Genomic DNA, 111,214 nt, shown 5'->3' with positions numbered 1-111,214 from the left:
AACGGGTTCAGTTGACCGGTACTAATAGGCCGAGGACTTGACTTACAAAGCTGCTACGCGTCCACTGTGCAACTCAGAACAAACAAACAACCCCAAGTAAGGGTTGGTTGACATGTTCATAGAGTTACGGCGGTCATGGCGGAGGGGAAACGCCCGGTCACATTCCGAACCCGGAAGCTAAGCCCTCCAGCGCCGATGGTACTGCACTCGGGAGGGTGTGGGAGAGTAGGACACCGCCGGACAACCATTCCAGTAGGCCCACCCCGCAAGGGGTGGGCCTACTGCGCATTCCGGCCCCGAGAGTTCACCCGGGGCGTTCGCCGATTCTCGCCGGCGCCGGCCACCGCGGTCGGTACCGTCGGTGCGGGACCGCCGCTTCGTGGCGTGTCTCCCGGCGGCCCGGTGAGAACGCGACGTGGCGTACGCCTCGTCCGCAATGGGGGCGGGCCGCTCGGGGTACCTGCTGACCGTACGACCGGAACTGACCGTCGGGACCGGCGGAGGCTGGAGTGGTCATGAAGATCGGAATCATCGGCTCGGGACACATCGGCGGTACCCTCACCCGCCGGCTGAGCACCCTCGGCCATGACGTGACAGTCACTAACTCGCGGGGCCCGCAGAGCCTCACCGACCTGGCCCAGGAGACCGGCGCGACCGCCGGCACGCTGGAGCAGGCCGTCCAGGACGCCGAGCTGGTGGTGGTGGCGATCCCGCTGCTGGCCGTCCCGGCGCTGCCTGTGCAGCTGTTCGACGGCAAGGTCGTCGTCGACGCCAACAACTACTACCCCCAGCGCGACGGCGACATCGCCGAGCTGCTGGACCGCAGCCTGAGCTCCAGCCGCTGGACGGCCGACCACCTCAAGGGCGCCCGGGTGGTGAAGGCCTTCAACAACATCCAGGCCGCCCACCTGCTGGACAATGGCAAGCCGTCGGGTGAGGCGGGCCGGATCGCGCTGCCGGTGGCCGGCGACGACGCCGAGGCCAAGCAGCTCGTGATGCAGCTGGTCGACGCCCTGGGCTTCGACCCGGTCGACGCCGGCACCCTGGACGAGAGCTGGCGGCAGCAGCCGGACACCCCGGTCTACGGCACCGATCGCGACGCGGACGGCGTACGGCAGGGGCTGGCCGAGGCGCGGCCCTGACGTACCCAGCGAGGAGCCCCGCCGGTGACCAGCCGGCGGGGCTCCTCGCTGCTCAGGGGTTGGTGGGCGGCCCGCAGACGAAGTTGGGCTCCGGGTCGTACGTCCAGCTGAACTTCTCCCGCTTGACCACCTTGCCGTCCTTGGTGATCACCCGGAAGGCGTCCTGGGCGAACCCCTCGCCGCCCGCGGCCTCGATGCAGGACGGACCCGGTTCGAGGTGGACGGTCTTCGGCTGGGTGACGTTGCGGCGGGGGCCGTACTCGGTCTTCACGCTGTCGTAGATCTTGGTGCTCCAGACCGACACGGTGATCGTGTTCGAGGTCCACGAAGTGTCCAGGAGCACCCCGTACGGCGTGTTGTTCTTGAACTTGAAGTCCAGCTGCGGCCAGTAGATGGTCGACTCGATCACCGCCGGGTACCGGCTGAAGTAGAACGAGTGCGGCTTGTGCTCGACGTCCTGCATCCCGGCGTAGTAGGTGGCGTTGAACAGCGTCGTGGTGAACTGCGAGACGCCACCACCGACCCCCGGCACCAGCTTGCCGCCGACGATCGTCGGGGCGTCCTGGTAGCCCTGGCCGTAGCCGCGCTCGCCGGTGTGCTCGTTCAGCGAGAAGGTTTCCCCCGGCCGGACGATCGTGCCGTCCACGTCCTTGGCCGCCTGGACGATGTTCTGGCTGCGGGGCGATGAGAGGCCGCCGGTGAACTTGGTGCTGAAGGTGGAGACGCGTTCCTTGATCCCCAGCTCGGCGAGCTTGGCCTCGGTCAGCTCCGGCTGCGCGGTGGTGAGCGCGGCGGTGACCGTCCGGCCGTCGGCCTTCGGTAGCACGGCGAGCAGGTCGCGGCCGAGCACCGCCGCGTCGAGCTGTCGTCCGGCGCGCCCGGGCACCACCGTCGGCTTGCCCCCGGCGATGGTCAGGCCGGCGTCCTTCGGCGGCGTCTCGATCGCGGCCAGCTGGTCGCCGAGCGCGGCGCGCAGCCGCTTAACGTCGACCCGCGGCGTCAGCTTGCCGGCCTGGTCGGCGGCGAAGCGCAGCGCGCGGGCGATCGCCGCGGGCGGGACGGTGACCCGGCCCTTGTCGGTGACGAGGGTGACCGGCTTGGCCACCGCCGGCCTGGCCAGCTCGGCCACCAGCCGGTCGACCTCCTCCCGCGTGGTGGCCGGGCTCTTCTCGGTCAGCGGCACGGTCACCGGCCGCCCGGCCAGCCAGCCGCGGCGGACCGCCTCGGCCGAGGCGGCCGGGTCCAGCGCGAGGCTCGGCTTCGGGTACACCGGCCGGGGGCTGGTGCCGGTGTAGATGATCGCCGGCATGGTCATCTCGCGGCCCTGCCTGCCGAGGACCCGGCGCAGCGCCGCGTCGAGCTTCGCGGCGTCCACGGTCACCACCGGCTGGACGGCGCGGGAGCCGAGCAGTCGGTCCGCCGCGTCCGCCTCGGCCGCCGCAGCCGCGTCGACGGTCGCGTCGACGTCGACCGCCAGGCCCACCTCGGCCGGCTTGATCTCGCCCTTGAGCTGCCCGACCTGCACCGCCAGTGGGGCGCCGAGGGTGCCGGCCCGGCGCTCCAGCTCGGCCCGCAGCGCCGCGGCGGCCGCCGACCGGCTCCGGCCGCCGAGCTCCGCGCCGAGCACCGTGGTGCCGCGCGGGATGTCCCCGGCGTACGCGTAGGCGCCGGCGCCGGCCACGCCGGCCAGCACCGCGGCGGTCAGCCCACCGGCGAGCAGCAGTCGGGTGCGCCGGGACCACGAGCGGGGGCCGGTCTTCCCGGGCGACGCCTGCGGGGCGTCGTCGTCGCCCGGCCAGCTCACCGCGGTGACCTGCACCGTGGGCCGTTCGTCGGAGACTTGTTTGTCGCCGTACAGGGTCACAGCCACCTCTATCGGGACGTACCACATGGGGGGTTGCGGGCCCCCAGAGAGAAACCTACGGTAGCCAACCCGCAGGCCGGATGACACCGTGTGGGCGGTCATCCTCGCCACCGCGTGTCGCGGGCGTCCGCCCCGGTCACCCGCCGTGAGCCCGTTCGTGGCACGGTGTCCGGATGGACGCGCGGACGATGGCGTACGGGGGCGGGTGGCTGGACCGGGCGGCGGCGCTGCGGGCCGACCCGGAGTGGGTCTCGGCGCGCCGGGCCGAGCCGACGAGCAGGGTCCTGCCGCTGTGGCGGGACCGCTGCCTGGTGGACGGCGACCGGTCACCGGTCCGGCTGGCCGGGCCCGACGCCGCGCACCTGCTGACCGTGGCCGACCAGGAGGTGTTCCTCGGCCTGGACGGGAACGACGCGGTCTTCGCGGCCGACCTGTCGGGGCGTACCGAGGCGGAGGCGGTGCGGCTGGCCGGGGCCGTGGCGGCGGAGGACGTCCGCCGCCTGGTCGGTCGGCTCGGCCCGGGCGAGGCGGCGGTGCAGGGGTACGCCCGGGGCATGCTGCACTGGCATCGGCAGCAGCGGTTCTGCGGGGGCTGCGGGGCGACCACCGTGGCCCGCGACGGCGGGCACGTACGGGCCTGTTCCGGGCCGGCCTGCGGGCGGCTGCTCTTTCCCCGCATCGAGCCGGCGATCATCGTGCTGGTGGAGGCGCCCGGCCCGCCGGACCGCTGTCTGCTGGCCCGGCACGCCAATGCGGCGGAGGACTCCTGGTCGCTGCTGGCCGGCTTCGTGGATGTGGGCGAGAGCCTGGAGGACGCCGTCCGGCGGGAGATGGCCGAGGAGGCGGGGGTGACCGTCGAGGCGCTGTCCTACCAGGGGTCGCAGGCCTGGCCGTTCCCGGCCGGCCTGATGGTCGGGTTCCGGGCCCGGGCCGTCGGCGAGGAGCTCAGGGTGGACGGGGCCGAGCTGCTCGACGCGCGCTGGTTCACCCGGGACGAGGTGCGCGCGCGGGCGGCCGCGGGGCACCCGGCGGGGCGGGTCGACTCGATCGACAACCATCTGCTGGGCGGGTGGCTGGCCCAGCGGTGAGCGCCGGTGATCCGTCCGTCCAGCCTTCTCCGCCGTACGGGTGACGCCGGGGTCACCCTCAGCGGCTTGCCAGCTGACCGTTATCGAAATGTGATGCATAGCCGCTGCGGCTACCTTTCGTGAAACCTGTGCGCCCTCCTGTCGTAATCCAGCCGATTTGCCCCCGGGACGACCCGCGCGCTCCGTTAACGGAAGGTAACACCAGGCGATCTTGATAACACGGTCGTGTTACTGGCTAGTAGTAAGGGGCTTGTGAGCTAGGTCGCTTCGGTGGAGCATCCAATCCGCACACTGCGCGAACCGCCGGCACAGCGGTATGGCAGTGGCCGCAGACGCTTCCCCCGTCCCGCGTCGCGCCCCGCGACGCGGAGATGCCACCCCCCTTTGAGGAGGACCCCCGTGAAGGTTTCGGACGACCGCCAGGTGCGTGGCGGTACCCGCTGGCGCCGGTTCGCCGCCATGATGCTGCCCGCCACCGCCGTCGCGGGCGGCATCCTCTTCGGGATGGCCAACGGCGCCATCGCCGCCAACATCACCGTCTCCGGCACCACCTTCAAGGTCGGCGCCACCAAGCTGGTCGGCGACGGCTTCGAGCAGTACGGCGGCGTGGTCTACGAGAAGAACGGCACCCCGCACCCGGTCGCCCTCTCCGAGATCACCGACGCCAAGCTCTACGACCTCTGCCAGTCGGTCAACGCCAGCGTCCCGGGCCTGCCGGTGGTGCTCACCATCAAGGCCGGCGGCAACAACGACCCGGCCACCGCGCACAACATGCTGATCGCGATGGACCACCTCGGCGGCGACGCGGTCTTCGAGAACATCAACATCGGCCGGGACGCGACCGACCTGAACCCGTCGGCGCAGGCCGGCTCGTTCGGCCAGAACGCCACCAAGGTCACCATCACCGACCTCCAGCAGGTGGCGCGCTACACCACCGCGGGCACCTTCAACCTCAAGGGCCTGGCGCTCGACGTGAACGTCGGGTCGAAGGCGGCCGGCAAGGAATGCTTCCAGTGATCTGATCGTGAGGTCCGCGGAGCAGACGTCCTCCGCGGACCTCACGTCTGTCCGACCCCGATCCGGACCGGTAACCCCCGCAGCAGACGCACCGCCAGTAGTAGGAGGAGCACGTGACCGCAGACGCCCAGCACGCACGGCCGGGAGGAGCGACCCGGGCCTGGCGTGGCTTCCAGCAGTGGCGGCGCAACCGACCCTTCTGGGGCGGCCTGTTCACCGTGCTGGCCGGGGTGGAGATCTTCGCGTCCACCCAGGCGTCGATCGCCGGCCTCACCCTCAAGATGGGTCCCACCGGCTTCCTGGCCTGGCTCATCCCGACCATCCTGGTCGTCTGCGGGCTGCTGATGTGGTTCAGCCCGGCACAGCGGGCCTTCTACTCGATCATCGCCGGGGTCACCGCGCTCTACTCGCTGATCGGGGTCAACCTCGGCGGGTTCTTCCTCGGCATGCTGCTCGGCATCGTCGGCGCGGCGCTCGGCTTCGCCTGGGTGCCCGGCCGGTCGGCCGCCGCCGACGTCCCACCGCCGGACGTACCCGACGACGAGCCTCCGGCCGACGACCTGGACGACGACGAGTCGCCGCTGGTCGACGAGCTGATGCCGCCCCGGCAGGGGGAGAGCTGGGACGACCGGCGCACCGGCGTGCTCACCGACACCCTGCCCCAGCCCCGCAACCCGCTGCGGGAGCCGGCGCCCGCGCAGGGGCGACCCGTCGACGACCACTCGCCCGACCGCGACGGCTTGGACAGCACCCAGGTGATCCCCGCCGTCGACAGGGAGACCCGACCCGACGGGGGTTCGGGCCGGGACCCGAAGCTGTTCGCCATCACCCTGGTGCTGCTGAGCGTGTCGGCGGTCGGCCTGCTCGCCGTGCGGGACCAGACCCCGAGCCAGGCCGCCCCGGCCACCCCCGCGGCGCCGGCCGCCTGCCCCACCCGGGGCGCCGTCGCCCCGGCCACGCCCACCCCGTCGGCCGCGAAGCCGTCCGCGTCGGCCGCGAAGCCCTCCGCCTCGGGCAGCCCGAGCGCCACGGCGTCGCCGTCGGCCACCGAGGGCAACCTGCTCACCGACCTGGTCCACGGGATCGGCGACCTGCTCACCGGTGGCACCGACGACAACCCGCCGCCGGTGGAGCCGGGCACCGACATCGGCGGATCCGCCACCACCGAGCCCACCGCGACACCCGTGCCGTCGACGGCTCCGACCGCCGGGAGCGTCGCCGCCCCGACCCAGGCCCGCCGCGCCGCCGCGCCGACCGACAGCCCGGCGGCGACCGGCGGTGCGTCGGCCTCGACCCGGGGCCCGGCCGCCACGGCCGCGGCACCGAAGGCGCGGCCCCGGCCGGAGGGCCCGCGCTGCGTCATCCGGAAGCCGACCGGGCCGGCGAAGGTGCAGCCCGGCAAGGTGCTGCCCCGCCTCGCTGCGGACCCGGCCCTGCCCAGGGTGGCGTCGCAGCCGTCCAAGCTCACCGGCTCCCGGGTCAAGATGAGCGATCTGCGGTTCGAGGGCATCGCCGAGCTGGACACCGCCGGCGGAGGCAAGCTGCGGGCCTTGAAGTTCAGCATGTCCAAGGCGGTCACCGACGACTTCAAGCTGGTCGCCGACGGCCCCTCCGGGCGCCACCAGCAGTACGTCACCGACCAGCTGACCGTCAAGCGCAACCCTGGCCTGCCCGGCGGCGGGACGAACGTCGCCTTCTACGCCACCCGGTTCGTCGGCTGGCTCGGCCCGCTCAAGATCACGCTCACCCCGGACCTGCCGTTCCCGGACGGCATCCCGATCACCTCGCCGATCCCGATCACCTTCGGCAAGCCGGTGATCGACCTGGCGTTCGTCCGGTCCGACACGCTCACCGCGACCCCCTCGCTGCAGCTCAGCCTGGCCTGACCCGGGAGCGGCCCGCGCCGCCCCCGGATCGGCGTGCCGGTCAGAGCCGGGCCAGCGCCGCGCGCAGCGGGTCCAGCCCCAGCGCGCCGAGATCGAGCGCCTGCCGGTGGAACTCCCGCAGGTCGAAGTCGGCGCCCTTGCGGGCCTTGGCCTCCTCCCGAGCCTGCAACCAGATTCGCTCGCCCACCTTGTACGACGGGGCCTGCCCCGGCCAGCCGAGGTAGCGGTTCAGCTCGAAGCGCAGGTTCTCGTCCGGCACCCGGCAGTGCGCGCGCATGAACTCCCAGCCCAGCTCGGGTGTCCACCGCTCGCCGGGGTGGAAGCCGAACGGGTTGTCGCGCGGGATCTCCAGCTCCAGGTGCATGCCGATGTCGACGATCACCCGGGCCGCGCGCATCGCCTGACCGTCCAGCATGCCGAGCCGGTCGCCCGGGTCCTCGAGGTAGCCCAGCTCGTCCATCAGCCGCTCGGCGTAGAGCGCCCAGCCCTCGCCGTGCCCGGACACCCAGCACAGCAGCCGCTGCCAGCGGTTGAGCAGCTCGGCCCGGACGGCCGTCTGCGCGACCTGGAGGTGGTGCCCCGGAACGCCCTCGTGGTAGACGGTGGTGACCTCGCGCCAGGTGGAGAAGTCGGTCACCCCCTGCGGCACGGCCCACCACATCCGCCCCGGGCGGGAGAAGTCCTCGCTCGGGCCGGTGTAGTAGATGGCGCCGTCGCTGGTCGGCGCCAGGCGGCACTCGATCCGCCGGACCTGCTCGGGAATGTCGAAGTGCGTCCCGTGCAGCTCGCCGATCGCCTTGTCGGCCAGCGCCTGCATCCAGTCCCGGAACGCCTCCTTGCCCTGGATCGTGCGGGCCGGGTCGGCGTCCAGCGCGGCGACCGCCTCGTCGACGGTCGCGCCGGGCCGGACGATCCGCCCGGCCTCCGTCCGCATGTCGGCCTCCAGCCGGGCCAGCTCCGCGAAACCCCAGGCGTACGTCTCGTCGAGGTCCACCTTGGCGCCGAGGAAGTACTGCGAGGCCAGCTCGTACCGCTCCCGGCCGGCGGCCTGCTTGTCCCGGCCGTGCGGGGCCAGCTCGGTGCGCAGGAACTGGCCGAACGCCGCGGTGGCCGCGGTGGCCGCCGCCGCGCCCCGGCGCAGCTCGGCGTCGAGCGCGCCGTCGGCGCCCAGCCGCTCGACCAGCCCGTGGAAGAAATTGTCGCCGTCCGGGTCGGTCCAGACGTCGCACTGCTTGGCCACCTCTACCAGCTGCACCTTGGAGCTGATGTGCCCGGCGGCGGCCGCCTCGCGCAGGGTGGCCCGGTAGCCGTCGAGCGCGCCGGCGAAGCCGTTGAGCCGGGCGGCGACGTCCGCCTGCGCCTGCTCGCCCTCGGTGGGCATCAGGTCGAAGACCATCCGCAGCTGGTGCAGCCCGCTCTCGATCACGTTGACCTCACTGGTCACCTCGCCCGCGTCGTACCGGGCGAGTTCCAGGCCGAGGCGCTCCTGCATGGCCTCCTTCGCGGTGCGTTCCGCGACGGACTCGGGCTCGGTGCCGTCCAGGTCGGCCAGCGCGCGGCGGGTGAGGTCGGCCCGGGCCGCGTACCCGTCGGGCGACAGGTCGTCGAGCTGGTCGTCGTAGCCGGCGATGCCGACGTAGGTGGCGCCGGTCGGGCTCAACGGCGCCCACTCGGTCACGTAACGGTTCGCGAGGTCATCGATTCGTCCCACGCTGTGACACTACGGGACCACCCGGCCTGGTTGTCGACCGCGTTTGCCGTGTTCAGTCGCCGGTTTCCCGGCCGCTGCGGCGCCGGACACGACGTCCGAATCTCGCGCGACTTCGTCGTACCGCTACGGCAGAGTGCAAGGGGTGAGACCGGATTCCACTCCTGACAAGGCGGCGGTGCGCAGCTGGCTGCCGGGCTTCCTCGCGCTCGCCGCCATCTGGGGATCGAGCTTCCTGTTCATCAAGGTCGGCGTCGGCGAGCTGCACCCGCTGCACCTGACCCTCTACCGGGTGGCCACCGGCGCGCTCACCCTGCTGGTGGTGCTCGCCCTGCTGCGCGACCGGCTGCCCCGCGAGCCGCGGGTCTGGGCCCACCTGGTGGTGGTCGCCGCGTTCGGGGTGGCGATCCCGTTCACCCTGTTCGGCTTCGGTGAGCAGCGGGTCGAGTCGATGCTCGCCGGCATCTGGAACGCCACCACCCCGCTGATCGTGCTGCCGCTGGCGGTGCTGGTCTTCCGCACCGAGCGGTTGACCGCGCGGCGGGCGGTCGGTCTGCTGCTGGGCTTCGTCGGGGTGCTGGTGGTGCTCGGCGTCTGGGAGGGCGTCGGCGGCGCCCACTTCACCGGCCAGCTGATGTGCTTCGGGGCGGCGGCCTGCTACGGCGTGGCGATTCCGTACCAGAAGCGGTTCATCGCCGGCAGCGCCTACTCCGGGCTGTCGCTCTCGGCGGCCCAGCTGCTGGTGGCCACGGCGCAGCTCGCGGTGGTCGCGCCGCTGGTGGCCGGGGCGCCCCCGGTGCCGACCGGGCTGTCCGCGCCGGTGGTGGGCAGCGTGCTGGCGCTCGGCGCGCTCGGCACCGGCCTGGCCTTCGTGATCAACCTGCGCAACATCCGGGTGGCCGGGGCGAGCACGGCGTCCACCGTGACGTACCTGATCCCGGTCTTCGCGGTGCTGATCGGTGCGGTCGTGCTGGGTGAGCGGCTGAACTGGCACCAGCCGGTGGGTGCGCTGGTCGTGCTGCTCGGCGTGGCCGTGGCGCAGGGCCTGCTGGGCCCGCGCCGCACCGCACCGGCCGCCGCCGGCCCGCCCGCCGTTCCGGCCGCCGAGCCCGCCGCCCGCTGAGCCGGCCGGCCCCGCCGGGGAGTCGCGACGGGCCGGCCCGCCGGTTGATCAGCCGCAGCGTGCGGGCCCGTCAGTAGATCGGGCCGCGGCCTGCGGCCCGGCGGCGGATCAGCCCCGGTCGCGGGCCCAGCCGACCAGCCGGTCGGCGGGCCAGGTGTTGACCACCCGGTCGGCCGGGACGCCGCAGAGCGCGGCCCGCTCGCAGCCGAACCGCTGCCAGTCGAGCTGGCCGGGGGCGTGCGCGTCGGTGTCGATGGCGAACCGGCAGCCGGCCTCCAGGGCCCGGCGGATCAGTCGCTTCGGCGGGTCCTGCCGCTCCGGCCGGGAGTTGATCTCGACGGCCACGTCGTGCTCCGCGCAGGCGGCGAAGACCGCGTCCGGGTCGAAGTCGCTCTCCGCCCGGGTCCGCGCCCGGTGCCCCCGGTCGCCGGGGCCGGTCACCCCCGCCGGCCGGGACGACACCATCCGGCCGGTGCAGTGGCCGAGGATGTCCAGATGCGGGTTGGCGATCGCGGCCAGCATCCGCCGGGTCATCTTCGCCCGCTCGTCGTTCAGGCCGCTGTGCACCGAGCCGACCACCACGTCCAGCCGGGCCAGCAGCTCGTCGTCCTGGTCCAGTGAGCCGTCGGCGAGGATGTCCACCTCGATGCCGGTGAGGATGCGGAAGCCCTCGGGTAGCGCCGCGTTGACTGCGGCCACGTGGTCGAGCTGCTTGCGCAGCCGGTCGGCGGTCAGGCCCCGGGCCACCTTCAGCCGGGGCGAGTGGTCGGTGAGGACCACGTACTCGTGCCCCAGCTCGACCGCGGCGAGCGCCATCTCCTCGATCGGCGACCCGCCGTCGGACCAGTCGGAGTGGGTGTGGCAGTCGCCGCGCAGCGCCGCGCGTAGCGCCGTCGCCTCGGCGTCCAGGTCGGTGCCCTCGGTGGCGACCAGCCGGCGCAGGTAGACCGGCTCCTCGCCGGCCAGCGACTCGGCCACGCAGCGGGCCGTCACGTCGCCCACCCCGGACAGCTCGGTCAGCGTGCCGGCCCGGGCCCGCTCGGCGACCTCCTTCGCCGGCAGCGCGGCCAGCGCCCTGGCGGCCGAGCGGAAGGCCCGTACCCGGTAGGTGGCCTCGTTGGCCCGTTCCAGCAGGAACGCGATCCGGCGCAGGTCGGCGACGGGATCCCGGGCATCGCTCATGCGTTGCAACCTACGCGCCCGCGCCGCCGGTCGGGGGACGACCGGCGGCGCGGGCTGGTGGTGGGAACGCCGGATCAGGAGTACGGCAGCTTCACCACCGACTGGTCGCCGATGCCGAGGGTGGTCGGGTTGACGCCGATCGCCGACCAGACCTCCACCTTCACCGTGCCGCCGGACAGGTTGCCCAGCGTGCCCGTGGCCGAGAGCAGGCCGGCGTTCTGCGTGTAGTGCTCATACCCGGGCACCGGATCGGTGGGGAAGTAGCGGTACGTCTCCACCCGGTCGAAGGTGCCGTCACCGGTCAGGTCGTAGGAGACCCGGGCCTGCACCCCGTTGCCGACCGACTGGCCGGCGTCGAGGAACAGGTCGAACCCGGTCTGGCCACCCGCGTAGGCGAGGTTCAGGCCGGTCGCGGTGAAGACCACCGGGTTGTGCGGGGTGCCGTCCCAGTTGGCCCCGCCAGCGTTGGAGACCGGGGTGCTGCCGGTGGCGCCGGCCGCCGCGAGGCCGCCGCCGGGAAGCAGGAACCGGGTCGGCCCGCCGCTCGGTGGCGTGGTCGGCGTGGGGCTCGGGCTGGTCGGCGTCGGCGACGGGCTGCTCGGGGTCGGGGACGGGCTGGTGGTCGGGGTGGGCGTGGGGCTGGTGGTGGTCGGCGTCGGGCTCGGGGTGCCCGTCGGGCCCGGGTCGACGCCGCCGGTCGCGGTGCCGCCGCTCCAGGTGTTCGCCCCGGAGGTGGCGGTCTTTCCGGGGGCGACCGCGAGGCGGGTGCCGTCGGAGAAGGTGACCGTCAGCGGTACGGCGCTGATGTTGCTGGCCACGTAGGTGCGGGCGCCGTTACGGCTGAAGACCGCGGCGAGCGGGTGGTTGGCGGTGACCGAGGTGTCGACCTGGCCGAGGGCGGCGAGGTTACGGATCCAGTGGAAGGTGTGCGGCCGGCTCTCGCCCTCCTCCGGGGTGTACCCGGGGTTGGCGCGCAGCTTCGCCAGCGCCGCGTCCGGGTCGCCGAGGGCCAGGAACTGCCACAGGATGTCCTGCCAGACCGTGGGCTCCCCGCCGTTGTTGCGGACCAGCTCGGCGTAGTTGGCCCGGTTGTACGCCGGGTGGTAGCCCAGGTAGAGGTGACCGCCGGTGACCGGCAGCATGTTGATGCCCTGGATCATCTCCGGGTCGGCGCTGAACCAGGTGGCGTACGCCCCGCCGTCGCCCCAGACCATGCCGACCGTGGAGTGCCCGAAGCTCTCCGGGAAGTTCTGGTCGTCGACGTCGAACCAGTACTCCTGGATCGCCGCCGCCTGGGTGGTGTAGATGAAGATGCCGGCGTCCCGGACGGCGGTGTTGCCGGTCGCCTGCCCCCACTGGATGAGGGCGTCGGCGAAGTTCATCCCCTCGGACGACGACTCCTGGTTGTTGCCGGCGTTGAACGACCCGTGCCCGGAGGCCCAGTCGTGCCCGGCGTAGATGTCGAAGTCCCGCAGGTACGGGAAGCGGTTGTCGGTGCGGCTGTAGTTGTTGGCGTCCCGGATGAGCAGGTCGACCATGCCGCCGTACTGGGCGTTGGAGGCCCACGTCCGGTCGAACTTGGCCAGCGTGGCAGCGGCGGCGACGAAGTAGCCGTAGTGGAAGTGGTGGTCGTTGAGCTCCTGGTCCGACCCGTACGACGCCGGGTAGCCGATCAGCGAGCCCCAGTTGCGGTCGTAGTAGAAGACCCGGGCGGTCTTGCCCGGGGCGGCGGTGAACCAGTCGGTCAGCGTGCTCCGGATGGCGTTCAGCGCCGCGTCCCGGGTGGCGGCGTCGCCGACCTGGTCGGCGATCTCGGCGATCCGGGCGGCCCGGCCGAGGCCCTTGCCGGTCCAGTAGGTGTCGCCGCCGCGCTGGTCCATCGGGTTGCCCCGCACCGCGGCCAGCTGGTCCTTCAGCTGGGCGAGGTCCGCACCGGCGCCGTCGGCGACGGCCGGCAGCTCGGGCAGCACCCCGTGGTACTTCATGCTGGTGCGGAACTCGTTCACCCCGGTGAGCACCTTCATCCGGCCCCGGGCGGACGGATAGCCCTGCGGGATCGGGGTGGACCCGGCCAGCGCCTTCCACTGGTGTGGGTAGAGGCTCACCACGGTCTGGGTGGCGGTGCCCTCCCGGGCGGTGGTGGTGAAGGCGTACGTGGTGTTCACCGTGCTGGTCGCCGGGTCGTACGCGTACGACACCCGGGTGCCGGTGACGTGGGCGTGGGCGTACCGGCCGTAGCTGGCGGCGAGGTCGGCCCGGGCGGTGGCGTCGGCGGTGGCCGGCAGCAGGGCCACCGAGAAGTAGCCCTTGCCGGCCAGGCTGGAGGTGATCCGGCCGCCGCTGACCGTCCAGCTCGCGCCGGTCGGGGCGTACGCCACGTAGTCGTGGCCGCGGATGGTGAAGCCGATGGTGGCGCCGCTGTTCGACCAGACCGTCGGGCTGCCGCCGGTCGGGTTGATGTTCGCGTCGCCGCCGGTGGTCTGGAAGTACGCGAACGGCAGCCCGTGGCCGATGGTGGCCCGCATGCTGCGGACGCCGTCGCTCCAGTACGGGCTGACCGTCCAGTCGGTCCAGTCGTCCACCTTGACGACCGGGACGCCGAGCGCGGTCACGCCGACCCGGAAGTCCTCGGAGTAGGCGTACTTGTACTCGCCGACGCCGGTGGCGGTGCCGCTGATGGTCGCGCTCGACGGGGCCGAGAAGCCGAGGCCGTCACTGAACGCCTGGTAGGAGACGGGGTGGGCGTGCAGCGGCTCGCTGTACGAGCAGTTGGTCTTCTTCCACAGCAGCGACGACCACCAGTCGTTGGTGGGGATCGGGCCGGCGGGCGCGTTGGCGGTGGCGTACTGCCGGGGGTTGGTGGACATCTCGCCGCAGCCGGCGGGGAGTGGGCCCACCGGGTCGGTGGTGTAGCTGCCGGCGCCGACGGGGGCGGCCTCGGCGGGGGAGGTGGCGGTGGTGAGGGTCAGGCCGCCGACGAAGACGGCCAGGGCGGTGGTGGTGGCGAGCACCCAGGGGGCGCGGCGGCGTGGGACGGGAGGTGTCATCTTTCCTCCAGCGCTACGGTTCGGGGCCGAGCGCGATTCGTCGGAATTAGGGAGGTCAGCTACCTGAGAGAGCGCTCTCTCACGCGGACGTTAACCGACCAGCAAGACTTGCGTCAATGTGTCGGTCGGATGACGCACCCGGTGCCCGGCGCCGGTGGCCGGGCGGTCAGCCCGCCCCGGAGGTGGTCCGCGGGGCCTTCGGGCAGCCGTGATCCCGCTCCCACGCGATCACCTCGGCGGCCGGCGAACGGTCGCCCCCGGACCGCCAGGAGTTCAGGTACCGCGCCGGCCAGACCACGCCCCGCCGGATCCACCAGTCGTCCCGCCCGGTGCACTTCGGGGAGAGCCCGAAGTGGACGTGACACACGTTGTTCGCGTTGCCCGTACGCCCCACCCGGCCGAGTTGCCGGCCGGCCCGCACCCGCACCCCCGGGTCGATGCCGGCGGCGATGGCGCTCAGGTGCGAGCCGTAGTAGCGCACCCCGTCGTCGCCGAGCAGCGACACCGACAGGCCGCCGTTGTTCGGGCCCAACGGCCCGCGCTTGTCGAACCGGTCCACCCGGCTCACCTCAAGGATCGTCCCGTCGGTCACCGCCAGGAGCGGCTCGCCGCAGTCGGCGAAGATGTCCGTCCCCGGGTAGCCCGAGTGCGTCGGGTGGTAGTCGACGTTGTCGGACCGTACCGGGAAGACCCGCCGCAGGTCGGTGCGGATCGGCGCCGGCGACGGCCGGGCCGGGGTGGGTGCGGCGGTGGTCGGCTGGTCCGCGGTGGCCGGCTGGTCCGCGGTGGCCACCGCGCTCGGTCCGCCCCCGTCCGGCGCCGCCGACGGCGGCACCCCGCCCGGGCCGCACCCGGCCAGCAGCGCCGCCGCGAGCAACGGCAGGACCGGGTACGCCGCCCGGCGGCGGATCGATCGCGAGGACATCCGGACATCCTGGCAGACGGATACGGTGGGGTGGTCCACCGGCAGCCCGCACCCCGGAACGGAGCAGCGACGGCGATGAACCCCCAGCCCGTCCCGCCGGCCTCGCCCGCCCCGCCCGCGCGCCCGCTGTCGCCCACGACCGGCCCGGCGCAACCGGTGCGCGTCCCGTCCGGCCTCTTCCCGTCCGGCCCACCGCGGCGGCCGACCTGGCGCGAGCCGTACCCGATCGGTGGTGGCTCGGTGGCCGCCGGGGCGGCGGTCGCCGCGGTCTGGCTGGTGCTGTTCGGCCTGCTCGGCCGGGACGTCGCGGGCTACGCCTGGTGGACCGTGGTCGCCGTCGGGTTGGCCTGGGCGGGCGCCCTGGCGCTGGTGCGGTGGGGCGACCGGGGGGTCGCCACCGGCGTGGCCATCGTCACCGCGGGTGGTGGCAGCATCGCCTTCGCGGTGGTCGTGCTGCGCTGGGCGACCAGCAACGACTGGCCGATGTGGTGACCGTCGGTCATCGCCCTGCTGCGCAACGAACCCTCTCTTGACGTACTCGCTGTGACTGGGCACGCTTCGCGGTATGGCCTGGACCACCCCGCGGCTCGATCCCGAACGCAGCCGTCGTCGCCTGCAGATCCTCGCCGAGTTGGCCGGGTCCCGAGCGGTACGGCAGCGGGACAAGCCGCGGCGCGAACAGACCGAGCGCCTCCGCCAACTGATCGCCACCCGTCGTCGCCTCGCGGGCTGAACCGACTTTCTCCGCGATTGGCCCGCCACTCGGGGCGTTGACCGGTCGCCTGCCGACCCGACCGGATAACGTGCACGCGTAACGAGTCGGCGTGCCGTGCCGAGGCCATTGGGGGGACCGTGTCGTACTTCGCTGCCGCCGTGGTGCGGGCCGAGGACAGCTGGAACGCCGCCGAGGTGAACCTGCGCGGCGCCACCGATCTCGACGACGTCGCCGAGCGGCTGCGCGACGTCGAGCCGGACGCCGGCCTGTCCCTGCTCTTCGTCGAGGCCGACGACGCGTACCTGGTCGTCCTGCGCCTCGACGACGGGGAGGACCTGCGGGTCTTCGGCTCCGACTCGGCGTACGCCGAGGAGTCCCGGTTGGGCGCGCTGCTGGTCGGTGACCTGAAGACCTCGGTCACCGACGTGGACGACGTCGACGAGCCGCAACCGGCGGCCGGCGGCGACGAGGAGGGCGACCAGCCCGCGGTCGACCCGGAGGCCGACCCGGTCGGGGACGCCGACATCCTCGCCGACCTGGGCATCCCCGCCCAGCGACTGCTGCGGCTGTGCACCCGCGAGGGCATGATGCCGGCCGACGTCACCGCCGAGGTCTGCCAGGTGCTCGGCTGCGCCGACGAGGTCGAGGAGCTGCGTGAGGTCTGACCCGACCCCGGGGGCGGCCGAGCCGGCCGACGCGACCGATCCGGCGCTGGAGACGGTACAGCCCGGCCAGCCCACCCCCGGCCGGTCCGGTCGGGTCGGGCCGGGCGCGCACGAGGGCCTGGCCGACCCGGGCGCCGTCGGGCGCCGGCAGCGGCACGAGCTGTGGATGCGCCGGGCCCTGGAGATCGCCGTCACCGGCCCCGACGCGCCCGCCGTGTCGCCCGGCGCCTCGGCGGAGTCGTCGCCGGTGGACGACGTGCCGGTGGGCGCGGTGGTCTACGGGCCGCACGGCGCCGAGCTGGCCACCGGACGCAACGAGCGCGAGCTGACCGGCGACCCGACCGCGCACGCCGAGGTGCTCGCGCTGCGCCGGGCCGCCGCGCGGCTGGGCCGCTGGCGGCTGGACGGCTGCACCCTGGTGGTCACCCTGGAGCCCTGCACGATGTGCGCCGGCGCGCTGGTGCTGGCCCGGGTCTCGACCGTGGTCTTCGGCGCCTGGGAACCCAAGACCGGCGCGGCCGGCTCGCTCTGGGACGTGCTGCGCGACCGCCGCCTCAACCACCGCCCCGAGGTGTACGCCGGCGTCCTGGAGCGGGAGAACGCCGCCCTCCTGCGCGCCTTCTTCCGCTGACGCCGGCTGCTCAGCCCCGCGCTCCGCCGCACCTGCCGCTCGGATCGCTCGCCGGGCGGGGCGGCCGGCGGAGACGAATCCGCGAGGAGCGGTATGACGCTGCGTCATGAATATGACCCAGAGTCATACCGCTCGCGACCCGAGGCGTCAGGCGGTGGCGGTGTCCAGGGCGATCTCGACCATCTGGCCGAAGGTCTGCTCACGCTCCTGGGAGGTGGTCTTCTCGCCGGTCTTGATGTGGTCGCTGACCGTCAGGATGGTCAGCGCACGGGCCTTGAACCGGGCGGCGATCGTGTAGAGCGCCGCGGACTCCATCTCGACGGCCAGCACGCCGTAGTCGGCGAGGGCGTCGTACAGGTCCGGCCGGTCGGTGTAGAAGGCGTCCGCGGCCAGGATCGGGCCGACGTGCATGGCGATGCCGCGCCGCTCGGCCACCTCGACCGAGGTGCGCAGCAGCCCGAAGTCGGCGACCGGGGCGTAGTCGATCAGCCCGTCGAAGCGCATCCGGTTCATGTTCGAGTCGGTCGACGACCCGATCGCGGCGACCACGTCGCGCAGCTGCAGCTCCTCGGAGAGGGCACCGCAGGAGCCGACCCGGATCAGCGTCTTCACGCCGTACTCGTTGATCAGCTCGTGGGCGTAGATCGAGGCGGACGGCATGCCCATGCCGGAGCCCTGGACGGACACCTCGACGCCGTTCCAGCGGCCGGTGAAGCCCAGCATGCCCCGGACCGTCGAGTAGCAGGTGGCGCCCTCGAGGTAGGTCTCCGCGATCCACTTCGCCCGCAGCGGGTCGCCCGGCATCAGGACCCGTTCGGCGATCTCTCCCGGCTTCGCGCCGATGTGCGTACTCATGGCAAAGATCCTGCCAGGTCGGGGTGGGCCATACCGGTTCGGCATCGGGACCGGGGGTCCTGTACCCTCGTCGGCGGTGGCGTGTCCGAGTGGCCTAAGGAGCACGCCTCGAAAGCGTGTGAGGGTTTACGCCCTCCGCGGGTTCAAATCCCGCCGCCACCGCCAACCGAAGCGCCCGGGACTCCCCGGGCGCTTCGTCGTTTCCGAGGCCGAGCCCGTCAGAAGGTCTGACCGAACAGCGCTCCCGCCGGGTCGGCGTCGGTGAGGCGCAGCACGATCCGGTTGTCGAGGTCGATGCCGAGGGCGGTCAGCTCCTCCTCCGGCAGCACGTCCGAGTTGATCGTGGCGATGTATTGGAAGCCGGCGGCGGCGCTCTGCGTGGCGGCCACCGCGAGCGCCCGGGCGATCTGCCGGTCGTCCGCCCGCTCGAAGACCGCGCTGTCGTGGACCAGCACCCCGGGCCCGTGCGGCCGCCCGGCCCAGACGGTGGCGAGCGTCAGGTCGTACCCGAAGACGTGCAGCCGGTCGCCGTCGTCCTGGCGGGTCTTGGTGCGGAACGCGTACCCGGAGTCGGTCACGTCGATGACCAGGTCGCCGGGGCGACCGAAGAGCGCCTGGGTGATCCGGGCGAAGGTGGCCACCGCGCCCGTCCAGTGCTCCCGGCGTTCGTAGTGGTCGACGAAGGTCTGCTGCCGCAGGATCTGCCGCTGGGTGCGCAGCTTCTCCAGGTCGGTACGCAGCCGGCGGACGTCCTCCGCACGCCGGTCCAGCGTCTCCAGCCGGCTGCTCAGCCGGCCGTACCGGGCCTGCAGCTCGGCCAGGTCGTCCAGCGCCCCGCCGGAGCTGAGCAGCCGCAGGGCCTGCCGCTGCTCCTCCTCCAGCCCGCGCAGCTGGGTCTGCGCCGACGCGGTGGCCGTCCGCAGCCGGGTCATCTCCATCTGCAGGTAGTCGCGCCGGTTGCGGGTGATCGCGCGGTGGAACTCCAGCACCTCGTCCAGCGAACGACGGGTCAGCTCGGGCAGTGCCACGCCCACCTCGTCGTAGAGGGCGGCGACGGTGGCGGTGACCACCTCCGGTTCGGCGCTGACCCGCTCGGCGTACAGGTCGAGCAGGTTCTCCTGCAGGGTGATCTCGGAGATCAGCTCCTTGATCCGGGCGGTGGTGTCGTCGAGTCGGGTCCGGGCCTCCCGGTACTGCGGCAGCACCCGGAACTCAGCGATCGCCTGCCGCAGCTCGGCCTGGTCGGCGGCCACCCGGATCCGCTCCGACTCCAGCTCCCCGAGGCCGCCCTCCATCCGCTCGATCGACTCCTCGTTCCGGTCGGCCAGCGTCCGCAGCGCCGCCTCGTCCTGCTTGAGCTGCTGCCAGCTGGCCACCGTGCGCCAGTTCAGGCCGAGCAGGTACGCCGTGTTGAGCTGCACCTGCCAGGCCTTCTGCTCACCGGAGACGCGGAACGGGTCGACGAACGCGCCGGGGCCGGTCCGGGCGCAGTACGCGAACAGCGAGCGGAAGCTCGGCACGTACTTGTGCGGCTGGTCGGCGCCCAGACCGAAGCAGCGTTCCCCGAGGTGGGCCCGCCACTCGCTGAGCCGCAGCAGCCGGGAGCCGTCCGGCTCGACGACGCCGTGGTCGTCGCGTACCTCGCCGCGGACCCGGATCTCGTTCGGCCGGCGCAGCCCCCGGGTCACCTGCATCGGCTGCCCGTCCAGCTCCAGGTCGAGGGTGAACGCCCAGCCGTCGTCGATCGCCTTGACGTGCACCAGGTTCTGGCCGACGCCGAGCCCGGCGCCGAGGCAGTAGTCGATGATCTCGATGAGGCTGGTTTTGCCCAGGCCGCGCCGGGGGGTGGCCGGCCCGCGGTCCACCACCCGGTCGGCGACCACGAGATTGAAGCCGGGATTGAGGCGTACCTCCCGGAAGCCGGGCTGGTTGGCGGAGACCCGGCGGATCCTCACCGGGACCACCGCAGCACGCCACCGCCGCCGTCCACCACGCCGAGGATGAACAGCAGGTCCAGCGCGAGCACGAAGCGCTCGTACGACATCTGCGGCTGGACCGCCGCCCACAGGTCGGAGACGGTGGTGGTGCCCCGGCGCGCCGCGATCAGGGCGGCGGCCTGGCCGAGCAGGCTGTGCGGCAGGTCGACGTATTTATCCGGCAGGATCACCGCGCCTCCTCGAACACGTCGCAGACGCTGAACAGGTGGCTGAGAACGGCGAGCCCGGCCGCCTGCCGCGGCAGGTCGCCGGCGGTCGTGCCCTCCCCGCCCGCGAATTCACTGAGCGCGACAAATAGGCTATCACCGCGTAGCCCCTCGGCCCAGAGTCGCTCGTATTCGCGGACGAACGCGTGGCGCAGATTTCCCGGAAAGCGGGGATCGACGGCGGCCGCCATGTTCTGCAGGTACTCCGCGACCAGCGGGCTCTGCGCCAGGCCGAGGGTCAGCCGCAGGCGGGACGGCTCGCCGAGGCCGTTGTGCCGCAGTTTCTCCTCGGTCGGCACCGCGCGCAGCGGGGTCGACGGCAACGGGCCGCCGGCCACCAGGTGCTTGCAGACCACGTCCAGCTCGGCCGACGTGACGGTCACCATCGCCGCGGTGAGCCGGGCTCGGACCCACTCCTCCAGCTGCGCCTTGTAGGCCAGCAGCACCGCGACGGGGTAGCGGTCCGGGTGGTCGTCGACCAGCTTGTGGTGGGTGGGGCAGAGCAACATCAGATTCGGGTACGCGTCGCGCTCGGCGTGGCTGAGCGCCGGGTCGGCCCGCGGCCCGTCGTCGGCCGCGCCGCGAATGTGCGCGATGTTGGTCAGGTTGGCGGGGTTCGACACGTCGTGCCGCCGGTCGACCAGGAGCAGCCGGCAGCCGGGAAAGGCGCAGCAGCCACCGGAGAGCGCGAAGAGTATCTTCAGGGTCCGGGTGGAATAGCTGCGCCGGCTGCTGATCGTCCGGCCGCTTCCCATGGGTCAAAAGTAGCGACTCTATTACCCATCGTGTCGACCCGATGATCGAATCACGTCGAATTCGCAAATTGTTCGCCGGTCGCCCGCCGGGAAGTCGGCGAGCATTTCCGGGGAGCCGGTTGAGCGCGTGGCGCGCGGGCGGTGGGCCGGCCGCGAGGACCGGCCCACCGCGCGCTCAGGCGGCCGGCGCGGTCGCGGGCCGGTGGGTGAGCTGGTACGTGGCGTCCACCCCGTCCGCCTCCAGGAGCACGGTCACCGGGCCGGCCGGGAGGGTGCAGGTGACCGTCCGCTGCACTGCGTACGCGGTCGGCCCGCAGTACCGGTTGCCCTCGGCGTCGAACACCGACAGCCGGGCGTCGCCGATGCCCGACGTCCGCTGCCAGGTGATCGACTCCTGGGCGGCCCGCTGGTCGGCCGGGATGGAGAAGCAGACGGCGAAACGGTCCGCGCCGGTGGTCGCCGTCGCCCCGGTGTCGCCGGCCGGCAGCACCGGGCAGGCCGGCGGCCCGTCGACGCGGGCGAAGGCCAGCGAGTACGCCCCGACGGGCGAGCCGCCGGCCGCGTCCAGCACCGCGAAGAACGGCGCCTGCCCGGTCAGCTCGCACCGGTACTCCCGCAGTGACCAGGACGAGTCGCAGACCTGCGTGCCGCTCGCGTCGACCACCGACACCCGCGGCGCGGCGGCGCCGACCGCCTCCCCGGGCAGCAGCTCCACGATCCGGGCACCGGCCGGGCTGGCCAACTTCAGGCAGTTGAACTGGCCGGCGGCGGTGAACCGGCCACGGTGCGGCGGGTCCTGCAGGCCACTGTCGGAGACCGTCGGGCAGTCCTTCGGCACCAGCGGCAGCAGGGCCACCGTGTAGGTGACGTCCAGGTCGATGACCGTACTGGCCGTGCCGCCGTCGAGCACCAGCGGGTAGCGACCGGCGGCCGGGAACCGGCAGACCTCGTCGGTGCAGAGCCGGTGGCCGGTGCTGTCGTAGACGGTGGCGTACCGCCGGTCGTTCTCCGCGCCGGCGGCCCGGACCCGGTAGGTGCCGGCGGTCCCGATGTCGAGGCTGCGGCAGCGGATGCCGCCGAGCGCCCCCGCGGGCGGGGCGTCGTAGGCGCCGGGCGCGACGGTGGGGCAGCCGACCGGCTGGGAGAGCCGCCGGACCTGCATCCGGTACGTCAGGTCGACGTCGTCTGCGTTCCAGAAGGCCAGGTACGAGACGACCCGGAACGTCCCGGTGGACGGCAGCACGCAGCCGTCCTCCTCCGACGGCTCCGTGCACACCTCGTTGCCGCCCTCGTCGACGATCCAGGCGTACGGGGAGTTGTAGGCGGTCGGGGCGTGGTAGGCCTGCACCCGGTCGCCGCCCTCGCCGCGGAACGGCTGGCAGTTCGTCTGCACCGCCGAGGTCTGGTGCACCAGCAGGGCCGGCTGGTCCCAGTTGGTGCCGGTGGCCGCGGCGCAGCCAGCGGTGCCGAGCGAGACCACCGCCACCTGGTAGGGCAGCGGCTCCCAACGATCGCTGCGCGCCAGCAGGGTGTACGACCCGGCGGCCGGCAGCGTGCAGGAGTGGGCGTGGGACCACTCCTCGCAGATCAGGGCGCCGGCGGCGTCGTAGACGGCCCAGGAGAGGAACTGGTCGGCGAACGCGTCGACCCGCACCACGACCGGGCCGGCCGCGGCGGCGGTCAGCGCGTGACACGCCACCGCCGTGTCGGTCGGCAGCGAGCCGGCGGCGACCGCCGGCCCCGGGTCGCCGAAGCGGGCCAGCGGCAGCGCGGGACACCCGACCTGGTGGGACAGCCGGGGCATCTTCAGCGTGTACGCGGACTCGGCACCGTACATCTCGCCGAGGAAGAGCCGGTACGGCCCGGGGCCGTTCAGCTCGCAGCGCTCGACGTAGTCGACGGTGCAGAGCGGCTGGTTCGTCGCGTCGCGGATGACCCCGCGTACCTCGCCCCGGCCGCCCGGTTCGCTCACCTGGAGCACCTCACCGGGGGCCTGAGTGAACGTGAAACAGCGGGAGGCGAGCCCGGCGGGGAGCGTGCCGGCGCGGCCGGGCGAGGCGAACGAGAAGAACTCGGCCGGCAGGGTCTCGCACGTCGACGGGGTGCGCGTGGACTCGGCGGAGAGGGTGTAGGCGGCCTCGCCGGTGGAGTAGGTCAGCGAGACGGTGACCCGGTAGCTGCCGGCGGCGCCGAGCCGGCACTCGTCGAGGTACGGGCCGAGGATGCAGACCGACTCACCGGTCGGGCCGGTGACCCGGCCGCTGACCGGGTCTCCGGAGACTTCCCGCAGCCGGACGAGGAGGATGTCCTGCGCGACCTGCGAGGTGACCGTGAAGGCGTGCTGCCGCGCCCCGCTGATCGAGGCGCAGCTCGCGACCGTCCCCAACGCCAGCTTGCCGCCGCACCCCGGCGCGGCGGGTCGGGGGCGGGCGGTGGCCACCGCGGTGGCGGTGCGGCGGGTGGGCGCCGGCGCGGTCGACACGACGGTGCCGCGCGACGGTGCCGCCTGCGTCGCGGACGAGGAGACGCTGGGTGCCGGGCGTGGGGCGGCCGTGGCAGTGGTGGATCGGGACGCCGCCGACGGGGCGGCCGGGGCCGGGGCGGCCGTCGCGATGGAGGGTCCGATCAGGACGCTCGACACCGCGACGGTGACGGTGACGGCCATCGCCAGCCGGGACAGCCTCCGGCGCGAGCCGTTCCGGGCGGTGGACAGGGTGGTGCTCACATCAACTCCCCCGTGATGATCCGCGCGACGCGCGCGGGAGAGCAGATGGTTCCACGGCGCTCGATCCACGGCAATCAGCTGTTGGGGCAGGTTCAGCAGGGGTCGTAGCCCTCGGCGAAGAGGCGGCGGGCCCAGTCGGCGTACCCGGTGACGATCTTCTGGACGGTGACCCCGTCGTGCAGGAAGAGGTACGCGCGGTCGCCGCTGCGCGCCAGCAGCCCGTCGAACCGGTACGTCCCGTGTGGAGCGACCAGTCGGGTCGCCGACGGGTACCGGTCCCACACCTCGCTGACCGGGGTGCCGACGGTGATCCCACCGGGCGTGCTCATCGGGTCGTCGAGCCAGAGCAGCACCAACCGGTCGTCGACGAAGATCGGGCCGACGTCCTCGTGCCCGGTCAGGATCGGGCCGCAGCCGTCCGGGTCGGTACGCAGCGCGCCGCGCCGGCTCAGCTCCCGCTCGCTGTCGCCGAACTCGATGCCGCGCAGCCCGTCCAGGCCGACCACCTCGGCGTCGCCGACCGGCCGGGCGGGCACCATCGGCCCGCGTGGAGCGACGCCGCTGCCGGCCACCGAGGCGGCGGTCATCAGCGCGGCGAGAAAGGCAAATTGTCGCAATTTCATGGAATCCCCCAGTCCCCAACGGGACCGGGGCGCTGAGGTTGCTGGTCGGTGCCGGATTGCCGGTGTTCCCACTCCTCGGCCAGCTCGTCCCAGTAGTCGGCGGACAGTCCACGCCGCCCGTGGGCCAACCAGCCGTCGGTGTGCCGCTCCAGGTGCAGGCCCAGCTCGGCGAAGAGATCCAACCAGCGACCCGGCTCCGCGCCGAGCCGGGCGAGCGCCGCGTTGATCGGCCACTCGCTCCGCGGTCCGTCCAGGGCTTCGTCGACTCGCGGGCCCCAGCTCACCGTGCCGCCCAACCACACCACCGCGGCCTGGTGCCCCAGCCCGCCGAAGAACTCCGCCTCCAGGTACGCCACCGGACCCTCCCGCGACCAGGCCGCCAGCACCCCGGCCAGCGCGGGGGACAGGACGAGGTGGAACGGCTGCTCCGGCCCGGGCGCCGAAGCGGCGAAGTCCGGCAGGGCGCCGGTCAACTCTTCGACCAGTTGCGGGGTCACCGGCAGCAGCGCGAAGTCCTGCCGTAGCGCGGCGAGGACGGCGCGGTCCAGCTCGGCGGTGTGCTCCCGCAGCAGCTCGACGTCCGCGACCACCGCGCTGAGCTGGTAACTCATCCCGTCCCCCCGCCGTCCACAGCCTGTGGATGGAACATGTGTACGACCGATGGTGCCGTCACGGCGCGCCGTTGGTCAGGTATCTCGGGCACCCGTCCCGAGCGGCGTCGGCCGCGTGCCGCAGCCGCTCCCAGACGTACGGGCGGAGCATGGTCCGTGCCTGCTCCAGCGAGGCGAACCGGCACCCGCGCAGCTCGTCGTCCGTCGGGCGCAGCTCCTGCGGGGCAGGTACCACCCCGCCGTCGAAGACGAACATCAGGCTGTCGTCCCAGGGCCCGTGCGGCGCCACCCAGTCCACCACCAGCAGCGGCCCGACGCGCAGCCGCAGCCCCAACTCCTCGCGGAGTTCGCGTTCCGCCGTGAGCCGGGGAGACTCGTTCGCCTCGGCCATGCCGCCAGGCAGATCCCAGTCCGGCTTGTAGCGCGGGTCCACCAGCAGGATGTCACCCCGCTCATCGCGCAGCAGCACGTCCACCCCGACCCGCTTGCGGGGTTGGCGCGCGTTGCCCTCGGCGAGGTGCGCCCGCCAGGCTGCTGGATCCCGCTCGTACAGCGGGCGCTCGTCGGCCATGACGGCCATTGTCGGCCGAACTCACCCCGTCGGCATCGGCAGCGTCACCCACGCCCGTTCCCGAACGGTGTCACGTAGGCGCTCGAGGAGCGGCGGCACCTCGGGACAGCGCTCCACGTGTGAGCGGAGCAGCAGCGCGAGCTGTCGGAGTTGACCGAGGACGACGGCCGACCCCAGGGCGTGGGTCCGGTCGATGGCCTGGTGGGCGACGACGCATGCCTCCTCGATCCGGGCCTGTCCGACGAGGGCGGTGATCAACAGCAGCGGGCGAGCGCCTGACTGCGTACCCGGGTCGTCACCCGGCCGACCGGAACGTCGTCGAGCACGCGCAGCACAGCGGTCAGATCATTCAGGCGCAGCAGGCAGCGGGCCGCTTCGATGCTGAAGGAGGTGCGGTCGAACGGGCTGAGCCACTCCGAGGAGGTGGGACCGTCCTCCGACAGCGCGGCCTCGGCGGCGGCCAACGCGATGTGGCATTCCTGGCCGCGTCCCGCCACGGCGAAGCCGTGCGCCTGCAAGGCGAGCAGGCGGGCGCGAATCAGCGCGTCAGCGTTGTCACCGGCAACGACGCTCAACCCGGCCGAGGCATGTGCGATGGCGGTTTCCGCGTCGCCCTCATGACAGGCGAGGTGGCTCAGGCTGCCGCGGATCTGGCCGATCAACCGCTGATCTCCGCCCTCGGCGGCCAACCCGAGAGCGTTGTGCAGGTGTATGCGGGCTGTCGTCGGCGCACCGGAGTCATGTGCCATCCAGCCGGCCATCTCGTGCAGCGAGACCACGGCCGCCAGCAAGGAGCGAGGGGCGGACGGCGACCGATGCGCGGTGACGGAGAACCCGGCGAGGTGCGCCAGCACCGCCCCATAGAGGTTCCTGCCTCCGATCTGCCGGTCGGCGGACCGCAGTGCGCGAACGAGGTGAAGTCCGGCTTCTCCGGCATCCGCGGGCAGGGTCTCCGAGGGGCTCCTCGGCTGGGCCGGAAGCTGGAACCACAGCTCGTGAGCCGGGATGCGCAACACGCGAGCGGCATGGATGAGGCGGTCGAGGTGCACCACGGGCGATCCGTTCTCCATGCGGCTGAGCTGCGCCTGCGTCACGCCCAGCCAACCGGCCACCGTCCTCTGGGGCAGCGGCTGCGTCCCGTGGTAGGGGTGGTGGCGATAGGCGCGGACGACCCGACCCAGGTGCCGTTCCGCCAGCGCCTGTCGCAACGGCTCGTGAGCCCAGAACGTCAGCGGCGGCTCGGGCGGGGTGACCAACCGGTCCCGCTCCGTTCGCCGGCACGCCGCGCATCGTCCCGAATCATTGTCACTCGCCAGGTGCCCGCCGCATCGGGCGCATGTGCCGATCCTCAATGAGCCGGTCATGCGAAGCGGCTCCCCTCCGTATCGGGCCGGTCCGGCTCATTCAACCCGTTCGGTGAGTATTCGCTATACGTATCGTGCATGAGGCGGCCGGGCTGGCCGCGTACGCACGGAAAGGGCCGGGCCCGTGCGGGCCCGGCCCCCTTTTGCCGCGGTCGATTACCAGGCGGACATGTCCGGAAGCTGGTCGATCGAGATGGTCTTCGGGTTGGCCATCGCGGTCTTCCACAGACCGGCCACGTCCTTGCCGCTGCCGTTCCAGTCCCGGGACGCCCAGACCACGTAGTACGGCCAGGCCGGGTCGGACGACGGGTTGAGCGGGCTGAACGTCTCCGCCACACCGGTGGTCTTGCTGCCGCTGACCGCCTTGGTGATGTCGAAGTCGCTCCAGCTCTGGAAGTAGTCCGAGGTGACCAGGTCGACGTAGGCGTCACCCGGGTACCAGGATGCGAGCGAGGTGCCCTGGTTGCTGGCCATGCCGTTGAAGACCCAGACGATGTTGTGCGCCCCGGCGAGCTGCGCCCGCTGGTAGATCAGCCGCCAGAGCTGCTGGTACGCGCCCTGGCCCTTCTTGGCCCACCACATGTAGTTGTTGTTGGCCTCGTGCAGCGGGCGGAACAGCACCGGCACCCCGGCGTCGCCCATCTTCTTCAGCTCGGCCACCACCAGGTCGATGTCCTTGTACAGCTGGGACGACGGGTTGTTCAGGTCCTGCTGGAAGTCGCAGGGCGCGGAGTAGTTGCCGCCGCGCGGGCAGTACCAGTGCCACTGGAAGGCGACGATGCCCTTCTTCGACTTCGCCCAGTCGATGACCTGCTGGGTCTGGATGCTGCCCTTGGTGTACTCCATGAAGTCGAACGCGACGATCGCCGGGTAGCGGCCGGTCAGCTGCTGCACCTTGTCCGCGTCCGGCAGGTCGGTCTGGCCGCTGACGAACTGGTGCGTCTTGAGGTAGCAGAGCAGGTTGCGGACCTTGGAGTTCGCCTGCGGGTCGGCGGGATCCTGCCCGCAGTTGGGGCCCGGCGGGGTGGGCGGCTTCACCGCGTACACCTCGAACTCGTAGAGCGAGTAGCCCCAGGCGCTGCCGCGCGCCGTGCCGGACATCCGGACGTACCGGCCGTTGCCGGTGACCGTGAGGGCGTCGAGCCCGCCGTCACCGGTGGTGGTGCTGTAGATCGAGGTCCAGGTGGTGCCGTCGGTCGAGGTCTGGATCTGGTACGCCTTGCCGTACGCCGCCTCCCAGCGCAGGTTCACCTGTGCGATCGGGTACGTGGCGCCCAGGTCGACCTGGATCCACTGCGGATCGGTGTAGAGGCTGGACCAGCGGGTCCCGCCGTTGCCGTCGACGGCCAGCCCGGAGGCGAGCGCGGTGCTCTCGTTCGACGATGCGGTGGTCGGTCGGTTCAGCGCCAGGTTGCCGGCCGGCGCGGTGCCGGTCGGGCTGGGCGTCGGGCTCGGGCTGTCGCTCGGCGTCGGCGTCGGGGTCGGCGTGCCGGTCGGGGACGGCGCGGTGTCGCCGCAGGCCACCCCGTTGAGGGTGAACGCGGTGGGTGCCGGGTTCGACCCGCTGTAGGTGACGTTGAAGCCGAAGCTGACCGTGCCGCCGTTGGCCGGGATGCCGGCGCTGTAGCTGACGTTGGTGGCGGTCACGTTGGCGCCGGACTGGGTCTTGGTGGCGTTCCAGATGTCGCCGACGACCTGGTTGCCGGGGAACGCCCAACCCAGCGTCCAGCCGTTGACGGCGCTGCCGCTGGTGTTGGTGATGACGACGTTGGTGGTGGCGCCGTTGCCCCAGTCGTTGGTGACCTGGTACTGCACCTGGCAGGTGCCGGCTGCCGCCTGGGCACTGGGCATGGCGACGAACGCGGCCGACAGCAGGCTCAGCCCTGCCGCGCCGGCCAGATACGCTCTGGCGCCTCGTACGCGATGGGTCATGGTGATGATCTCCCTGGGCGGGTGGAGGTGTGGTCGTACGCGGGACGCGGTCGTCCCGTCACCAGCGCTGCCCGGACGGGTCGGTCGGCCGGTTGCCCCCGGTCGCCGCCCCAGCGAAGACATAGATGATAGTTATGGTGAACCGGTTAACTTGTCAACACCCCCGACATCTTCCGTTGCCCGTTGGTTCCACTTTCGAGGCGAATTATCGGTGGCCGGAGAGCCTGAACCGGTCAAGTCTGTTCGCCTGCCAGGGCGTTATCCGGTTGTCGAGGTGGAGCGGGATGCCTACGGTGCGGTGATGCTGCCGCGACTGCTGACGGTGACCTTCGACGCGTACGACCCGGGCGGCCTGGCGCGGTTCTGGGGCGACCTGCTGGGTCGGGACGTCCGGACGGACGGCGACGCGGCGCTGCTGCCGGGCGGCCCGACCCAGGTCGGCCTGCGGTTCGCCCCGAGCCCCGGCGGCGCGCATCCGAGCCCCGCGGAGCGGGTGCGGCACCGCCACATCCACCTGCACCTGACCAGCGACAGCCCGGACGGCCAGCAGCAGGCAGTGGCGACCGCCCGCCAGCTCGGCGCCACCCCGCTCGACGTCGGGCAGCGCCCCGAGGAGGGCCACGTCGTGCTGGCCGACCCGGAGGGCAACGCGTTCTGTGTGATCGAGCCGGGCAACTCGTTCCTCGCCGGCTGCGGCCCGCTCGGCGAGCTGGCCTGCGACGGCACCCGGGCGGTCGGCGTCTTCTGGAGCGCGGCGCTCGGCTGGCCGCTGGTCTGGGACCAGGACGGGGAGACCGCGATCCAGTCCCCGGCCGGCGGCACCAAGGTCGCCTGGGGTGGCCCGCCGTTGAACCCGAAGGCGGGGCGGAACCGGCAGCGCTTCGACCTGGCCCCGGCCGACGGCGACCAGCGGGCGGAGGTCGAGCGGTTGATCGGTCTGGGCGCGACCCGGGTCGAGGTGGCCCCGGACGGTGCGGTCGTGCTGGCCGACCCCGACGGCAACGAGTTCCGGGTGCCAAGCGCCTGACGACGCAGGGGCGCCGGTGGTCGTACGGAGGCGGAACGCACCGCGCCCCGGTCCGCGGGACGGACCGGGGCGCGCACGACCAGGCGGGATCAGCCGACGAGATACGCGCCGAAGTTGCCGCCCGTCGGGCCGCCGAGGTCACCGAGCTGGAAGCTGGTGGCGCCGGTGCCCGTCACGCCGGTGGCGCCGGTCTGGAGCTTCCAGATCCGACCCCGGTAACCGTCCTCGCCGTTGCCGCCGACATACACCTCGGCGGTGCCGTTCCGGTCGCTGTCGATGATCTCGACCGCGGCGCCGAAGTGGTCCTCCCTCTCGGAGGTGCTGGGGATGCCGCTGCTGTTCTGGGTGAGCACCTTCGCCCCGGTGGTGGTCAGCCCGCCGGCGCTGCCGCGCAGCACGGTGACCGCCCCGGACCGCCAGGTGGTGGCCGGGTCCGAACCGGTCTCGTAGGAGGTCCCGACGACCAGGTCCGGGTAGCCGTCCCGGTCGGTGTCCCCGATGGCCACCGCCGAGCCGAACTTGTCGTCCTTCTCGTCGACGCCCGGCACTCCGGGGCTGGCCTGGGTGTACAGGCGCGGCGGCAAGGTGGCGCTGATGCCGGCCGGCCCGCCGTAGATGACGTAGAAGCGGCTGGTGAACGGGTAGCCCTCCACCACGTCGGCGTAGCCGTCCCGGTTGATGTCACCCACTGCCGTGGGGTGCGGCCAGTCCGTCCCGTAGGGGCCGTTCCACGCGCTGCCCTTGACCGGGCCGGAGGGAGAACCCTTCAACACCATCCACGCCATGGTGGACGCCCCCACGACTCCGCCGGCGACCGCGATGTCGGCGATGCCGTCCCCGGTCAGGTCGCCGACGTTGACGCCGTACGTCTGGAGGTTGTCCAGCTTCTCGGTGTTCCGCCACCAGCGACCGGCCGGCTGACCCGTGGTGTGGTTGAGCGGGCCCAGCAGGACGGCGACCCCGTCGACCAGGCCGCTCGACGCGCCAGTGTCCCAGCCCCGGCTGACCAGGTCGTCGATGCCGTCACCGTTGACGTCGCCCACCGCGAGGCGGCCGAGCAGTTGCGGCACGCCGTCCGTGATGGTGCCGGACGCCACCGGAACACCGGCGCCGGTGATGCCCGCCGCGCTGCCCCAGAGCACGGTGCCCGCGTCGCCCCACCGGATGACCAGGTCGTCGTAACCGTCGTGGTCGAGGTCGCCGAAGTCGGTCACCGCACGCCACTGGCCGTTGTCGACCGGGTCTCCCGGCACGCCGGGAGTGCCCTGGTTCACGATCGAGGCGTTGTCGTACCGCAGGCCGCTCGGTGACCCGTAGGCGACCGCCACCGCACCGGCCCGGCTGACGGTGCCGGCGGGCGCGGTCGCCGCGCTGACCGCAAGGTCGGGGTAGCCGTCGTTGTTGAAGTCGGCGAACCGGGCGGGTGCGGGTGCGGGTGCGGCGGTTGCCGCCCCCGGCGCCACCGCGGTCGCACCGAGCATCGCGGCGGCACCGACGGCCGTCGCGAGAATCGCCCTTCGAGACAAGATGATCACCCTGCCATTCGGTAACCGAAGTTGCCGCCGGCGGTAGGGCCGCCGAGCGAGCCGAGGTGGAAGCTGGTCGAACCCGTCCCGGTGACCCCGGTGGCGCCGGTCGGCAGCCGCCAGACCCGGCCCTTGAAGCCGTCCTCGCCGTTGCCGCCCACGTAGACCTCCGGACTGCCGTCGCGGTCGGTGTCGACGACCGTCACGGCGTTGCCGAGGTAATCGGTGCGCTCCGAGGTGCTCGGGACCCCGCTGGAGTTCTGGGTGAGCACCTTCGCGCCGGTGGTGGTCAGCCCGGTGGCGCTGCCGCGCAGCACGGTGATCGCCCCGGAGCGGTAGCTGGCCACCGGGTCGGCCCCGGTCTCGTACTTCGCGCCGATGACCAGATCCGGGTAGCCGTCCCGGTCGGTGTCGCCCACCGCCAGCGCCGAGCCGAAGTAGTCGTACTCCTCGTCGACGCCGGGTACGCCCGGGGTGTCCTGGGTGTAGAGGCGGCGGGTGGCGCCGAACCCGTTCGGCCCGCCCTGGACCACGTAGACCTGGTTGCGGTCGGCGATCCCGGTGACCAGGTCGCCGTAGCCGTCCCGGTCGAGGTCGCCGACCACGGCGCGGTTGGTCTCGGAGGCGTACGGACCGACGAACGAACTGCCCTTGACCAGCCCGGCGGCAGAGCCCTTGAGCAGCACCCAGTTGGCCGACGTGCCGGTCGACGAGCCGCCACTGAGCGCCACGTCGGCGATTCCGTCCCCGGTCATGTCGTCGACGTGCAGGGTGGTGAGGGCGTTCTCGTTCGACCGGCTGTCGCGGAACCACCGGCCGGCCGGCTGACCGGTGGCCCGGTTCAGCGGGCCGAGCAGCACCGCGACGCCGTCGTACTGGACGGGGTCGACGGGTGAGCCGACGACGCCCTTGCTGACGTAGTCGTCGATGCCGTCACCGTTGACGTCACCCACGCCGGAACCCCCGAGCAGGCGGGGGGCCGCGGCGGTGCCCGCACTGGGCAGCAACGTGCCGGCGCCGGTGATGCCGGTCGGGCCGCCCCAGAGCACCGTGTTGTGGTTGTTCCAGGAGACGACCAGATCGTCGTACCCGTCGTGGTCCAGGTCACCGAAGCCGCTGACCTCCCGCCACCTGCCGTCGGTCACCGCGTCGCCCGGGACGCCGGGGGTGGCCTGGCTGACGATGGAAGCGGTGTCGAACCGAAGCCCGGTGGGGGAGCCGTAGGCGATGGAGACCAGACCGGCCCGCGCGATGTCGCCCACCGGGGCGGTGTGCGCGCCGATGGCCAGATCCGGGTAGCCGTCGTTGTTGAAGTCCGCGGTACGCCCGACCGGTGCTGCCGTACCGGCGGGGGCGGCGGTGGCCGTGCCGGCGGCGGCGGGCAGGGCGGTCAGGGCGAGGACGGTGGCCGCGCAGGCGGCCGTGGTGCGCGTGCGACTGCGCATGAATCTCCCCGTGCGAGAGGCGGCGCGAGGGGCCGCCCGAAGATCGAATGTGCGTCGGATCGTACCGGCGGGGCGGCCTCCGTACGGTCCCCTGATCCGGCACGAAAGCGGCATCGGGGCGGAGAAATCGGGGACACGTGAAGGGCCGGCCCCGTGGGACCGGCCCTTCATCGCGCTCGAATGAGCGGAGGATACGAGATTCGAACTCGTGAGGGTGTTAACCCAACACGCTTTCCAAGCGTGCGCCCTAGGCCTCTAGGCGAATCCTCCGCGAGCCAGGATACAGGTCCGCCGACGGCCGGACACCCCACCACCCCCTGAAGATCCACGACGGGTCGGGTAGGGTTGGCGTCACCTCCCGTGCGGCGGTATCTCGTGAACCTCCCCAGGGCCGGAAGGCAGCAAGGATAAGCGAGCTCTGCCGGGTGCACGGGAGGCCTTTCTGTCTCCGGGCCCGGGTAGCGTAGCCGCGGGTCGGGTCCCGGGGTGGTGGGTGGTCACCCGCGCCCGACCGGCGCAGAATGGCTCGGTCGAGAGGAGGCGGGACGAGTGACGCTGGCGCTCTACCGCAAGTACCGGCCGCGCACCTTCGCCGAGATGATCGGCCAGGAGCAGGTCACCGAGCCGCTGTCCCAGGCGTTGCGCACCGGCCGGCTCAACCACGCCTACCTCTTCTCCGGCCCGCGGGGCTGCGGCAAGACCTCCAGCGCCCGGATCCTGGCCCGCTCGCTCAACTGTGAGCAGGGCCCCACCCCCGAGCCGTGCGGGCAGTGCGAGTCCTGCCGCGGGCTGGCCCCCGACGGCGGCGGGTCGATCGACGTCATCGAGATCGACGCGGCCAGTCACGGTGGCGTCGACGACGCCCGCGACCTGCGCGAGAAGGCGTTCTTCGCGCCGGCCCGCAGCCGCTTCAAGATCTACATCATCGACGAGGCGCACATGGTCTCGTCGGCCGGCTTCAACGCCCTGCTCAAGCTGGTCGAGGAGCCGCCGGAATACGTCAAGTTCATCTTCGCCACCACCGAGCCGGAGAAGGTCCTCGGCACGATCAAGTCGCGGACCCACCACTACCCGTTCCGGCTGTTCCCGCCGAAGGTGGTCCGGCCGTACCTTGAGCAGCTCTGCGAGGCGGAGGGGGTCACCGTCGAGCCGGCGGTCTTCCCGCTGGTGGTCCGCGCCGGCGCGGGCAGCATGCGGGACAGTCTCTCCGTGCTCGACCAGCTCATCGCGGGCGCCGGCCCGGAGGGGGTCGGCTACGCCCGGGCCGCCGCGCTGCTCGGCGTCACCGACGCGGCGCTGATCGACGAGATGTGCGACGCGTTGGCCGCCGGGGACGGCGCAGCCGCGTACGCCACGATCGACCGGGTCGCCGAGGCCGGGCACGACTCCCGCCGCTTCGCCTCCGACCTGCTGGAACGGCTGCGTGACCTGATCGTCCTGCAACAGGTGCCGGACGCCGCCGCCAAGGGCCTGATCGACGGCCCGGCCGACCAGATCGAGCGGATGGCCGCCCAGGCCCAGCGCCTCGGCCCGGCCACCCTGTCGCGCTGCGCCGACATCGTGCACAACGGCCTGGTCGAGATGCGCGGCACCACCGCCCCCCGGCTGCTGCTGGAGCTGGTCTGCGCCCGGATGCTGCTGCCCGGCGCGGACGACTCCACCGGCGGCCTGCTCCAGCGCCTGGAGCGGATGGAACGCCGGCTCACCCTGGGCGGCGCCGACCTGCCGCCGGCCGCCGCCGGCTCCGCGCCGGTCACCCCGCCTCCACCGGTACGCCCCGAGCCTCCCGCCCCGCCCGCGGCTGCCGCCGCGCCCGACCCGTCGACCGCCGGCACGCCGGCGGCTGCCGCCACCCCCGACGGGGTGACCGCCGCCCGCGCGGCCGCCGCCGGTGCGGGGCGGCCGTCCCCGACCCCACCGAGCGCGGGCGCCTCCGGTTCCGGGTCACCCAACCCCGGCGTCCCGGTGCCCGGTTCCGGGGCCGCCGGCACGCCAGGTGAACCGGATTCCGCCGCCCGCGCCCGCCGTCCGGTGTCGCCGGCCGCGGTGATGCCCGACCCCGCCACCCCTCCGCCGCCCCGACCGGGCTCCGCCGCGCCCGGGGCGCTGGACGCCGTCGCGGTACGCCGGGTCTGGCCCGAGGTGGTCGGCAAGGTCAACCGGACCAACAAGCGGATCGCCGCGCTGATGCGCGACGCCGTGGTCCGCGACCTGGACGGCGACACGCTGGTGCTGACCGTCAAGTCGACGGTGCTGGCCAAGATGATGGCCGACCACGCCGCGGTGCTCACCGACGCGCTCTACGAGGAGCTGGGCGGGCGCTGGCAGATCCGCTGCGAGGTCGCCGGTGAACGGGGCGGCGCGGCGCTGTCCGGGCCGCCGCGCTCCCAACCGGCCGCGGCCCGCCCCGCCGCCCCGCCGTCGGACGCCCGCCCCGCCGCGTCGGCTCCGGCGGAGGCCACGGACGCCTTCTCCGCCGCGCCGAGCGCTTCGGCGGGTGCGCGGACCAGCACGTCGGACTCATCCCCGCACGCTCCGGCGGAGACCCGATCGGCTCGGGTGGCCCCGGCGCCCGCCCCGGGCAGCGCGGCGGCCACTGCGGCCGGCCCGACGAACGCGTCGGCTACCCAGCCGACCCGGGACCGGGCCGGGTCGGTGCCGCCCGCGCCCGACGGTCCCGCGACGGATGACGAGGACGACTGGCCGGAGGCGGCCCGCCCCGGTGGTAGTGCCGCCGCCGCGGAGCCGTCCGACGACGAGGACTGGCCGGAGGCCGCCCGCCCCGGCGGCACCGCGCACGCCGACACCGCCGGCTCCACGTCGGCGTCACCCGGCACGAACGGCTCCGGCCACGGCGGCACTGCGAACGCCCCCGGCCACGGCGGTGCCGCGGCGAACGGCGGCGGGCCGGGCGGCGCCGGAGGCGTCTCGGGGGCGAACGGCGCCAGGGCCGGTGGCTCGGCAGGGAGCGACGGCGCCGGCTCGGCGGGCCACGGTCAGCCGGGCGCGCGTACCGCCAACCCGGCGCCGGCGGCCCGGCAGCCGGCCGGTGGCGCCCCGGTGAGCAGCGCCATCGCCGCGGCCCGTGCGGCGGCGGCGGGGCGCGGTGGGCGTACCGGAGCGGCGGCCCGGCCGGTCGCGGACGCCGAATGGGCCGGCGAGCCGCCCTACGACCCGGACTTCGACGGCCCGGTGCGTGCCGGCGCGGCGGCCACCCCGGCGTACGAGGGGTTCGACCCGGGTGACGAGCCGTTGGACGAGGTCATCGACGAGAAGACCGCCCGGGAGTCCAGCGAGGAGCAGGCGGTACGACTGCTGAGGGACGCGTTCGGCGCCGAGAAGATCGACGAGGTCGACGCCCGCTAGCCGGGCCCGCCCTCGGCGATGCCGCTGCGGCCGCCGCCCTACCGCCAGGTGGCGGTGTCCGGGTCGATGCCGTGCGTACGTGCGCTGGCGTCGACGCTCTGCCGGAACCAGGTGGCCAGGCCGGGTCGGATCCCGTCGTAGTGGGCGGCGAACCCGGGATCGGTCTCGAACCGGCGGCCCAGGCAGACCTGCATCTGCCGGCTGAGCGGGAAGTACGACGCGAACACCTCGCGGTGCCGCTCGACGAGTCGGTTCGCCTCCAGGCTGCCGGGGGCGACACCGGCGTCCAGCGCCTCGCCGAGCGTACGTTCCAGGTCGGCGACGGCGCCGGCGACGGCCTGCCACTCGTCCGGGCCGCGGGCGGCCGAGCGTTCGGCGTACTGCCGCCACTGGGTGGTGTCCCCGTAGCGCCGGCGGGCCTCGGCGGTCCGGTCCGGGTCCCAGTCGGGGCCGAAGATCGCGGCCTGCTGCTCGACGGTCAGCGACGGGCCGCGCTCGTGGGCCTCGATCATCCGATCCAGCCCGGTGGCCAGCTGCTGGAGCCGCTCGATCCGGCGGCTGAGCTGGCCGCGCTGCGCCCGCAGCGCGGCGGGCACGTCCGCGGCCGGGTCGTCCAGGATGGCCCTGATCCCGTCCAGCCCGACGCCGCTCTCCCGGTAGGCCACGATGCGGTGCAGGCGTTCCAGGTCACCGGCGGTGTAGAGCCGGTACCCGCCCGTCGTACGCAGCGACGGTCGCGCCAGGCCGATGTCGTCCCAGTGGTGCAGCGCGCGAACCGTCACGCCCAGCCGGGTCGAGACCTGGCCGACGGTCAGGCCGTCGGTGTCGGTGACATCAGGCATGCTCCGCATTCTCGCCGTGGCTGACGCCGGACGGGGCGATGCCCACGGCGGCGAGGTCCCGCGCCTCCGGACTGGCCGGGTCGAAGGGCTTGCCCGCGGTGAAGACGATCCGGGCGTTCTCCGGGGTGACCACCTCCACGTCCCGGGTGTTCCAGGGCGTGTCGCGTGGGCCGTCGACCGAGTCCGGACGCAGCGCGCGGCACGCCTCGGCGATGGGTTCGACCTGGTGGAGCACGCAGGCGAAGCTGATGCTGATCGCCGGCGGTCGCGCCGGAACGCTCGGCGCCGCGACGAGCAGTACGTCCTGGAACGCCCATCGACGCAGGTGCACCAGCCTGCCGGGGATGCCGAACAGCTCGAAGAACCCGAGCCCGCGCACCCAGAAGTCCACCGACCCCGCCAGGTCGGCGGTGGGGATCGTCGCGAACGCGGGCATTCCGTAGATGCCGCGGAACGGCTCCGGCGCGACGGCGTCCGGGCCGGGCACGGGCACCGGGCTGAACTCGAAGGCGTCGTAGTGGTCAGTCATGCCCGCCACTGTCCGGCCTCCCGCCGCGTGAGGGTCAAGCCGAGCCCGCCGGCCCACGCCGCTGCGCCCCGGCGTGGGCGGACGCACCGGGCGGGGGTCGGTCGGTCCCAGCGGATAGGGTTGGCGCGGCCGAGCAGACGAGTGCGAGAAGGAGCCCTCCGTGCGCCCAGGTGGACAGCCGAACATGCAGCAGATGCTGAAGCAGGCGCAGAAGATGCAGCAGCAGATCGCCCAGGCCCAGGCCGAGCTGGCCGAGGCCGAGCTGACCGGCACGGCCGGGGGCGGCCTGGTCACCGCGACCGTCAACGGCTCCGGTGAGGTGAAGAGCATCAAGATCGACGCCAAGGCGGTCGACCCGGAGGACGTGGAGACGCTGGAGGATCTGGTCGTCGCGGCCCTGCACAACGCCGCGGAGTCGGCCCGCGAGCTGACCGAGCGCAAGATGGGCCCGGTGGCCGGCGGCATGGGCGGCCTCGGCCTGCCCGGGTTCTGATCCGCAGATGTACGAGGGTGCCATCCAGGACCTGATCGATGAGCTGGGGCGGCTGCCGGGCGTCGGCCCGAAGAGCGCCCAGCGGATCGCGTTCCACGTCCTGTCGGCGGATCCGGCCGACGTCAACCGGCTTGCCGGCGCGCTGCGCAAGGTCAAGGACCTGGTCCGCTTCTGCACCACCTGCTTCAACGTGGCCGAGTCCGACCAGTGCCGGTTCTGCCGCGACCCGCGCCGCACCGACGAGGTGCTCTGCGTGGTGGAGGAGCCCAAGGACGTGGTGGCGATCGAGCGGACCGGTGAGTTCCGCGGCCGCTACCACGTGCTCGGTGGGGCGATCAACCCGCTGGAGGGGATCGGTCCGGACAATCTGCGCATCCGCGAGCTGATGACCCGGCTCAGCACCGGCACCGTCCGCGAGCTGATCCTCGCCACCGATCCCAACACCGAGGGTGAGGCCACGGCGACGTACCTGGCGCTGATGGTCAAGCCGATGGGGATCTCGGTGACCCGGCTGGCCAGCGGCCTGCCGGTGGGCGGCGACCTGGAGTACGCCGACGAGATCACCCTCGGCCGCGCCTTCGAGGGCCGCCGCGCGATCTGAAGCGCGGTGCCGACGACCCCGCGCACACGGAAACGGCCGGCACCCCGATCGGAGTGCCGGCCGTTTCGCGACGGTCAGCTGTTCCAGTACTGGGCGACGAGGTCGGCGGCCTGCTGCTCCCACTGGGCGTAGGCGTCCGGGTACGCCGACACCTGCACCGTCTGCGCGGCCTCGGTCAGCGGCATGTCCTGCCACCCGTCGACCTGCTTCAGGCCCTTCTGGAAGGCCATCGTGGAGTAGATCGGGTCGGTGATCTGCTCCGGGGTGCCCCAACCGCTCGACGGGCGCTGCTGGAACAGGCCCAGCGAGTCGTGGTCGTTGCGGTCACCCAGGTGGCCCAGGTTCTCCAGCTTCGACTCCTGCAGGCTGGTGGCGATCGAAATGACCGCGGCCCGCTCGTCGAGGCCGGACTTCTTGGTGGCGGCGATGATCGACTTCACGTTGCCGATCTGCTCGTCGTTCAGGTCGATCCGGGACTGCTCACCCTGCACACCGTGCGGGATCAGCTTGGCCTTGTCCACGCCGGGCTTGTCGGCCTGCACGGTCACCGCGACCGGCTTGGCGTCCACCACGCCGGTGCTCGGCGCACCGTGGTTCAGCGGACCGGCGGCGAGGCCACCGGCGAAGGCCAGACCGGCGATACCCAGAACGCTCTTACGCAGCATGGTGTTCATGGCGATCTCCTTCGGGGGTTGGCGTCCGCGCTCGGTGGGGGCCGGGCACGGCGCAAGCACCACGACGGGGCGCTCGTCATGCGGAGGAAAGTCCTGCCGGCTGAGCCTCGCGAGCCTGGGGGCTTCGCGGCGCCGGACCATGTGTAACGACCGTCGGCCCGCCGTCATTCCCGGGGGCCTCGGCACCCCACCGGCCTGGCCGGGTGGGCGCTGCTGCGGTCGTACGGAGGGTGTAACGAACCCGGGCCGCCGGCCATTCCACCACCCGGGTGCCGCCGGTCACGGGACGGCGCGGACATCAGGGTCGGAGCTTCGGTCCGGGTGGTCGGCAAACCGGACATCCGACCTGAAATTCGCAGACGGCATGACGGGTGAATCGTTCGCGTCATCAGCTCCAAAGGTGGCTGTCACCCCGGCGGGGTCGGCCGCCCGCCCGGCGACGGGCGGGGAGGCTGCCCGCGTACCGGATGGGATCTTTCGGGGGTGGTCGGCGGGTGCTGCGGGGGCGCGCGGGCCCTGCCCGGCGCGGACCCGGGGGTGTGACAGTCCTGTTTGTCGGAAGATCGTGCGCTGTCAGACCCCGGCCTTGGTGTCGGCTTGATAGCGATTGCCTAACGGGCGTTCCGCTTCTGTGTGTCCTGTCATAGCCTCCCGCTCACGGACCGAGCCACGGACTCGGCGTGGTCACGCGGATGACAGAGGTGAGAGATGCAGGTGAGAAGGCTTAGGACGGTCGTGAGTCTCGCGGCCGTCGCAGCCCTGGCGGTCGGCGCGGCCGGCTGTGCGGAGAGCGACCGCGGCGATGACAGTGGCGAGGCCAAGGCGGGTGGCACCTTCATCTTCGCGGGCGCCGGCGACCCGAAGAACTTCGACCCGATCTTCAACGACGACGGTGAGTCGTTCCGGCCCATCCGCCAGATGTACGACACCCTCGTCCAGCACAAGCCGGGCACGGCGGAGCTGACCGGTGGCCTGGCCGAGAGCTGGGAGCACGACCCGGACGGCAAGGTGTGGACCTTCAAGCTGCGCCAGGGCGTGAAGTTCCACGACGGCACCCCCTTCAACGCCGCGGCGGTCTGCTTCAACTTCGACCGCTGGTACAACATGAAGGGCGTCGCCGCCCAGTCGCAGATGGTCTACTACCAGGACGTCTTCGGCGGCTTCGCCAAGAACGAGGCCGAGGGCGCCGGCAAGTCGGTCTACACCAAGTGCGAGGCCAAGGACGACAACACCGCCGTCCTCACCCTCAACCAGTACAAGGGCGCGTTCCCGGGCGCCTTCGCGCTGACCGCCCTGTCGATCGCCAGCCCGGAGGCGCTGAAGAAGGGCGACGCCGACACGGTCAAGCAGAACGGCGACTCGTTCGAGTACAGCTCGTTCGCCACCAGCGGCCCGGTCGGCACCGGCCCGTTCACCTTCGGCGGCTGGGACAAGGCCAAGAACGAGATCACCTTGAACCGCAACCCCGACTACTGGGGCGAGAAGGCCAAGGTCGACAAGGTCATCATCAAGGTGATCAAGGACGAGAACACCCGGAAGCAGGAGCTGCGCGCGGGCACCGTCCAGGGCTTCGACTTCCCGGCGCCGGCGGACCGCAAGGCGCTGTCCGGTGAGGGCTTCCAGGTCCTCGACCGCCCGGCGTTCAACATCCTCTACCTGGGCATCAACCAGAAGAACAACCCGAAGCTGAAGGACCTGAAGGTGCGCCAGGCGATCGCCTACGCCCTCAACCGTCAGCAGCTGGTGCAGACCAAGGGCCCGGGCGGCACCAAGGTCGCCGACGAGTTCATGCCGGACACCGTGCTCGGCTACGCCCCGGACGTGCAGAAGTACGAGTACAACCCGGAGAAGGCCAAGCAGCTGCTCGCCGAGGCGGGCGCGACCGGTCTGAACCTCAAGTTCTACTACCCGCCGGACGTCTCCCGGCCGTACCTGCCGAACCCGCAGGAGATCTTCACCATCTTCGCCAACGACCTGAAGGCCGTCGGCATCAACGTGACCGGCGTGCCGCGTCCGTGGAACGGTGGCTACAAGGACGACGTGCAGCAGTTCGGCAAGCAGGACCTGCACATCCTCGGCTGGACCGGCGACTACAACGACCCGGGCAACTTCGTCGGCACCTTCTTCGGCCGCGCCAAGGTCGAGTTCGGTGACCAGTCGATGACCGACATGTTCGACGCCATCGCCAAGGCCGACGGCACCGTCGACGAGGCCGGCAAGAAGGCCGCCTGGGAGCAGGTCAACCGGGACATCGCCAGCAAGTGGCTGCCGGCCGTGCCGATCTGGCACGCCCCGCCGGCCATCGTGGTCAGCAAGGACGTCAAGGGTCTGGTCGCCAGCCCGCTGACCGACGAGCGGTTCAACACGGTCAGCGTCAGCAAGTGACGTCGATCGGCTGAAGCCGTAGGCGTGGATCGGCCCGGGTCGGGGCGCAAGCCCGGCCCGGGCCTTTCCCGCGAACAACGAGAGTCTGGTGCGTGAGAGATGTTGCGAGTGATAGTCCGCCGGCTGCTGCAGCTGGTGGTGACGCTGATAGCCCTGTCGGCGTTGATCTTCATCTGGCTGCGGAACCTGCCCGGCGGCCCGGTCGAGGCGCTGCTGGGCGAGCGGGCCACCCCGGAACGCCGCGCCCTGCTGATCAAGGCGCTCGGCTACGACCAGCCGATCCTGGTGCAGTACGGCAAGTTCATGTCCCGGGTCCTCTCCGGAGACTTCGGCAACTCGATCCGCACCGGTGACCCGGTCACCGAGGTGATCGGCCGTGCCTTCCCGGCCACCATCGAGCTGGCCGTGGCCGCGCTGGTCATCGCGGTCGGCCTGGGCATCCCGCTGGGCTACCTGGCCGCCCGCTGGCGTGGCCGCGCGCTGGACCACCTGACGGTCGCCGGCACGCTGCTCGGCATCTCGATCCCGATCTTCTTCCTGGGCTACCTGCTCAAGGACGTGTTCACCCAGAACATCCACTGGTTCCCGCCGTCCGGGCGGGTCACCACCGGGCTGGACAACACCAACGTCACCGGCTTCTTCGTCCTCGACGGCCTGCTCACCCGGGAGTTCGACGCCACCGCCGACGCGCTGTGGCACCTGATCCTGCCGGCCGTCACGCTCGCCACCATCCCGCTCGCGGTGATCGTCCGGATCACCCGGGCCAGCGTGCTCGACGTGCTCAACGAGGACTACGTACGCACCGCCGAGGCCAAGGGCCTGCGGCACCGGACGATCCGCGGCCGGCACATCCTGCGCAACGCCCTGCTGCCGGTGGTCACCACGATCGGCCTGCAGACCGGCGCGCTGCTGTCCGGCGCGGTGCTCACCGAGAAGGTCTACAACTGGGGCGGGATCGGCACGCTGATCACCGACTCGATCACCGGCGGTCGCGACTACCCGGTGCTGCAGGCCATCATCCTGCTCGCCGCGCTGGTCTTCGTGGTGGTCAACCTGCTGGTCGACCTCTCCTACGCGTTCATCGACCCGAGGGTGCGTGTGCGATGAGTGATCCCGTCACCCGGCCCGAGGCCGCCACGCCCCGCGACGACGACAACGTCCCCGCGCCGCGCCACGGCGACGACGCGACCACGCCGGTCCACGGCGACGAGAGCGCGGCCACGTCGCGTACCGGGATGAGCGCGCGCGGCGCCGGCCTGCTCGGCGAGCGGAAGAAGGCCCGGCTCGACGAGCTGGCCCGCTCCAGCGCCAGCCAGGGCGGGGTCAGCCTCGTCCGGGACGCCGTCCGCCGGATGCGGCGCAACCCGGCCGCCATCATCGGCGCCGGCATCGTCGCGCTGTTCCTGCTGATCGCGATCTTCGCGCCGCTGATCGCCCCGCACGACCCGATGCAGCGGTTCGACGAGCTGAACAAGCTGATCACCGCCGACACCATCCCCGGCGCCACCGCCGGCCACCCGTTCGGGTCCGACCCGCTGGGCCGGGACTTCCTGTCCCGACTGATCTACGGCAGCCGGCAGACCCTCTTCGTCGGCGTGCTGGCCACCCTGATCGGGCTCGCCCTCGGGGTGCTGATCGGCGCGGTCTCCGGCGCGTTCGGCGGCTGGGTCGACAACGCGCTGATGCGGCTCACCGACGTGATGCTGGCCCTGCCGGCCCTGCTGCTGGCGATCACCCTGGTCGCGCTGGCCAGCCAGTCCAGCCAGTGGACGGTGATCATGGCGGTGGCCGTGGTCAACGTGCCGATCTTCGCCCGGCTGCTGCGCGGCTCGATGCTCGCCCAGCGGGAGAGCGACCACGTGCTGGCGGCCCGCGCGCTCGGCGTCAAGGAGCGCAACATCGTGCTGCGGCACATGCTGCCCAACGCGATGACCGCGGTGATCGTGCAGGCCACGCTGACCCTCTCCACGGCGATCATCGAGGCCGCGTCGCTGTCCTTCCTCGGCCTCGGCGACCCCGACCAGGATCGCGCCGAGTGGGGCCTGATGCTCGGCGTGGACGGCCAGCGCTACTTCGAGGTCCGCCCCGAGCTGGCGTACTACCCGGCGGCCGCGATCATCGTCGTCGCGCTCGGCTTCACCCTGCTCGGTGAGGCCATGCGCGAGGCGATCGACCCGAAGAACCGGCGGTGACGGCGGTGCGAGCGACCAGCACGGCCGGCGTGGACCGCCGGCGAGCGCGAGGAGTGACCCGATGAGCCTGCTCGACGTACGCGACCTGAGCGTGGTGTTCCAGCGCCGGGGTGAGCGGCCGTTCACCGCGGTCGACAAGGTCAGCTTCACCGTGGAGCCCGGCCAGACCGTCGGCCTGGTCGGCGAGTCCGGCTGCGGCAAGAGCGTGACCAGCCTGGCGATCATGGGTCTGCTGCCCAAGCGCGGCAACCGGGTCACCGGCGAGGTGTTCTTCGACGGGGCCGACCTGCTGAAGCTGCGGGCGGACGACATGCGGGACCGGCGCGGCCGGGACATCGGCATGATCTTCCAGGACCCGCTCTCCTCGCTGAACCCGGTCATCCCGATCGGCGTCCAGGTCGCCGAGGTGCTGGAGCGGCACCAGGGGATGGACCGCAAGAAGGCGCTGCGGGAGGCCCGGGGGCTGCTCGACGCGGTCGGCATCCCGGACCCGGACCGCCGGCTGGCGGAGTACCCGCACCAGATCTCCGGCGGCATGCGGCAGCGCGCCCTGATCGCCATCGCGCTGGCCTGCAAGCCCCGGCTGCTGATCGCCGACGAGCCGACCACCGCGCTGGACGTGACCATCCAGGCGCAGATCCTCACCCTGCTCAAGCAGCTGGTCGACGAGACCGGCACCGCGCTCATCATGATCACCCACGATCTGGGCGTGGTCGCCGGGCTCTGCGACACGGTGAACGTGCTCTACGGCGGCAAGGTGGTGGAGCGGGCCGCCCGGCACGAGCTGTTCGCCCGGCCCCGGCACCCGTACACGCACGGGCTGCTCAACTCGGTGCCCCGGCTGGACTCGGTGCGCGGCGAGCGGCTGCACACCATCCGCGGCTCGGTGGCGGACAACATCCCGTGGACCGAGGGGTGCGCGTTCGCGCCCCGCTGCGACTACGTGGTGGACGCGTGCCTGGAGGGCGCTCCGCCGCTCGAGCCCACCGCCACCGGCGGCGACCTGCGCTGCAACAACCCCGTTTCCGAGGAGGTGGCGGTGCCGTGACCGAGCGGACCGGACCACTGGTCGAACTGCGTGACCTCAAGGTCCACTTCCCGATCAAGAGCGGTCTGCTCGTCGACCGCACCGTCGGTCACGTCTACGCGGTCGACGGGGTCTCCCTGTCGATCAACGCGGGTGAGACGTACGGGCTGGTGGGCGAGTCGGGGTGCGGCAAGTCCACGCTCGGGCGCGGCCTGCTGCGGCTGGTCGAGCCGACCGATGGCGAGATCGTCTTCGACGGCACCGACGTGCGCGCGCTCAAGGGCGAGAAGATGCGGCTGGCCCGGCGCCGGATGCAGATGATCTTCCAGGACCCGCTGTCCAGCCTGGACCCCCGTCAGTCGGTGGAGTCGCTGCTGGTCGAGGGCCTGAAGGCGCACGGGCTGGCCGGCGACAAGGCGGCCACCCACAAGCGGCTCCTGGACACCCTCGACGCGGTCGGCCTGCCGCCCTCGGCGCTCGGCAAGTACCCGCACGAGTTCTCCGGCGGCCAGCGCCAGCGGATCGGCATCGCCCGGGCCCTGGTGCTCGAGCCGGAGCTGATCGTCGCCGACGAGCCGGTCTCCGCGCTGGACGTGTCGATCCAGGCGCAGGTGCTCAACCTGCTGGAGGACCTGCAGCGCGAGCGCGGCCTGACGTACCTGATCATCGCGCACGACCTGGCGGTGGTCCGGCACATCGCCGACACGGTCGGGGTGATGTACCTCGGCGGGCTGGTGGAGGAGGCGTCCAGCGACGACCTCTACCGGGAGCCGATGCACCCGTACACCCGGGCGCTGATGTCGGCGGTGCCGGTGCCGGACCCGACGGTGGAGGACCGGCGGGAGCGGATCCTGCTCGCCGGCGACCTGCCCTCACCGGTCAACCCGCCGCCCGGCTGCCGCTTCCACACCCGGTGCCCGTGGGCGCAGCCGACCCGCTGCGCCGACGAGCGGCCGGCGCTGCGCGAGGTGGTCGGCGGGCACAAGGTGGCCTGCCACTTCGCCGAGGACATCGACGCCGGGCGGATCCGCCCGCACCAGGTCGAGGCCGAGCTGGTCCGGCCGGACGACGGGGCGTCGCCCGGCGACCCGGGTGAGCTGATCCCCACCCCGTGAGGACGTGCCGAGGCCCCCTCCCCGCGTGGCGAGGGGGCCTCGGCGTCCGCTCAGCCCTGCGGCCGGTGCAGCAGCGCGACCGTGATCGCGTGCACCGCGTCCAGGTCGGCCGGGTCGGTCAGCTTCGCCGTCGCGCCGGTCACCGCGTACCACTCCGCGGCGTCCTTGTACTGCACCCCGACGGTGACCTGACCGTCGGCGTACCGGGTCCGGATCGTCAGGTCGCCGGTGACCACCCCGGCCTCGTCGGTCATCACCCCGCCCGGCCCGGCGGTGACGTCCGCGGTCAGCTCGCGGGGCGCGGCGGTGCCGCCGGCGTCCGCGGTCATCCCCGCGCCCGGCACCCGCGCCGGCTCGGCCGGCCGTCCGTCCGCGGTCATTCCGGCGGCCCCGGGGCCGGCTTGTTCGGTCATGAGCAACCCTTCAACATGTCGCCGAGGGCGGCCTTCTCGGCGCTGGTGACCGTCAGCCGCCAGTAGTGCTTGACCGTCACCCAGTGCTCGGCGTACGTGCACCAGTAGCCCCGGTTCGGCGGCTTCCACTGGGACGGGTCCTGGTCACCCTTTGCCCGGTTGGAGGTGAGGGAAACCGCGATGAGCTGCGGTCGGGTCAGGTCGTTGGCGAAGTTGCCACGCTTGGCGTCGTCCCAGTCGTCGGCGCCGGAGCGCCACGCGTTGGCCAGCGGCACCACGTGGTCGATGTCCACGTCGGATGGGTCGGTGAAGGTCTTGCCGTCGTAGACGCTCGACCAGCGGCCGGCCACCACGTTGCAGCCGGAGAGCCGGATGTCCTTCCCGTCGCGCTGGAGGACGCTGTCCCGCACGTCGCAGTTCTTGCCGGTGTCCCGCCAGTGCGGGAAGCGGTCCCGGCTGTATCCCTTCATCGAGCGGGCGGATGCCACGGTCAGCTCCGCGAGCTGCTCACCGACGTTCCCGCTGACGCTCGGCGACGTCTCCGGCTCCTCGACGGGGACGTCGCAACCGCCGAGGGCGAGCGCCGCGGCCAGCGCGGCCGCCACCGCCACACGGGCTCTTGATCTGGTACGCACAGACGACACCTCTCCAGCTTGCGGGCTCCGGGCGATCCCGCACAGTACCCAAGCGCGGTGTGGCGCGTTTCGTGGCGTGTCCACGGTGGGCAGGGCACATTGGTACCCATGACGTCACCCGCCCACGCGCTCCGGTTCGGCTCCGCCGCCGGCCGCGGCACCCTGCTCGCGGCGATCCTCGCCTCCGGCATGGTCTTCCTCGACAGCACCGTGGTCAACGTGGCGCTGCCCCGGCTCGGCGCCGACCTCGGCGCCACCGTCGCCGGTCTGCAGTGGACCATCAACGGCTACCTGCTGATGCTGGCCGCGTTCGTGCTGCTCGGCGGATCGCTCGGGGACCGGTTCGGCCGCCGCCGGGTGCTGCTCGTCGGGGTGGTCTGGTTCGCGGCCGCGTCCGTCCTCTGCGGCCTCGCGCAGGACACCGGCCAGTTGATCGTCGCCCGCATCCTGCAGGGCGCGGGCGGGGCGCTGCTCACCCCCGGCTCGCTCTCCGTGCTGCAGGCCAGCTTCCACCCGGACGACCGGGGCAAGGCGATCGGCGCCTGGTCCGGGCTGGCCGGGGTGTCCACCGCGCTCGGGCCGCTGCTCGGCGGCTGGCTGATCGACGCGCTCTCCTGGCGGTGGATCTTCTTCATCAACCTGCCGCTGGCGGTCGGGGTGGTGCTGGCGGCGCTGCGCTGGGTGCCGGAGAGCCGGGACGAGAACGCGGCGCGTACCGGGGCGGGGCGCCGCCGGTTCGACGTCACCGGCGCGCTGCTCGGCGCGCTGGCCCTCGGTGGCGTCACCTACGCCCTGGTCGACGCCCCGGCCCGCGGCGTCGGCTCCCCGCCGGTGCTCGTGTCGGCGCTGGTCGGCGTGCTGGCCGCGGTGGCGTTCGTGCTGGTGGAGCGGCGCCGGGGGGAGACCGCGATGCTGCCCACCGGGCTGTTCAGCAGCCGGCTGTTCTCGGTGCTGAACGTCTTCACCGTGGTGGTCTACGCGGCGCTCGGCGGGTTCACCTTCTTCCTCGCCGTCTACCTGCAGAACGTGGTCGGCTGGTCGGCGCTGCGGACCGGCCTGGCGACGGTGCCGATGACCGTGCTGCTCCTGCTCGGCTCGGCCCGAGCCGGCGCGCTGTCGGCGCGGATCGGGCCGCGGCTGCCGCTGACCGTGGGCCCGGTGATCGCCGCCGGTGGCCTGCTGCTGCTGCGCCGGGTCGGTCCCGGCTCGTCGTACTGGGTGGACGTGCTGCCCGGGGTGGCGCTGTTCGGGCTGGGGCTGACCCTGGTGGTGGCCCCGCTGACCGCGTCGGTGCTGGCCGCGGTGGAGGACCGCTTCGCCGGGGTGGCCAGCGGCTTCAACAACGCCGCGTCCCGCGCCGGTGGCCTGTTCGCGGTGGCCGCCCTGCCGCTGCTGGTCGGCTTCTCCGGTGCCGGGTACGAGCAGAAGTCGGCGCTGACCAGCGCGTACCGGGGGTCGCTGCTGTGGTGCGCGGGTGGCCTGCTGGCCGGCGCCCTGATGGCCGCCCTGCTGATCCACCGCCCGCCCCGGGAGTCCCCACCCTCCCAGCCCTGCCACTCCCTACCCGCCTCCACCCCACCCGCCCCCCGCCCCCGCTGAATCGGCCCGGCCCGCTCCCCCCAACCCCTCCTCGCCGATCTAGGGATAGTTGCTGCTAGTTGATCTCCAACAACAGCGATAACCCCTAGATCGACGCAGGAAAGGGGCGGCGGGGAGGGGGAGGGGCGAGGGGGTTAGGCGCGGGCGCGGTTGACGGCGCTGGTGACGGCCTTGATCGAGGCGGTGATGATGTTGGCGTCGGTGCCGACGCCCCAGACGGTGCGGCCGTCGACGTCGCACTCCACGTAGGCGGCGGCCTGGGCGTCGCCGCCGGAGGAGAGCGCGTGCTCGTGGTAGTCGAGCACCCGTACCGCCACGCCCACCGACTGCAGCGCGTTGACGTACGCGTCGATCGGGCCGTTGCCGACCGCGGTGAGCGACCGCTGCGCGCCGGCCAGCCCGACCCGGGCCTCGATCTCGACCTTGCCCTCCGGCGTGCCGATCGTGTAGCCGGTCAGGGTCAGCGCCGGGTCGACCTGGTGGTCGAGCAGGTAGTTGCGGGCGAAGATCTGCCACATGGTGGCCGGGTCGACCTCGCCGCCGTCGTGGTCGGTGACCTGCTGGACCACGCCGGAGAACTCGATCTGCAGCCGGCGCGGCAGATCCAGTTGGTGCTCGGACTTCATGATGTACGCGACGCCGCCCTTGCCGGACTGCGAGTTGACCCGAATGACCGCCTCGTACGTGCGGCCGAGGTCCTTCGGGTCGATGGGGAGATACGGCACGGCCCAGGTCTGCTCGTCGACCGGCACCCCGGCCGCCGCCGCGTCCACCGCGAGCGCGTCGAAGCCCTTCTTGATGGCGTCCTGGTGGGAGCCGGAGAAGGCGGTGTAGACCAGGTCCCCGGCGTACGGGTGGCGTTCGTGCACCGGCAGCTGGTTGCAGTACTCGACGGCCCGCCTGACCTCGTCGATGTTGGAGAAGTCGATCATCGGGTCGATGCCCTGGGAGAAGAGGTTCAGCCCCAGCGTGACCAGGTCGACGTTGCCGGTGCGTTCGCCGTTGCCGAACAGGCAGCCCTCGATCCGGTCCGCGCCGGCCAGCAGGCCCAGCTCGGCGGCGGCCACCCCGGTGCCCCGGTCGTTGTGCGGGTGCAGGCTCAGCACCAGGCTGTCCCGGCGGGGCAGGTGGCGGTGCATCCACTCGATCGAGTCGGCGTACACGTTGGGGGTGGCCATCTCGACGGTGGCCGGCAGGTTGACGATCAGCTTGCGGTCCGGGGTGGGGTCGACCACCTCGATCACCTTGGCGCAGACCTCCAGCGCGTACTCCAGCTCGGTGCCGGTGTACGACTCGGGGGAGTACTCGTAGAAGATCTCGGTGTCCGGGGTGTGGATCTCGGCGTACTTCTGGCAGAGCCGCGCGCCCTGGGTGGCGATGTCGGTGATGCCGTCCCGGTCCAGGCCGAACACCACCCGGCGCTGCAGCGTCGAGGTCGAGTTGTAGAAGTGCACGATGGCCCGCTTCGCGCCGCGCAGCGACTCGAAGGTCCGCTCGATCAGGTGCTCCCGGCACTGGGTGAGCACCTGGACGGTGACGTCGTCGGGGATCAGGTCCTGCTCGATCAGCTGCCGGACGAAGTCGAAGTCGGTCTGGCTGGCCGACGGGAAGCCGACCTCGATCTCCTTGTAGCCCATCTGCACCAGCAGCTGGAACATCCGGCGCTTGCGCTCGGGGGACATCGGGTCGATCAGGGCCTGGTTGCCGTCGCGCAGGTCGACCGCGCACCAGCGCGGCGCCGCGTCGATGTGCCGGGTGGGCCAGGCGCGGTCCGGCAGGTCGACCCGGAACTGCTCGCGGTACGGCTGGTAGCGGCGGAACGGCATCCGGCTGGGTCGCTGCCGGGCGATCGGATCGGTCTCGGGGTCGGTGGCGGGTTGAGCCATCTCGGAGTGCTCCCTGGGAACATGTGGCGTCAGCAGATCGGAAGGTGTCGGCGCGGTGCCGGGCGGCGATGCCCGGGGGCCGATGGGAGGTTCGGATGTGCTGGACGGCGCGGTTCGACTCCGCGACGAGGTGCCGGCCGGTCAGGCCTCGTCGCGGCGACCAAGGAGAAGGTACGCCCGCCACATGACAGGGCCACTCTACGTGGTGGGACAGACGGTGGGAAGGCCGGTCCGGACTATGGGACTGGAGTCACCGCCGGCTCCGCGGGCCGGGAACCGAGCCTCGGTGTCCTCTCCGCCCAGGCCACGGTGGGCACGATCGCCAGCCCCACCAGCACGAAGATCGCTGCCGTCGGGTACCAGCCCCAGCCGCCGGTGGTCACCCCGAGCGCGGTCAGGCCCGCCGGGGCGACCAGGTACTGCACCTGCTCACCGAGCCGCAGCGCCCCCACGTACGCGCCGCGTTGGTCATCCGGTGGAAGGGTGGCGGTGAGCCCCCAGGTGCCCGCCGACTCGATCAGCTCGGCCAGGATCAGCAGCGTCGCGGCGGCCACCAGCACCACCACGGTGAGCGCCCCCCGGGTGACCCCGGAGATAGGCAGGACCAGACAGGCCAGGGCGATCAGCACGCCCCCGCGGCGGGAGGCCCGCGCCGCGCCCGCGGCGGTGTCGGCGCCTCGGCTGACGAGTACCTGGAGCAGCACGATCAGAACCGTGTTGAGCAGCACCAGGGCGGCGATCACGGTCTTCGGGGCGTCGGTGTGGGTGAGGATCCAGAGCGGCATGACCGTCAGGTAGAGCACCCCGTGCGCGGTGAGCAGCCCGGACAGCAGGGACACCGCCATGAACGGCCGGTCCCGCAGTACGGCGAGCCGACCCATCGGCTCCACCGGCCGGACCACCTGCGGCAGCCGGGGCAGTCGTCGTACGAAGAGGGCCGTCACCAGGATCACCGCCGCGATGAACCAGACCATTCCCCGGTACGCCTCGATCGTGTCCACCGCCAGCACCAGACCGCTGATCACCGCCCCCAGCCCGAAGCCGACGTTCAACGACGAGCGCTGGTAGGCCATCGCCGTGACCCGTTCGGCCGGGGCGAGCGCGTTGATCGAGTAGACCTGCCGGGCCACACCGGTCGACGCGTCCACCGCCGCCAGCGCCACCACCACGGCGAGGAAGCTCACGAAGCCGCCCACGAACGGGTACGACGCGAAGAGCGCCGCGTCCAGCACCAGCCCGACCACCCAGACCCGCTGCGGCCCGTACCGGTCGGTGAGCCCGCCCAGCGGCACGGTGCCGAGCAGCGACACCCCCGCCGCGATGGACAGGCCGAGGCCGACCTGGGCCGCGCTGAGCCCCAGCGCCCGGGTGAAGAAGACGGCGCTGCCGGCGTGGAACAGGCCGCTGCCGACGGCGTAGATCATGGCCTGCACCGCCAGCGCGCGGGTCAGCCCGGCCGGCGGTACGACGTTTCGGACGGCTGTTCCGATGGTGTCTCTGGCCCCCATGACAGGGGATTCAAGCGGGCCCCACGAGATCGGTCGAGCCTTTTAGGCTGGACCGAATCCTGCTCTGGGAGATGCTCAGGCGAGCAGCAGGTCGGCGACCGGCCGGCGGTGCCGCAGGCCGGTCTCCCGGGCGCGCAGCTCGGTCGGCAGGGCGAACGGATCCCCGAGCCGGCCGACGGCGGCGACCACCAGCGGTCGGACGCCGTCGGGCAGGTCGAGTTCGGTGGCGAGGCCGGCCTGGTCAAAGCGGGTGAGCTGGTGTACGTGCAGGCCGAGCGCGGTGGCCTGAAGTGTCAGGTGTGCCATCGCCTGGCCGAGGTCGTACGCGGCCCGCTCGGGGTCACCGCCGGTGTGCGCGCCGACGACCAGGGTCGCGGCGTGCCGGACCCAACACTGGTCGTCGTCCGGGACATTGATCAGGATTCGTTTCCAGTTGTCGTCGTCGCGGTGGCCGAGGGCGAACCGCCAGGGCTGTCCGTTGTCCGCCGACGGGGCCCACCGCGCGGCTTCCAGCAGCGAGGCCGCTTCGTCCGGGGTCAGTGCGGCGCTCGGGTCGAAGGCCCGGGGGCTCCAGCGAAAAGCGAGCAGCGGAGTCAGGTCAGCCATGTCGTAATGGTGCTTTAGGGGTGATTAATCGCCTTGAGTGGGCCTGGCGAATGTGGGCAAGAGCACCCGTAACGGGGCGAAGCTCAGGACGTTGGTGTCGGGTCGGCAGCCGGTGGCTCCGTCGACGCGACCGGGGCGGCCAGCGTGGCGGTGGCCGGGGCGGGCCCGGGCGGCCCGGTCAGCGCCAGCGTGCCGAAGGCGCCCCGCGCCCAGGTCGGTGTGCCGTCCGGGAGGAAGCAGTAGATCCCAGGGTCCAGCGGTGGGCGTACCGAGGCGGAGGTGGTCTCCACCGCGTAGCAGCTCCCGGTGGCCCCGGGCGGCGGCGCGGCAACCGACACCGACAGCGGGGCGAGCCGGTCGGTGAGCACGGTCAACCAGTCGGTGAACGGGTGCTGCACCCGGGGGTCGAGCCGCCCGGGCAGCACGGCGTCCCGGTCGCCGACCCGTACGCAGCCGGCCTGGTCGGGCACGCCGATCGGGTCCGGCGCACCGCTCGGATCGGGCGAGCCCGCGGGGTCGGGCGCGCCGGCCGGCGACGGGCCGCATCGGAAGAGGCCGTCCGTGGTGGCCGCCACCGAAGCGCCGCCCGGGACGTCCACCCGCCAGCTGCCGTCGCTCGCCCGGGTCACCACCACCTCCCCCGCCGGGCTGTCGGGCCCGGTCAGGGCGTACCGGGCGGTCAGGTGCCGGTCCCGGGCGGCCGCGGCCAGCGCGGCCAGCCCGTCCCGGGCCGCGTCCGCCGGGGCGGCGGCGCCCGGTTCCGGCGGGATGCCGCTCGGCGTCGGCCGCGCGGCCGTGCAGGCGGCGAGCAGGAGCGCCGGGGCGATCACGGCCACCGTCACGGACAGCCGGTGCGCCGGACGCGAGTGGGCATGCACCGGGACATTCTGCGCCGATCTCGCCGGATGGCCCCGCCGCTCCCGGACGGCGTGTCGGATCGGCCTGCCGGTTCCCGGTGGCGGGAGGGCGGCTGAGCTGCTGCTTCCGGCCGGCCCAAGGGCGGCTCGGACGCCGGATGGTGGGATCACCCGACCCGGCCTCGCGTACCGACCGATACCCTAAGGTCGTCTGACACGCGCCGCCGGACCTCGACGCCCGGCGGCGTCGGCACGCTCAGGGTCGTCGCTGGGAGGGAGTGCACACTCGTGGCACTCGTGGTGCAGAAGTACGGCGGGTCCTCCGTCGCCAACGCCGAGCGGATCAAGCGGGTGGCCGAGCGCATCGTCGCCGCCCGCAAGGCCGGCGACGACGTGGTGGTGGTGGTCTCCGCGATGGGCGACACCACCGACGAGCTGCTCGACCTGGCAAACCAGGTCAGCCCGCTGCCGCCGGGCCGCGAGCTGGACATGCTGCTCACCGCCGGCGAGCGGATCTCGATGGCCCTGCTGGCCATGGCCATCCACAACCTGGGGTACGAGGCCCGCTCGTTCACCGGCTCGCAGGCCGGCGTGATCACCACCTCGGTGCACGGCCGGGCGCGGATCATCGACGTCACGCCCGGCCGCCTCAAGGGCGCGCTGGACGAGGGCTCGGTGGTGATCGTCGCCGGCTTCCAGGGTGTCTCGCAGGACACCAAGGACGTCACCACCCTCGGCCGGGGCGGCTCGGACACCACCGCCGTGGCGCTCGCCGCCGCGCTGGACGCCGACGTCTGCGAGATCTACACCGACGTGGACGGCATCTTCTCCGCCGACCCGCGGATCGTGCCGAACGCCCGGCACATCAAGCACATCACCTACGAGGAGATGTTGGAGCTGGCCGCCTGCGGCGCCAAGGTGCTGCACCTGCGCAGCGTGGAGTACGCGCGGCGCGCGGGGTTGCCGATCCACGTCCGTTCGTCATACTCGACCAACACCGGCACCATGGTCACCGGATCGATGGAGGACCTTCCCGTGGAACAGGCACTGATCACCGGGGTCGCCCACGACCGCAGCGAAGCCAAGATCACGATCGTCGGGGTGCCCGACGAGCCGGGCGCGGCGGCGCGGATCTTCGACACCGTGGCCGGTGCCGAGATCAACATCGACATGATCGTGCAGAACGTCTCCACCGAGGGCACCGGCCGGACGGACATCTCGTTCACCCTGCCCAAGACCGACGGGCCGGTCGCGATGAGCGCGCTCAGCAAGATCCAGGAGACGGTCAAGTTCAAGGGCCTGCTCTACGACGACCACGTGGGCAAGGTGTCGCTGATCGGCGCCGGCATGCGCTCCCACCCGGGCGTCGCGGCCGGCTTCTTCGCCGCCCTCGGCGGGGCCGGTGTCAACATCGAGATGATCTCCACCTCGGAGATCCGGGTCTCGGTGGTCTGCCGGGACACCGACCTCGACAAGGCCGTCCGGGCCATCCACGACCAGTTCGAGCTGGGCGGCGACTCCGAGGCCGTGGTCTACGCCGGGACGGGACGGTAGCGCCCGTGCCGGCGCTGCCCACCCTGGCCGTGGTCGGGGCGACCGGTGCCGTCGGCACCGTCATGTGCCAGCTGCTCTCCTCCCGGCGCAACGTCTGGGGCGAGATCCGGCTGCTCGCCTCTGAGCGGTCGGTCGGTCGTACCGTGCGCTGCCGCGGTGAGGAGCTGACCGTCCGGGCGCTCACCCCGGAGGCGTTCGACGGCGTCGACGTGGCCATGTTCGACGTGCCGGATGACGTCTCCGCCGAGTGGGCGCCGGCCGCGGTGGCCCGCGGCGCGGTCGCGGTAGACAACTCCGGCGCCTTCCGGATGGACCGGGACGTCCCGCTGGTCGTCCCCGAGATCAACCCCGAGCAGGCACGTCACCGGCCGAAGGGGATCGTCGCCAACGCGAACTGCACCACCCTCGCGATGATCGTGGCGATCGCCCCGCTGCACCGCGAGTACGGGCTGCGCGAGCTGGTGCTCGCCTCGTACCAGGCGGCGTCCGGGGCCGGGCAGGCCGGGGTGGACGCGCTGCACCAGCAGCTCGGCAAGATCGCCGGGGACCGGGTGCTGGGCTCCCGGCCGGGCGACGTACGGCAGGCCGTCGGCGACGATCTCGGCCCGTTCCCCGCCCCGCTGGCGCTCAACGTGGTGCCCTGGGCCGGGTCCCTCGCCGACGCTGGTTGGTCGTCGGAGGAGATGAAGGTCCGCAACGAGTCCCGCAAGATCCTCGGGCTGCCCGACCTGAAGGTCTCCGCGACCTGCGTACGGGTGCCGGTGGTGACCGGCCACTCGGTGGCGGTGCACGCGGTCTTCGGCACCGAGGTGGACGCGGAGGGCGCCCGCGAGGTGCTGCGCAACGCCCCGGGCGTGATCCTGGTCGACGACCCCGCGGCCGGCGAGTTCCCCATGCCGATCGACGCGGTCGGCACCGACCCGTCCTGGGTCGGCCGGATCCGCCGCGCGCTGGACGACCCCCGCGCCCTGGACCTCTTCGTCACCGGCGACAACCTGCGCAAGGGCGCCGCCCTGAACACCGCGCAGATCGCCGAGCTGCTCGCCAAGGAGATCACCGCCCGCTGACCGGTCGGCCGGGCTGACCGCTTGTCCGGCCGCGCCGGCCGGCCGGGGTGTTCGGCCGTGCCCGCGGCCCCGGGGTGGGTCAGGGCGCGCCCGCGGCCCGGGTGGGTCAGGCCGCGGCGAGGTGGACGGCGTTGCGGCCCCGGCGTTTTACCTGGTAGAGCGCCTGGTCGGCGCGGTGCAGGGTGCGCTCGGCCGGCTCGCCGGGCAGCGGCAGCGCCACGCCCACGCTGATCGTCCGGCCCGTCCGCCGGGCGGCCGCGCTGAGCCGCTCGGCGATCCGCACCGCCTCCTCGGGGCGGCTCACCTCGATCACCGCGACGAACTCGTCGCCGCCGGTGCGGTAGAGCTCGTCGCCGTGCCGCAGCGCCCCCTCCAGCGCCCGGGCCAGGCCGACCAGCAGCCGATCGCCGGCCTGGTGGCCGTACGTATCGTTGACGGTCTTGAAGTCGTCCACGTCGATGGCGAGCAGGGCGGTACGCCCCGGCGTGGCCGCCGCGAGCCGCCGGCCGAACGGGCCGGTGTGCCGCAGCCCGGTGAGCGGGTCGGAGCTGGCCTGCTCGCGCAGCCGGGCGAGGGTGCGCAGCCGGTCCAGCGCCCCCCACGCCTGCCCGGCGAGCAGCTCGATCAGGTTGACGGTGGTCGGGTCCGGCCGCAGCAGCCGCTCGTCGGCGACCAGCAACAGCCCGCCGGAGTCGGGCGGCCCGACCGGCACCGAGACGAGGGTGCGCGCCCCGGCCCGGGCCAGCGGGCGGTACTCGTCGGTGGGCGGGTGCCCCGCCTCGCCCAGCGTGTACGCCGAGCCCTGCCGGTGCGCGCCGGCGATCATCCGCCCGAGCGGGCCGGCGCCGGCGGCGGTCAGCTCGGCCCGGATTCGGCACTCCAGCTCGCCGGGCGTGTCGGTGGGCGCACCGAGCCGCGGCCCCTGCCGGCCGGCCAGCACCAGCACGGCGGCGGAGAGGGTGGACACGTCCCGGGCCGCGCCGATCGCCGCGGTCATCAGATCCCACTCGGTGGGCGCGGAGGTCAGTGCGGTGGCGTGCCGCAGCAGCTTCTCGCTGCGGCTCTCGGCCGGCGGCCCGCCCAGCGCGGTGATCCGCGCCGCCAGCCGCTCGGCGAGGCGGTCGGCGGCGGCCCGCCAGCGGTCCAGCTCGGCCGGCTCGCTCCACTGCAGGTCGAGCACGCCGATCGATTCGCCCGTCGGGCCGCGCAGCGGTACGCAGACCTCGGCGGTCACATCGGGGCGTACCGGCAGGTAGTCGGGGTCGTCGGCGACGGCCGGCACGGTCGCGCCCACGCCGGCGGCGTGCACCCGGCCGACGATGCCGGACTTCGGCGGCACGGTGGAGAAGACCTGCCAGGCACCGGTCGCCGCGACGCAGCGCAGCCGGTCGTGCACCTGCAGCAGGACGGAGATCGTGGCGGGGGCGTACCGGGCGAGGGTGGTCACGGTCCACTGGCAGGCCTCGACGGCGGTCGACGCCATCGGCAGGCGGACCGTGACGTCCCGGACGACTCGCTCGTGATCCACGTCTTTCCTGGTGGGGGAGGCCCGGTCGAGGCCGGGGCTGCGATCAAGGGTAGCTCCGCCGCGCCGACCGCCCGGCCGTTCGTACACATGTTTCATCCACAGGCTGTGGACGGGTCTTCATGCGCACGACATGTTGGGCTGGCCCGAACGTCCGGCGCGGGTCATCCCGCGTATCCATTGATCTGGTCGACTCCACCCGTCGACCGGCGGTAGGGGGAGATGAGAGGCTGTTCCCCGACCGGAGCGGCGCCCCCGATCGCCGCACCCCGATCGACCCCTGTCTCGGCACGGATCAGGGTTTCCGGGCGAACCGTCGCCCGCGAGCGTCCCCCGCCGAACCTCACGAGGAGTTCCATGTCCGTCACCGGGATGCGCAGGGCCGCCATCGGCCTGACCGCACTCGCCACGGCCGCGCTCGGCGCGGTCGCCGTCAACCCGAGCGCGGCTGACGCCGGCCCCAAGCCGGTCGACGTCCAGCTGCTCGCCATCAACGACCTGCACGGCAACCTGGAGCCGCCGTCCGGCTCCAGCGGCACCATCGCCGGCCAGCCGGCCGGTGGCGTCGAGTACCTCGCCACCCAGCTGGCGCAGCTGCGCAAGGACGCCAAGAAGAAGAACACCATCACCGTCGCCGCCGGCGACCTGATCGGCGCCTCGCCGCTGCTGTCCGCCGCGTTCCACGACGAGCCGACCATCGAGTCGCTCAACCTGGCCGGGCTGGACTTCGCCAGCGTCGGCAACCACGAGTTCGACGAGGGCGCGGCCGAGCTGCTGCGGATCCAGAACGGTGGCTGCCACCCGGTCGACGGCTGCGCCGACGGCACCCCGTACAAGGGCGCCGACTTCCAGTACCTGTCGGCCAACGCGTTCAAGACCGCGACCGGCAAGCCGCTGCTGCCGCCGTACGCGGTGAAGAAGGTTCAGGGCGTCAAGGTCGGCTTCATCGGGATGACCCTGGAGGGCACCCCGGAGATCGTCAGCCAGCAGGGCGTCGCCGGCCTCAGCTTCGCCGACGAGGCGGACACCGCCAACAGGTACGCCCGCATCCTGCGCAAGCAGGGCGTGCAGACCATCGTCGTGCTGCTGCACGAGGGTGGCGTGCAGACCACCGGCACCGACATCAACGGCTGCGCCGGCTTCAGCGGCCCGATCGTCGACATCGTCAACCGGATGGACCCGTCCATCGACGCGGTGGTCAGCGGGCACACCCACCAGGCGTACAACTGCGAGGTCAACGGCAAGCTGGTCACCAGCGCCAGCTCCTTCGGCCGCCTGGTCACCGACATCGACCTGAAGATCGACCGGAGGAGCGGTGACGTGCTCAGCGCCACCGCGAACAACGTGGTGGTCAACCGGAACGTCGCCAAGGACCCGGCGCAGAGCGCGCTGATCGACCGGTACAAGACCGCGCTCGGCCCGGTCGCCACCAAGGTCGTCGGCCAGACCACCGCGCCGATCACCCGCGCCCAGGAGACCCTCTTCGGTACGGCGCTGGGCGAGTCCGCGCTCGGCAACGTGATCGCCGACGCGCAGCTGGCCGCCACCGACAACGAGCAGAACGCGGTCGCCGCGTTCATGAACCCCGGCGGCGTCCGGGCCGACCTCGACGCCGGCCCGGTCACCTACGAGGAGGCCTTCACCGTTCAGCCGTTCGCCAACAACCTGGTGACGCTGGACCTGACCGGCGCGCAGGTCTACTGCATGCTGGAGCAGCAGTTCGTCGCCGGCCGGACGCTCTACCCGTCCGCCACCGTCCGCTACACGGTCGACCCGAACGGCAGCACCGGCACCACCGCCGACCCGTGCGGCGGCACCCGGGTGGTCCGCGGCAGCCTGACCCTGGGCGGCACCGCGGTCACCGACGCCGGCACCTACCGGATCACGGTGAACAACTTCCTCGCCGGCGGCGGGGACGGCTTCACCGTCCTCAAGGGCGGCACCAACGCGGTCACCGGCAGCATCGACCTGGACGCGTTCGTGGCGTACCTGACCGCGAACTCGCCGGTCTCCGCCCCGGCGCTGGACCGGATCCGCACCACCGCCGAGGTCCCCGCCGCCTGACGGCAGACCCCGCGCGTCACGGGCCCCGGAGCAGCTGCTCCGGGGCCCGTCCCGTCAGACGTGGGCGGGCCGGGGCTCGGGCGCCTGCGTCGGGCGACCGTCGTGGGCGTGGGTGAGCAGTCTGCCATGCTGGGCCGGTGACCGTGACCTGGCGACACCTGCCCGCACCGGCCCGCGAGATCGCGGCGGCGGCGACCGAGGCGGTGGAGGCCGCGCGGAGCCGCGACGACGAGGCGTACGCCCCGGCGGTGGCCCGGCTCGCCACCGCCGAACGGTCCGGCCTGGTCCTCGGCGCGGTGGTACGGCTGCTGCTGGAGCAGACCCACCCCGACGGGCTGGACGGCGACGACGTCCGGCAGGTGCTGGAACGCTGCGTCCGCTCGGCCGCCGCCTGGCGGCCGGGCGTCGACCCGCACGTGGTGCTGGTGCTGCTGGCCGGTGCGCTCGGCGTCTACGACCCGGGCGACGACGACGCCCCGCCCGGGCCGGCGGCGGTCGCCGCGCACGGGCCGCTGCTCGTCGCCGACCTGCTGCCGGCGGGCGGCCGGCCGTTGGCGCCCTACCTCGATGCGGCGTTCGCCGAGATCGCACGCACCGAGCGGCAGGACTGACCGGTCACGGGCTGGCGGCGAGAAAGACGAACGCGGCGAGCAGCACCAGGTGCACCCCGCCCTGCAGCACGGTGGCCCGGCCCGGCACGACGGTGAGCACCCCGGTGACCGCGGTCAGCGCCAGCAGGCTGAGCTGGGTGCCGCCGAGGCCGAGCAGCAGCGGCCCGTCCAGCCAGATCGAGGCGATCGCGATCGCCGGGATGGTCAGGCCGATGCTGGCCATCGCGGAACCGAGGGCCAGGTTCAGGCTGATCTGCACCCGGCCGCGGCGGGCCGCCCGGGCCGCCGCCAGGGTCTCCGGTAGCAGCACCAGCAGCGCGATGACCACCCCGACGAAGGCCTGCGGCAGGCCGGCGCCGGCCACCCCCGCCTCGATCGCCGGCGACACGGTCTTGGCCAACCCCACCACCGCGACCAGCGAGACGACCAGCAACCCGAGGCTGGCCAGCGCGGTACGTGTCGACGGCGGGTCGGCGTGCCCGTCGCCGTCGGCGTCCGGCGCACCGCCGCCGTCCTCCACCGGGAGGAAGTAGTCCCGGTGTCGACCCGTCTGCACCAGCACGAACAGCCCGTACAGGGCGAGCGAGGCGACCGCCGCGAAGGCCAGCTGGTCGGGGGAGAACTCGGGGCCGGGCCGGCTGGTGGTGAACGTCGGCACCACCAGGCTCAGCGTGGCCAGGGTGGCGACCGTGGCCAGCGCACCGCCGGTGCCCTCCGGGTTGAACTCCGCCACCCCACGACGCAGCGCGCCGAGCAGCAGCGACAACCCGAGGATGCCGTTGCAGGTGATCATGACGGCGGCGAAGACGGTGTCCCGCGCCAGCGCCTGGGTCTTGTCGCCGCCGCTGATCATCAGCGTGACGATCAGCGCCACCTCGATCACGGTGACCGCGACCGCCAGCACCAGTGAGCCGTACGGCTCGCCGACCTTGTGGGCGACCACCTCGGCGTGGTGGACGGCCGCGAGCACCGCGCCGGCCAGGAACACCGCCGCCACGGCCACCACCACGCCCGGCAGGTCGCGACCCCAGGTGAGGACCAGCAGTACGACCGCGAGGACGGGTACGACGAAGGTCCAGTCGGTCAGGCGGGATCGGATCAGCGCGGTCATCTACCAATCCTGCCAGAGGATCGCCCGGACGCCTCGGATCGATCTAACGGGTGGCCGTTCGGTCACTGCCCACCGGCTGCGCCCGTGGATAGGATTCGGCGGCCTGACATTGAAGATCACGGGGGTTGTCGATGGTGGCTGGACGAACGTTCGCGCGTGTCGCGGCGGTGCCGCTGCTCGGTTTCGGGGTCCTGGTCTGTCCGACGTCGCCCGCCGGGGCGGCCGGACCCGCCGAACCGCCGGCCGCCGCGCCGGCGTCGGTGGCCGCCGCGTCCCTGCCGGAGCTGCACGTGAGCAGCGGCACCTGCACGTCGGCCGGCGACGGCAGCCCCGGCGCCCCGTTCTGCACCATCTCGGCGGCGGCCACGGTGGCGCAGCCCGGGCAGACCGTGCTGGTGCGACCCGGCAACTACCCGGAGTCGGTCCGGCTGACCCGCTCGGGCACCGCGGACGCGCCGATCACCTTCCGGGCGGTGAACGGACCGGACCTCGCCGCCATGGCGAGGGTGGGCAGGCCGCGCGGCGGCACCGGGACCGAGAACGCGTTCACCCTCACCGGCGTGCACGACGTGGTGATCGAAGGGTTCAACGTCGGGGGACAGGAGCGGGCCGAGGGCATCCTCGTCGACCGCTCGTCCCGGATCACGCTCGACTCCCTGATCGCCTTTGGGTGGGATACGACCCCGGCCGTGCGCGTCGGTGGGGGATCCGTGGACGTCACCGTGAGTCGGACCGAGTTCTTCCACCAGGGCGGACTGGTGGTCAACGGCGGCGCGACGGGAGTGGTAGTCACCGCGAACACCTTCCGGCAGAACGGGCTCTTCGTCCAGGACGGCCCGGGCACCAGAATCGTCGGCAACACCTTCCGCACCGAGTGCACCCAGGCGGTGGACATCATCGGCACCTCACCCGGGGCCGTCGTCCGCAACAACATCGTCCAGACCGCCTCCGGCCCGGAACTCGACCCGTCCGACTGCGGCGTCATCGACGACGCGACGGGCATCGCGGTGTCCGCGCAGAGCACGCCGGGAACCGTCGCCGACTACAACCTCATCGACCCGTCGAGCGGCGCGGCGCTGTACCGCTGGGCCGGGGTGGAGCACCGGGATCTCGCCGCGTTCGTCTCCGCCACCGGGCAGGGTGGCCACGACATCGCCGCCAATCCCCGACTCGTCGAGACGGTCTGGAACCCCAGCACTCGGGGCTACTACGTGCCGGACTCCGCCTCACCGGCCATCGACTCGGCCGACCCCACCGCCGTCGGCGCCTCCCGCACGGACATGCTGGGCAACCCGCACACGGACCACCCGGACGTGGCGAACTCCGGCGCCAGCTACCACGATCGCGGTGCGGTCGAGGTTCAGGGACCGGTGACGGTGAAGCAGACCCCGGCCCACCGCACGGTGGGCGGCACCTCCACCGACGTCGCGGTCGGCCTGACCGTGACCCCCCGGTGGACGACGGACGGGCCGATCGGGACGGTTGCCCGGAGGTGGAGTGACGAGTCGTACTGGCAGGTCGGTCCGCCCGGCAACGCGGAGCACCAGTTCCGGCGGGCGGGCAAGGTCTGCGAGACCCACGAGATGAGCCTGAACGGCTTCCGTCGGCCGTCCGGTATCACCCGGACCGAGACCTGCACGGTCGTCGGTGCCACCTACACCGCACTGTCACCGATGCGCGTGCTCGACACCCGGGCCGCGATCGGCGTCGGCGGCACGACGCCCGTGCCGGCGAACTCCGAGATCGTGCTGTCCCTGCCCCAGGTGGGCGGGGTGCCGGCCGCCGACATCACCGCGGTGGTGCTGAACCTCACGGTGACCGGGCCGACAACGGCCGGCTTCCTGCGGGTCTGGCCCGACGGCGCCGCGTTGCCGGACGTCTCCAACCTCAACTTCGTGGCCGGTGAGACGGTGCCCAACCTGGTCACCGTGCCGACGTCGAACGGCCGGCTGCGGATCCGCAACACCGGCGGCGGCACCGCACACGTGGTCGCCGACCTGCAAGGCTTCTACGCCACCGGCGGGTCGGGATTCCGGGCGGTGACCCCGAGCAGGGTGCTGGACACCCGCGGCGCCGGGCAGACCGCCTTCCCCGCCAACGTCTCCCGGACGCTCGACCTGACCGGCCGCGTCCCGGCGGGAACGCGAGCAGCCGTCCTCAACGTCACGGTGACCCGGCCGACGGCCAGTGGTGTGCTGAAGGTCTATCCGGCCGGCTCGGCGGTGCCGACCGCCTCCAGCCTGAACTTCGTGGCCGGCCAGACCATCCCCAACCTGGTCATCGTGCCGGTGGTGAACGGCCGGGTGGCCATCCACAACCAGAGCGCCGGCAGCACGCACCTGGTGGTCGACCTCGCCGGCTGGTTCGGCCCGGCCGCTTCGGACTCGTTCGTGCCGTACGGGCCGGAGCGGATTCAGGACACCAGGGCCGGGGGCCAGCCGATGGGCCCGTGGACCCACTACGGGCTGCTGCCCCGCTACCTCCACCTGGGCCTGTCGGCTGCGGCGAAGCCGAGCGCGGTGGTGGCGAACGTGACCGTCACCGGGCCGACCGCGGCGGGTGTGCTGAACCTCCGCCCCAACGGCGCGGACGTGCCGACCGCCTCGAACCTCAACTTCGTCGCGGGCGAGACCGCCACGAACCTGGTGATGGTAGGAGTCGGAGAGGGCGACCAGGCGGTCATCCACAACGGCAGCTCCGGCCGGACGCACGTGATCGTCGACCAGTCGGGCTATTTCATTCCGCCTGCCTCCTGACACCTCGTACGCCCGGAGCCGGCGTCTCCCGCGACCAGCGGGCGGCGCCGGCTCCGGCCGTTTTCGGTTGAGTCGGCCGACGCGGGGTACGGATTCCTCGACGATGGCAGATCCCTCCGCTCGGAGGTTCGACCGGAACGAGGAGGATTGTCGTGACCACCAAGGTCGACAAGTCGATCGAAGTTGGCGTGCCGGTGAGCACCGCCTACAACCAGTGGACGCAGTTCGAGCAGTTCCCCCAGTTCATGGGCGGTGTCGAGGAGGTGCGCCAGCTCGACGACCAGCGGCTGCACTGGGTCGCCCAGATCGCCGGGGTCAAGCGCGAGTGGGACGCCCGGGTGCTGGAGCAGGTGCCCGACCAGAAGGTGGCCTGGGCGGCCACCGAGGGCGCCACGAACGCCGGTGCGGTCTACTTCCAGCCCGTCGGCGCCGACCGCACGATGGTCCGGCTGCACCTGGAGTACGAGCCGGAGGGCCTGGTCGAGAAGGCCGGCGACAAGTTGAACATCATCGAGAAGCAGGCCGAGTCGGACCTGGATAAGTTCAAGAGCTTCATCGAGTCCCGGGGCGTCGAGAGCGGCGCCTGGCGCGGCTCCGTCGGTGCGGGGCACGGGGTCGGCACCCCGGGGGTGGAGCACGCCGCCGCCGCGACCGCCGCTGCCGCCGGGGCCAAGCACCGCTCCGGCGACGACGACCGCACCGACGGCACCACCGAGACGGAGTACGTGGTGACCGAGGTGGTCCCCGAGCCGTGTACCGAGCCGTACCCGGGCGGGTCGGTCAGCGAGCCGAACCGACCGCTCTAGACGTACCTCGTCCGCGGGCCCGGCCACCGACTCGTCGGCGGCCGGGCCCGCGTGCGTCGCCCGCCGCGGCCTTAACCGAAACCAATGGTTCTCTTAGCGACACCACTGAATGTCCCGCCGTACGGTCAGGCGGTCATATCCACTCGGGACACGGGGCCCAGGAGGACATCCAGTGGTCAAACGCACACTCGCCCGGTTCGTCGTCGCGTGCACGGGGGTGGTCGCGCTGCTCGCCACGGGGGCGACCGCCGCGCACGCCGCCGCGCCGGCCAACGACGACTTCGCCACCGCCACGGTGGTGACCAGCCTTCCCTACACCACGACCATCGACACCAGCGACGCCACCTCGGACGGGACCGACCCGACCGAATGCTTCAACAACGGCTCGGTGTGGTTCCGCTACACGCCGAGCGCCGACGCCCGGATCCGGGTCGACACCACCGCCAGTGACTACCGGGCAGTGGTGTCCGCGTGGACCGGGGAGCAGGGTGCGCTGGCTCCGGAGGGCTGCACCGACTACCGCAAGGGCGCGCTCGACCTGCGGGTCACGGCGGGTACGACATACTACCTCATGGTCGGCCTGTGCTGCGGCAACGGCGCCGACGGTGGCGGTTCGCTGAACCTCTCCGTCACTGAGGTCGTGCCGCCGGTAAACGACGCGTTCGACGACGCGTCGACCGTGGCCGCACTGCCGTACGAGAACCGGCAGGACTTCGCCGCGGCCACCGCACAGGCCGGCGAGCCGACCTCCTGCTTCGCCTCGGGGCACACCGTCTGGTACGCGTACACGCCCACCACCACCCGTACGCTGACCGCCCGCACCGCGCCGGACGGCCTGGGCGTGGCGGTGTACACCGGAACCGCGTTGGGCGGCCTGACGCAGGTCGCCTGCCGTGGGTTGTTCGGCTCCGGCCCGGTCTCCTTCGAGGCCCGGGCCGGCACCACCTACCTGTTCCAGGTCGGGTCCTACTACGACGACCCAGCCACCTTCCAGCTGGACGTGGCGCCGAATCCGGAGGTCGACTTCTTCGTCCCGTTGACCGATCCGAACACGTTCGACAGCAATCCCTTCTACCCCTCGGTAAGCGACCCGGCCGGCCTCGGGGTCACCTCCTTCGCCTGGGATTTCGGCGACGGGACGACCTCCACCGGCCAGTACCCGAACCACCGGTTCACCGCGGACGGCGACTACACCGTCAAGCTGACGGCGGGGACCCCCGACGGGCGGAGCGCGTCAGCCTCGCACACGGTCGCGGTCCGTACCCACGACGTGGCGATCGTCCGGCTGAAGGCGCCGAGCAGCGCCAAGGTCGGGCAGACGGTCAAGGTGCAGGTGGAGCTGCGGAACACCCGGTATCCGGAGGACGTCGAGGTGCAGCTCTCTCGAAGTGATCGGTTCGGCTTCACCCCGGTCGACCTGTCCCGGAAGTTGGTTCCGGTCCTGACGGGTGGCAAGACCACGGTCTTCACCTTCAACTACACCATCACCGAGGAGGACCGGGCGCTCGGCAAGGTCTCCTTCTCGGCGCGGGCGGCCCTGGTGGGGAAGCGGGACGCGCTGCCGGCGGACAACGAACTGATCTCCACCCCGGTCCGGATCAGCTGACCATCGGCCGGCGCCCCTGGATCAGCGACCCCGGGGCGCCGGCCGGGCAGCTCGGTGACAGATCGAAACGGCGAAGGCCCCTCCGTGGAGGGGCCTTCGCCGTGCTCTTACCTCTGGTCGGGGTGGCCGGATTCGAACCGACGACCTCTTCGTCCCGAACGAAGCGCGCTACCAAGCTGCGCCACACCCCGAGGCGTGCCGACAAATAGTAGCCCACCCGCCCCGAAGGTCAAACTCGGTACCCCCGAGGGTCGGGGTCAGCGGGGGATGAGGGTCAGCACGCTCGCCTCGGGTGGGCAGGCGAACCGGATCGGGGCGGTGGGGTGGGTGCCCAGGCCGGCGGAGACGTGCAGCCAGGCGTCCGACCCGCGCCAGCGGTGCAGGCCCTTCGCCATCGACCGGGGCAGCCCGCAGTTGGTCACCAGCGCCCCGTAGCCCGGCACGCAGACCTGGCCGCCGTGGGTGTGCCCGGCGAGCAGGAGGCCGAAGCCGTCCGCCGTCATCTGGTCGAGCAGGGCCGGCTCCGGCGAGTGGGTCAGCGCGATGGCCAGCTCGGCCGCGGGGGCGACCGGGCCGGCCACCGCGGCGTAGTCGTCCCGTTCGATGTGCGGGTCGTCCACGCCGACCAGCTCCACCATTCGGCCGCCCGCCTTGATCGAGGTGCGGGCGTTGTTCAGGTCTGCCCAGCCGGCCCCGGTGAAGACGTCGCGCAGCTCCTCGTACGGCAGCTCGGCGCCCTCGGTGTACTCCCGGTCGGGCAGGAAGTAGGTGAAGGGGCTCTTCCAGACCGGCCCGGTGTAGTCGTTCGAGCCGAAGACGAATGCGCCCGGGAAGTCGAGCAGCGGTTGCAGGGCCCGCAGCACGCCGGGAACGGCCGCCGGGTGGGCCATGTTGTCCCCGGTGACCACGACCAGGTCGGGATCGAGGGCGGCCAGCGAGGCCACCCACTGCTGCTTGCGGCGCTGATCCGGGGTCATGTGCAGGTCGGACAGGTGCAGCACGCGCAGCGGTTCGGTGTCGGCCGGCAGCACCGGCACGTCGTACCGGCGGAGGGTGAACATGTTGCGCTCGACGAGCGACGCGTACGCCAGCGTGGCGGCGCCCGCGGCGACGGTTCCGGCGCCGAGTCGGAATAGTGTGCGCTTTCGCATGCCGTTCAGGGTAGTTTGACCGTCCATGAGCACGCTGAAGGACCGCCTCACCGCCGACATGCGCGCCGCACTCAAGGCGCGCGACGAGCTGACCACCTCCACCCTGCGGATGGCCCTGGCCGCCGTGGGAAATGCCGAGGTGGCCGGCAAGGTCAAGCGCGAGCTCACCGACGACGAGGTGCTCGCGGTGCTGACCAAGGAGGCCAAGAAGCGACGCGAGGCCGCCACCGCCTTCGCCGACGCCGGCCGGGCCGAGCAGGCCAGCAAGGAGACCGCCGAGGGCGAGGTGCTGGAGCGATACCTGCCGAAGCAGCTCTCCGACGTCGAGCTGACCGAGCTGGTCTCGGGGGCGCTGGCCGCGGGCGGCTTCACCGGCAAGGCCCAGATGGGCCCGGCCATGAAGGCGGCCCAGGCCGCGGTGGCCGGCCGGGCCGAGGGCGGTCGGGTCGCCGCCGAGGTACGCCGGCAGCTCGGCCTCTAACCTCCTCCGGTACGAGAAACGGGCGGGCACCCCGTTGAGGGGTACCCGCCCGCTTCTGTGTACTTGGTCAGCCGCGCGGCCGGCCCGGGGGGCGTCCCGGCCCCGGCGGCGGCACGATGCCGCCGGGGGTGACGACCGGCCCGCCGGCCGGCGCAGGCGGTGCGGCGGGGCCGCTGCTGATCTCGAGGGTCACCACGCCGCCCTTGATGGTCCGGCCGTTCGGGCTGGTGCTGGCGACCGAGCCGGCGGCGCAGTCCGACGGCACCCGGTTGCCGGAGACGGCCACGTCGAAGCCGGCTCCCTTGATCTCGGCCCTGGCGGCGTCGACCGACTGGCAGCTCACGCGAGGGATGGCGCGCTGGTCACCCTCTATGATCTTGCCGTTCGGCGGGGTGAAGTCGATCCGCTCCTTGCCCTTCATGGCATCCCGCAGGGTCTCGTAGACCGCCGGGTTGATGCCGTTCTTGACGTCGTGGCCCATCTTCTGGTTGGTCTGCGGCCAGTCCGGGTCGGCCATGATGCCGGCCACCGCGTACTGCTTGGTCATCGCGACCAGCGCGGACGTCTTGTCCAGGTCGGTGGTGCCGGACTTGCCGGCCACCGGCGCGTTGACGATGCCGCGGACGTTGCGTGCGGTGGCGCCCTTGCACTGGGAGGTCTTGGACTTGTCGCCGACCGGGCAGCGGGCGGCGTCCACCGCGGCCCGGGCCACCTCGACGCCGATCCGCTGCTCGCAGCGCGGGTTTGCCACGTCGAGCTTCTTGCCCTCCGGGTCCTTGATCTCCTGGACCGGGATCGGCTCGCAGTACTTGCCGTCCGCGGCGAGGGTGGCGTACGCGTTGGCCAGCTCCAGCGGGGTGGTGGAGGAGACGCCCAGGGTGAACGCGCCCCACTGGTTGGCGCCCCTCTCCAGGTCCAGGTCGCCCTGGGCCCGGAAGGTGATGCCCAACTTCTTCGCGGCCTTCACCACGTTCTCCGCGCCGACCTGCTGCTCCAGCGGCACGAAGTAGGTGTTGACCGAGTTGCCGAACGCGGTCCACATGTTGTGCACGCCGGTCATGCTCTTCGACGCGTTCTTCGGGCAGTAGAAGTGCGTGCCCGGGCAGGCGGCCGGCGAGTTCTGCTCGACGATGTAGTTCGACTTGAAGACCTCGGGCGAGTTGATCGTGTAGCTGAGCGGGACGCCCTTCTCCAGCGCGGCCACCATGGTGAACATCTTGAACGTCGAGCCGGCTTGGTAGCCGGTGATGTCCTGACCGCCGCTGAGCAGCGGATTCACCGTATTCGGGTAGTTGGCCCGGATCTTCGCCTTGGCCTTGGTCGGGTTGCTGGAGAGCGGGTTCTGCGGCTTCTGCGGGTTGTCGATCTTGAAGTTCCGGTTGACCGCGAGCGCCCGGACCCGGCCGGTTCCCGGCTCGATCGCGGCGACCATCCGGGCCGCCTTGCTGTTCACCCCGAGGTTCCGCCGGACGGCGGCGTCGGCGCCGTTCTGGGCCTGGGCGTCGAGGCTGGTGACGATGGTGTAGCCGCCGCTCTTGAGGCGTCGTTCCCGGTCGTAGGTGGTCGAGCCGAAGGTCTCCTGGGACATCCACCAGCGGTAGAAGTAGTCGCAGAAGAACCCCCAGTTACGCTGGTTCGTCGCGACGCAGCCGTTCGGGGTGCGCTTGTCCTTGACCACCATCTTGGTGGCCTTGCCCGCGTCGGCCTGCTGCTGGGTGATCGCCCCGGTGGTGACCATGTTCTGCAGCACGTAGTTGCGCCGGTCGAACGCCAGGGTGCGGCCGCTGCGGGTGGTCGGGTCGTTCTGCGACGGCGCCTTCACCATCCCGGCCAGCAAAGCGGCCTCCTCCAGCTTCAGCTTGCTCGGCGGCTTACCGAAGTAGACCTGACTGGCGGCGAAGATGCCGTACGCCCCGTTGCCGAACGCGGCGAGGTTCAGGTAACGCTCCAGGATCTCGTCCTTGGAGAACTCCTTGTCGATCTGCAACGCGTACCGCATCTCCCGCAGCTTCCGGGCGCTGGTGTCCTCCGTCGCGGCGACCACGTCCGCCGGATGGGTCGCCGAGTACGCGATACCCAACCGCACGTACTGCATCGTCAGCGTCGACGCGCCCTGCTGACCGTTCGCCCCACCGGACTGGTTGTTCACGAACGCCCGGGCGATGCCGTTGAGGTCGACCCCGTTGTGCTTGTAGAAGTCGTGGTCCTCCGCGGCGACGATCGCCTGCCGCATCACCGGAGCGACGTCGGCGAGCTTCACGTCCCGCCGGTTCTCGTCGTACATCGTCGCCAACGGCGTCTTACCGTCCGACGCCAACAGGTAGCTGATCTGCGGCGCCCGCGCCACCGTCAGCTCCTTCGGCAGCGCACCGAACGTCTCCGCCCCGGCCTTCGCCGCCAAGCCCGACATCGCCACCGCGGGGAAGGCCGCCGCCGCGACCACCACCCCGGCCAGAAGGCCACAGATCAGCAGCGATGCGGCGTTGGTGAAGACATTGTGGTCACGTTTCCGCATCCAGGTCACCTCGACAGGGTACGCGAGTAGGGAACGAGGGGCGCTGGGGCGTTCTTTCCCCATTTCCTGCGCGCGCCGACCTCGTTGTGCTAAACGCACGACCCCCGGTGTGTGGTTGCGTGTGACCTGGCGCCGAGTCTCCTCCGATCGTGGAGGCGTCGCGGCGTTTTCACGTACCTCGGCCGGGTAAGCGGCGCGCGAACGCCCGGGAAGCCGGGACTGTCCGGAATGATGGATTTCGCCGACAACGTTGCGTAATCGTGCGACTACAGAGCATGATGGTTGCGGCGACCACGCCACACGTCGTCCGTGCCTCCTTGGGGAAGGAGCGGCCGGACGACCGGGGGGATCGACGGCCGGTCGCACGAGTCGGTAGGTACTGCAAGGGGGGACGTGTACACATGGGCATGATCACTGACTGGCCGTCGCTGGCGGCATGTCAGAACGGGGACCCGGACGCGTTGTTCGTACAGGGCGCCGAACAGAACGTGGCGAAGAGGATCTGCCGGAGTTGCCCAGTTCGGTACGAGTGCCTGGCCGACGCGCTCGACAACCGGATCGAGTTCGGGGTGTGGGGCGGCATGACCGAGCGGGAGCGGCGGGCGCTACTGCGCCGACACCCGCAGGTGACCAGCTGGCGGAAGATGTTCGAGGCCGCGATGAAGAAGAACGAGAAGGACCGGGCGGCCGGCAAGGATAAGATCCTGGTCACCGCCGCCGCCGGCTGACGCCGGTCACGGCAGGCTGATCGCCGCGCCGATCGTTCGCAGCCCGTCGACGTCGTGCACGTCGGCGGGTTGCGCCGTGACCGACGCCGCCGGCACCGCCGGGAAGGCCTCGGTGAACCGGGCGGCCACCTCCCGCTCCCGGATCGCCTGCTGGGCCAGCGCGGCGTGCGCCCGCAGCACCTCGACCGTCGCGTCGTGGCCGCCGAGCGCCGCCAGCCGCTGCGCGGCGGCGAGGCTCTCCGCCGGCGCCAGCGACTCCACCGTCGGCCGGTGCACCCGGTTGAGCACCAGGCCGGCCAGCGGCATCCGCTCCTCCCCGAGCCGCCCGGCGAAGTAGGCCGCCTCCCGGACCGCGTCCGGCTCCGGGGCCGCGACCAGCAGGAAGGCCGTCTCCTGCGCCTGCAGGATCCGGTACGTCTGCTCGGCCCGCTGCCGGAAGCCGCCGAACATCGAGTCGAGCGCGGCCACGAAGCCGGACAGGTCGGTGAGCAGCTGGGCGCCGAGCACCTTCTGCACCACCTTGGAGAACATCCCGAAGCTGGCGGTCACCAGGCTGAACATGCTCCGCCCGCCGGTCCGCGCCGGGGCCAGCAGCAGCCGCAGCATCCGCCCGTCGAGGAAGCGGGAGAGCCGGGCCGGGGCGTCCAGGAAGTCCAGCGCGGAGCGCGACGGCGGGGTGTCCACCACGATCAGGTCCCACTCGCCGCGGGCGTGCAGCTGGCCCAGCTTCTCCATCGCCATGTATTCCTGTGTGCCGGCGAAGGTGGAGCTCATCGCCTGGTAGAACGGGTTGGCGAAGATCTCCGCTGCCTTCGCCGGGTCGGTGTGCTGCAGCACCACGTCGTCGAAGGTGCGCTTCATGTCCAGCATCATGGCGTGCAGCTCGCCGCCGCTGACCTCGACGTCGATCCCCTTGACCTGGCGGGGGGTGTTGTCCAGCTCGGTCAGGCCGAGCGACTGGGCCAGCCGGCGGGCCGGGTCGATGGTGAGCACCACCGTCCGCCGGCCGTGCTGCTCGGCCGCGCGCAGGGCGAGCGCCGCCGCGGTGGTCGTCTTGCCCACCCCGCCGGCCCCGCAGCACACGACGATCCGCACGCCCGGGTCGGCGAGGATCCGGTCGACGTCCAGCCGCGGCGCCGCGTTGTCGGAAGGCACTCTTCGAGCGTATCGGGCCGGTGCGGTCCGCGCGGCGGAGCCGAGCTCAGGTGTGAGTCAATCGGCCCGGCGAAGGGTCTCGGCCAGCTGGTCCAGCCCGGCCCGGTCAACCCCGTCGGGCAGCAGCGGCAGCTCGGTCATCGGCAGGCCGAGGTCCACCAGGTCGGTGCGGAGCGAATCCTCCAGCTCCCGGCGCACCTGCTGGTCCCGCGCCTCCGCGGCCAGGCCCGCCACGGTGGCCGGGTCGGTCGGCAGCCCGGCGGCGCGCAGCCCGCCCGCCAGCTCCTCCCGGGTCAGCTCGCGCCCGGGCGGCAGCGCCGGTCGGGCCGCGTTGACGATCACCCGGCCGACCGGGAAGCCCAGCTGGGTCAGGTCGGTGATCGCGTCGACCGTCTCCTGGACCGGCATCTCCTCCAGCAGGGTCACCACGTGCACCGCGGTCATCGGGGAGCGCAGCAGCGCCGAGACCCCCTCGCTCTGGGTCTTGATCGGCCCGACCCTGGTCAGCCGGGCGGTCTCCGCGGTGACGTTGAGGAAGCGCCCGATCCGCCCGGTCGGCGGCGCGTCCAGCACCACCGCGTCGTACGCCCGGCGCTGCCCGGCGGTGCGGGTGGTGGCCTCCTTCACCTTGCCGGTGAGCAGCACGTCGCGCAGCCCCGGGGCGATGGTGGTGGCGAAGTCGATGGCGCCGACCTTGCGCAGCGCCCGGCCGGCCGCGCCCAACTTGTAGAACATGTCGAGGTACTCCAGCAGCGCCTCCTCGGCGTCCACCGCCAGGGCGCGCACCTCGCCGCCGCCGGGGGCGTCGGTGAGGTGCCGCTCCTCGTAGGGCAGCGGATCGGTGCCGAACAGCTGGGCGATGCCCTGCCGGCCCTCGACCTCGACCAGCAGGGTGCGCCGGCCGCCGTGGGCCAGCGCCAGCGCCAGCGCCGCCGCGACGGTGCTCTTGCCGGTGCCGCCCTTGCCGGTCACCACGTGCAGGCGGGACGGCCATCCGGTCCCGGCCGGATCCGTCGACCGCTCAGCTGCTCGCACCCGTCGAGCCTATCCACCCGGCGAGGTCAGGCCACCTCGCAGACCCACCAACCCGTCTTCCGTACCACGGTGAAGCGCAACGCCTGCTCGGCGACCTTCTCGTCCGCGGTGGTCACGGTGAGCTTGGTGGTGACGGTGGCCCGGTCGCCGGTCTGGTTGTCCACCTTCGGGCTGGACCAGCGGAACCGCGGGCCCGGATAGTCGGCGGAGTACCTGTTCACCTCGGCCACCTTCGCGTCCAGCTGCTGCTGGTCCCGGGCCGCCGAGCAGACCAGGGTGGCCGCCCTGCGGGCGTCCCGGTCCCGGTAGACCGCGGTGAGGAAGTTGTCCACCGCCACCGCCGGCTCCTTCGCGCCCTCGCCGCTCTCAGTGTCCCGCAGCGCGAGGAACGCGGCCGTGCCACCGCCGCCGCAGAGGAGGATGGCGGCGACCAGCACCAGCGAGGCGATCAGCAGGTTCCGGCGCCGGGGGGTGCCCGGCGCCTGGTAGGCGGGGTAGCTCGGGGGCGGGGGCGGGATGGCGCCCGGGTTCGGTGCGGACGGGGCCGGCTCCGGCCGGGAGGCCGGCGTACCCGGCGATCCGCTCGCGCCAGCGGTCGGCGGTTGGGTCATGTGGCCCCCCGGGGGATGGGGCGTCCTCGCCGCCCGTGGCGAGGACGCGGCTTCACCGCACGACGGGCGACCCGATCGCCCGTACGACGCAGAAGGGTAGCGGTCGATGGGCACCCCGTGTCCAACCGCTCACGACCTGCTGTGCCGCGCCGTCGCCTTTCGGACCAGTCATGTGTCGCATATGTGACTCGGGGTGATCGGGCGTGCGCGTCCCGTTGCCGCCCTCCGGGCACTGGTCCTACGTTCGTCCCGGTGGGAGGAGCGGGTCGGGCGGCGGGTCCGGCCCGACCGGCGGTCAGTCAGGCACGAAGCCCGGAGGCAGCGCATGCGCGACGCGGAGAACATCGTCCGAGCCCAGTTCCCGCCGGACGACCGGCGCGCCCGCTCGGGGCCGGGCCGGGGCGGCCCGCTCGGCGCCATGCCGGTGAACGAGCGGTCCTACGGCCGGTACGCCGAACCCGCCGACACCCTCCGCGCGCCCGGCCGCGGCGAGCGCGGCCGGGACGAGGAGGAGACCGGCTACGTCATCCACCTGCCGATCCGGGTGGCCGACCTGTCCTCGGCCACCGCGCTGGCCGGCACCGTGGCCACCTCGCTCGGCTTCCTGGTCGAGCTGGACGCCGGCGAGACCACCGTCTCCACCGCCGACGACCAGAACAACCGGCACCGGGTCTTCTGCGACCTGCCGCTGCCGGACCGGTCCCGCTGCCCCCAGCCGTACGACCACGAGGGGCCGTGCGGCGAGGCGCCGGCCGCCCCGGAGCAGCGTCCCGTGCCCCGGCCGTGGCCCGGACCGTAGGCTGTCCGCGACAGCAGTCCGCACGCAGGCAAGGGAGCCTTCCACCGATGCAGAAGTGGGAATACGCCACGGTCCCGCTGCTGGTCCACGCGACCAAGCAGATCCTCGACAACTGGGGTGAGGACGGCTGGGAGCTGGTGGCCGTCATCCCCGGCCCGAACCCGGACCAGCTGGTCGCCTACCTGAAGCGTCCGAAGGGCTGAAGGGCCGTGAGCGCGAGGAGTGAGCCGGGTTTGCGAGCCCCGCAGTCGCGAACGAAGAGCGGGCCCGTGAGCGCGAGGAGTGAGCCGGGTTTGCGAGCCCCGCAGTCGCGAATGAAGGTGGGCGCATGAGCAACGGACCCCACGCGAAGCTCGCCGAGCTGGGCCTCGAGCTGCCCGAGGTGGTGCCGCCGGTGGCCAGTTACGTCCCGGCCGTGCAGTCGGGCCAGCACGTCTACGTCTCCGGTCAGCTGCCGATGGCCGAGGGCAAGCTGCTGGCCACCGGCAAGGTCGGCGCCGGCGTCTCCGCCGACCAGGCCAAGGACCTCGCCGAGCGGTGCGCGCTGAACGCCCTCGCGGCGGTCGACTCGCTGGTCGGCCTGGAGAACGTCGTCAAGATCGTGAAGCTGACCGGCTTCGTGGCCAGCGCCCCCGGCTTCACCGGCCAGCCCGGCGTGATCAACGGCGCCTCCGACCTGTTCGGCGCGGTCTTCGGCGAGGCCGGCCGGCACGCCCGCTCCGCAGTCGGCGTCGCCGAGCTCCCCCTCGACGCCCCCGTCGAGGTCGAGGTCATCATCGAGGTCGCCTGACCCACACCCTCCGTCCCCGCGATCTTGCAGTTGCTGCCCGGGCGAAAGCCGCGAAGCAGCACGAATCAGGGTCGGAAAGTGCAAGATCGCGGGGGATGGCGGGCGGGGTCGTACGATCTCAGCCATGACCGGGCGTGTGACGGGGGCGGCAGGGGCACTCGTCGACGAGCTGCCCTCCTGGGTGACGCTGCTGCGTGCGCCCAATCCGGGGCCGATGACGCTGGACGGCACCAACACCTGGGTGCTGAGAGGCGCCCCGGGGGAGCCGGCCGTGGTGGTCGATCCCGGGCCGGCCGACGAGGGGCACCTGGCCCGGATCGCGGCGCACGGGCCGGTCGGGTTCGTGCTGATCACCCACGGGCACCCGGACCACACCGAGGGCGCGCCCCGGCTCAGTGAGCTGCTCGGCGGCGCGCACGTGCTCGCCGTCGACCCGGCGCACACCATCGGCGGTGAGCCGCTGACCGAGCCCGGTGAGCACCTCGGCGGCTTCGGCCTGGAGATCAGGCTGCTCGACACCCCCGGGCACACCGCCGACTCGGTCTGCTTCCTCGTCGAGCACGGCGACGAGCGGGTCGTGCTCACCGGCGACACCATCCTCGGCCGGGGGACCACCGTGGTCGCCCACCCGGACGGCCACCTCGGGGACTACCTGACCAGCCTCGAGCTGCTCGGCACGTACACCGGGATCCCGGCGCTGCCCGGGCACGGCCCGGCGCTCGCCGACTGCGGCGCCGCCGCCGAGTTCTACCTGGCCCACCGCCGTGCCCGGCTCGACCAGGTCCGGGCCGCGGTGGCCGCGGGCGCGACCACCGCGCCCGAGGTGGTCGCCCGGGTGTACGCGGACGTCGACCGGTCGCTGTGGTGGGCCGCCGAGTGGTCGGTGCGGGCCCAGCTGGAGTACCTCGGCGTCGACCCCGGGGAATCCGGCGCCGGGGGTGCGCGGTTGGAGCAGCCGTGACCTGCCCCGTGTGTGGCACCGTCGCGGTGCCCGGCGCCCGGTTCTGCCACAACTGCGGCGCCGCGCTGCCGGCCGCGGCGACCCTGCCCGCCGCCGAGCGGCGGGTGGTCACCGTGCTCTTCGGCGACCTGTCCGACTTCACCTCCTGGTCGGAGGACCTCGACCCGGAGCGGGTCGGCGCGGTCACCGACCGGGTGCTCGCCGCGCTCGCCGGCGCGGTCAAGACCTTCGGCGGGCACGTCGACAAGCTCACCGGCGACGGCATCATGGCGGTCTTCGGCGCGCCGGTCGCCCACGAGGACGACGCCGAGCGGGCCGTCCGGGCGGCGCTGTCCATGCAGCGCGCGGTCCGCCGGGTGCTGGACGACGAGCGCGGCGGCGGCGCCCCGCTCGGCCTGCGGGTCGGGCTGAACACGGGCGACGTGATCGCCGGCATCCAGGCGGCCATCGAGTACACGGTCATCGGGGACACGGTGAACACCGCCGCCCGACTCGCCGACGCCGCCGCCGTGGGTGCGGTCTACGCCGGCGCGCGCACCGCCGCGGCCACCCGGCACGTCGCCTCCTGGCGGGCGCTGCGCCCGTTACGGCTCAAGGGCAAGCGCGAGCCGGTCGAGGCGTACGAGCTGCTGGGTCTGCTGGACGCGCCGGGCACCCGATCCGGCCTCGGCGACGAGGCGCCGTTCGTCGGGCGGGAGACCGAGATCGGCCGGATCGCCGGCCGGCTCGCCGAGGTGATCGACCGGGGCGAGCCCCGGGTGCTGCTGATGACCGCCGAGGCGGGGATCGGCAAGTCCCGGTTCGCAGCCGAGGTGGAACGCCTCGCCGCCGGCTACGACGTCGGCGCCGGCCGGTACGCGGCCCACAGCGGGGCCCGGGTGCTGTCGGTCCGCTGCGCCGCGTTCGGCGAGCGTCGCCGGCTGGCCCCGCTGGCCGACCTGGTCCGGGCGGCGGTCGGCCTGCCCAACGACCCGGCCACCGCGCTCACCCGGCCGGCCGTCGAGGAACGGCTGCGCCGGCTCGGCCAGCGGCTCGGCCGGCTGCGCACCGACCCGGCGCCGATCGCCGCCGAGCAGCTGCTCGCCCTGCTGGGCTACGCCGAGCTGCCCGCGGGCGGCCCCGTCGACCAGGGCGAGTGGGGTGGCGCCCCGACCCCCGCCGACGCCGAGGCGGTGCCGAACGCGGTCGCCGGGCTGCTCAGCGCGCTCGCCGAGGAGGCGCCGCTGGTGATCGTGGTGGACGACCTGCACGACGCCACCGCTGAGACGATCAAGGCGCTCGCGCTGACCCTGAACCGGCTCGCCGGCCCGGTGCTGGTGCTGCTGCTCGGCCGGCCGGAGCTGGTGCGGACCGCCGGGGCGCTGACCCGGGTCGCGGACGCCGAGGTGCACGCGCTGCCCCCGCTGCGCGGCGCGGACGCGTCCCGGCTGCTCACCGGATACCTCAACGGCGGCCGACTGCCGCAGGCCGACGCGGACCGACTGCTCGCCACCGCCCAGGGCAACCCGTTCTACCTGGCCGAGCTGGTCACCCTGCTGCGCGAGCGCGGGGCGCTGACCGCCGGCCCGGACGGCGGCTGGCGGCTGGCGCCCGGCTCGCTGGGCAGCCGGCTGCTCTCCCGCGACCTGGCCGCCGTGCTGGCCGCCCGGATCGACGCGCTGCCGGCGGACGCCCGCTCGGTGCTGCGGGACGCCGCCGTGGTCGGCGACACCGTCCCGACCGGGGCGCTGGAGGCGCTGGGCGAGCAGCGGGCCGCCGGGGACGGCCGGCCGGCGGCGGTGGCCGCGGTGGAACGCGAACGGGCCGTCGAGGAGCTGCTGCAACGCCGGATGCTGCACCGCACCCGCACCGGGTATGCGTTCGCCACCCCGCTGATGCGCGAGGCCGCGTACGCCGGGGTCAGCAAGGCCGAGCTGGCCGAGCGGCACGCCGCGCTGACCCGGTGGGCCCAGCCGGACCCGGCGGCCGGGATCGCCGCGCCGAGCGGGTTCACCGACGCGACCCGGGACGACTTCGTCGCCGAGCACGTGGAACGCGCGGCGGCGCTGGCCGACGCGGTCAAGCTCCGGCCGGACGCGCCGGCCCGGACGGTCGCGCCGCTGGGGGTGGCCGCGCTGGGCCGGGCCGCCCGCCGGGCGTTGCAGGCCGGCGAGCCGGCGTTGGCGATCGAGTACGCCGAACGCGCCGCCGAGCTGGCCCGCGACGGGGTGCCCGCGGCCGACCGGGTGGTGCACGCCCGGGCACTGCTGCAGATCGGCCGGCCCGCCGACGCGCTCGCCTACGCCGAGAAGATCGCCGCCAACACCGGGGACGAGGCCACCCGGGTCAGCGCGCTGCTGCTCGCCGGCCAGGCCCACCAGGCGGTGGGCGACCCCGAGCGGGCGGTCTCCTCCTGGCAGGAGGCATTGCAGGTGGCCGACGCCGCCGACCTGCAGACCCTGCGCGCCTCGGCGATGCGCCGGCTCGGCATGGCCGACTTCGTCGCCGGCCGGCTCGGTCAGGCGAGCAGCCGGCTGGCCGCCGCGTACCAGGTCAGCCTGGCCGCGCAGGACCCGCGCGGGCAGGCCTGGTCGCTGCAGAACCTGGCCTGGGTGACCACCACCCGGGGCGACTTCGCCGGCACCGACGCGGTGCTCGGCCGGGCCGCCCGGCTGTTCGCCGAGCTGAAGGACCCGTACGGCCGGGCCTGGCTGCGCGGCACCACCGCGTTCGCCCGGTTGCTCGCCGGGCGGCTCGGGGAGGCCTGCCGGCTGGCGAACGTCTTCCTGCCGTTCGGCGAGCGGGTCGGCGAGTCCTGGGCGGTCGGCACGCTGCGCGCCGTCCAGGCGTTCGCCGGGGCGGAGCTGGGCGAGATCGCCGAGGCGGACCGGGAGGCGCGCCGGGCGTACCGGGACTTCGCCGAGGTCTCGGACGACTGGGGGCGCGGGTTCGCGCTGGTCGTCCGCGGGGTGGTGGCGCGCGGGCTGGGCGAGCCGGAGCACGCGGCGGACCTGCTCACCGACGCCCTCGGGTACGCCGAGCACACCTCGCACCCGCTGCTCACCGGAATGGCCGGCACGCTGCGCGGCTTCGTGTCGCTGGACATGGGCGACTGCGAGGCGGCCGAGCGGGACGCCCGCGCGGTGCTGACCGCCGTCGAGCCGCACAATCCGCAGGCGCCGGCGCAGGCCGCGCCCCGGGTGCTGCTGGCCACCGCCCGACTCGCCGCCGGCGATGCGGCCACCGCGGTCGGGCTGCTCGCCCCGGTGGCGACCACCGCGGCCAACACCCCGACGCTGCTGTTCTCCCGCCGGCAGACGATGGCCCGGTACGCCTGCGCGCTGCTCGCCCACGGCCGGCAGGAACAGGCGCTGGACTGGGCCCGCCGGGCGGTCGCCGCGCCGGCCGAGGACGTGCGCAGCCAGGTGATCGGGGCGAGCATCCTGGCCGACGTGCTGGCCGCCTGCGGGCAGCCGGCCGAGGCGCTGGCCAGCGCCGAGGAGGCGGTCCGGTTGGCGTACGCCACCGAGCAGCGCAGCGAGCGCGAGCCGGCCGACGCGCTGCGCGCCCGGCTCGCCGCCGAGGTCTGACCGCCGCTGCGCGGCCCCCTCCCGCCCCGGGTCGAGGTCTGCCGGTTTCGGGGATGTGGGTGTCGGTGCCGGCGGTTAGCGTGGCAGTCCACGCGGTCGTCGTCGACGGCCGCGCCCGTCTGCGGTGGGAGTGAAGATGAGGCTGCCCCGGTCCGGCGCCGGCTGGACGATCGCGGTCTTCGGCGTCCTGGCGCTGGTGCTGGGCGCGCTCGGGCTGATCTGGCCGGAGGCCCAGCTGCGGTTGCTCGGCTTCGAGGTGCCGGCGCGGCGGGCGGCCGGCGACTACACCGGCACCTTCCTCACCGCGTCCTCGATGGCCTCGTTCAACATGGGCGTCTACTACCTGCTGGCCGCCGCCACCGAGTGGCGGTCGTTCTACCGGTTCACGGTGGTCTTCCGGCTGGTCACCTTCACCGTCTTCACGCTGACCGTGCTGGCCGACGTGGCGCCGGCCCGGTTCCTCGGCGTCGCCGCGTGGGAGGGCCTGGGCGCGGTCGCCACCGCCGTCGCGCTGTGGTGGGACGCCCGGCGCGCCACCCCGACGCGCCCCGAGGTGACCCCGCCGATCGGGCGGCCGTCGGGGGCAACCGCGCAGGACAGCGGCCCGGTGTCGGGTGCGGAGGCCGGCCCGGCCACCGCGGGACCGGCGTCCCCCGCCGGTACGGTCCGCTGAACGCCCCGACGGGACGGGTATTTTCGAAGCCGTGACCGACACCCCGCCCGGCGCCCTCCGGCTGCCCATCGTGCCCGGTCTGACCGATCTGCAGGTGTTCGCCCGGGGTGGTTACGCGACCGTCTACCGGGCCACCCAGATCTCGGTCGGGCGCGAGGTGGCCGTCAAGGTGGAGAATCGCACGCTGGACAGCGAGCGGGACCAGGCCCGGTTCCTGCGCGAGGCCCGGGCGGCGGGAAAGATGTCGTCCCACCCGCACGTGGTGGACCTCTTCGACGTCGGCGTGACGGTCGACCAGCACCCGTATCTGATCATGGAGCTCTGCGACGGCTCGTACGCCGAGCGGATGCGCAGCTCCCCGCTGGACGCCTCCGAGGCCCGTGACCTGGGCATCAAGATCGCCGATGCGCTCGCCCACTCGCACGCGGCCGGTGTGCTGCACCGGGACGTGAAGCCGGCCAACATCCTCTACTCCCACTTCAACCCCGCCGTGCTGGCCGACTTCGGGCTGGCGGTGCTGGCCGAGGTGCGGGACGCCTCGGTCACCCTGGAGGTGCTCACCCCCGCGTACGCCCCGCCGGAGATGTTCAGCCACAGCCCGCCCTCGCCGGCCGTCGACGTCTACGCGCTCAGCGCCACCCTCTACGCGGTGCTGAGCGGGAAGCCGCCGCGCTGGCAGTCGGAGCGCAACCCTAGCCTGGTCACCGTGCTGGAGATGTTCCACCAGCCGATCCCGGGGCTGCCCGGGGTGCCGGCCGAGCTGGTCGACGTGCTGCGTGCCGGGATGGCCAACGACCCGGCCGAGCGGCCGTCCGCGATCGAGCTGCGCGACCTGCTGGTCGCCCTGCCGCTCGACCCGGCCCCGGCGCCGGTCAGCGGCGCACCGGTCTCCGGCGCCCCGGTCGGCGGGCGGGCCGGCACCGGCGGGCGGGCCACCAGCGGCGGGTCTTACCCGGTGACCGGTGGGCGCACCACGGACCACGACGACCACCCGACGATCGCGCACGACGGGCCGAGACGCCGGCGGCGCTGGCTGCTCGGCGGGGCCGGCGTGCTGGCGTTGGCCGCCTCGGCCAGTGCCGGGGCGTGGCTGGCCGGCGGCACGCCGCCGCTGGCCGCGCCGGACCCGTCGTCGTCGACCGACGGCTCGTCCTCACCGGCGGCCGGTGGTGGCCCGCTGCCAGGTTGCGCCGCGGTGGGCGCCGGAACGTCCCTGCCGATGTCCGCAAGGTGCGCGGCCGAGCTGGAGTGCTTCGGGCCGGTGCGGCTGCGGGCGGACCGCGCGGAGGCGGTCCGGGTCTCCTGCGACGGCCGGCACACCTGGGAGTCCTATCTGGAGGGCGTCCTGCCGACCCGGCTGGCCGGCGCCGGCCACGCCCAGGTCAGCGCCGACCCGGCCGTGGCCGCGGTGTGCAACACCCGGACCCTCCGGTTGACCACCGGCCTGGCGCAGCCCACCGGTTGGCACCTGGAGGTGCTGCCGCCGGTGGACGGCGATCCCGATCGGACCTACCGCTGCCTGGCCGGCCGGGGCGTGGACGCGTTGACCACGCCGACCCTCACCGCCCGCTGACCCGCCCGCGGGCGAAGGGTGCTCACCGCCCGCCGGCGTGCTTCGGCCGGCGCGGGTCGCGCTGCCGGGGAGCGACCGAGCCGGCCCGTACGGCGGCGCTGTCCAGTGCCTCCAGGGTGTCCGCGTCGACGCCGGCCGGCCCCGCCTCCGCTGGGGTGGCGCCGCGCTCGGCTCCGCCGCCACGCTGGCGCAGGGCCGTCACCGCCGTGCCGGCGACCACCGCGAGCAGGACGCCGAGCAGCGCCAACGCGACCGTCGGCAGGCCCGGCGGATGCCACACGGCGAGCAGCACGACGACCCCGGCGGCGCCGAGTGCGGCCACCGCGGCCACCGGCCCCGCGGCCGGCCCGCCGATCCGTCCCATGCCACCAGCATGGCTGACCGGCCGCCGGTGTCAACCCGCGCCTGGGGCGGCCGGCCGTCCGCGGGGCGAAAGGCGTCGATGACGAGAAGATCGTTACATCTGCCCGGTTGAAAGTCTGAAAGAAGACGTTTCGTCGGGCCCATGCCATCGGTGGTCCTCCCTACAGTGACAGAGGCCGGGTCCGCCCCGGCAACCCTGTCGTCCACCGGAAGGCGTCCACATGCCACGTACACCCCGGTCCCTCGCCGCAGCGGGTCTCGCCGGCCTCGTCCTCGCCGGCTCGGCGGTCTCCCCGGCCGCCGCCGCGCCCGTGACCACCGGTTGGGGCCGCCCGAGCACGGCGGTCCGGACCAGCCCGGCCGAGGCCCGGCGCGTCGACCGCGTCCCCACCCCGAAACTCGACTGGTACGCCTGCTACGGCTACGCCGAGTGCGCCACCACCCGCCTGCCGCTCGACTACGACCAGCCCAGGGGCGCCACCACCGAGATCGCCCTGCTCCGGGTCAAGGCCCGCGACCAGCAGCACCGGATCGGCAGCCTCTTCGTCAACCCGGGCGGCCCGGGTGGCTCCGGCACCGACATCGCGCTCGCCGCCCCCTACTTCCTCGGCGACGACATCCTCGACCGGTTCGACATCGTGGGTGTCGACCCGCGCGGCGTGGCGGCCAGTGAGAACGTCAAGTGCTTCCCCTCGGTCAAGGACCAGACCCGGGCGTACGCCGGGCTGAACGTGGCCTTCCCGTGGACGAAGAGCGAGGAGAAGGCCTACCTGGCCTCGTCGAAGGCGGTCGGGGCCGGCTGCTCCAGCACCGGCCGGCCGCTGACCGGGGCGGCCTCCACCGCCGAGGTGGCCCGCGACATGGAGGTGCTGCGCCGCGCGGTCGGCGACAGGAAGCTGACCTACGCCGGTTTCAGCTACGGCACCGCGCTCGGCCAGTACTACGCCAACATGTTCCCGGACCGGGTCCGGGCCATCGTGATCGACGGGGTGCTCAACCCGAACGCCTGGGTCGGCCAGGGCGCGGCCCGCGACCAGCTCCAGGAGACCCGACTGCGCAGCGCCGACGGGGCGTACAAGGCGCTGCACGAGATCCTGGTCCGCTGCGCCAAGGTCGGCAAGGCGACCTGCCCGCTGGCCGCCGGCGACCCGGTGGCCGCGTACGAGTCGGTGGCCAAGCGACTGCGCAAGGGCCCGCTGGTGGTCGACGACCCCGACCAGGGCAGCTTCTCCGTCAGCTACGCGGACTTCGTCGGCGCCAGCCTCAGCGCGCTCTACGACCCCGCTGGTTGGCAGACCATCGTCGGCCTGACCGAGGAGCTCCTGGCGTTGATCGATCCGGCGCCGGTCGCGCCGGCCCGGCTCGCCGCGGCCCGCAAGGCCGTCGCGGAGCGCGCCGCCAAGGCCCGCCAGCAGCGTCGGTACGACTTCCCGTACGACAACAGCCTGGAGACCTTCCTGACCGTGGACTGCACAGACGCGTACCACCCGCGCAAGCTCGCGGACCTGCCAGCGCTGACCGCCCAGGAGGACAAGCGGGCACCGTACTTCGGGCGGGCCTGGGCCTGGGGCACCGCGCCCTGCGCCCGGGACAGCTGGACGGTGCGCGACGAGGACGCCTACACCGGCCCGTTCAACCGCCGCACCGCCAACCCGGTGCTGGTGGTCGGCAACTACTGGGACCCGGCCACGAACTACCAGGGCGCGGTGAGCTCGGCGGCGCTGCTGCCGAACAGCCGGCTGCTCAGCAGCGACAGTTGGGGCCACACCGCGTACGGCACGTCGGCCTGCGTCACCGGCGCGGTCGACGCGTACCTGCTGAAGGGGAAGCTGCCCGCCAAGGGCACGGTCTGCACCGGTGACATCCAGCCCTTCGTCAAGGTGCCGGAGGAGCCGGACGCGACCGAGCGGGTGGCCGCGTCGAAGAGCGCGCTGGCCGCCGCCGGGCGGCCGGCCCGGGGCGAGCCCAAGCGGCTCCCGCCGGTCGTCGCGCCGCTGCCCGCGATGGGCTCGCTGACCGTCCGCTGACGACCCCGGGGGGTACGGCGGGCACTCGCTCGCCGTACCCCCGCGCCGACTCCCGTACGCCGAGTTCGCGCCGGGTGACGCGGAGTGCTCCCGCTCCTCGTCGATGGCCCCGCCGCTCGGCGTGCGGCTGCCGCGATGTGCCCCGCCCTGGTGGTTTTGTCCCAGCGCGGCACTCACCCGCGGTGATCAGCTGGTCGCGGCCGGATCACTGTTAAGCGGGCGGGGAAGCTCCGCTCTCGGCTTCCGGTGATTCGTGTATTCACCCGGCCCCATTTTCGGCTGATGCTGGTCGCACCACTCGTTTTCGTCGACCGGTGGTCGTCGCAGATCGAGGCGTAGTCGCCGCAATTTCCCTTAATCGTAAGGAGGAGTCGTCATGCCCAGTTCTGCTCCTGGCACGCACGCCCGAGAGCGTCCGAAGCGATGGCGGCGTTCGATGATCGCGTTCGCGCTGGCAGCTGCCGGGGTGGGCCTTCCGCTCGCCGTCTCTCCCTTCGCGCACGCCGATGACGTGGTCGTGGAGGCCGCCGAGGTCACCGTTCCGCCCGGCGGCACGAACTGCGAGGCGGCGTTCGTCGTCAAGGACTTCGGTGGCACCGCGGGCAACTTCGGCCTCATCTCCGCCGGGCACTGCGACACCCCCGGCCACGTGCTGCTCTCCTCGAACGCCGACTCGGACTTCGAAGTCGTCGCCACCGGCGTCAACAAATTCATCGAGCCCAAGCTGCCGAACGGCAGCGAGCTGTTCAGCGCCAACTTCTTCCGTGCCGGCGCCGACAACCGGGGTTCGTGGGGCAACGCGGACCGGACCGGCGCGGTCAACCCGACCTCCATCGGTACCGCCGCCCTCGGCCAGCGGGTCTGCCGGTTCGGTGGGGTCACCGGTCACACGTGTGGCACCGTGACCAGCACCAACGCCGCCCCCCGGGGCACCGGGTTCGCTCCCGACACGTTCGGCTATCTGCGCCTGGACATCCCTTGCGCCGCGGGCGACAGCGGGGCGGCGGTGCTGAACGCCGACTTCACCCAGGCCATCGGCATCGTCTCCGGACGCCGCCTGTCCGACGGGGCCTGCTTCGTGTCGCAGCTCTCCCGGGTGGTGCCCAAGGTCAGTGGCCTCGCGCTCTATCAGCCCCCCGGGCCGAACCAGAAATACCACTTCGAGTCGTTCCTCGACGGGAAGTGGTTCCGGATCGGTGTGGAGACCCCGCGGGACAGGTGTGCAGCGGTCCTCGACGCTTCGGCGAAGAACGGCATCGATTCCCGCTGCGTCCCAGCCTAACTGCCAGCCGCGTTCGGAACACCGAATGCGAAATATGTCTCCGGCGTCCGAGCCGGGGGTGGCATGTCGAGAACAGGGAGGAAAGACATGCGCGCAACTAACAAGAGGCGGCGTCTGCTGACCGCCGTGATGGCACTGGCCGTCGGGGCGAGTCTGTCCGCCGGCATCGCCCTGTCCGCGAACGCGAGTGCGGAAACCACCAGCGCGGCGGCGGGTGAGCCCGAGATCGATGCGGCGGAGACCACGAGCGTGGTGCCGGACAGCGCGAAGTCGGGTGACCTGCTGAGGGTGCGGGACACGGCGGCGGGCAAGACGAGTTTCTACAAGGTCGTGGAGACTCGCGACCTCGGCAACATCTTCACCGAAACGCTCAAGGGAGCCGCCGGCGGTGCAGCCACCGGTGGGGCGATCGTCAAACTCACCGGCGACGACGGCGGTGCCTCCCTGCTGAAGGTCTCCGCGAGCGTCGCGGGCGGCATCTTCGGCGCGATCGGCGGCCTGGCCACCGGCGGCTACGACGTCATCTTCAACCCGACCAAGGACGTGGTCCTCGTCAAGGGCGCCGACTTCGTGGACACGGCGGTGAATGCCGGAAACGTCTTCCAGCTCCAGGGTTCCTACAACCCTGGTCTCGGCATCGTCATCCCGTTCGACTCGAGCTTCCAGCCGTAGTCGGCAAGGATCCGTAGGGGATGCGGGGCTCCAGCTTCGGCGGGGCCCCGCATTCTTCTCCGCTTCTGGGCCCCTTGAAGCTCCGCTCAGAGTTCCCGCCGGGGGCGGGTCACCGCACGATGCCGGGATAGGCGAGCGGGTGGGCTTCGATGTGCGCCCAGTGCGCGGGATTCCATTCCCGCGTCTTCTCGGCGTACCGATGGCGCACCACGGCGACCACCTCCGCGGCGAGCCGCGCCACCTCGGGGTCGTGCCGCCAGGTCAGCGCGTACCGGCTGGTCGGCGCGGGTCGCACGGTTCGCCTGACGACGCCGGGATGCGGCGGCGATGACGGGGGGGACAGGTCGATGGCCCGGGTGTCGCCGATGACCGCCATGATGTCTGAGTACGCGTCGAGCTCGTGGGTGAACCGTGGGCGGAAGTCACCGAGGTCGAGGCAGATCGCGGTGGTCAGATCCTGGTCCTCGGGTGCCGGGGGAGCCACCCAGTCGCACGCCGCCAGCTCGTCGAAGGCGATCCACTCCCGGTCGGCCAGTGGATGCCGCTCGCTCAGGGACACCATGACGTCGTCCCGGGCGATGTCCACGCTCGGCAGCCCGGTCAGCTCGAACGCGGGTGCGACCTTCGGGGTGTACCACGAGCTCCACAGGTAGAACTCGAGATTCTCCCGACGGAGTTCCGCGAAGCCGGACGAGGTGATGGAGTAGTGCCGTGGCTCCCACACCCGGTCCGGGGCTATCGCCCGCAGCCGTGACCACAACGGATTGCGGTGGCCCGCGCGCAGGAAGCCGACCCGGACGAGCCGCTCACCGAGAGCGTCCTCCTCGGGGCGAACCGCGAGCTCGGCCAGGGTCGTACGCCAGGTGTCCTCGACCGTCATGGCCGCCGCCAGAATCGCGCGCCCGCTGTCGGTGAGGGTGACCCTGGTCGTGGTGCGGTCGAGCAGCTGGCTGCCGACGACCTGCTCGAGGCGCCGGACGCGTTGGGACACCGCGGAGACGGACATCCGCAACCGGTGCGCAGCCCGGGTGAAGGAGAGCTCCTCAGCGGTCACCCGGAAAACCATCAGGTCGTCCCAATTCACCCCGGACCTCCTGGCCACCGTCGAGCACGAGTGCCTCGTGACGGAATACGGCTGGCCGCCTGGAGTAGTTCACGGCGAAGCCCGACCGAGTGTGAACGGGCCATTACGTTGCAGGATCAGGCGCCTGCGCGCCCGGCTCAGTACGACTTGTCCTGACCGAGGACGTGCTGGGCGACGAAGTTGAGGATCATCTCCCGGCTGACCGGGGCGATCCGGCCGGCCCGGACGGCGCCGAGCAGGGTGGCCACCCCGTACTCGGTGGTCATGCCGGCCCCGCCGAGTGCCTGCACGGCGGTGTCCACGGCCAGCGCGGCGGCCTCGCCGGAGGCGTACTTGGCCATGTTGCCGGCTACTCCGGCCTCCAGGTCGCGGCCGGCGTCGTACAGGGTGGCCGCCTTCTGGATCATCAACCGGGCCAGCTCCACCTGGACCGCGGCGTGCGCGAGCGGATGGGCGACGCCCTGGTGCGAGCCGATCGACCGGCCACCCCAGACCTTGCGGGTGGCGGTGTACTCCGACGCGCGCTCGATGGCGTACCGGCCGGTGCCGGCGCCCATCGCGGCGACCGTGATCCGTTCCGGGTTGAGGCCGGAGAAGAGCGCCGGCAGGCCGGCGTCCAGCGACTCACCGACCAGCGCGTCGGCGGGCAGCCGGACGTCGTCCAGGTAGAGCAGGAACTGGTTCTCCGGGGAGAGGATCTCCATGTCCAGCCTGGAGCGGGTCAGCCCGGGCGCGTCGGTGGGCACGAGGAACAGCGCCGGCTTGAGCTTCTGACGAGCCGCGTCCGCTGAGCCGGCGAGGCCGTCTCCGACGGCGACGCGGGCCACCACCAGCACGTGGCCGGCCTCGTCGACGCCGGAGATGTAGCACTTGCGGCCGGACAGCAGCCAGTCGTCGCCGTCCCGGCGGGCCACCGTGCCGAGCCGGTGGAAGTTCGAGCCGGCCTCCGGCTCGGTGATCGCGAAGACGATCTTCTGGCTGCCGTCGGCGAGGCCGGGCAGGTGCCGCTTGCGCTGGTCCTCGGTGCCGTGCCTGGCGATCACGGTGGCGGCGATCGCCGGGGAGACCACCAGCAGCAGCAGCGGGCAGCCGGCCGCGGCCAGCTCCTCGCAGACGATGGCCAGCTCGGTGATGCCGCCGCCCCCGCCGCCGTACTCGGTGGGGATGTTCACTCCCAGGTAGCCGAGCCGGCCGGCCTCGCTCCACAGCTCGGTGGTGTGCCCGCCGGACTTCGCCCTCTCCACGAAGTAGGAGTGGCCGTACCGCCGGCCCAGCGCGCGGACGGCGTCGCGGAGCTGGTCCTGCTCGGGGGTGAGGTCGAAGGTCATCGGGGGTCCTCCTCGGGGTTCGCCGGCCGCGGGTCCTCGCCCGCGGGGCCGGCGGCGTCGACGACGGCCAGCACGGCGCCGGTGTCGACCTGACCGCCGGCGGGCACCGGCAGCTCGGTCACCACGCCGTCGGTCGGGGCGAGCACGGGGTGTTCGAGCTTCATCGCTTCCAGGGTCAGTAGCAGGTCACCGGCGGCGACCCGCTGGCCGACCTCGACGTGCACCCGGGTCACCGCACCGGGCAGCGGCGCGAGCAGCGACCCGGCGGCCAGCGCCGCGGTGGGCAGCGGGAACCGCGGTAGCTCGGTGAGGCTCGCCGCTCCGCCCGGGCCGTCCACGAAGACCGCCGACCCCACCCGGTGTACGCCGAACGCGCGTCGCACGCCGTCGACGTCGAGCACCACCCGGTCCGGCGCGGCCTCGACGAGCGTCACGGCCGGGGCGGCGGCGGTGTCGTCCGGGGTGACCTCCGCCCCGGCGTCCGCCGCCGCTCCGCCCGGCCCGGCAGCGGTCGCCCACTCGGCGAGCGCGCCCGTCCGGTCCAGCCGGTACCGCACCTCGATCTCGACGTTCGACCCGGCGAAGCGGGTGACCTGCGGGAACGCCGGTACGTTCCGCCAGCCCGAGGGCACACCGGGCAGCACCGGGGCGGCGGCCCGACGCGCGGCGGCGCCCGCCAGCGCGGCCGCCAGGGCGGCCAGGGGCACCTGCTCGGCCGGCAGCAGCGGGGCGAAGACCTCGTCGTGCCGCTCCAGGAAGCCGGTGTCGATCTCCACGGCGGCGAACTCCGGGCTGCGCAGCACCCGGACCAGCAGGTCGCGGTTGGTCGCCACGCCGTGCAGCTCGGCCCGGGCCAGCGCGCCGGCCAGCGCGCGGGCGGCCTCGGCCCGGGTGGGCGCCCAGGCGATCACCTTGGCCAGCATCGAGTCGTAGTGCACGCTCACCGTCGAGCCGTCCCGCACGCCGGAGTCCAGCCGCAGGCCCCTCGTCGGCGCGAACCCACCGGCCACGCCGGGCAGCGCGAAGCGGTGCAGGGTGCCGGTCGCCGGGCGGAAGCCCTGGGCCGGGTCCTCCGCGCAGAGGCGTACCTCGATGGCATGGCCGTCGACCGGCGGGGTGGCCGCCAGCGGCAGCGGCTCACCCTCGGCGGCCAGCAGTTGTAGCCGGACCAGGTCCAGCCCGGTGACCGCCTCGGTGACCGGGTGCTCCACCTGGAGGCGGGTGTTCATCTCCAGGAAGAAGAACTCCCCGTCCGGGGCGAGCAGGAACTCGACCGTGCCGGCGCCCACGTAGTCGACCGCCCGGCCGGCGGCCACCGCCGCCGCGTGCAGCCGCTCCCGCAGGCCCGGGTCGAGCACCGCCGGGGCCTCCTCGACGATCTTCTGGTGCCGGCGCTGGATCGAGCAGTCCCGCTCACCGAGAGCCAGCACCGTGCCGCGGCTGTCACCGAAGATCTGCACCTCGACGTGCCGGCCACGCTCGACGTACCGCTCGATGAAGACCGTGCCGTCGCCGAACGCGGCGGCCGCCTCGCGGCGCGCGCCGGCCACGGCCTCGGCCAGCCCGGCGGCGTCGCGGACCACCCGCATGCCCCGGCCGCCGCCACCGGCGGACGCCTTGACCAGCACCGGGTAGTCGGTGACCTGGTCGGCGTCGGTCCAGGTGGGCAGCATCGGCACGCCGGCGTCGGCCAGCAGCGCCTTGGCCGCCATCTTGTCGCCCATCGCGCCGATCGCCTTCGCGGACGGCCCCACCCAGGTCAGGCCGGCGTCGGTCACCGCCGCCGCGAACCCGGCGTTTTCGGCGAGGAAGCCGTAACCCGGGTGGACCGCGTCCGCACCGGCCCGACGGGCCGCGCCCAGGACGAGGTCGATCCGCAGGTACGTCTCGGCCGGGCTGTTCCCGGGCAGCCGGACGGCCTGGTCGGCCTCGGCGACGAAGGGCGCGTCGGCGTCCGCGTCGGAGTGCACCGCGACGGTCGACACGCCGAGCGCCCGGCAGGTGGCGAAGACCCGCCGCGCGATCTCCCCCCGGTTGGCGACCAGAAGCCTCGTGATCAACGCTGAACCTGCCTTTCGTTCGCGACTGCGGGACTCCGCTTCGCTGCGTTCCTCGCGCTCACGGGTTCCTGCCTTTCGTTCGCGACTGCGGGACTCCGCTTCGCTGCGTTCCTCGCGCTCACAGGTCACATCCGGAAGACGCCGAAGCCGTCGGCGCCCCTGACCGGTCCGTTGTGGATCGCCGACAGGCAGAGCCCGAGGACGGTACGGGTGTCCCGGGGGTCGATCACCCCGTCGTCGTAGAGGCGGCCGGAGAGGAACAGCGCCCCGGACTGCGACTCGATCTGCTGCTCGACCATCATCCGCATGGCCGCGTCGGAGTCCTCGTCGTACTCGCGGCCGTGGGCGGCGGCGGCCTGCCGGGCCACGATGGACAGCACCCCGGCGAGCTGTGCCGGCCCCATCACCGCCGACTTGGCGTTCGGCCAGGTGAACAGGAACCTCGGCTCGTACGCCCGGCCGCACATGCCGTAGTTGCCGGCGCCGTACGAGGCGCCCAGGTTCACCGTCAGGTGCGGGACGGTCGAGTTCGCCACGGCGTTGATCATGAAGGCACCGTGCTTGATGATGCCGCGCTGCTCGTACTCGGTGCCGACCATGTAGCCGGTGGTGTTCTGCAGGAAGATCAGCGGGGTGTCGGCGGCGTTGGCGAGCTGGATGAACTGGGCCGCCTTCTGCGCCTCCGCGCTGAACAGCACGCCCCGGGCGTTGGCCAGCACACCGACCGGATAGCCGTGCAGCTCGCCCCAGCCGGTGACCAACGCGGTGCCGTACGCCGGCTTGAACTCGTCGAACTCGCTGCCGTCCAGCACCCGGGCCAGCACCTCGCGCGGGTCGAACGGCACCTTGAGGTCGGCGCTGACGACGTCCAGCAGCTCGTCGGGGTCGTACTTGGGCGGTTGCGGGAAGGCGGTCCGGCGCGGCGGGCCCTGCTTGCGCCAGTTGAGCCGGCGTACGCACTGCCGGGCCAGCCGGATGCCGTCCCGCTCGTCCTCGGCGAGGAAGTCCGCCAGGCCGGACGTGCTGGCGTGCATGGCCGCGCCGCCCAGCGACTCGTCGTCGGTGACCTCGCCGGTGGCCATCTTCACCAGCGGCGGGCCGGCCAGGTACACCTGCGACCGGTCCCGGATCATGATCGTGTAGTCGGACATCCCCGGCACGTACGCGCCGCCCGCCGTGGCGTTGCCGAAGACCACGCTGACCGTGGGGATCTTCGCCGCGGAGAGCCGGGTCAGGTCGCGGAACACCCGGCCGCCCGGAATGAAGATCTCCGCCTGGCTGGGCAGGTCCGCCCCGGCCGACTCGACCAGGTTGACCATCGGCAGCCGGTTGGCCAGCGCGATCTCGCCGGCCCGCCGGGTCTTCGCCAGCGACCAGGGGTTGACCGCTCCGCCGCGTACCGTCGGGTCGTTGGCGACGACCAGGCACTCCACGCCCTCGACCACGCCGATCCCGGTGACCACCCCGGCGCCGATCGGGAAGTCGGTGCCGTAGCCGGCGGCCGAGGACAGCTCCAGGAACGGGGCGTCCCGGTCGAGCAGCAGCTCGATCCGCTCCCGAGGGAGCAGCTTGCCGCGCTTGTGGTGCCGGGTCACGTACTTCTCGCCGCCGCCCGCGCGGGCCTGGTCGAGGGCGGCCTCCAGCTCGGCGAGGCGTTCCCGCAGCGCCGCCCGGTTGGCCACCGCGGCCGGTGCGGACGGGTCGAGCGCCGTCTCCAGCGTCGTCATAAACCCATGCCCTTCGCGATGATCTCGGTCATGATCTCGGTGGTGCCGCCGCCGATGCCGAGGATCCGGGCGTCGCGGTAGTGCCGCTCGACCTCGGCGTCGCGCAGGTAGCCGAAGCCGCCGTGCAGTTGCAGCGCGGCGTCCACCACGAAGTCGCAGGCGGCCACCGCCACGTTCTTGGCCATCGCCACCTCGGTCACCACGGGCTCGCCGGCGGCCACCCGGGCGGCCACCTCGTGCACGTACGACCGGGCCGCCTCGGTGCGGGTGTGCATCTCGGCCAGCCGGTGCCGGACCAACTGCCGGGTGACCAGCGGACGGCCGAAGGTGGACCGGTCCCGGCACCAGCGGGTGGTCAGCTCCACGCAGCGCTGCGCGGTCGCGTACGCGCTGGTGGCCAGGGTGAGCCGCTCGGCCGCGAAGTGCTGCATGATCGCAAGGAAACCGGTGCCCTCCTCGCCGATCCGGTTCGCCACCGGCACCCGTACGTCGACGAAGGACAGCTCGGCGGTGTCGGAGCAGTGCCAGCCGAGCTTCTCCAGCCGGCGGTCCACCGTGACGCCGGGCGCGGTCTTGTCGATCACCAGCAGGGTCAGCTCGCCGCTGCCCGGGAAGTCGGTGCAGACCGCGGTGGTCACGAAGTCCGCCCGGACCCCGCTGGTGATGTATGACTTCATGCCGTTGACCAGGTAATGGTCGCCGTCGCGGCGGGCGGTGGTGCGGATCCCGGCCACGTCGGAGCCGCCGTCCGGTTCGGTGATCGCCAACGCGCCGATCATCGTCCCGGCCAGCGTCGGCCGGACGTACCGGTCGACCAGTTCATCGGCGGTCGGCACGGCGGCGAGCCGGCCGGAGCCACCCAGCCGGGCGCCGGCCGCGGCGACCATGTGCGGCAGCGCGATGCCGTGCGTGAACAGCGCCGCGACCAGGCCGGACGAGCCACCGGACCGGATGATCTCCTCGGTGACGATGATCGAGTCGAGCAGGTCGCCGCCGCTGCCGCCGACCGACTCGGGGAAGCCGACCCCGAGCAGCCCGATCTTCGCGGCGTCGGCGTGCAGCTCGCGGGGCACCTCGCCGGCCCGTTCCCAGTCGTCGAGGTGCGGCAGCACCTCCCTGGTGACGAACGCCCGGGTCAGCTCGCGCAGCTGCCGCCGTTCCGGCGTGTCCACGATGGTCATCCGGTCACCTCCGGCGCCGGGCCGGCGGTCAGCTCCGCCGGCAGGTCGACCAGCCGGGCGCGCAGCAGCTCGCCGAGCGCCTTCGCCTGCGGGTCGAACCGGGTGGACGCGGCCACTCCCTGACCGAGCAGCCCGTGGATCACGAAGTTCACCGCGCGCAGCCGCGGCAGCTCGTACCGCTCGACGGTCAGCGGCGCGGTCTCCGGCAGCAGCTCGGCCAGGCGCCCGACCGTGAGCCAGCCGCGCAGCCAGGCCCAGGTCGCGTCGGTGCGCGCCCACACCCCGAGGTTCGCGTCCCCGCCCTTGTCGCCGGAGCGCGCGCCGACCAGCTCACCGAGCGGCCCGCGCCGGGTCCGACCGCCGCCCTCCGCTTCGTCCGGCTCGGCGTCGCCCGCGCCGGCCGGGTCTCCGGCATGATCGGCCACGTCGGTCGCGGCTGTGGCGTCGGCGTCGGAGCTGCTCGGGGCCCTGGCATCGTCGGCCGCGCCGGTCGGGGCCGGGGCGGCGTCGGCTGCCGTCGTGCGGGGAGGCGGCGGGATCGGCACCCGCTCGCCGTCGGGCAGCACCGCGACGTGCGGCACCGCGCCCTGCGGCACCGCGTCGGCGGTGAAGACGCCGTACGGGGTGGCGTCGCCGGGCAGCGTGGTCAGCGTGCACCCCGGGTACGAGGCCAGCGCCAGCTCCACCGCGGCGGCCGAGAAGGCCCGCCCGGCCCGCGCCCGGTCGCCGTCGCGCAGGTGTACGTGCAGCAGCGCGCTCGCCGCCTCGGTGTCGGTCGCGTCGGGATGGTCGGTGCGGGCCAGCGTGAATTCCAGCCCCTCCTTCCCGACCGCCGCCTCGATCTGCCCCCGCACCAGCGCGGCCTTGGCCGGGATGTCCAACCCGCAGAGGACGAACGTCATCGCGTTGCGGAAGCCACCCAGGTTGTTGACGCCCACCTTCAGCGTGTCGGGCGGCGGGGCGCCCCGGACGCCGGAGACCCGGACCCGGTTCGGCCCGTCCTGGCGCAACTCGACGGTGTCCAGTCGGCTCGTCACGTCCGGCCCGAGGTAGGCCGGGCCGCCCACCTCGTACAGCAGCTGGGCGGTGACCGTCTCGACGGTGACCGCGCCGCCGGTGCCGGGGTGCTTGGTGATGGTCGAGGAGCCGTCCTCAAGCAGCTCGGCGATCGGGAAGCCGGGCCGGTGGCCGCCGTCGGGCAGCTCGGTGAAGAAGCTGAAGTTGCCGCCGGTGACCTGCGCGCCGCACTCGATCAGGTGCCCGGCCACGGTCGCCCCGGCCAGCGCGTCGAGGTCGTCGCGGCCCCAGCCGAAGTGGGCGATGGCCGGCCCGACCGTCAGGGAGGCGTCGGTGACCCGGCCGGTGACCACCACGTCCGCGCCGGCCTGGAGGCACCGGGCGATGCCGAACGCCCCCAGGTAGGCGTTCGCGGTCAGCGCGTCCGGTCGCTGGAGGGCGTCGCCCTCGACGTACCCGACCCGGACGGAGAGGCCGAGCCGGTCGGCGAGCGCGCGGATCGCGGCGGCCAGCCCGGCCGGGTTCAGCCCGCCGGCGTTGGTGACCAGCCGGACCCGCCGGTCCAGCGCGGTGCCCAGGGTGCCTTCGAGCTGGCGGAGGAAGGTCTTCGCGTAGCCCAGGTCGGGGTCGCGCATCCGGTCCCGGCCGAGGATCAGCATGGTCAGCTCGGCCAGGTAGTCGCCGGTGAGCACGTCCAACTCGCCACCGTCGAGCATCTCCCGCCAGGCGCTCGCCCGGTCGCCGTAGAAGCCGGACGCGTTGCCGACCCGCAGCACCCCGCTCATCCGCGTACCTCCGGCGTGCCGGGCTCGCGGTCCGGGCCGGGCGGGCCGGCGAACGCCTGGGCGACGTCCAGCCACTCGTCGGCCACCGGGCCGGTGGCGACCAGAGCGAGGTCGTCGCGATGCCGGCGCCGGGTGACCAGCAGGCAGAAGTCCAGCGCCGGCCCGGTGACCCGGTCGGTGGCCTCCGCCGGCCCGAACGTCCAGCCGGACCCGTCCTCGCCCGCGGGCGCGGTCAGCTCCAACCGCACCGGCGCCGCCGGCACCGCCCGGCCGTGGGCGGCGAAGCCGTGCCCGAGGGTACGGAAGCCGAGGTGCGCGACGTGCCGCAGCCGCTCGGTCGGGGCGCGCCGGACGCCGAGCGCGTCGGCGACGTCCTCGCCGTGCGCCCAGGTCTCCATGATCCGGGCCGTGGCCATCGAGGCGGGTGACATCCGGGTGCCGTACCAGGGCAGCTTCTCCCCGGGTGGGACGGCGGCGAGCGCGGCCGCGAGGGTCGCCCGACCGCTGCGCCAGCGGGCCAGCAGCTCGGCCGGCGGGGCGAGGAACTCCTGCGCGCCGTCGTCGGCCAGCCGGGTGGGATCCGGGGCGGCGAGGACTGAGGCGTAGAACGCGTCGGCATCGGTCGCGGCGAGTGAGGAGACGTGGTCGGTCCAGGCCAGGTGGGCGATCTGGTGGCCGACCGTCCAACCGGGGGCCGGGGTGGGTCGGGCCCAGTCCTCGGCCGGGAGCGCGGCGACGAGGGCGTCGAGCTGCTCGGACTCGGCGGTGAGGTCCGCGAGCAGGGCTGTCAGGTCGACCATGGTGCCTCCGGGCGGGTGGGCCGGTCAGGTGGCGGCGTCCGGGGCCGGGCGTGGCGGGCCCGGTTCCGGGGTGAGCAGGGTGGCCAGCTGGCGCTTCCAGGTGTGCAGCAGGGCGGCCCGGCGGGCCGAGTCGTCGCTGAGCAGGTTGGCCACGCCGAGCCCGCGGAGCAGGTCGAGGGTCGCCTGGACGGCCTCCCGGACGCCTGGCCGGCGCTCGTCCACACCGAGCAGCCCGACGGTGAGCCGGTGCATCTCCCGGCCGACCCGGGCCTCCAGCGGCACCAGGGCGTCGCGCAGCTCGGGATCGGTGCGGGCGGCCACCCAGAGCTCCAGCGCCGCGACGAAGAGCGGACCGGTGAAGGCCGCGCCGAGCAGGTCGACCACCCGGTCGAGCCGCTGCGGGCCGGCGGGCAGCGCCTCGGCCTCGGTGCGCAGCTCCTCGGCCCGCCGCTCGGCGAGGTGCGCGACGGCGGCGGTGACCAGCGCGGCCCTGGTCGGGTAGTGGTGCAGCTGGGCGCCGCGCGAGACGCCGGCCCGGGCGGCCACCACGGTCGTGGTGGTGCCGGACCAGCCGTGCTCGACCAGGCAGTCGACGGTCGCCTCCAGCAGCCGGGCTCGGGTGGCGCGGCTGCGCTCCTGCTGAGGGACGCGGGTCGATGCGATCGGCACGGGGACAGCCTGCCGCCGCCGAAACAAACAGTCAAGACTGACTTTTTCTGCGTGCTCCGAGCGCGATCCTGCGGGTCAGCGGCCGTCCCGCGGGCCGAAGGCGGTCAGCGCGTCCAGGTCGCTGTGCCGGGAGCGCAGGTACTCGTCGGCGAACTCGGCGGCGTCCGGGAAGCCCGACTCGGCGGCCACCCGCGCGCAGGCCGCGTCCACGTCGAACCCAGTGCGGCGCAGCTGCACCCCCGGCCCGAGCAGCGCCCACCACCCGCCCGCACCGCCGTACGGCATGCCGACGCTGCCCGGGTTGACCACCAGGCGGCGGTCGACCAGCCGGGTGAACGGCATGTGGGTGTGCCCGCAGACCACCGTGCCGACGGTGGCCGGCAGGCCGGCGAACACCTCCGCCCAGCGCTCGGGCCGGGAGTCCACCAGCACCACCTCCTCGTCGTCGGTGGGCGTGGCGTGGCAGAACAGGACGTCGCCGAGGCCGGCCACCGGCAGGGTGAGGGCGAGCGGCAGGGCCGCCAACCGGGCCACCTGGTCGTCGCGGAGCTGCGCTGCCGCCCAGTTCGAGACGTCGTACGACGCGGGCCGGCCGGCACGGGCTGCGACCAGCTCGCGTTCGCCGTTGCCGCCGACCCAGCGGGCGCGATCACCGAGCGCGGCGAGCCGGTCCAGCACCTCGACGGGTTGCGGGCCGTCCGCGATGTCGCCGGTGAGCACGATCAGGTCGGCGGCGGCCACGTCCGGCTCGGCCAGGACGGCCTCCAGCGCCGGCAGCACGCCGTGGATGTCGGAGAGGACGGCGACACGCTCGAACATCAGCCCACCGTGCCCCGCCGGCTGCCACCCGTCGAGAGGGTTCTGCGCCGGGCAGAAACAGCGACGGGGACCGGCCCCGGAGGGTGGTCCCCGTCGACGTGCGGCGGTGGGTCAGACCCGCGCGCGGCGGGCCAGGCGCTCCGGGTCGAGGATGATGATGCTCTTGCCGTCCAGCCGCAGCCAGCCGCGCGAGGCGAAGTCGGCGAGCGCCTTGTTGACGGTCTCCCGGGAGGCGCCGACGAGCTGGGCGATCTCCTCCTGGGTCAGGTCGTGGGTCACCCGCAGCACGCCGCCGTCGCGGGTGCCGAAGCGGCCCGCCATCTGGAGCAGGTTCTTGGCGACCCGGCCGGGCACGTCGGTGAAGATCAGGTCGGCCAGCGAGTCGTTCGTCCGGCGGAGCCTGCGGGCGAGCACCCGCAGCAGCTGCTCGGCGATCTCGGGCCGGTTGTTCAGCCAGGGCCGCAGCGCCTGCTTGCGCAGCCGTACCAGCCGGGTGTCGGTCACCGCGGTGGCGGTGGCCGTACGCGGGCCGGGGTCGAAGAGCGACAGCTCGCCGACCATGTCCGACGGGCCCATCACCGCGATCAGGTTCTGCCGGCCGTCCGCCGCGCGTCGCCCGACCTTGATCTTGCCTGACAGGAGGATGTAGAGACTGTCGCCGGGCTCGCCCTCGTTGAACACGACCTCGCCCTTGCGGACGTCGATCGTCTCCATCTCCTTGGCGAGCGCCTCGGCAGCCTCCGGGTCGACACCCTGGAAGATCCCGCTGCGGGCCAGTACCTCGTCCATCGCGCACCTCCGGTTGCGCGTCGCCGTCCCTCGGCCGGGTCCGCCGTCCGCTGATCCCTCGCGCGCCGCCAAGTCTAGGCGCACGTGAGCATGAATCAGAGGTGCACCCCGGGAAACTTGATCGTTGGGCGTAACCTTCCCGCCCTGATCAGGCGCTACGATCGCGCGCCGGCGGCCGAGTGGTCACCGGCCGTCGCCGGCGTGGGTCGTAGGGTGACCGGCGTGCTGAGCGAACCCGTGCTGACCAGCCGTGCCGAGGACGGCAGGGAGATCCCGCTGCTGGTCTGGCGGGCGGCCGTGCCGCTGCGGGCGGTCAGCTCCGCCCCGCTCGGCGGCGGGATCGGCGTCCGCCGGTGGGTGGTCAACGCGACCGTGCCGATGTCGTACCACCGGGACGACCCGGCGGCCCACCTGGCCGGGCTGGCCGACTCGCTCGGCCTGGTCGGGCCCGGCGTCGGCCTGCTCACCGGGGTGGACGTGGCCGAGGTGGTGACCCGCGCCGACACCGGTGTGCGGGTCTGGGCCACGGTCGGCCTGGGCACCCCGGTCCGCGCCGCCGAGGCCGCGCCGGCGGCACCGGCGCAGCGGGTCGGCACGATCAACATCGTGGCGTACGTCCCGGCGGCGCTCGGCGACGCGGCCCTGGTCAACGCGGTCGCCACCGCCACCGAGGCGAAGGTCCAGGCGATCGCCGACCTGGGCCTGTCGGCGACCGGTACGCCCACCGACGCGGTCACCGTGCTCTGCCCGGCGGACGGCCCCGCGGAACCGTACGGCGGGCCCCGCTCGACCTGGGGCGCCCCGCTCGCCCGCGCGGTGCACGCCGCCGTCCGGGACGGCGGGGCCGTGCCCTGCGTCCCGTGGTCGGACCGGCAACCCGGCTGAATTCCCGCCCGATCGGCCATCGTCGCATTGGTTCGGGCCCGGTAGCGTGGCGGGCGATGTACGCTCCCGGACTTCCCCGTGCCCGCCGCCGCGCCCCGCTGACCGCCGGCTTCGCCCTCGCCGTCCTGCTCGTCGCCGGCTGCTCCGCCGGCGACGATCCCGCGCCGGTCTGGCAGCCGGGTGGGGGAGGTGGCGCCACCGGCTCGCCGGTGGCCGACGCCCCGACGGGCGGGGCGAAGAGCCCGATCACCCTCTCCGCCACCGGCGACATCATCATGGGCAACGCCCCGGCCAAGCTCCCGCCGAACGACGGCGCGGGCTTCTTCGACGGGGTCTCCGACGCGCTCGCCGGCGACCTGGTGATGGGCAACCTGGAGGAGCCGATCACCGAGGACACCGGGGCCGGCAAGTGCGGGCCGGCGCCGAAGAACTGCTACCAGTTCCGGGCCCCGACCAGCTACGCCGCGCACCTCAAGGACGCCGGCTTCCAGCTGCTCAACCAGGCCAACAACCACGGCTACGACTACGGCCCCAAGGGGTACGAGAACACCCAGCGGGCACTGGAGAAGCAGGGGCTCAAGCACACCGGCGCCCCTGACCAGATCACCGTGGTCGACGTCAAGGGCGTCAAGGTGGCGGTGGCCGGTTTCTCGCCGTACCCCTGGTCCAACAGCTCGACCGACATCGAGGCGGCGAAGGCGGTCGTCGAGAAGGCCGCCACCATGGCCGACCTGGTGGTCGTCCAGGTGCACATGGGCGGCGAGGGCGCCGACAAGACCAGGGTCAGGCCGGGCACCGAGCTCTACCTCGGTGAGAACCGGGGCGACCCGGTGAAGTTCTCGCACGCCATGATCGACGCGGGCGCCGACCTGGTCGTCGGGCACGGCCCGCACGTGCTGCGCGGGATGGAGTTCTACCAGGGCCGGCTGATCGCCTACAGCCTCGGCAACTTCGCCGGCGGCGGCAGGTCGCTCACCCCGGACGGGCGGCTCGGCTGGGGCGGGGTGTTGAAGGTGTCGCTCAAGCCGGACGGCAGCTTCGCCGGCGGCTCGTTCGCCTCTACCCGGATGAGCGCGGTGGGCAAGCCCGGGATGGACTCCGCCGACCGGGCGCTCGGCCTGGTCAAGCAGCTCAGCGGGAGCGACTTCGGCGACCGCGGCGCCCGGTTCGACGGCGCCGGGAAGATCAGCGCACCCGCGGCCGGCTGAGGACGCGGGCCGCGGGCCCGGTTCGGGGTGTGGGCCGGGCGGTTGGTCGTACCGGCGACGTAGGCTTTCCGGCGTGACCATCAGCCCGCCAGCCGGCACCGAGACCGACCTCGGTCGCACCCGGCGTGCCCGGCGGATCGGCCGGGCGCTGACCGAAGCGCACCCCGACGCGCACTGTGAGCTCGACCACTCCAACGCCCTGGAGCTGGCCGTCGCCACCATCCTCTCCGCGCAGTGCACCGACAAGAAGGTCAACGAGGTCACCCCGAAGCTCTTCCCCCGCTACCCCACGGCCGCCGACTACGCCGGCGCGGACCGGGCCGAGCTGGAGGAGCTGATCCGGCCGACCGGCTTCTACCGCAACAAGACCGACTCACTGATCAAGCTGGGCCAGGCGCTGGTCGAGCGCTACGACGGCCGGGTCCCCGGCCGGCTGGCCGACCTGGTGACCCTGCCCGGGATCGGCCGCAAGACCGCCAACGTGATCCTCGGCAACGCCTTCGACGTCCCGGGGATCACCGTCGACACCCACTTCCAGCGGTTGGTGCAGCGGTGGCGGCTGACCGCCCAGACCGACCCGGTCAAGATCGAGCACGAGATCGGCGCGCTCTTCCCGAAGCGGGAGTGGACCATGCTCTCGCACCGGATCATCTTCCACGGCCGACGCGTCTGCCACGCCCGCAAACCGGCCTGCGGCGCGTGCACGCTGGCGAAGCTCTGCCCGTCGTACGGGACCGGGCCGACCGAACCGGCCGCCGCCGCCAAGCTGCTCAAGGGCCCCCGGGCGCGGGACCTGGCGGTCGCCGCCGGGGTGGACCCGGAGCTGGTGCCCCAGCAGGCCGCCGCCGCGGACGTGCCGTGAACCGGCGCCTGGCCGCCCTGCTCGTGCCGGTGCTGCTGGCCGTCGCCGGCTGCACCGCTACCCCGGAGCAGTCGTCGAGCGCGCCGGCCGCCCGGTCGCAGCGCCCGTCGCCGTTCGCCGACTGCGCGACGCTCGCCACCCCGCCCGCCGCGACCCCGTCGGCAGGTACCGCGACGTCGGGTGGGGCCGTGCCCTCGGGGGAGGCCGCGCCGTCGGCCGGTGCCGTGCCGCCAGGTGAGGCCGTCCCGGGCGCCGCTACGGCGACTGGTGCGGGGCGGGTCGATCCGGCGGTGGGCAAGCCGCTGCCCGAGCTGACGTTGTCCTGCTTCACCGGCGGGGTGCCGGTGGCGCTGCGCGACGTGCGCGGGCCAGCGGTGATCAACGTGTGGGCCTCCTGGTGCGGGCCCTGCCGCAAGGAGCTGCCCGCCTTCCAGCGGCTCAGCGCACGGACGACCGGGAAGCTGCAGGTCGTCGGGGTGAACAGCCGGGACGACCGGGAGGCCGCCCAGTCGTTCGGCGAGGACTTCGGCGTCCGCTTCCCGATGCTCGTCGACCAGGGCGCCGCCGTGCAGCGGGAGCTGCGCCGCAAGGGCTTCCCGCTCACCGTGTTCGTCGACGCTCAGGGGCAGGTCCGGCACGTGGACGACAGCGGTGCGGTGGACGACGCCCGGCTCGCCGCGCTGGTGCGTACCCACCTCGGCGTGGCGGTGCCGGCGTGAGCCCTGACGCGCCGGTCGGTGAAGGCGGTCGGCGCCCGCCGACCTGGCTGGACCCGCTGCTGGGCCGGCTCGGCACCGCCCGGGCGGAGGACTTCACCCGGCTCATCACCCCCGAGCAGGGCGGTCGGGAGAGCGCCGTGCTGGTGCTGCTCGGCGAGGAGCCCGGCGCCGGCCCGGACGTGCTGGTCCTCCAGCGGGCCGCCACCCTGCGCAACCACGCCGGCCAGCCGGCCTTCCCCGGCGGCGCGGCCGACCCGGAGGACGCCGACGCCGCCGCCACCGCCCTGCGGGAGGCGAACGAGGAGGTCGGCCTCGACCCGGCCAGCGTCACCGTCCTGGCCCAGCTGCCCAAGCTGTGGATCCCGGTCAGCGACTTCCTGGTCACCCCGGTGCTGGCCTGGTGGCACACCCCGCACCCGGTGCACCCGCGGGAGCCCGCCGAGGTCGCGCACGTCGCCCGGCTGCCGGTGGCCGAGCTGGTCGACCCGGACAACCGGATGCGGGTACGCCACCCGAGCGGCTGGATCGGCCCCGCCTTCTCCGTACGCGGCATGCTGGTCTGGGGCTTCACCGCGGGGGTGCTGGCCACCCTGCTGGAGATGGCCGGTTGGGCCCGCCCCTGGCCGCGCGGCCGGGTGGTCGAGCTGCCGCCGACCGGGGCCACCCCGGCGCCCTCGGCGGGCACCGACGAGGTCGACGAGATGGCCGGTCCGCTGACCTGACGGTCACGTTCCGCAACCGCGCGGCACCGACGGTGCGGCGTGCCCGTACCCTTGACCCGTGTCGGCCGTGGATCTCGTTCTGCTCCTGCTCATGCTCGTGTTCGCGATCAGCGGATACCGTCAGGGCTTCGTCATCGGGGCGCTGTCGTTCTCCGGGTTCTTCCTGGGTGCGCTGGTCGGCCTGCAGCTCGGCCCGCTGGTGGCCCGGCAGTTCACCGACAGCGGGACCAGGGTGCTGATCTCCCTGATCGCGGTCTTCGGTCTCGCTGTGCTCGGCCAGGCGCTGGCCGGTTGGCTCGGTTCCAACCTGCGCGCCGCGATCACCGGCACCGCCGGGCGGAAGCTCGACGACATCGGCGGCGCGTTCGTCTCGATCTTCGCGGTGATGCTGGTGGCCTGGTTGGTCGCGGTGCCGCTCGGCTCCTCGTCGCTGCCCTGGCTGGCCGCCTCGGTGAAGAACAGCGCGCTGCTGACCGTGGTCGACCGGGTGCTGCCCGACCAGGCGCAGGAGCTGTCCACCGCGCTGCGGGACACGGTGGACACCAACGGCTTCCCGGAGGTCTTCAACGGCCTGGGGCGTACCCAGGCGCGGCAGGTCTCGCCGCCCGACCCGGCGCTGGCCGGCTCGCAGGTGGTGGCGAACAGCCAGCGCGCCGTGGTCAAGGTGCTCGGATCCGCGCCGAGCTGCTCCCGGCGGATCGAGGGCTCCGGCTTCGTGTACGCGGACGACCGGGTGATGACCAACGCGCACGTGGTCGCCGGCACCCGCTCGGTCGCGGTCGAGCTGCGCGGCGAACGGTACGACGGCCAGGTAGTCGTCTACGACCCGGACCGCGACCTGGCCGTCCTCTACGTGCCGGGGCTGCCCGGCCCGTCGCTGCGGTTCGCCGCCGGGCAGGCCGCCACCGGGGCGGACGCGATCGTGCTCGGCTTCCCGCTCGACGGCCCGTACGACGCCCGCCCGGCCCGGGTGCGCGACGTCGACCGGATCACCGGCCCGGACATCTACGCCTCCAGCGACGTCACCCGGGAGATCTACACGATCCGGGCGCTGGTCCGCAGCGGGAACTCCGGCGGCCCGCTGGTTTCGTCGAACGGGCTGGTGCTCGGGGTGATCTTCGCGGCCGCCGCGGACGACCCGAACACCGGCTTCGCGGTGACCGCCGCCGAGGCGCGGCCGGTGGCGCTGGCCGGCGCGGAGCGTACCCGTGGGGTGGAGACCGGCGACTGCACCTGAGCCACCCCCGCGGCCCGGGTCAGCCGCCCGCCGGCGCCCGGGCGGCGGTCACGTCCCCACCCGACGGGGTGAGACCGGGCAGCGCGGCCTTGCCCCAGCGCAGGGTCCGGTCGAGCACCGCGCGCGCCATGATCGCCACGCAGATGCCGCCGTTCACGAACGAGGCGGCCACGTCGCTCGGGTGGTGCATGCCCCGGTACAACCGGGCCACCGCCACCCCGATCGGCACCAGCACCAGCAGCGTCCACCAGGTGGCCTTGGCCGCGGTGCTCTTCGCCCGCAGCGCCAGCAGCAGCGCGATGCCGACGTAGAGCGCCACCGACGCCGACGTGTGCCCGGACGGGAAGCTGGAGGTCGGCGGGGACACGTCCAGGTGCTCGACCGCCGGTCGCTTCCGGTCGATCGCCAGCGTGGTCAGGAAGAAGACCAGCGCCTGGGCGGTGACCGCGGCGCACAGGAACAGCGGCTCCCGCCAGCGGTGCAGCACCAGCCGCAGGACCACCGCCACCAGCGCCGTGACCGCGATGATCACCGGGGTGCTGGCCAACGTGCTGAAGACCAGCGAGACGTCGTTCCAGCCGCCGGCCCGGTCCGCCGCCAACTCCCGGTTGACGGTGTCCTCCACGGTGAACGGCCAGGCCTTGTCGAGGACCCGGGTGACGAGCACCCCGAGCAGGATCATGAAAGAGAGCAGCAGGGTCACCGGCAGCAGCACGCGCCGGGCCAGCTGAACCGCGAAGTCGGACATGGGCCGCCCATTACCCCGCGCGGCGGTGAACTACGCGTTGCCGGCCGGTGGCCGGTCGGCCAGCTCCGGCTCCACGCCCTCGACCGACGGGCGCTCGGCCGGCCGACCGTCCCGGGCCCGCCAGGTGGTGAACGCGGCGCTGGTCGCCGCCACCACCGCGGTGCCGAGCAGCCAACCGCCCACCACGTCGCTGGTCCAGTGCACGCCCAGCGCGATCCGGCTCAGCCCGGTCACCCCGGCCAGCAGCACCGCGGCCACCCAGAGCACCACCCGGGCCGCCGGACGGCCCCGGGTGAACGGCAGGAGCACCAGCAGCAGCACCCCGGCGGCCAGGGTGGCGTTGAGCGCGTGCCCGGACGGGAACGAGAAGCCGGCCGACCGGGCGACCGGGTCGAGCAGGTCCGGCCGGTTGCGGCCGACCAGCAGCTTCAGCAGCGGGCCGAGTAGCCCGCCCACCGCCATCGTGGTGACCACCCACAGCGCCACCCGGCGGGCCCGGCGAAGCCACAGCCAGATCACCACCACCAGCGTCACCCCGCGCAGCGGGTTGGGGGCGAACACGCTCGACCAGACGCTCATCAGCCGCACCCAGGCCGGGTGGTCCAGGGCGTACCCGTGCAGCGTGTCGGTCACCGCCGCGTCGAGGTCGTGCAGCGGCGGCCAGGCCCCGACCACCAGCACGGCCAGCAGCGCGAACGGCACCAGCAGCAGGAACGCGGCCACCGACGCGAGGGCGAGCCGCAGGCCGAGCGAGCGGTCCCGGTCGCGGCGGCCGGACCACCTCGACCGGTTCGTCGGGCTGGGGCTGACACGCTGACCGGGCGACCTCATGACCGGAGCACTACCCCGTCGGGGGCCGGCTCAGAACCCGCTCAGCGACCCCGCAACCGGAACCGGCGGATCGCCAGCGCCACGCCGGTGACGAGGGCCACCAGGATCGCCACGCCGGTCCACAGCCGGCGGGGCGCGGTCGCGTCCTCGCCGCCGGCCGGCTGGGCCGTCCACCGGGTGTGCTGGCGGGGGGCGGTGAACCCGAGCGGGTCCGTACCGGTGCCGCCGGCCTGCGCGTCGTCGGCGGAGCCGGGCGCCGGGCCGAACCCGACCACCCCGGGGGAGGCGTTGTCGTCCAGCGGGTTGCGGTGGATCTCCGGCACGTCGGCGGTCAACGCGGCGACCGGGTCGACCAGGCCGTACCCGAACCGGTCGTCCCGCCCGGTGGGGCCGATGTCCTTCGCGGTGGAGATCAGCCGGTTGACCACGTCACCGGCGGACAGCTGCGGGTATCGAGACCGGACCAGCGCGGCCGTCGCCGCCACCAGGGGAGACGCGAAGCTGGTGCCCTGCACACCCCAGTAGCTGTTGGGCGGCCGGGCCCCGACCAGGCCGGTCGCCGGCGCGGTCAGCACGGTGTCGTGCCCGGTGATCGAGCCGGCCCACATGTTCTCGCTGTCGCGGTCCAGCCCGGCGACCGCGATCACTCCGGGCTCGCGGGCCGGGTACCACACCCGGGGGCCGGTGGAGGTGGCCACGTTGCCGGTGCAGGCGACCACCACCACGTCCCGAGCGAACGCGTAGTCGAGGGCGGCGGCCAGCGCCGGGCTGTCGCCGCTGCCGCCGAGCGACAGGTTGATCACGCGGGCGCCGTTGTCGACCGCCCAGCGCACCCCCTTCGCCACGATCATCGCGTCGTCGTAGCGGTTCTCGTCGTCGAGCACCCGCACCGGCAGGATGCGGGCCTCCGGCGCCAGGCCCACCACGCCGCGGCTGTCGTCGCCGCGCCCGGCGATCAGGCTGGCCACCGTGGTGCCGTGGCCGACCGGATCGGGCTCGGCGGCACCGCCCGGGGACACCAGGTCGATGCCGGGCAGCACCTGGCCGGCCAGGTCCGGATGGCGGCCGTCCACGCCGGAGTCCACCACCGCGACGGTCACCCCGCGCCCGGTGGAGGTGCGCCAGGCCGTCTCGGCCCGCAGCTCGCCGAGCTGGAACTGGTCGTCCCGGACCCGGTCGGCGCGGGCCGTCCGGGCGGGCGCGAAATCCGGCTCGGCCAGCGGGCCGGCCGCGACCGTCGCGGCGTGCGGGGCGGCGGCCAGCGTGGCGGGGGCCGCGGCCGCCGGGGGCGGTGCGACGCCCACCAGGGTGACGGCGGTCGCCGCCGCGCCGAGCAGCGCGCGACCGGAGAACCGGTGGAGCGCGCTCGGGGAGCCGTGCCGAACCCTGGTCACATCCTCAGCCATTCATCACGACGGAACCATGCTGCCCGCGAGATTACCGGTTTTCCCCGCCTCGGCGCGGTGTTCGCGGCACACCGGTCACGGTGGCGGCAGATGCGCCAGCTGAACCAGCCGTACGCCCTCGCGCCGGGTGACCAGCCGACCGCGCCCCGGCGGGAGCGGACCCGGGCGCACCTGACCGACCAGCGCCCCCTCGTCCGGGCTGCCGCTCATCACCAGCCCGGGGGTGGACAGCTCGCGCAGCCGCTGCACGACCGGCTCGTACTGGGTCCGGCCGGCGCCCCCGGAACGCCGGGCCAGCACCAGGTGCAGCCCCACGTCCCGGGCCTGGGGCAGGTGCTCCTCCAGGCTCCGCAACGGGTTCGCCGGGCCGCTGGAGACCAGGTCGTAGTCGTCCACCAGCACGAACAGCTCCGGCCCGGACCACCAGGACCGCTCGCGCAGCTGGGCCGGGGTGACCTCCGGGCCGGGCGCCCGGCCCTGCATGTAGCCGGCCGCCGACTCGATCAGCTCGGTGGTGTGCGCGGCCGCGCTGCCGTACCCGATCACGTGTGGCAGGTCGGTGAGGTCCTGCAGGCTGCGCCGGTAGTCGACCAGGATCACCCGGGCCTGCTCGGGACTGAACCGGGTGACGATCGAGGTGGTCAGCGCGCGCAGGAACGAGGACTTGCCGCACTCCGCGTCGCCGAAGACCACGAAGTGCGGCTCGGTGGCGAAGTCCAGCGCTACCGGCCGCAGGTCCGCCTCGGCGATGCCGATTCCGAAGGCCAGGCCGGTCGCGGCGGAGCGGTCCAGCTCGGCGTACGGCAGCACCGGCGGGAGCAGCCGGACCGGGGGCGCCGGCCGGCCGGGCCAGGCACCGGCCACCGACTTCACCAGCTCCGCCGGGTCGGTGCCACCCAGCTGGGGCAGCGCGGTCAGGAAGTGCAGGCTCTGCGCGGTGATGCCCCGGCCGGCCCGCGCCGGCACGGTCGCCGCGGCGGTCCGCCGGACCAGCGAGTCGGACGGGTCGCCGAGGCGCAGCTCCAGCCGGGAGCCGAACAGGTCCCGGATGGCCGGGCGGAAGTCCATCCAGCGCACCGCGCTGGCCACCACGTGCACGCCGTACGACAGGCCGCGGGTGGCCAGGTCGGTGATCAGCGGTTCCAGGTCGTCGTACTCGCCGCGCAGGGTGGCCCAGCCGTCCACCACCAGGAAGACGTCCCCGAACGGGTCGACGGCGGGCTGCCCGGCGGCGGTCAGCTCCCGGCGCCGCTGCCGCCAGGCCGCCATCGACTCCACGCCCAGCTCGGCGAAGCGGCGCTCCCGCTCGGCGAGCACCGTGGCCACCTCGCCGACGGTCCGCCGCACCACGGTCGGGTCGGCCCGGCCGGCGACCCCGCCCACGTGCGGCAGGTTGCGCAGCACGGCCAGCCCGCCGCCGCCGAAGTCGAGGCAGTAGACCTGCGCCTCGGCCGGGGTGTGGGTCAGCGCCAGCGCGCAGATCAGCGTGCGCAGCGCGTGCGACTTGCCGCTCTGCGGGCCGCCCACCACGGCCACGTGACCGGCCGCCCCGTCCAGCGCCAGCCAGAGCAGGTCACGACGCTGCTCGTACGGCTTGTCCACCACGGCCACCGGCACCTGCAGGGCGCCGTGCAGCTCCGGATTGGCGACGGTGAGCCCGCGGCGCGGATCCGGGGTGGGCGGCCCGAGCAGCTCGTCCAGGGTGGGCGCCTGGTCCAGCGGGGGCAGCCACACCTGGTGCGCCGGCGGGCCCTGCCCGGCGAGCCGGGCGACCAGAACGTCGAGCAGGCTCTCCCGCTCCTCCTCGGCCACCGGCGGCGGCGCCGGGGTGGCCGGCTCGGGCACCGGCACCAGGTGGGTGGAGAAGGTGAGCAGGCGGGGCGGAGCACCCGCCCCGCCGCCGGCCGCGCCCGCCCGCCGGGGGGCCGGCCCGGAGACGTACGCGGCCTTGAACCGGACCAGCGGGTCGGTGCCGGCGCGCAGGTAACCGTGCCCGGGGGAGCGGGGCAGCTCGTGCGCGTCCGGCACGCCGAGCACCGTCCGGGACTCCAGCGCCGAGAACGTCCGCAACCCGATCCGGTACGACAGGTGGGTGTCCAGCCCGCGCAGCCGCCCCTCCTCCAGCCGCTGGCTGGCCAGCAGCAGGTGCACGCCGAGCGACCGGCCCAGCCGGCCGATCTGGACGAACAGGTCGATGAAGTCCGGCTTGGCCGACAGCAGCTCGGAGAACTCGTCGCAGACCAGCAGCAGCGACGGCAGCGGGGCGAGCGGACTGCCGGCGGCCCGGGCCCGCTCGTAGTCGCGCAGGCTGGCGAAGTTGCCGGCCCGGCGCAGCAGCTCCTGCCGGCGGATCAGCTCGCCGTTGATCGCGTCGACCATCCGGTCGACCAGCGGCAGCGCGTCGGCCAGGTTGGTGATCACCGCGGCGGTGTGCGGCAGCCGGTCGAACGAGGCGAAGGTGGCGCCGCCCTTGAAGTCGACCAGGACGAAGTTGAGCTGCTCCGAGCTGTGCGTGGCGGCCAGCCCGAGCACCAGGGTGCGCAGCAGCTCCGACTTGCCGGAGCCGGTCGCGCCGATCAGCAGGCCGTGCGGGCCCATTCCGTCCTGCGCGGACTCCTTGAGGTCCAGCTCGATGGCGCCGCCGTCCGCGCCCACCCCGATCGGCACCCGCAGCCGGTCGCGCGCCGGCCGGGGCGCCCAGCCCTGCTCGGCGGTGAACCCGTCCGGGTCGCCGATGCCGAGCAGCTCGGGCAGGCCCAGCTCGGCGCCGGGCGGGGCGTCCGGCCCGCGTACGGTGGCGGCCAGTCGCAGCGGGGCGAGCCGGCGGGCGACCGCCTCGGTGTCGGCGACGGCCAGCCGGTCGGCGGTGCCCACCTCGGCGTGCCCCTCGGCGGACCAGGAGTGCAGCCGGTCGCCGCGGATCTCCAGCAGCAGCGCGAAGCGGTCCAGCAGCCGTGGCGGCGGGGTGTCCAGGTCGATCACGGTGACCGCGTCGATGCCGCCGTCGCCGGCCAGGTCGGTCGCCCCGGTGAGGTCGCCGCCGTCGAGCAGCACCACCACGTGCGGGCCGTCGGTGGCCGGGCCGGCAGGGCTGAACCGGGAGCGGCTGGCCAGCACGTCGTCCAGCAGCCGTTCCAGCTCGACGGCGGAGCTGGTGACCAGCCGGACCGGGCCGAGCGCGTCGGTGCGGATGGGGTGGTGCGCGTGCGGCAGCCACTTGACCCACTCCCACGGCGCCCGCCGCTCCGGCCCGGCGCAGACGGCGATCAGCAGCTCGTCGGGGGCGTGGAAGACGGCGAGCTGGGTCAGCACGGCCCGGCCGAGCGCCTGGGCCGGCGCCGAGCCGGTGCCCGGCGCGCCGCCGTCCGGACCGGCCGGCACGCCCCGCACGTGCACCCGGGCGAAGCTGCGCAGCGACAGCGCCACCGGCAGGTCCGGCACCACCGAGTACGCGTCGAGGAAGCGCCGCAGTGCCCCCGCGGTCATCGGCTCCA

General features: G+C 73.2%; 92 protein-coding genes, 3 tRNA genes, 1 rRNA gene, 1 other RNA gene and 2 pseudogenes (1 of these 99 only partly in view). 49 read left to right on the top strand and 50 right to left on the bottom strand.

Going from position 1 to position 111,214, the window contains the following annotated elements:
* The first annotated feature begins 125 nt into the window (after positions 1-125).
* A 5S ribosomal RNA gene (rrf, locus tag ACFY3U_RS16330) occupies positions 126-242 on the top strand.
* Between the two features lie 273 nt (positions 243-515).
* Positions 516-1,142, top strand: a complete 627-nt coding sequence (locus ACFY3U_RS16325) for an NADPH-dependent F420 reductase (RefSeq protein ID WP_387201508.1) — start codon at positions 516-518, stop codon at positions 1,140-1,142.
* A gap of 52 nt (positions 1,143-1,194) precedes the next feature.
* Here the strand turns inward: ACFY3U_RS16325 and ACFY3U_RS16320 are convergent, their stop codons facing one another.
* Complete coding sequence (locus ACFY3U_RS16320; protein ID WP_387201505.1) at positions 1,195-3,012, bottom strand: VanW family protein; 1,818 nt, start codon at positions 3,010-3,012, stop codon at positions 1,195-1,197.
* 167 nt (positions 3,013-3,179) lie between these two features.
* Between ACFY3U_RS16320 and nudC the strand changes: the two genes are divergently transcribed.
* The 3 genes from nudC (at position 3,180) to ACFY3U_RS16305 (ending at position 6,997) form a co-directional block, all read left to right on the top strand.
* Positions 3,180-4,094 (top strand): NAD(+) diphosphatase, encoded by a 915-nt coding sequence (gene nudC, locus ACFY3U_RS16315; RefSeq protein WP_387201502.1) that lies wholly within the window; start codon positions 3,180-3,182, stop codon positions 4,092-4,094.
* Positions 4,095-4,553: 459 nt separating this feature from the next.
* Positions 4,554-5,111, top strand: a complete 558-nt coding sequence (locus ACFY3U_RS16310; protein WP_387201555.1) for a DUF6230 family protein — start codon at positions 4,554-4,556, stop codon at positions 5,109-5,111.
* A 113-nt stretch (positions 5,112-5,224) separates the two neighbouring features.
* A complete protein-coding gene (locus ACFY3U_RS16305) occupies positions 5,225-6,997 on the top strand; it encodes a DUF6114 domain-containing protein (RefSeq protein WP_387201499.1) in 1,773 nt (590 codons plus the stop codon).
* Positions 6,998-7,037: 40 nt separating this feature from the next.
* On the opposite strand, the gene ACFY3U_RS16300 is transcribed toward ACFY3U_RS16305, so the two are convergent.
* On the bottom strand, positions 7,038-8,708 hold the full coding sequence (locus tag ACFY3U_RS16300; protein WP_387201496.1) for a DUF885 domain-containing protein: 1,671 nt from the start codon (positions 8,706-8,708) through the stop codon (positions 7,038-7,040).
* Between the two features lie 142 nt (positions 8,709-8,850).
* Between ACFY3U_RS16300 and ACFY3U_RS16295 the strand changes: the two are divergent.
* Positions 8,851-10,054 (top strand): annotated as a pseudogene (locus ACFY3U_RS16295) (DMT family transporter); the annotation flags it as partial.
* On the opposite strand, the gene ACFY3U_RS16290 reads toward ACFY3U_RS16295, so the two are convergent.
* The 3 genes from ACFY3U_RS16290 to ACFY3U_RS16280 form a co-directional block, all read right to left on the bottom strand.
* Positions 9,937-11,010, bottom strand: coding sequence for a PHP domain-containing protein (locus tag ACFY3U_RS16290; RefSeq protein ID WP_387201493.1), 1,074 nt, complete (start codon positions 11,008-11,010; stop codon positions 9,937-9,939). The pseudogene ACFY3U_RS16295 and the gene ACFY3U_RS16290 sit on opposite strands and share 118 nt — an antisense overlap.
* Positions 11,011-11,084: 74 nt before the next feature.
* Complete coding sequence (locus ACFY3U_RS16285) at positions 11,085-14,057, bottom strand: glycosyl hydrolase (protein ID WP_387201490.1); 2,973 nt, start codon at positions 14,055-14,057, stop codon at positions 11,085-11,087.
* 166 nt (positions 14,058-14,223) lie between these two features.
* Positions 14,224-14,982, bottom strand: coding sequence for a M23 family metallopeptidase (locus tag ACFY3U_RS16280; RefSeq protein ID WP_387201487.1), 759 nt, complete (start codon positions 14,980-14,982; stop codon positions 14,224-14,226).
* Positions 14,983-15,057: 75 nt separating this feature from the next.
* Here ACFY3U_RS16280 and ACFY3U_RS16275 point away from each other — a divergent pair, with 75 nt between their 5' ends.
* The 4 genes from ACFY3U_RS16275 (at position 15,058) to ACFY3U_RS16260 (ending at position 16,993) form a co-directional block, all read left to right on the top strand.
* Positions 15,058-15,474 (top strand): hypothetical protein, encoded by a 417-nt coding sequence (locus tag ACFY3U_RS16275; RefSeq protein WP_387201484.1) that lies wholly within the window; start codon positions 15,058-15,060, stop codon positions 15,472-15,474.
* Positions 15,475-15,547: 73 nt separating this feature from the next.
* Positions 15,548-15,715 (top strand): hypothetical protein, encoded by a 168-nt coding sequence (locus ACFY3U_RS16270; RefSeq protein ID WP_387201481.1) that lies wholly within the window; start codon positions 15,548-15,550, stop codon positions 15,713-15,715.
* A 119-nt stretch (positions 15,716-15,834) separates the two neighbouring features.
* The gene (locus tag ACFY3U_RS16265; RefSeq protein ID WP_387201478.1) at positions 15,835-16,362 is read left to right on the top strand and encodes a tRNA adenosine deaminase-associated protein; all 528 of its coding nucleotides are present in this window, start codon (positions 15,835-15,837) and stop codon (positions 16,360-16,362) included.
* A gap of 166 nt (positions 16,363-16,528) precedes the next feature.
* Positions 16,529-16,993 carry a nucleoside deaminase gene (locus tag ACFY3U_RS16260; RefSeq protein WP_387201552.1) on the top strand — a complete coding sequence of 155 codons (465 nt, stop codon included), beginning with the start codon at positions 16,529-16,531 and terminating at the stop codon, positions 16,991-16,993.
* 147 nt (positions 16,994-17,140) lie between these two features.
* On the opposite strand, the gene deoD is transcribed toward ACFY3U_RS16260, so the two are convergent.
* Entirely contained in the window at positions 17,141-17,848 is a 708-nt protein-coding gene (gene deoD / locus ACFY3U_RS16255; protein WP_387201475.1) for a purine-nucleoside phosphorylase, read from the bottom strand.
* 75 nt (positions 17,849-17,923) lie between these two features.
* Between deoD and ACFY3U_RS16250 the strand changes: the two genes are divergently transcribed.
* A tRNA-Ser gene (locus tag ACFY3U_RS16250) sits at positions 17,924-18,013 on the top strand.
* A 53-nt stretch (positions 18,014-18,066) separates the two neighbouring features.
* On the opposite strand, the gene ACFY3U_RS16245 is transcribed toward ACFY3U_RS16250, so the two are convergent.
* From ACFY3U_RS16245 to ACFY3U_RS16230, 4 genes are all read right to left on the bottom strand, one after another.
* Complete coding sequence (locus tag ACFY3U_RS16245) at positions 18,067-19,803, bottom strand: DUF2326 domain-containing protein (RefSeq protein ID WP_387201473.1); 1,737 nt, start codon at positions 19,801-19,803, stop codon at positions 18,067-18,069.
* Positions 19,800-20,015 (bottom strand): ABC-three component system middle component 6, encoded by a 216-nt coding sequence (locus tag ACFY3U_RS16240; protein ID WP_387201471.1) that lies wholly within the window; start codon positions 20,013-20,015, stop codon positions 19,800-19,802. Before ACFY3U_RS16240 ends, ACFY3U_RS16245 begins: the two co-directional genes overlap by 4 nt.
* Complete coding sequence (locus tag ACFY3U_RS16235) at positions 20,012-20,806, bottom strand: hypothetical protein (protein WP_387201468.1); 795 nt, start codon at positions 20,804-20,806, stop codon at positions 20,012-20,014. The genes ACFY3U_RS16240 and ACFY3U_RS16235 overlap by 4 nt, the downstream gene beginning before the upstream one ends.
* A 175-nt stretch (positions 20,807-20,981) precedes the next feature.
* Positions 20,982-23,288 (bottom strand): hypothetical protein, encoded by a 2,307-nt coding sequence (locus tag ACFY3U_RS16230; protein ID WP_387201465.1) that lies wholly within the window; start codon positions 23,286-23,288, stop codon positions 20,982-20,984.
* Here ACFY3U_RS16230 and ACFY3U_RS16225 point away from each other — a divergent pair.
* Positions 23,266-23,547 (top strand): hypothetical protein, encoded by a 282-nt coding sequence (locus ACFY3U_RS16225; protein WP_387201462.1) that lies wholly within the window; start codon positions 23,266-23,268, stop codon positions 23,545-23,547. The two genes, ACFY3U_RS16230 and ACFY3U_RS16225, sit on opposite strands and share 23 nt — an antisense overlap.
* A gap of 76 nt (positions 23,548-23,623) precedes the next feature.
* Here the strand turns inward: ACFY3U_RS16225 and ACFY3U_RS16220 are convergent, their stop codons facing one another.
* From ACFY3U_RS16220 to ACFY3U_RS16210, 3 genes are read right to left on the bottom strand one after another with little or no spacing between them, the layout of a single operon-like run.
* On the bottom strand, positions 23,624-24,118 hold the full coding sequence (locus tag ACFY3U_RS16220; RefSeq protein ID WP_387201549.1) for a hypothetical protein: 495 nt from the start codon (positions 24,116-24,118) through the stop codon (positions 23,624-23,626).
* A gap of 32 nt (positions 24,119-24,150) precedes the next feature.
* On the bottom strand, positions 24,151-24,765 hold the full coding sequence (locus ACFY3U_RS16215) for a hypothetical protein (protein WP_387201459.1): 615 nt from the start codon (positions 24,763-24,765) through the stop codon (positions 24,151-24,153).
* 58 nt (positions 24,766-24,823) lie between these two features.
* Positions 24,824-25,336 carry an NUDIX domain-containing protein gene (locus ACFY3U_RS16210; RefSeq protein ID WP_387201456.1) on the bottom strand — a complete coding sequence of 171 codons (513 nt, stop codon included), beginning with the start codon at positions 25,334-25,336 and terminating at the stop codon, positions 24,824-24,826.
* A 150-nt stretch (positions 25,337-25,486) separates the two neighbouring features.
* Between ACFY3U_RS16210 and ACFY3U_RS16205 the strand changes: the two genes are divergently transcribed.
* Positions 25,487-25,615 carry a hypothetical protein gene (locus tag ACFY3U_RS16205; protein ID WP_387201453.1) on the top strand — a complete coding sequence of 43 codons (129 nt, stop codon included), beginning with the start codon at positions 25,487-25,489 and terminating at the stop codon, positions 25,613-25,615.
* Here the strand turns inward: ACFY3U_RS16205 and ACFY3U_RS16200 are convergent.
* Both ACFY3U_RS16200 and ACFY3U_RS16195 read right to left on the bottom strand, forming a co-directional pair.
* Positions 25,591-26,592, bottom strand: a complete 1,002-nt coding sequence (locus tag ACFY3U_RS16200; RefSeq protein WP_387201450.1) for a helix-turn-helix domain-containing protein — start codon at positions 26,590-26,592, stop codon at positions 25,591-25,593. The two genes, ACFY3U_RS16205 and ACFY3U_RS16200, sit on opposite strands and share 25 nt — an antisense overlap.
* A 264-nt stretch (positions 26,593-26,856) precedes the next feature.
* Positions 26,857-28,632, bottom strand: a complete 1,776-nt coding sequence (locus tag ACFY3U_RS16195) for a glycosyl hydrolase (RefSeq protein ID WP_387201447.1) — start codon at positions 28,630-28,632, stop codon at positions 26,857-26,859.
* Between the two features lie 301 nt (positions 28,633-28,933).
* On the opposite strand from ACFY3U_RS16195, the gene ACFY3U_RS16190 reads away from it, so the two are divergent.
* Entirely contained in the window at positions 28,934-29,659 is a 726-nt protein-coding gene (locus ACFY3U_RS16190; RefSeq protein ID WP_387201444.1) for a VOC family protein, read from the top strand.
* A gap of 89 nt (positions 29,660-29,748) precedes the next feature.
* Here the strand turns inward: ACFY3U_RS16190 and ACFY3U_RS16185 are convergent, their stop codons facing one another.
* The 3 genes from ACFY3U_RS16185 to ACFY3U_RS16175 all read right to left on the bottom strand — a co-directional run bounded on the left by ACFY3U_RS16185 (position 29,749) and on the right by ACFY3U_RS16175 (position 32,900).
* Positions 29,749-31,140 (bottom strand): FG-GAP-like repeat-containing protein, encoded by a 1,392-nt coding sequence (locus ACFY3U_RS16185; protein ID WP_387201442.1) that lies wholly within the window; start codon positions 31,138-31,140, stop codon positions 29,749-29,751.
* A 50-nt stretch (positions 31,141-31,190) separates the two neighbouring features.
* Entirely contained in the window at positions 31,191-32,630 is a 1,440-nt protein-coding gene (locus ACFY3U_RS16180) for an FG-GAP and VCBS repeat-containing protein (protein WP_387201439.1), read from the bottom strand.
* 185 nt (positions 32,631-32,815) lie between these two features.
* Positions 32,816-32,900 (bottom strand) — tRNA-Ser (locus ACFY3U_RS16175).
* 82 nt (positions 32,901-32,982) lie between these two features.
* On the opposite strand from ACFY3U_RS16175, the gene ffs reads away from it, so the two are divergent.
* Together ffs and ACFY3U_RS16165 are read left to right on the top strand one after the other, a co-directional pair.
* An RNA gene (gene ffs, locus ACFY3U_RS16170) (signal recognition particle sRNA small type) lies at positions 32,983-33,072 on the top strand.
* A 107-nt stretch (positions 33,073-33,179) separates the two neighbouring features.
* Positions 33,180-35,996 (top strand): DNA polymerase III subunit gamma and tau, encoded by a 2,817-nt coding sequence (locus ACFY3U_RS16165; RefSeq protein ID WP_387201436.1) that lies wholly within the window; start codon positions 33,180-33,182, stop codon positions 35,994-35,996.
* 38 nt (positions 35,997-36,034) lie between these two features.
* Here the strand turns inward: ACFY3U_RS16165 and ACFY3U_RS16160 are convergent, their stop codons facing one another.
* Both ACFY3U_RS16160 and ACFY3U_RS16155 read right to left on the bottom strand, forming a co-directional pair.
* A complete protein-coding gene (locus tag ACFY3U_RS16160; RefSeq protein ID WP_387201433.1) occupies positions 36,035-36,838 on the bottom strand; it encodes a MerR family transcriptional regulator in 804 nt (267 codons plus the stop codon).
* Positions 36,831-37,367, bottom strand: coding sequence for a VOC family protein (locus ACFY3U_RS16155; protein WP_387201430.1), 537 nt, complete (start codon positions 37,365-37,367; stop codon positions 36,831-36,833). Before ACFY3U_RS16155 ends, ACFY3U_RS16160 begins: the two co-directional genes overlap by 8 nt.
* A gap of 184 nt (positions 37,368-37,551) precedes the next feature.
* On the opposite strand from ACFY3U_RS16155, the gene ACFY3U_RS16150 reads away from it, so the two are divergent.
* Together ACFY3U_RS16150 and recR are read left to right on the top strand one after the other, a co-directional pair.
* The gene (locus ACFY3U_RS16150) at positions 37,552-37,860 is read left to right on the top strand and encodes a YbaB/EbfC family nucleoid-associated protein (RefSeq protein WP_387201546.1); all 309 of its coding nucleotides are present in this window, start codon (positions 37,552-37,554) and stop codon (positions 37,858-37,860) included.
* Positions 37,861-37,867: 7 nt separating this feature from the next.
* Positions 37,868-38,461 (top strand): recombination mediator RecR, encoded by a 594-nt coding sequence (gene recR, locus ACFY3U_RS16145; protein WP_387201428.1) that lies wholly within the window; start codon positions 37,868-37,870, stop codon positions 38,459-38,461.
* 74 nt (positions 38,462-38,535) lie between these two features.
* Here the strand turns inward: recR and ACFY3U_RS16140 are convergent, their stop codons facing one another.
* The gene (locus ACFY3U_RS16140) at positions 38,536-39,135 is read right to left on the bottom strand and encodes a hypothetical protein (RefSeq protein ID WP_387201425.1); all 600 of its coding nucleotides are present in this window, start codon (positions 39,133-39,135) and stop codon (positions 38,536-38,538) included.
* A gap of 714 nt (positions 39,136-39,849) precedes the next feature.
* On the opposite strand from ACFY3U_RS16140, the gene ACFY3U_RS16135 reads away from it, so the two are divergent.
* From ACFY3U_RS16135 to ACFY3U_RS16115, 5 genes are all read left to right on the top strand, one after another.
* Complete coding sequence (locus tag ACFY3U_RS16135) at positions 39,850-41,520, top strand: ABC transporter substrate-binding protein (RefSeq protein WP_387201422.1); 1,671 nt, start codon at positions 39,850-39,852, stop codon at positions 41,518-41,520.
* Between the two features lie 99 nt (positions 41,521-41,619).
* The gene (locus ACFY3U_RS16130; RefSeq protein ID WP_387201419.1) at positions 41,620-42,627 is read left to right on the top strand and encodes an ABC transporter permease; all 1,008 of its coding nucleotides are present in this window, start codon (positions 41,620-41,622) and stop codon (positions 42,625-42,627) included.
* A 128-nt stretch (positions 42,628-42,755) separates the two neighbouring features.
* A complete protein-coding gene (locus tag ACFY3U_RS16125) occupies positions 42,756-43,712 on the top strand; it encodes an ABC transporter permease (protein ID WP_387201543.1) in 957 nt (318 codons plus the stop codon).
* A gap of 61 nt (positions 43,713-43,773) precedes the next feature.
* Positions 43,774-44,760: an ABC transporter ATP-binding protein gene (locus tag ACFY3U_RS16120; protein WP_387201416.1), complete on the top strand. Its 987-nt coding sequence runs from the start codon at positions 43,774-43,776 to the stop codon at positions 44,758-44,760.
* On the top strand, positions 44,757-45,854 hold the full coding sequence (locus ACFY3U_RS16115; protein ID WP_387201413.1) for an ABC transporter ATP-binding protein: 1,098 nt from the start codon (positions 44,757-44,759) through the stop codon (positions 45,852-45,854). The genes ACFY3U_RS16120 and ACFY3U_RS16115 overlap by 4 nt, the downstream gene beginning before the upstream one ends.
* A gap of 50 nt (positions 45,855-45,904) precedes the next feature.
* Here ACFY3U_RS16115 and ACFY3U_RS16110 read toward each other — a convergent pair whose 3' ends face one another.
* The gene (locus ACFY3U_RS16110) at positions 45,905-46,267 is read right to left on the bottom strand and encodes a hypothetical protein (protein WP_387201410.1); all 363 of its coding nucleotides are present in this window, start codon (positions 46,265-46,267) and stop codon (positions 45,905-45,907) included.
* Entirely contained in the window at positions 46,264-46,902 is a 639-nt protein-coding gene (locus ACFY3U_RS16105) for an HNH endonuclease family protein (protein WP_387201539.1), read from the bottom strand. Before ACFY3U_RS16105 ends, ACFY3U_RS16110 begins: the two co-directional genes overlap by 4 nt.
* A 108-nt stretch (positions 46,903-47,010) precedes the next feature.
* Here ACFY3U_RS16105 and ACFY3U_RS16100 point away from each other — a divergent pair, with 108 nt between their 5' ends.
* A complete protein-coding gene (locus tag ACFY3U_RS16100; protein ID WP_387201407.1) occupies positions 47,011-48,501 on the top strand; it encodes an MFS transporter in 1,491 nt (496 codons plus the stop codon).
* Positions 48,502-48,635: 134 nt separating this feature from the next.
* Here ACFY3U_RS16100 and leuA read toward each other — a convergent pair whose 3' ends face one another.
* From leuA to ACFY3U_RS16080, 4 genes are all read right to left on the bottom strand, one after another.
* Positions 48,636-50,387 carry a 2-isopropylmalate synthase gene (leuA, locus tag ACFY3U_RS16095; protein ID WP_387201404.1) on the bottom strand — a complete coding sequence of 584 codons (1,752 nt, stop codon included), beginning with the start codon at positions 50,385-50,387 and terminating at the stop codon, positions 48,636-48,638.
* A 236-nt stretch (positions 50,388-50,623) separates the two neighbouring features.
* Complete coding sequence (locus ACFY3U_RS16090; RefSeq protein WP_387201401.1) at positions 50,624-51,895, bottom strand: MFS transporter; 1,272 nt, start codon at positions 51,893-51,895, stop codon at positions 50,624-50,626.
* Between the two features lie 75 nt (positions 51,896-51,970).
* A complete protein-coding gene (locus ACFY3U_RS16085) occupies positions 51,971-52,501 on the bottom strand; it encodes a nitroreductase family protein (RefSeq protein ID WP_387201398.1) in 531 nt (176 codons plus the stop codon).
* A gap of 83 nt (positions 52,502-52,584) precedes the next feature.
* A complete protein-coding gene (locus ACFY3U_RS16080) occupies positions 52,585-53,379 on the bottom strand; it encodes a hypothetical protein (RefSeq protein WP_387201395.1) in 795 nt (264 codons plus the stop codon).
* 267 nt (positions 53,380-53,646) lie between these two features.
* Here ACFY3U_RS16080 and ACFY3U_RS16075 point away from each other — a divergent pair, with 267 nt between their 5' ends.
* Together ACFY3U_RS16075 and ACFY3U_RS16070 are read left to right on the top strand one after the other, a co-directional pair.
* Positions 53,647-54,912, top strand: a complete 1,266-nt coding sequence (locus ACFY3U_RS16075) for an aspartate kinase (RefSeq protein WP_387201392.1) — start codon at positions 53,647-53,649, stop codon at positions 54,910-54,912.
* A 5-nt stretch (positions 54,913-54,917) separates the two neighbouring features.
* Entirely contained in the window at positions 54,918-55,979 is a 1,062-nt protein-coding gene (locus ACFY3U_RS16070) for an aspartate-semialdehyde dehydrogenase (protein WP_387201389.1), read from the top strand.
* Between the two features lie 106 nt (positions 55,980-56,085).
* Here ACFY3U_RS16070 and ACFY3U_RS16065 read toward each other — a convergent pair whose 3' ends face one another.
* Positions 56,086-57,462 (bottom strand): diguanylate cyclase, encoded by a 1,377-nt coding sequence (locus ACFY3U_RS16065; RefSeq protein WP_387201536.1) that lies wholly within the window; start codon positions 57,460-57,462, stop codon positions 56,086-56,088.
* A 399-nt stretch (positions 57,463-57,861) separates the two neighbouring features.
* Here ACFY3U_RS16065 and ACFY3U_RS16060 point away from each other — a divergent pair, with 399 nt between their 5' ends.
* Together ACFY3U_RS16060 and ACFY3U_RS16055 are read left to right on the top strand one after the other, a co-directional pair.
* On the top strand, positions 57,862-59,568 hold the full coding sequence (locus ACFY3U_RS16060; RefSeq protein WP_387201386.1) for a bifunctional metallophosphatase/5'-nucleotidase: 1,707 nt from the start codon (positions 57,862-57,864) through the stop codon (positions 59,566-59,568).
* Between the two features lie 137 nt (positions 59,569-59,705).
* Complete coding sequence (locus tag ACFY3U_RS16055) at positions 59,706-60,179, top strand: hypothetical protein (RefSeq protein ID WP_387201383.1); 474 nt, start codon at positions 59,706-59,708, stop codon at positions 60,177-60,179.
* 4 nt (positions 60,180-60,183) lie between these two features.
* Here the strand turns inward: ACFY3U_RS16055 and ACFY3U_RS16050 are convergent, their stop codons facing one another.
* Positions 60,184-61,290, bottom strand: coding sequence for a calcium:proton antiporter (locus ACFY3U_RS16050; RefSeq protein ID WP_387201380.1), 1,107 nt, complete (start codon positions 61,288-61,290; stop codon positions 60,184-60,186).
* 134 nt (positions 61,291-61,424) lie between these two features.
* Between ACFY3U_RS16050 and ACFY3U_RS16045 the strand changes: the two genes are divergently transcribed.
* From ACFY3U_RS16045 to ACFY3U_RS16035, 3 genes and pseudogenes are all read left to right on the top strand, one after another.
* The gene (locus tag ACFY3U_RS16045) at positions 61,425-64,046 is read left to right on the top strand and encodes a right-handed parallel beta-helix repeat-containing protein (protein WP_387201377.1); all 2,622 of its coding nucleotides are present in this window, start codon (positions 61,425-61,427) and stop codon (positions 64,044-64,046) included.
* Positions 64,047-64,198: 152 nt separating this feature from the next.
* Positions 64,199-64,645, top strand: a pseudogene (locus tag ACFY3U_RS16040) (SRPBCC family protein); the annotation flags it as partial.
* 379 nt (positions 64,646-65,024) lie between these two features.
* A complete protein-coding gene (locus tag ACFY3U_RS16035; RefSeq protein WP_387201374.1) occupies positions 65,025-66,458 on the top strand; it encodes a PKD domain-containing protein in 1,434 nt (477 codons plus the stop codon).
* A 114-nt stretch (positions 66,459-66,572) separates the two neighbouring features.
* Here the strand turns inward: ACFY3U_RS16035 and ACFY3U_RS16030 are convergent.
* Both ACFY3U_RS16030 and ACFY3U_RS16025 read right to left on the bottom strand, forming a co-directional pair.
* A tRNA-Pro gene (locus tag ACFY3U_RS16030) sits at positions 66,573-66,649 on the bottom strand.
* A 66-nt stretch (positions 66,650-66,715) separates the two neighbouring features.
* Complete coding sequence (locus ACFY3U_RS16025; RefSeq protein ID WP_387201371.1) at positions 66,716-67,609, bottom strand: metallophosphoesterase; 894 nt, start codon at positions 67,607-67,609, stop codon at positions 66,716-66,718.
* Positions 67,610-67,634: 25 nt separating this feature from the next.
* On the opposite strand from ACFY3U_RS16025, the gene ACFY3U_RS16020 reads away from it, so the two are divergent.
* Entirely contained in the window at positions 67,635-68,090 is a 456-nt protein-coding gene (locus tag ACFY3U_RS16020; protein WP_387201368.1) for a GatB/YqeY domain-containing protein, read from the top strand.
* A 67-nt stretch (positions 68,091-68,157) separates the two neighbouring features.
* On the opposite strand, the gene ACFY3U_RS16015 is transcribed toward ACFY3U_RS16020, so the two are convergent.
* Positions 68,158-70,614 (bottom strand): penicillin-binding protein, encoded by a 2,457-nt coding sequence (locus ACFY3U_RS16015; protein WP_387201365.1) that lies wholly within the window; start codon positions 70,612-70,614, stop codon positions 68,158-68,160.
* 392 nt (positions 70,615-71,006) lie between these two features.
* Between ACFY3U_RS16015 and ACFY3U_RS16010 the strand changes: the two genes are divergently transcribed.
* Entirely contained in the window at positions 71,007-71,333 is a 327-nt protein-coding gene (locus tag ACFY3U_RS16010) for a WhiB family transcriptional regulator (RefSeq protein WP_387201362.1), read from the top strand.
* A gap of 6 nt (positions 71,334-71,339) precedes the next feature.
* Here the strand turns inward: ACFY3U_RS16010 and ACFY3U_RS16005 are convergent, their stop codons facing one another.
* Genes ACFY3U_RS16005 through ACFY3U_RS15995 form a run of 3 tightly spaced genes read right to left on the bottom strand, consistent with a single transcriptional unit; the run spans position 71,340 to position 74,134 of the window.
* Positions 71,340-72,488: an ArsA family ATPase gene (locus ACFY3U_RS16005; RefSeq protein ID WP_387201359.1), complete on the bottom strand. Its 1,149-nt coding sequence runs from the start codon at positions 72,486-72,488 to the stop codon at positions 71,340-71,342.
* A 57-nt stretch (positions 72,489-72,545) separates the two neighbouring features.
* The gene (locus ACFY3U_RS16000; protein ID WP_387201356.1) at positions 72,546-73,523 is read right to left on the bottom strand and encodes an ArsA-related P-loop ATPase; all 978 of its coding nucleotides are present in this window, start codon (positions 73,521-73,523) and stop codon (positions 72,546-72,548) included.
* A gap of 26 nt (positions 73,524-73,549) precedes the next feature.
* Positions 73,550-74,134, bottom strand: a complete 585-nt coding sequence (locus ACFY3U_RS15995; RefSeq protein ID WP_387201353.1) for a hypothetical protein — start codon at positions 74,132-74,134, stop codon at positions 73,550-73,552.
* Between the two features lie 325 nt (positions 74,135-74,459).
* On the opposite strand from ACFY3U_RS15995, the gene ACFY3U_RS15990 reads away from it, so the two are divergent.
* The 7 genes from ACFY3U_RS15990 (at position 74,460) to ACFY3U_RS15960 (ending at position 82,499) form a co-directional block, all read left to right on the top strand.
* Complete coding sequence (locus tag ACFY3U_RS15990) at positions 74,460-74,933, top strand: hypothetical protein (RefSeq protein WP_387201350.1); 474 nt, start codon at positions 74,460-74,462, stop codon at positions 74,931-74,933.
* A 47-nt stretch (positions 74,934-74,980) separates the two neighbouring features.
* Positions 74,981-75,136 (top strand): DUF4177 domain-containing protein, encoded by a 156-nt coding sequence (locus ACFY3U_RS15985; protein ID WP_088643831.1) that lies wholly within the window; start codon positions 74,981-74,983, stop codon positions 75,134-75,136.
* 125 nt (positions 75,137-75,261) lie between these two features.
* Complete coding sequence (locus tag ACFY3U_RS15980; RefSeq protein ID WP_387201347.1) at positions 75,262-75,723, top strand: RidA family protein; 462 nt, start codon at positions 75,262-75,264, stop codon at positions 75,721-75,723.
* Positions 75,724-75,847: 124 nt separating this feature from the next.
* Positions 75,848-76,684, top strand: a complete 837-nt coding sequence (locus ACFY3U_RS15975; protein ID WP_387201344.1) for an MBL fold metallo-hydrolase — start codon at positions 75,848-75,850, stop codon at positions 76,682-76,684.
* Positions 76,681-80,253, top strand: coding sequence for an adenylate/guanylate cyclase domain-containing protein (locus ACFY3U_RS15970; protein ID WP_387201341.1), 3,573 nt, complete (start codon positions 76,681-76,683; stop codon positions 80,251-80,253). Before ACFY3U_RS15975 ends, ACFY3U_RS15970 begins: the two co-directional genes overlap by 4 nt.
* Positions 80,254-80,389: 136 nt before the next feature.
* Positions 80,390-80,926 (top strand): hypothetical protein, encoded by a 537-nt coding sequence (locus tag ACFY3U_RS15965; RefSeq protein ID WP_387201338.1) that lies wholly within the window; start codon positions 80,390-80,392, stop codon positions 80,924-80,926.
* 31 nt (positions 80,927-80,957) lie between these two features.
* On the top strand, positions 80,958-82,499 hold the full coding sequence (locus ACFY3U_RS15960; RefSeq protein ID WP_387201335.1) for a serine/threonine-protein kinase: 1,542 nt from the start codon (positions 80,958-80,960) through the stop codon (positions 82,497-82,499).
* A 22-nt stretch (positions 82,500-82,521) separates the two neighbouring features.
* On the opposite strand, the gene ACFY3U_RS15955 is transcribed toward ACFY3U_RS15960, so the two are convergent.
* Positions 82,522-82,863 (bottom strand): hypothetical protein, encoded by a 342-nt coding sequence (locus tag ACFY3U_RS15955; RefSeq protein WP_387201332.1) that lies wholly within the window; start codon positions 82,861-82,863, stop codon positions 82,522-82,524.
* Between the two features lie 220 nt (positions 82,864-83,083).
* On the opposite strand from ACFY3U_RS15955, the gene ACFY3U_RS15950 reads away from it, so the two are divergent.
* From ACFY3U_RS15950 to ACFY3U_RS15940, 3 genes are all read left to right on the top strand, one after another.
* Positions 83,084-84,889, top strand: coding sequence for an alpha/beta hydrolase (locus ACFY3U_RS15950; RefSeq protein ID WP_387201329.1), 1,806 nt, complete (start codon positions 83,084-83,086; stop codon positions 84,887-84,889).
* A 436-nt stretch (positions 84,890-85,325) separates the two neighbouring features.
* On the top strand, positions 85,326-86,171 hold the full coding sequence (locus ACFY3U_RS15945; RefSeq protein ID WP_387201326.1) for a hypothetical protein: 846 nt from the start codon (positions 85,326-85,328) through the stop codon (positions 86,169-86,171).
* An 87-nt stretch (positions 86,172-86,258) separates the two neighbouring features.
* Positions 86,259-86,843 (top strand): hypothetical protein, encoded by a 585-nt coding sequence (locus tag ACFY3U_RS15940; protein WP_387201324.1) that lies wholly within the window; start codon positions 86,259-86,261, stop codon positions 86,841-86,843.
* A 109-nt stretch (positions 86,844-86,952) separates the two neighbouring features.
* Here the strand turns inward: ACFY3U_RS15940 and ACFY3U_RS15935 are convergent, their stop codons facing one another.
* The 10 genes from ACFY3U_RS15935 to ACFY3U_RS15890 form a co-directional block, all read right to left on the bottom strand.
* The gene (locus ACFY3U_RS15935; RefSeq protein ID WP_387201321.1) at positions 86,953-87,909 is read right to left on the bottom strand and encodes a LysR family transcriptional regulator; all 957 of its coding nucleotides are present in this window, start codon (positions 87,907-87,909) and stop codon (positions 86,953-86,955) included.
* Between the two features lie 155 nt (positions 87,910-88,064).
* The gene (locus ACFY3U_RS15930; RefSeq protein ID WP_387201318.1) at positions 88,065-89,255 is read right to left on the bottom strand and encodes an acyl-CoA dehydrogenase family protein; all 1,191 of its coding nucleotides are present in this window, start codon (positions 89,253-89,255) and stop codon (positions 88,065-88,067) included.
* Positions 89,252-91,315, bottom strand: a complete 2,064-nt coding sequence (locus ACFY3U_RS15925) for a biotin carboxylase N-terminal domain-containing protein (protein ID WP_387201315.1) — start codon at positions 91,313-91,315, stop codon at positions 89,252-89,254. The genes ACFY3U_RS15930 and ACFY3U_RS15925 overlap by 4 nt, the downstream gene beginning before the upstream one ends.
* A gap of 125 nt (positions 91,316-91,440) precedes the next feature.
* A complete protein-coding gene (locus ACFY3U_RS15920; protein WP_387201312.1) occupies positions 91,441-93,042 on the bottom strand; it encodes an acyl-CoA carboxylase subunit beta in 1,602 nt (533 codons plus the stop codon).
* A complete protein-coding gene (locus ACFY3U_RS15915; protein ID WP_387201308.1) occupies positions 93,039-94,223 on the bottom strand; it encodes an acyl-CoA dehydrogenase family protein in 1,185 nt (394 codons plus the stop codon). The genes ACFY3U_RS15920 and ACFY3U_RS15915 overlap by 4 nt, the downstream gene beginning before the upstream one ends.
* On the bottom strand, positions 94,220-96,025 hold the full coding sequence (locus ACFY3U_RS15910; RefSeq protein ID WP_387201305.1) for an acyclic terpene utilization AtuA family protein: 1,806 nt from the start codon (positions 96,023-96,025) through the stop codon (positions 94,220-94,222). Before ACFY3U_RS15910 ends, ACFY3U_RS15915 begins: the two co-directional genes overlap by 4 nt.
* Positions 96,022-96,825 (bottom strand): TIGR03084 family metal-binding protein, encoded by an 804-nt coding sequence (locus tag ACFY3U_RS15905; RefSeq protein WP_387201302.1) that lies wholly within the window; start codon positions 96,823-96,825, stop codon positions 96,022-96,024. The genes ACFY3U_RS15910 and ACFY3U_RS15905 overlap by 4 nt, the downstream gene beginning before the upstream one ends.
* A 24-nt stretch (positions 96,826-96,849) precedes the next feature.
* Entirely contained in the window at positions 96,850-97,494 is a 645-nt protein-coding gene (locus ACFY3U_RS15900) for a TetR/AcrR family transcriptional regulator (RefSeq protein ID WP_387201299.1), read from the bottom strand.
* A 75-nt stretch (positions 97,495-97,569) separates the two neighbouring features.
* On the bottom strand, positions 97,570-98,313 hold the full coding sequence (locus ACFY3U_RS15895) for a metallophosphoesterase family protein (RefSeq protein ID WP_387201295.1): 744 nt from the start codon (positions 98,311-98,313) through the stop codon (positions 97,570-97,572).
* A 111-nt stretch (positions 98,314-98,424) separates the two neighbouring features.
* Positions 98,425-99,102 (bottom strand): Crp/Fnr family transcriptional regulator, encoded by a 678-nt coding sequence (locus tag ACFY3U_RS15890; RefSeq protein WP_088976469.1) that lies wholly within the window; start codon positions 99,100-99,102, stop codon positions 98,425-98,427.
* A gap of 222 nt (positions 99,103-99,324) precedes the next feature.
* Between ACFY3U_RS15890 and ACFY3U_RS15885 the strand changes: the two genes are divergently transcribed.
* The 6 genes from ACFY3U_RS15885 (at position 99,325) to ACFY3U_RS15860 (ending at position 104,735) form a co-directional block, all read left to right on the top strand.
* A complete protein-coding gene (locus ACFY3U_RS15885) occupies positions 99,325-99,987 on the top strand; it encodes an adenosylcobinamide amidohydrolase (protein ID WP_387201292.1) in 663 nt (220 codons plus the stop codon).
* Positions 99,988-100,043: 56 nt separating this feature from the next.
* Positions 100,044-101,195 (top strand): CapA family protein, encoded by a 1,152-nt coding sequence (locus ACFY3U_RS15880; protein ID WP_387201289.1) that lies wholly within the window; start codon positions 100,044-100,046, stop codon positions 101,193-101,195.
* Positions 101,196-101,268: 73 nt separating this feature from the next.
* On the top strand, positions 101,269-102,057 hold the full coding sequence (gene nth / locus ACFY3U_RS15875) for an endonuclease III (protein WP_387201286.1): 789 nt from the start codon (positions 101,269-101,271) through the stop codon (positions 102,055-102,057).
* Positions 102,054-102,776, top strand: coding sequence for a redoxin domain-containing protein (locus ACFY3U_RS15870; protein ID WP_387201283.1), 723 nt, complete (start codon positions 102,054-102,056; stop codon positions 102,774-102,776). The genes nth and ACFY3U_RS15870 overlap by 4 nt, the downstream gene beginning before the upstream one ends.
* Entirely contained in the window at positions 102,773-103,498 is a 726-nt protein-coding gene (locus tag ACFY3U_RS15865) for an NUDIX hydrolase (RefSeq protein ID WP_387201280.1), read from the top strand. The genes ACFY3U_RS15870 and ACFY3U_RS15865 overlap by 4 nt, the downstream gene beginning before the upstream one ends.
* Before the next feature lie 58 nt (positions 103,499-103,556).
* Positions 103,557-104,735 carry a MarP family serine protease gene (locus ACFY3U_RS15860; protein WP_387201277.1) on the top strand — a complete coding sequence of 393 codons (1,179 nt, stop codon included), beginning with the start codon at positions 103,557-103,559 and terminating at the stop codon, positions 104,733-104,735.
* 19 nt (positions 104,736-104,754) lie between these two features.
* Here the strand turns inward: ACFY3U_RS15860 and ACFY3U_RS15855 are convergent, their stop codons facing one another.
* The 4 genes from ACFY3U_RS15855 to eccCa form a co-directional block, all read right to left on the bottom strand.
* Positions 104,755-105,483, bottom strand: coding sequence for a phosphatase PAP2 family protein (locus ACFY3U_RS15855; RefSeq protein WP_387201274.1), 729 nt, complete (start codon positions 105,481-105,483; stop codon positions 104,755-104,757).
* A 30-nt stretch (positions 105,484-105,513) separates the two neighbouring features.
* A complete protein-coding gene (locus ACFY3U_RS15850; protein ID WP_387201271.1) occupies positions 105,514-106,314 on the bottom strand; it encodes a phosphatase PAP2 family protein in 801 nt (266 codons plus the stop codon).
* Between the two features lie 41 nt (positions 106,315-106,355).
* Complete coding sequence (mycP, locus tag ACFY3U_RS15845; RefSeq protein ID WP_387201268.1) at positions 106,356-107,720, bottom strand: type VII secretion-associated serine protease mycosin; 1,365 nt, start codon at positions 107,718-107,720, stop codon at positions 106,356-106,358.
* Between the two features lie 75 nt (positions 107,721-107,795).
* On the bottom strand, positions 107,796-111,214 hold the 3' portion of the coding sequence (gene eccCa / locus ACFY3U_RS15840; RefSeq protein WP_387201264.1) for a type VII secretion protein EccCa. The gene runs 544 nt beyond the window's last position; only the last 3,419 of its 3,963 coding nucleotides appear in the window; its start codon lies off the right edge, out of view; it ends in the stop codon at positions 107,796-107,798.

The organism is Micromonospora sp. NPDC000089 (genome assembly GCF_042899365.1).
Lineage (GTDB): Bacteria > Actinomycetota > Actinomycetes > Mycobacteriales > Micromonosporaceae > Micromonospora.
Note: the sequence above shows the minus strand (reverse complement) of the source record. Positions and strands in the feature narration are given on the sequence as shown.

What these genes read in the sequence shown, in the direction of transcription:
- ACFY3U_RS16285 (WP_387201490.1), bottom strand. Translation starts at nt 14,057, where the DNA reads ATGACACCTCCCGTCCCACGCCGCCGCGCCCCCTGGGTGCTCGCCACC.
- ACFY3U_RS15850 (WP_387201271.1), bottom strand. Translation starts at nt 106,314, where the DNA reads ATGAGGTCGCCCGGTCAGCGTGTCAGCCCCAGCCCGACGAACCGGTCG.
- ACFY3U_RS16100 (WP_387201407.1), top strand. Translation starts at nt 47,011, where the DNA reads ATGACGTCACCCGCCCACGCGCTCCGGTTCGGCTCCGCCGCCGGCCGC.
- ACFY3U_RS16215 (WP_387201459.1), bottom strand. Translation starts at nt 24,765, where the DNA reads ATGAGTTACCAGCTCAGCGCGGTGGTCGCGGACGTCGAGCTGCTGCGG.
- ACFY3U_RS16085 (WP_387201398.1), bottom strand. Translation starts at nt 52,501, where the DNA reads ATGGCTGACCTGACTCCGCTGCTCGCTTTTCGCTGGAGCCCCCGGGCC.
- ACFY3U_RS15915 (WP_387201308.1), bottom strand. Translation starts at nt 94,223, where the DNA reads ATGACCATCGTGGACACGCCGGAACGGCGGCAGCTGCGCGAGCTGACC.
- ACFY3U_RS16110 (WP_387201410.1), bottom strand. Translation starts at nt 46,267, where the DNA reads ATGACCGAACAAGCCGGCCCCGGGGCCGCCGGAATGACCGCGGACGGA.
- ACFY3U_RS15920 (WP_387201312.1), bottom strand. Translation starts at nt 93,042, where the DNA reads ATGACGACGCTGGAGACGGCGCTCGACCCGTCCGCACCGGCCGCGGTG.
- ACFY3U_RS16025 (WP_387201371.1), bottom strand. Translation starts at nt 67,609, where the DNA reads ATGCGAAAGCGCACACTATTCCGACTCGGCGCCGGAACCGTCGCCGCG.
- ACFY3U_RS16210 (WP_387201456.1), bottom strand. Translation starts at nt 25,336, where the DNA reads ATGGCCGACGAGCGCCCGCTGTACGAGCGGGATCCAGCAGCCTGGCGG.
- ACFY3U_RS16235 (WP_387201468.1), bottom strand. Translation starts at nt 20,806, where the DNA reads ATGGGAAGCGGCCGGACGATCAGCAGCCGGCGCAGCTATTCCACCCGG.
- ACFY3U_RS15940 (WP_387201324.1), top strand. Translation starts at nt 86,259, where the DNA reads ATGCGCGCAACTAACAAGAGGCGGCGTCTGCTGACCGCCGTGATGGCA.
- ACFY3U_RS16195 (WP_387201447.1), bottom strand. Translation starts at nt 28,632, where the DNA reads ATGACCCATCGCGTACGAGGCGCCAGAGCGTATCTGGCCGGCGCGGCA.
- ACFY3U_RS16050 (WP_387201380.1), bottom strand. Translation starts at nt 61,290, where the DNA reads ATGACCGCGCTGATCCGATCCCGCCTGACCGACTGGACCTTCGTCGTA.
- leuA (WP_387201404.1), bottom strand. Translation starts at nt 50,387, where the DNA reads ATGGCTCAACCCGCCACCGACCCCGAGACCGATCCGATCGCCCGGCAG.
- ACFY3U_RS16155 (WP_387201430.1), bottom strand. Translation starts at nt 37,367, where the DNA reads ATGACTGACCACTACGACGCCTTCGAGTTCAGCCCGGTGCCCGTGCCC.
- ACFY3U_RS16150 (WP_387201546.1), top strand. Translation starts at nt 37,552, where the DNA reads ATGCAGCAGATGCTGAAGCAGGCGCAGAAGATGCAGCAGCAGATCGCC.
- ACFY3U_RS15855 (WP_387201274.1), bottom strand. Translation starts at nt 105,483, where the DNA reads ATGTCCGACTTCGCGGTTCAGCTGGCCCGGCGCGTGCTGCTGCCGGTG.
- ACFY3U_RS15975 (WP_387201344.1), top strand. Translation starts at nt 75,848, where the DNA reads ATGACCGGGCGTGTGACGGGGGCGGCAGGGGCACTCGTCGACGAGCTG.
- recR (WP_387201428.1), top strand. Translation starts at nt 37,868, where the DNA reads ATGTACGAGGGTGCCATCCAGGACCTGATCGATGAGCTGGGGCGGCTG.
- ACFY3U_RS16270 (WP_387201481.1), top strand. Translation starts at nt 15,548, where the DNA reads ATGGCCTGGACCACCCCGCGGCTCGATCCCGAACGCAGCCGTCGTCGC.
- ACFY3U_RS16280 (WP_387201487.1), bottom strand. Translation starts at nt 14,982, where the DNA reads ATGTCCTCGCGATCGATCCGCCGCCGGGCGGCGTACCCGGTCCTGCCG.
- ACFY3U_RS16290 (WP_387201493.1), bottom strand. Translation starts at nt 11,010, where the DNA reads ATGAGCGATGCCCGGGATCCCGTCGCCGACCTGCGCCGGATCGCGTTC.
- ACFY3U_RS15910 (WP_387201305.1), bottom strand. Translation starts at nt 96,025, where the DNA reads ATGAGCGGGGTGCTGCGGGTCGGCAACGCGTCCGGCTTCTACGGCGAC.
- ACFY3U_RS15945 (WP_387201326.1), top strand. Translation starts at nt 85,326, where the DNA reads ATGATCGCGTTCGCGCTGGCAGCTGCCGGGGTGGGCCTTCCGCTCGCC.
- ACFY3U_RS15990 (WP_387201350.1), top strand. Translation starts at nt 74,460, where the DNA reads ATGCGCGACGCGGAGAACATCGTCCGAGCCCAGTTCCCGCCGGACGAC.
- ACFY3U_RS16120 (WP_387201416.1), top strand. Translation starts at nt 43,774, where the DNA reads ATGAGCCTGCTCGACGTACGCGACCTGAGCGTGGTGTTCCAGCGCCGG.
- ACFY3U_RS16125 (WP_387201543.1), top strand. Translation starts at nt 42,756, where the DNA reads ATGAGCGCGCGCGGCGCCGGCCTGCTCGGCGAGCGGAAGAAGGCCCGG.
- ACFY3U_RS16275 (WP_387201484.1), top strand. Translation starts at nt 15,058, where the DNA reads ATGAACCCCCAGCCCGTCCCGCCGGCCTCGCCCGCCCCGCCCGCGCGC.
- ACFY3U_RS16130 (WP_387201419.1), top strand. Translation starts at nt 41,620, where the DNA reads ATGTTGCGAGTGATAGTCCGCCGGCTGCTGCAGCTGGTGGTGACGCTG.
- ACFY3U_RS15930 (WP_387201318.1), bottom strand. Translation starts at nt 89,255, where the DNA reads ATGACCTTCGACCTCACCCCCGAGCAGGACCAGCTCCGCGACGCCGTC.
- ACFY3U_RS15965 (WP_387201338.1), top strand. Translation starts at nt 80,390, where the DNA reads ATGAGGCTGCCCCGGTCCGGCGCCGGCTGGACGATCGCGGTCTTCGGC.
- ACFY3U_RS16065 (WP_387201536.1), bottom strand. Translation starts at nt 57,462, where the DNA reads ATGGCGTCGACCGCCGTCGAGGCCTGCCAGTGGACCGTGACCACCCTC.
- ACFY3U_RS16060 (WP_387201386.1), top strand. Translation starts at nt 57,862, where the DNA reads ATGTCCGTCACCGGGATGCGCAGGGCCGCCATCGGCCTGACCGCACTC.
- ACFY3U_RS16325 (WP_387201508.1), top strand. Translation starts at nt 516, where the DNA reads ATGAAGATCGGAATCATCGGCTCGGGACACATCGGCGGTACCCTCACC.
- ACFY3U_RS15880 (WP_387201289.1), top strand. Translation starts at nt 100,044, where the DNA reads ATGTACGCTCCCGGACTTCCCCGTGCCCGCCGCCGCGCCCCGCTGACC.
- ACFY3U_RS15890 (WP_088976469.1), bottom strand. Translation starts at nt 99,102, where the DNA reads ATGGACGAGGTACTGGCCCGCAGCGGGATCTTCCAGGGTGTCGACCCG.
- ACFY3U_RS15905 (WP_387201302.1), bottom strand. Translation starts at nt 96,825, where the DNA reads ATGGTCGACCTGACAGCCCTGCTCGCGGACCTCACCGCCGAGTCCGAG.
- ACFY3U_RS16190 (WP_387201444.1), top strand. Translation starts at nt 28,934, where the DNA reads ATGCTGCCGCGACTGCTGACGGTGACCTTCGACGCGTACGACCCGGGC.
- ACFY3U_RS16090 (WP_387201401.1), bottom strand. Translation starts at nt 51,895, where the DNA reads ATGGGGGCCAGAGACACCATCGGAACAGCCGTCCGAAACGTCGTACCG.
- ACFY3U_RS15895 (WP_387201295.1), bottom strand. Translation starts at nt 98,313, where the DNA reads ATGTTCGAGCGTGTCGCCGTCCTCTCCGACATCCACGGCGTGCTGCCG.
- ACFY3U_RS16260 (WP_387201552.1), top strand. Translation starts at nt 16,529, where the DNA reads ATGCGCCGGGCCCTGGAGATCGCCGTCACCGGCCCCGACGCGCCCGCC.
- ACFY3U_RS16010 (WP_387201362.1), top strand. Translation starts at nt 71,007, where the DNA reads ATGGGCATGATCACTGACTGGCCGTCGCTGGCGGCATGTCAGAACGGG.
- ACFY3U_RS15985 (WP_088643831.1), top strand. Translation starts at nt 74,981, where the DNA reads ATGCAGAAGTGGGAATACGCCACGGTCCCGCTGCTGGTCCACGCGACC.
- deoD (WP_387201475.1), bottom strand. Translation starts at nt 17,848, where the DNA reads ATGAGTACGCACATCGGCGCGAAGCCGGGAGAGATCGCCGAACGGGTC.
- ACFY3U_RS16020 (WP_387201368.1), top strand. Translation starts at nt 67,635, where the DNA reads ATGAGCACGCTGAAGGACCGCCTCACCGCCGACATGCGCGCCGCACTC.
- ACFY3U_RS16160 (WP_387201433.1), bottom strand. Translation starts at nt 36,838, where the DNA reads ATGCCTGATGTCACCGACACCGACGGCCTGACCGTCGGCCAGGTCTCG.
- ACFY3U_RS16310 (WP_387201555.1), top strand. Translation starts at nt 4,554, where the DNA reads ATGATGCTGCCCGCCACCGCCGTCGCGGGCGGCATCCTCTTCGGGATG.
- ACFY3U_RS16185 (WP_387201442.1), bottom strand. Translation starts at nt 31,140, where the DNA reads ATGCTCGGTGCGACCGCGGTGGCGCCGGGGGCGGCAACCGCCGCACCC.
- ACFY3U_RS16140 (WP_387201425.1), bottom strand. Translation starts at nt 39,135, where the DNA reads ATGAACACCATGCTGCGTAAGAGCGTTCTGGGTATCGCCGGTCTGGCC.
- ACFY3U_RS15950 (WP_387201329.1), top strand. Translation starts at nt 83,084, where the DNA reads ATGCCACGTACACCCCGGTCCCTCGCCGCAGCGGGTCTCGCCGGCCTC.
- ACFY3U_RS15935 (WP_387201321.1), bottom strand. Translation starts at nt 87,909, where the DNA reads ATGGTTTTCCGGGTGACCGCTGAGGAGCTCTCCTTCACCCGGGCTGCG.
- ACFY3U_RS16180 (WP_387201439.1), bottom strand. Translation starts at nt 32,630, where the DNA reads ATGCGCAGTCGCACGCGCACCACGGCCGCCTGCGCGGCCACCGTCCTC.
- nudC (WP_387201502.1), top strand. Translation starts at nt 3,180, where the DNA reads ATGGACGCGCGGACGATGGCGTACGGGGGCGGGTGGCTGGACCGGGCG.
- ACFY3U_RS15995 (WP_387201353.1), bottom strand. Translation starts at nt 74,134, where the DNA reads ATGACCCAACCGCCGACCGCTGGCGCGAGCGGATCGCCGGGTACGCCG.
- ACFY3U_RS15980 (WP_387201347.1), top strand. Translation starts at nt 75,262, where the DNA reads ATGAGCAACGGACCCCACGCGAAGCTCGCCGAGCTGGGCCTCGAGCTG.
- ACFY3U_RS15955 (WP_387201332.1), bottom strand. Translation starts at nt 82,863, where the DNA reads ATGGGACGGATCGGCGGGCCGGCCGCGGGGCCGGTGGCCGCGGTGGCC.
- ACFY3U_RS16220 (WP_387201549.1), bottom strand. Translation starts at nt 24,118, where the DNA reads ATGACCGCCGCCTCGGTGGCCGGCAGCGGCGTCGCTCCACGCGGGCCG.
- mycP (WP_387201268.1), bottom strand. Translation starts at nt 107,720, where the DNA reads ATGGCTGAGGATGTGACCAGGGTTCGGCACGGCTCCCCGAGCGCGCTC.